General features: G+C 63.3%; 91 protein-coding genes and 1 pseudogene. 44 read left to right on the top strand and 48 right to left on the bottom strand.

Going from position 1 to position 111,677, the window contains the following annotated elements:
* Positions 1–216: 216 nt before the first annotated feature.
* From ACF8EF_RS10755 to ACF8EF_RS10740, 4 genes are all read left to right on the top strand, one after another.
* Positions 217–1,257, top strand: coding sequence for a YCF48-related protein (locus tag ACF8EF_RS10755; RefSeq protein WP_176684486.1), 1,041 nt, complete (start codon positions 217–219; stop codon positions 1,255–1,257).
* Positions 1,254–3,653 carry an RND family transporter gene (locus tag ACF8EF_RS10750; RefSeq protein ID WP_176684485.1) on the top strand — a complete coding sequence of 800 codons (2,400 nt, stop codon included), beginning with the start codon at positions 1,254–1,256 and terminating at the stop codon, positions 3,651–3,653. The genes ACF8EF_RS10755 and ACF8EF_RS10750 overlap by 4 nt, the downstream gene beginning before the upstream one ends.
* Positions 3,654–3,715: 62 nt before the next feature.
* Positions 3,716–3,991, top strand: a complete 276-nt coding sequence (locus tag ACF8EF_RS10745) for a DUF5629 family protein (protein WP_176684484.1) — start codon at positions 3,716–3,718, stop codon at positions 3,989–3,991.
* Positions 3,972–5,102, top strand: a complete 1,131-nt coding sequence (locus tag ACF8EF_RS10740; RefSeq protein WP_256122363.1) for a lactonase family protein — start codon at positions 3,972–3,974, stop codon at positions 5,100–5,102. The genes ACF8EF_RS10745 and ACF8EF_RS10740 overlap by 20 nt, the downstream gene beginning before the upstream one ends.
* 503 nt (positions 5,103–5,605) lie before the next feature.
* Here ACF8EF_RS10740 and ACF8EF_RS10735 read toward each other — a convergent pair.
* Genes ACF8EF_RS10735 through ACF8EF_RS10725 form a run of 3 tightly spaced genes read right to left on the bottom strand, consistent with a single transcriptional unit; the run spans position 5,606 to position 11,075 of the window.
* Positions 5,606–6,199 (bottom strand): glutathione S-transferase, encoded by a 594-nt coding sequence (locus ACF8EF_RS10735; protein WP_392461003.1) that lies wholly within the window; start codon positions 6,197–6,199, stop codon positions 5,606–5,608.
* A complete protein-coding gene (locus ACF8EF_RS10730; RefSeq protein ID WP_176684481.1) occupies positions 6,196–9,840 on the bottom strand; it encodes an AAA family ATPase in 3,645 nt (1,214 codons plus the stop codon). The genes ACF8EF_RS10735 and ACF8EF_RS10730 overlap by 4 nt, the downstream gene beginning before the upstream one ends.
* Positions 9,837–11,075 carry an exonuclease SbcCD subunit D C-terminal domain-containing protein gene (locus tag ACF8EF_RS10725; RefSeq protein ID WP_176684480.1) on the bottom strand — a complete coding sequence of 413 codons (1,239 nt, stop codon included), beginning with the start codon at positions 11,073–11,075 and terminating at the stop codon, positions 9,837–9,839. The genes ACF8EF_RS10730 and ACF8EF_RS10725 overlap by 4 nt, the downstream gene beginning before the upstream one ends.
* Before the next feature lie 477 nt (positions 11,076–11,552).
* Between ACF8EF_RS10725 and ACF8EF_RS10720 the strand changes: the two genes are divergently transcribed.
* Positions 11,553–11,984: a DUF2628 domain-containing protein gene (locus ACF8EF_RS10720; RefSeq protein ID WP_003247236.1), complete on the top strand. Its 432-nt coding sequence runs from the start codon at positions 11,553–11,555 to the stop codon at positions 11,982–11,984.
* A gap of 72 nt (positions 11,985–12,056) precedes the next feature.
* On the opposite strand, the gene ACF8EF_RS10715 is transcribed toward ACF8EF_RS10720, so the two are convergent.
* Genes ACF8EF_RS10715 through ACF8EF_RS10690 form a run of 6 tightly spaced genes read right to left on the bottom strand, consistent with a single transcriptional unit; the run spans position 12,057 to position 18,868 of the window.
* Positions 12,057–13,688: a BatD family protein gene (locus ACF8EF_RS10715; RefSeq protein WP_176684479.1), complete on the bottom strand. Its 1,632-nt coding sequence runs from the start codon at positions 13,686–13,688 to the stop codon at positions 12,057–12,059.
* Positions 13,685–15,403 (bottom strand): tetratricopeptide repeat protein, encoded by a 1,719-nt coding sequence (locus ACF8EF_RS10710; RefSeq protein WP_392461002.1) that lies wholly within the window; start codon positions 15,401–15,403, stop codon positions 13,685–13,687. The genes ACF8EF_RS10715 and ACF8EF_RS10710 overlap by 4 nt, the downstream gene beginning before the upstream one ends.
* On the bottom strand, positions 15,400–16,476 hold the full coding sequence (locus tag ACF8EF_RS10705) for a VWA domain-containing protein (RefSeq protein ID WP_176684477.1): 1,077 nt from the start codon (positions 16,474–16,476) through the stop codon (positions 15,400–15,402). Before ACF8EF_RS10705 ends, ACF8EF_RS10710 begins: the two co-directional genes overlap by 4 nt.
* Positions 16,469–16,963: a DUF4381 domain-containing protein gene (locus ACF8EF_RS10700; protein WP_003247240.1), complete on the bottom strand. Its 495-nt coding sequence runs from the start codon at positions 16,961–16,963 to the stop codon at positions 16,469–16,471. The genes ACF8EF_RS10705 and ACF8EF_RS10700 overlap by 8 nt, the downstream gene beginning before the upstream one ends.
* Positions 16,960–17,904 carry a DUF58 domain-containing protein gene (locus ACF8EF_RS10695; RefSeq protein ID WP_176684476.1) on the bottom strand — a complete coding sequence of 315 codons (945 nt, stop codon included), beginning with the start codon at positions 17,902–17,904 and terminating at the stop codon, positions 16,960–16,962. Before ACF8EF_RS10695 ends, ACF8EF_RS10700 begins: the two co-directional genes overlap by 4 nt.
* Before the next feature lie 4 nt (positions 17,905–17,908).
* Positions 17,909–18,868 carry a MoxR family ATPase gene (locus ACF8EF_RS10690; protein WP_176684475.1) on the bottom strand — a complete coding sequence of 320 codons (960 nt, stop codon included), beginning with the start codon at positions 18,866–18,868 and terminating at the stop codon, positions 17,909–17,911.
* 228 nt (positions 18,869–19,096) lie between these two features.
* Between ACF8EF_RS10690 and ACF8EF_RS10685 the strand changes: the two genes are divergently transcribed.
* Complete coding sequence (locus ACF8EF_RS10685; protein ID WP_392461001.1) at positions 19,097–20,407, top strand: phospholipase effector Tle1 domain-containing protein; 1,311 nt, start codon at positions 19,097–19,099, stop codon at positions 20,405–20,407.
* Positions 20,408–20,443: 36 nt separating this feature from the next.
* On the opposite strand, the gene ACF8EF_RS10680 is transcribed toward ACF8EF_RS10685, so the two are convergent.
* From ACF8EF_RS10680 to ACF8EF_RS10665, 4 genes are all read right to left on the bottom strand, one after another.
* Positions 20,444–21,661: an MFS transporter gene (locus tag ACF8EF_RS10680; protein ID WP_392461000.1), complete on the bottom strand. Its 1,218-nt coding sequence runs from the start codon at positions 21,659–21,661 to the stop codon at positions 20,444–20,446.
* Positions 21,662–21,720: 59 nt separating this feature from the next.
* Positions 21,721–22,935, bottom strand: coding sequence for a benzoate/H(+) symporter BenE family transporter (locus tag ACF8EF_RS10675; RefSeq protein ID WP_392460999.1), 1,215 nt, complete (start codon positions 22,933–22,935; stop codon positions 21,721–21,723).
* 149 nt (positions 22,936–23,084) lie between these two features.
* A complete protein-coding gene (locus tag ACF8EF_RS10670) occupies positions 23,085–23,972 on the bottom strand; it encodes a dihydrodipicolinate synthase family protein (protein WP_176684471.1) in 888 nt (295 codons plus the stop codon).
* Between the two features lie 44 nt (positions 23,973–24,016).
* Complete coding sequence (locus ACF8EF_RS10665; protein WP_021784050.1) at positions 24,017–24,799, bottom strand: aldolase; 783 nt, start codon at positions 24,797–24,799, stop codon at positions 24,017–24,019.
* A 245-nt stretch (positions 24,800–25,044) separates the two neighbouring features.
* Here ACF8EF_RS10665 and ACF8EF_RS10660 point away from each other — a divergent pair, with 245 nt between their 5' ends.
* The 3 genes from ACF8EF_RS10660 (at position 25,045) to ACF8EF_RS10650 (ending at position 29,131) form a co-directional block, all read left to right on the top strand.
* A complete protein-coding gene (locus ACF8EF_RS10660) occupies positions 25,045–26,592 on the top strand; it encodes an AMP-binding protein (RefSeq protein ID WP_392460998.1) in 1,548 nt (515 codons plus the stop codon).
* Positions 26,593–26,606: 14 nt separating this feature from the next.
* A complete protein-coding gene (locus ACF8EF_RS10655) occupies positions 26,607–27,773 on the top strand; it encodes an acyl-CoA dehydrogenase family protein (RefSeq protein WP_392460997.1) in 1,167 nt (388 codons plus the stop codon).
* Positions 27,774–27,877: 104 nt separating this feature from the next.
* On the top strand, positions 27,878–29,131 hold the full coding sequence (locus ACF8EF_RS10650; protein ID WP_176684521.1) for an MFS transporter: 1,254 nt from the start codon (positions 27,878–27,880) through the stop codon (positions 29,129–29,131).
* 12 nt (positions 29,132–29,143) lie between these two features.
* Here the strand turns inward: ACF8EF_RS10650 and ACF8EF_RS10645 are convergent, their stop codons facing one another.
* Positions 29,144–30,088 (bottom strand): LysR family transcriptional regulator, encoded by a 945-nt coding sequence (locus ACF8EF_RS10645; RefSeq protein WP_176684469.1) that lies wholly within the window; start codon positions 30,086–30,088, stop codon positions 29,144–29,146.
* A gap of 215 nt (positions 30,089–30,303) precedes the next feature.
* Between ACF8EF_RS10645 and ACF8EF_RS10640 the strand changes: the two genes are divergently transcribed.
* Genes ACF8EF_RS10640 through ACF8EF_RS10625 form a run of 4 tightly spaced genes read left to right on the top strand, consistent with a single transcriptional unit; the run spans position 30,304 to position 34,162 of the window.
* Positions 30,304–32,157 (top strand): DUF1302 domain-containing protein, encoded by a 1,854-nt coding sequence (locus tag ACF8EF_RS10640; protein ID WP_392460996.1) that lies wholly within the window; start codon positions 30,304–30,306, stop codon positions 32,155–32,157.
* A 22-nt stretch (positions 32,158–32,179) separates the two neighbouring features.
* The gene (locus ACF8EF_RS10635) at positions 32,180–33,490 is read left to right on the top strand and encodes a DUF1329 domain-containing protein (protein ID WP_392461023.1); all 1,311 of its coding nucleotides are present in this window, start codon (positions 32,180–32,182) and stop codon (positions 33,488–33,490) included.
* A complete protein-coding gene (locus tag ACF8EF_RS10630) occupies positions 33,490–33,876 on the top strand; it encodes a YidH family protein (RefSeq protein WP_176684467.1) in 387 nt (128 codons plus the stop codon). Before ACF8EF_RS10635 ends, ACF8EF_RS10630 begins: the two co-directional genes overlap by 1 nt.
* Positions 33,869–34,162 (top strand): DUF202 domain-containing protein, encoded by a 294-nt coding sequence (locus ACF8EF_RS10625; protein WP_176684466.1) that lies wholly within the window; start codon positions 33,869–33,871, stop codon positions 34,160–34,162. Before ACF8EF_RS10630 ends, ACF8EF_RS10625 begins: the two co-directional genes overlap by 8 nt.
* A gap of 28 nt (positions 34,163–34,190) precedes the next feature.
* Here ACF8EF_RS10625 and ACF8EF_RS10620 read toward each other — a convergent pair whose 3' ends face one another.
* Both ACF8EF_RS10620 and ACF8EF_RS10615 read right to left on the bottom strand, forming a co-directional pair.
* Entirely contained in the window at positions 34,191–36,152 is a 1,962-nt protein-coding gene (locus ACF8EF_RS10620) for an alkyl/aryl-sulfatase (protein ID WP_392460995.1), read from the bottom strand.
* Between the two features lie 100 nt (positions 36,153–36,252).
* Positions 36,253–37,176, bottom strand: coding sequence for a LysR family transcriptional regulator (locus tag ACF8EF_RS10615; RefSeq protein WP_392460994.1), 924 nt, complete (start codon positions 37,174–37,176; stop codon positions 36,253–36,255).
* Between the two features lie 84 nt (positions 37,177–37,260).
* On the opposite strand from ACF8EF_RS10615, the gene ACF8EF_RS10610 reads away from it, so the two are divergent.
* From ACF8EF_RS10610 to ACF8EF_RS10590, 5 genes are read left to right on the top strand one after another with little or no spacing between them, the layout of a single operon-like run.
* Positions 37,261–38,499 carry a 3-hydroxyacyl-CoA dehydrogenase NAD-binding domain-containing protein gene (locus ACF8EF_RS10610; RefSeq protein ID WP_392460993.1) on the top strand — a complete coding sequence of 413 codons (1,239 nt, stop codon included), beginning with the start codon at positions 37,261–37,263 and terminating at the stop codon, positions 38,497–38,499.
* The gene (locus ACF8EF_RS10605) at positions 38,496–40,271 is read left to right on the top strand and encodes an acyl-CoA dehydrogenase C-terminal domain-containing protein (RefSeq protein WP_392460992.1); all 1,776 of its coding nucleotides are present in this window, start codon (positions 38,496–38,498) and stop codon (positions 40,269–40,271) included. Before ACF8EF_RS10610 ends, ACF8EF_RS10605 begins: the two co-directional genes overlap by 4 nt.
* A gap of 33 nt (positions 40,272–40,304) precedes the next feature.
* A complete protein-coding gene (locus ACF8EF_RS10600; RefSeq protein WP_176684461.1) occupies positions 40,305–41,468 on the top strand; it encodes an iron-containing alcohol dehydrogenase in 1,164 nt (387 codons plus the stop codon).
* Positions 41,468–41,920: a thioesterase family protein gene (locus tag ACF8EF_RS10595; RefSeq protein ID WP_176684460.1), complete on the top strand. Its 453-nt coding sequence runs from the start codon at positions 41,468–41,470 to the stop codon at positions 41,918–41,920. Before ACF8EF_RS10600 ends, ACF8EF_RS10595 begins: the two co-directional genes overlap by 1 nt.
* Complete coding sequence (locus ACF8EF_RS10590) at positions 41,917–43,101, top strand: acetyl-CoA C-acyltransferase (RefSeq protein ID WP_176684459.1); 1,185 nt, start codon at positions 41,917–41,919, stop codon at positions 43,099–43,101. Before ACF8EF_RS10595 ends, ACF8EF_RS10590 begins: the two co-directional genes overlap by 4 nt.
* A gap of 79 nt (positions 43,102–43,180) precedes the next feature.
* On the opposite strand, the gene mtlD is transcribed toward ACF8EF_RS10590, so the two are convergent.
* Complete coding sequence (mtlD, locus tag ACF8EF_RS10585; RefSeq protein ID WP_176684458.1) at positions 43,181–45,304, bottom strand: bifunctional mannitol-1-phosphate dehydrogenase/phosphatase; 2,124 nt, start codon at positions 45,302–45,304, stop codon at positions 43,181–43,183.
* A gap of 397 nt (positions 45,305–45,701) precedes the next feature.
* On the opposite strand from mtlD, the gene ACF8EF_RS10580 reads away from it, so the two are divergent.
* Entirely contained in the window at positions 45,702–45,998 is a 297-nt protein-coding gene (locus ACF8EF_RS10580) for a DUF3144 domain-containing protein (RefSeq protein ID WP_176684457.1), read from the top strand.
* A gap of 18 nt (positions 45,999–46,016) precedes the next feature.
* Here ACF8EF_RS10580 and ACF8EF_RS10575 read toward each other — a convergent pair whose 3' ends face one another.
* Positions 46,017–46,910: a LysR family transcriptional regulator gene (locus ACF8EF_RS10575; RefSeq protein ID WP_003247268.1), complete on the bottom strand. Its 894-nt coding sequence runs from the start codon at positions 46,908–46,910 to the stop codon at positions 46,017–46,019.
* Between the two features lie 146 nt (positions 46,911–47,056).
* On the opposite strand from ACF8EF_RS10575, the gene ACF8EF_RS10570 reads away from it, so the two are divergent.
* The 4 genes from ACF8EF_RS10570 to ACF8EF_RS10555 all read left to right on the top strand — a co-directional run bounded on the left by ACF8EF_RS10570 (position 47,057) and on the right by ACF8EF_RS10555 (position 52,251).
* The gene (locus ACF8EF_RS10570) at positions 47,057–48,136 is read left to right on the top strand and encodes a 4-oxalomesaconate tautomerase (protein ID WP_076403476.1); all 1,080 of its coding nucleotides are present in this window, start codon (positions 47,057–47,059) and stop codon (positions 48,134–48,136) included.
* Between the two features lie 73 nt (positions 48,137–48,209).
* Positions 48,210–49,517, top strand: coding sequence for a dicarboxylate/amino acid:cation symporter (locus ACF8EF_RS10565; RefSeq protein ID WP_176684456.1), 1,308 nt, complete (start codon positions 48,210–48,212; stop codon positions 49,515–49,517).
* Between the two features lie 108 nt (positions 49,518–49,625).
* On the top strand, positions 49,626–50,930 hold the full coding sequence (locus tag ACF8EF_RS10560; RefSeq protein ID WP_176684455.1) for a CitMHS family transporter: 1,305 nt from the start codon (positions 49,626–49,628) through the stop codon (positions 50,928–50,930).
* 67 nt (positions 50,931–50,997) lie between these two features.
* Positions 50,998–52,251, top strand: coding sequence for an OprD family porin (locus ACF8EF_RS10555; RefSeq protein ID WP_392460991.1), 1,254 nt, complete (start codon positions 50,998–51,000; stop codon positions 52,249–52,251).
* Positions 52,252–52,303: 52 nt separating this feature from the next.
* Here ACF8EF_RS10555 and ACF8EF_RS10550 read toward each other — a convergent pair whose 3' ends face one another.
* The 5 genes and pseudogenes from ACF8EF_RS10550 to ACF8EF_RS10530 form a co-directional block, all read right to left on the bottom strand.
* Positions 52,304–52,552, bottom strand: a complete 249-nt coding sequence (locus ACF8EF_RS10550; RefSeq protein WP_176684453.1) for a CsbD family protein — start codon at positions 52,550–52,552, stop codon at positions 52,304–52,306.
* A 129-nt stretch (positions 52,553–52,681) separates the two neighbouring features.
* Positions 52,682–53,161, bottom strand: coding sequence for a redox-sensitive transcriptional activator SoxR (soxR, locus tag ACF8EF_RS10545; protein ID WP_176684452.1), 480 nt, complete (start codon positions 53,159–53,161; stop codon positions 52,682–52,684).
* A 131-nt stretch (positions 53,162–53,292) separates the two neighbouring features.
* The gene (locus ACF8EF_RS10540) at positions 53,293–54,171 is read right to left on the bottom strand and encodes an RHS repeat-associated core domain-containing protein (RefSeq protein WP_392460990.1); all 879 of its coding nucleotides are present in this window, start codon (positions 54,169–54,171) and stop codon (positions 53,293–53,295) included.
* A 299-nt stretch (positions 54,172–54,470) separates the two neighbouring features.
* Entirely contained in the window at positions 54,471–54,971 is a 501-nt protein-coding gene (locus ACF8EF_RS10535; protein ID WP_392461025.1) for a hypothetical protein, read from the bottom strand.
* Between the two features lie 45 nt (positions 54,972–55,016).
* Positions 55,017–55,292: pseudogene (locus tag ACF8EF_RS10530) on the bottom strand (RHS repeat-associated core domain-containing protein); the annotation flags it as partial.
* Positions 55,293–55,545: 253 nt separating this feature from the next.
* On the opposite strand from ACF8EF_RS10530, the gene ACF8EF_RS10525 reads away from it, so the two are divergent.
* Together ACF8EF_RS10525 and ACF8EF_RS10520 are read left to right on the top strand one after the other, a co-directional pair.
* A complete protein-coding gene (locus tag ACF8EF_RS10525) occupies positions 55,546–56,643 on the top strand; it encodes an efflux RND transporter periplasmic adaptor subunit (RefSeq protein WP_392460989.1) in 1,098 nt (365 codons plus the stop codon).
* Complete coding sequence (locus ACF8EF_RS10520; RefSeq protein ID WP_392460988.1) at positions 56,640–59,723, top strand: MexW/MexI family multidrug efflux RND transporter permease subunit; 3,084 nt, start codon at positions 56,640–56,642, stop codon at positions 59,721–59,723. Before ACF8EF_RS10525 ends, ACF8EF_RS10520 begins: the two co-directional genes overlap by 4 nt.
* 53 nt (positions 59,724–59,776) lie before the next feature.
* Here the strand turns inward: ACF8EF_RS10520 and ACF8EF_RS10515 are convergent, their stop codons facing one another.
* From ACF8EF_RS10515 to ACF8EF_RS10480, 8 genes are all read right to left on the bottom strand, one after another.
* Positions 59,777–60,514, bottom strand: coding sequence for a GntR family transcriptional regulator (locus ACF8EF_RS10515; protein WP_176684447.1), 738 nt, complete (start codon positions 60,512–60,514; stop codon positions 59,777–59,779).
* An 81-nt stretch (positions 60,515–60,595) separates the two neighbouring features.
* On the bottom strand, positions 60,596–62,110 hold the full coding sequence (locus tag ACF8EF_RS10510; protein ID WP_176684446.1) for a DHA2 family efflux MFS transporter permease subunit: 1,515 nt from the start codon (positions 62,108–62,110) through the stop codon (positions 60,596–60,598).
* Complete coding sequence (locus tag ACF8EF_RS10505) at positions 62,100–63,245, bottom strand: HlyD family secretion protein (RefSeq protein WP_392460987.1); 1,146 nt, start codon at positions 63,243–63,245, stop codon at positions 62,100–62,102. Before ACF8EF_RS10505 ends, ACF8EF_RS10510 begins: the two co-directional genes overlap by 11 nt.
* A gap of 201 nt (positions 63,246–63,446) precedes the next feature.
* Entirely contained in the window at positions 63,447–64,865 is a 1,419-nt protein-coding gene (locus ACF8EF_RS10500) for an efflux transporter outer membrane subunit (protein ID WP_392460986.1), read from the bottom strand.
* Between the two features lie 103 nt (positions 64,866–64,968).
* Positions 64,969–65,679 (bottom strand): AraC family transcriptional regulator, encoded by a 711-nt coding sequence (locus tag ACF8EF_RS10495; protein ID WP_392460985.1) that lies wholly within the window; start codon positions 65,677–65,679, stop codon positions 64,969–64,971.
* Positions 65,680–65,849: 170 nt separating this feature from the next.
* Positions 65,850–66,236: a cupin domain-containing protein gene (locus ACF8EF_RS10490; protein WP_392460984.1), complete on the bottom strand. Its 387-nt coding sequence runs from the start codon at positions 66,234–66,236 to the stop codon at positions 65,850–65,852.
* 108 nt (positions 66,237–66,344) lie between these two features.
* Positions 66,345–67,169, bottom strand: a complete 825-nt coding sequence (locus ACF8EF_RS10485) for an AraC family transcriptional regulator (protein ID WP_392460983.1) — start codon at positions 67,167–67,169, stop codon at positions 66,345–66,347.
* A 19-nt stretch (positions 67,170–67,188) separates the two neighbouring features.
* Positions 67,189–67,632: an acetyltransferase gene (locus ACF8EF_RS10480; RefSeq protein ID WP_020191951.1), complete on the bottom strand. Its 444-nt coding sequence runs from the start codon at positions 67,630–67,632 to the stop codon at positions 67,189–67,191.
* 269 nt (positions 67,633–67,901) lie between these two features.
* Here ACF8EF_RS10480 and ACF8EF_RS10475 point away from each other — a divergent pair, with 269 nt between their 5' ends.
* On the top strand, positions 67,902–68,825 hold the full coding sequence (locus ACF8EF_RS10475; RefSeq protein ID WP_209964571.1) for a LysR family transcriptional regulator: 924 nt from the start codon (positions 67,902–67,904) through the stop codon (positions 68,823–68,825).
* Here ACF8EF_RS10475 and lysA read toward each other — a convergent pair.
* Positions 68,815–70,053 carry a diaminopimelate decarboxylase gene (gene lysA / locus ACF8EF_RS10470; protein ID WP_392460982.1) on the bottom strand — a complete coding sequence of 413 codons (1,239 nt, stop codon included), beginning with the start codon at positions 70,051–70,053 and terminating at the stop codon, positions 68,815–68,817. The two genes, ACF8EF_RS10475 and lysA, sit on opposite strands and share 11 nt — an antisense overlap.
* A 124-nt stretch (positions 70,054–70,177) precedes the next feature.
* Between lysA and ACF8EF_RS10465 the strand changes: the two genes are divergently transcribed.
* Complete coding sequence (locus tag ACF8EF_RS10465) at positions 70,178–71,083, top strand: LysR family transcriptional regulator (protein WP_176684439.1); 906 nt, start codon at positions 70,178–70,180, stop codon at positions 71,081–71,083.
* A gap of 66 nt (positions 71,084–71,149) precedes the next feature.
* Here the strand turns inward: ACF8EF_RS10465 and ACF8EF_RS10460 are convergent, their stop codons facing one another.
* Positions 71,150–71,503 (bottom strand): hypothetical protein, encoded by a 354-nt coding sequence (locus ACF8EF_RS10460; protein ID WP_014591821.1) that lies wholly within the window; start codon positions 71,501–71,503, stop codon positions 71,150–71,152.
* Positions 71,504–71,778: 275 nt separating this feature from the next.
* Between ACF8EF_RS10460 and ACF8EF_RS10455 the strand changes: the two genes are divergently transcribed.
* Positions 71,779–76,644: an NAD-glutamate dehydrogenase gene (locus tag ACF8EF_RS10455; protein ID WP_392460981.1), complete on the top strand. Its 4,866-nt coding sequence runs from the start codon at positions 71,779–71,781 to the stop codon at positions 76,642–76,644.
* 258 nt (positions 76,645–76,902) lie between these two features.
* Here ACF8EF_RS10455 and ACF8EF_RS10450 read toward each other — a convergent pair whose 3' ends face one another.
* Positions 76,903–77,721: a pyruvate, water dikinase regulatory protein gene (locus tag ACF8EF_RS10450; protein WP_021785502.1), complete on the bottom strand. Its 819-nt coding sequence runs from the start codon at positions 77,719–77,721 to the stop codon at positions 76,903–76,905.
* 191 nt (positions 77,722–77,912) lie between these two features.
* On the opposite strand from ACF8EF_RS10450, the gene ppsA reads away from it, so the two are divergent.
* From ppsA to ACF8EF_RS10410, 8 genes are all read left to right on the top strand, one after another.
* The gene (ppsA, locus tag ACF8EF_RS10445; RefSeq protein WP_019752139.1) at positions 77,913–80,288 is read left to right on the top strand and encodes a phosphoenolpyruvate synthase; all 2,376 of its coding nucleotides are present in this window, start codon (positions 77,913–77,915) and stop codon (positions 80,286–80,288) included.
* Between the two features lie 102 nt (positions 80,289–80,390).
* Entirely contained in the window at positions 80,391–81,383 is a 993-nt protein-coding gene (locus ACF8EF_RS10440) for an alpha/beta fold hydrolase (RefSeq protein WP_256122360.1), read from the top strand.
* A gap of 337 nt (positions 81,384–81,720) precedes the next feature.
* A complete protein-coding gene (gene rraA / locus ACF8EF_RS10435; RefSeq protein WP_003248652.1) occupies positions 81,721–82,212 on the top strand; it encodes a ribonuclease E activity regulator RraA in 492 nt (163 codons plus the stop codon).
* 27 nt (positions 82,213–82,239) lie between these two features.
* Positions 82,240–83,235: a zinc transporter ZntB gene (locus tag ACF8EF_RS10430; protein WP_176684436.1), complete on the top strand. Its 996-nt coding sequence runs from the start codon at positions 82,240–82,242 to the stop codon at positions 83,233–83,235.
* A gap of 87 nt (positions 83,236–83,322) precedes the next feature.
* A complete protein-coding gene (locus ACF8EF_RS10425) occupies positions 83,323–83,595 on the top strand; it encodes a hypothetical protein (RefSeq protein ID WP_028697557.1) in 273 nt (90 codons plus the stop codon).
* Between the two features lie 2 nt (positions 83,596–83,597).
* Positions 83,598–84,422, top strand: coding sequence for a mechanosensitive ion channel domain-containing protein (locus tag ACF8EF_RS10420; RefSeq protein WP_003248659.1), 825 nt, complete (start codon positions 83,598–83,600; stop codon positions 84,420–84,422).
* A 113-nt stretch (positions 84,423–84,535) separates the two neighbouring features.
* Positions 84,536–85,102 (top strand): RNA polymerase sigma factor SigX, encoded by a 567-nt coding sequence (gene sigX, locus ACF8EF_RS10415; RefSeq protein ID WP_003248665.1) that lies wholly within the window; start codon positions 84,536–84,538, stop codon positions 85,100–85,102.
* Between the two features lie 111 nt (positions 85,103–85,213).
* Positions 85,214–86,248, top strand: coding sequence for an OmpA family protein (locus tag ACF8EF_RS10410; protein ID WP_176684435.1), 1,035 nt, complete (start codon positions 85,214–85,216; stop codon positions 86,246–86,248).
* Between the two features lie 85 nt (positions 86,249–86,333).
* On the opposite strand, the gene cobA is transcribed toward ACF8EF_RS10410, so the two are convergent.
* From cobA to ACF8EF_RS10385, 5 genes are all read right to left on the bottom strand, one after another.
* A complete protein-coding gene (gene cobA, locus ACF8EF_RS10405) occupies positions 86,334–87,074 on the bottom strand; it encodes a uroporphyrinogen-III C-methyltransferase (protein WP_176684434.1) in 741 nt (246 codons plus the stop codon).
* Between the two features lie 27 nt (positions 87,075–87,101).
* Positions 87,102–88,772, bottom strand: coding sequence for a protein kinase (locus ACF8EF_RS10400; RefSeq protein WP_392460979.1), 1,671 nt, complete (start codon positions 88,770–88,772; stop codon positions 87,102–87,104).
* Between the two features lie 9 nt (positions 88,773–88,781).
* On the bottom strand, positions 88,782–89,993 hold the full coding sequence (locus ACF8EF_RS10395; protein WP_392460978.1) for a nitrate/nitrite transporter: 1,212 nt from the start codon (positions 89,991–89,993) through the stop codon (positions 88,782–88,784).
* Positions 89,994–90,176: 183 nt separating this feature from the next.
* The gene (locus tag ACF8EF_RS10390) at positions 90,177–90,752 is read right to left on the bottom strand and encodes an ANTAR domain-containing response regulator (protein WP_176684431.1); all 576 of its coding nucleotides are present in this window, start codon (positions 90,750–90,752) and stop codon (positions 90,177–90,179) included.
* Positions 90,753–90,767: 15 nt separating this feature from the next.
* Positions 90,768–91,982: a CmpA/NrtA family ABC transporter substrate-binding protein gene (locus tag ACF8EF_RS10385; protein ID WP_392460977.1), complete on the bottom strand. Its 1,215-nt coding sequence runs from the start codon at positions 91,980–91,982 to the stop codon at positions 90,768–90,770.
* A 137-nt stretch (positions 91,983–92,119) separates the two neighbouring features.
* Between ACF8EF_RS10385 and ACF8EF_RS10380 the strand changes: the two genes are divergently transcribed.
* Positions 92,120–93,142, top strand: a complete 1,023-nt coding sequence (locus ACF8EF_RS10380; RefSeq protein WP_176684429.1) for a quinone-dependent dihydroorotate dehydrogenase — start codon at positions 92,120–92,122, stop codon at positions 93,140–93,142.
* Between the two features lie 147 nt (positions 93,143–93,289).
* On the opposite strand, the gene rmf is transcribed toward ACF8EF_RS10380, so the two are convergent.
* Positions 93,290–93,505 (bottom strand): ribosome modulation factor, encoded by a 216-nt coding sequence (rmf, locus tag ACF8EF_RS10375; RefSeq protein WP_003248687.1) that lies wholly within the window; start codon positions 93,503–93,505, stop codon positions 93,290–93,292.
* 561 nt (positions 93,506–94,066) lie between these two features.
* Between rmf and rlmKL the strand changes: the two genes are divergently transcribed.
* Positions 94,067–96,259 (top strand): bifunctional 23S rRNA (guanine(2069)-N(7))-methyltransferase RlmK/23S rRNA (guanine(2445)-N(2))-methyltransferase RlmL, encoded by a 2,193-nt coding sequence (rlmKL, locus tag ACF8EF_RS10370; protein WP_209964590.1) that lies wholly within the window; start codon positions 94,067–94,069, stop codon positions 96,257–96,259.
* A 94-nt stretch (positions 96,260–96,353) separates the two neighbouring features.
* Positions 96,354–98,744: a diguanylate cyclase gene (locus ACF8EF_RS10365; protein WP_392460976.1), complete on the top strand. Its 2,391-nt coding sequence runs from the start codon at positions 96,354–96,356 to the stop codon at positions 98,742–98,744.
* A gap of 103 nt (positions 98,745–98,847) precedes the next feature.
* Here the strand turns inward: ACF8EF_RS10365 and dacB are convergent, their stop codons facing one another.
* The 8 genes from dacB to ACF8EF_RS10325 form a co-directional block, all read right to left on the bottom strand.
* Positions 98,848–100,302: a D-alanyl-D-alanine carboxypeptidase/D-alanyl-D-alanine-endopeptidase gene (dacB, locus tag ACF8EF_RS10360; RefSeq protein ID WP_176684426.1), complete on the bottom strand. Its 1,455-nt coding sequence runs from the start codon at positions 100,300–100,302 to the stop codon at positions 98,848–98,850.
* Positions 100,303–100,503: 201 nt separating this feature from the next.
* Positions 100,504–100,848, bottom strand: a complete 345-nt coding sequence (locus tag ACF8EF_RS10355) for a YggL family protein (protein ID WP_176684425.1) — start codon at positions 100,846–100,848, stop codon at positions 100,504–100,506.
* A 41-nt stretch (positions 100,849–100,889) separates the two neighbouring features.
* The gene (locus ACF8EF_RS10350; protein ID WP_176684424.1) at positions 100,890–104,522 is read right to left on the bottom strand and encodes an ATP-binding protein; all 3,633 of its coding nucleotides are present in this window, start codon (positions 104,520–104,522) and stop codon (positions 100,890–100,892) included.
* A gap of 7 nt (positions 104,523–104,529) precedes the next feature.
* The gene (locus tag ACF8EF_RS10345) at positions 104,530–105,147 is read right to left on the bottom strand and encodes a response regulator transcription factor (RefSeq protein ID WP_176684423.1); all 618 of its coding nucleotides are present in this window, start codon (positions 105,145–105,147) and stop codon (positions 104,530–104,532) included.
* Positions 105,148–105,429: 282 nt separating this feature from the next.
* A complete protein-coding gene (locus ACF8EF_RS10340) occupies positions 105,430–106,761 on the bottom strand; it encodes a deoxyguanosinetriphosphate triphosphohydrolase (RefSeq protein WP_176684422.1) in 1,332 nt (443 codons plus the stop codon).
* A 75-nt stretch (positions 106,762–106,836) separates the two neighbouring features.
* Positions 106,837–107,166: a hypothetical protein gene (locus ACF8EF_RS10335; protein WP_014591805.1), complete on the bottom strand. Its 330-nt coding sequence runs from the start codon at positions 107,164–107,166 to the stop codon at positions 106,837–106,839.
* Complete coding sequence (locus ACF8EF_RS10330) at positions 107,163–107,537, bottom strand: phage holin family protein (protein WP_392460975.1); 375 nt, start codon at positions 107,535–107,537, stop codon at positions 107,163–107,165. The genes ACF8EF_RS10335 and ACF8EF_RS10330 overlap by 4 nt, the downstream gene beginning before the upstream one ends.
* Before the next feature lie 9 nt (positions 107,538–107,546).
* Positions 107,547–107,861 (bottom strand): YqjD family protein, encoded by a 315-nt coding sequence (locus ACF8EF_RS10325; protein WP_021785453.1) that lies wholly within the window; start codon positions 107,859–107,861, stop codon positions 107,547–107,549.
* Positions 107,862–108,173: 312 nt separating this feature from the next.
* Here ACF8EF_RS10325 and ACF8EF_RS10320 point away from each other — a divergent pair, with 312 nt between their 5' ends.
* The 5 genes from ACF8EF_RS10320 to ACF8EF_RS10300 all read left to right on the top strand — a co-directional run bounded on the left by ACF8EF_RS10320 (position 108,174) and on the right by ACF8EF_RS10300 (position 111,545).
* A complete protein-coding gene (locus ACF8EF_RS10320) occupies positions 108,174–109,382 on the top strand; it encodes an ammonium transporter (RefSeq protein ID WP_392460974.1) in 1,209 nt (402 codons plus the stop codon).
* Positions 109,383–109,455: 73 nt separating this feature from the next.
* Positions 109,456–109,695: a glutaredoxin family protein gene (locus ACF8EF_RS10315; protein WP_176684420.1), complete on the top strand. Its 240-nt coding sequence runs from the start codon at positions 109,456–109,458 to the stop codon at positions 109,693–109,695.
* 108 nt (positions 109,696–109,803) lie between these two features.
* Positions 109,804–110,235, top strand: a complete 432-nt coding sequence (locus ACF8EF_RS10310) for a D-Ala-D-Ala carboxypeptidase family metallohydrolase (RefSeq protein WP_392460973.1) — start codon at positions 109,804–109,806, stop codon at positions 110,233–110,235.
* 65 nt (positions 110,236–110,300) lie between these two features.
* Complete coding sequence (locus ACF8EF_RS10305) at positions 110,301–110,609, top strand: transcriptional regulator (protein WP_103443928.1); 309 nt, start codon at positions 110,301–110,303, stop codon at positions 110,607–110,609.
* A 51-nt stretch (positions 110,610–110,660) separates the two neighbouring features.
* Positions 110,661–111,545: a pseudouridine synthase gene (locus ACF8EF_RS10300; protein WP_392460972.1), complete on the top strand. Its 885-nt coding sequence runs from the start codon at positions 110,661–110,663 to the stop codon at positions 111,543–111,545.
* Positions 111,546–111,677 lie beyond the last annotated feature (132 nt).

Genomic DNA, 111,677 nt, shown 5'->3' with positions numbered 1-111,677 from the left:
GGGGACGTAACCTTTGTAGGAGCGGGTTCACCCGCGAAGGGTCGCCCAGCGGCCCCGGCTTTCCCCGGCCGACAACAAAACATAACACCCCGCCCGTTGTACTCCCGCCAACATCCCCGCTACGATCCCCTCAAGCTATTGCAGGCCTCTAGATCAGGCATTCGCAAGGCCTGCAAGGCATTGACCCACCAAAAAGAACACAACAAGGGGGCAGTCATGAGGGAACAGTTACGTACGCCAGCCAGGCGTGGTGCCTGGCCATGGGCAGCCAGCGCGATGCTGGCACTGGCATTGGGTGTGTGGGCCGACAGCGCCCAGGCCGCGGCAGCCGACGAATACTCCACCGAGTCGGCCAAGGCCAGTGAAAGCCTGTTGATCGACACCACCCATGCCGGCAAGCGTCTGGTGGTGGTCGGTGATCGCGGCCACATTCTGTTCTCCGACGACCAGGGCAGTACCTGGACCCAGGCCCGGGTACCCACCCGGCAATTGCTCACTGCCGTGTTTTTCCTCGATGACAAGCATGGCTGGGCCGTCGGCCATGACGCGCAGATACTTGCCAGCAGCGACGGCGGCGCTACCTGGAGCAAGCAGTTCGAAGACCTCGCCCGTGAAGCGCCCTTGCTCGATGTCACCTTCCTCGACGCCCAGCACGGCTTTGCCGTGGGGGCCTATGGCGCCTTGCTGGAAACCACCGATGGCGGGCAGCACTGGCAGGACGTGGCCGAGCGGCTGGACAACCCGGATCAGTTGCACCTGAACGGTATCGCCCAAGTGCGCGATGCCGGCCTGTTCATCGTGGGTGAGCAGGGCGGTATGTACCGCTCCGCCGACAAGGGCCAGACCTGGGCCAAGGTCCAGGGCCCCTACGAGGGCTCGCTGTTCGGCGTGATCGGCACCGCCAGGCCGCAGACCCTGCTGGCCTACGGCCTTCGCGGCAACCTGTTCCGCTCCAGCGACTTCGGTGACAGCTGGCAGCCGATCGAACTCAAGGCCGCACGCGGTACGCTGGAGTTCGGCCTGGCAGGCGCTACGCTTGTCGATGATGGCACCCTGGTGCTGGTCGGCAATGGTGGCAGCGTGCTGCGCAGCACGGACGACGGCCAGACTTTCAGCGTGTACAACCGTGCCGACCGCCTCGCCCTGGCCGGCGTCAGTGGCCTGGCCAACGGCGGCCTGCTGCTGGTAGGGCAGGGTGGTGTGCACCTGACCAGCGCCGAAGGGGCTGATCAGGCTGCCCGGGAGGTGCGTCCATGACCAGCAGGGAGAGCATTGCCATGCACCCGCATCATCAGGATCAAGCCACGCTGCTCGAACGCCTGATCTTCAATAACCGCCCAGTGGTCATCGCCCTGTGCGTGCTGGTCAGCATTTTCCTGTTCTGGCAGGCCACGCAGATTCGCCCGTCCACCAGCTTCGAGAAGATGATCCCGCTGCAGCACCCGTTCATCGAGCAGATGATGGAGCACCGCAACGACCTGGCCAATCTCGGCAACACCGTGCGCATCTCGGTGGAGGCGGTGAACGGTGACATCTTCGACAAGGACTACATGGAGACCTTGCGTCAGATCCATGACGAGGTGTTCTACATTCCCGGTGTCGACCGGGCCGGGTTGAAGTCACTGTGGAGCCCCAGCGTGCGCTGGAGCGAGGTCACCGAGGAGGGCTTTTCCGGTGGCGAAGTAATCCCTAACACCTACAACGGTTCGCAGGACAGCCTCGATAGCTTGCGCGACAACGTGCTCAAGTCAGGCCAGGTGGGGCGCCTGGTAGGCAACAACTTCAAGTCCAGCATCGTCGACGTGCCGCTGCTGGAGAGCTACCCGGACCCGCAGGACCCTGGCAAACAGGTGAAGCTGGACTACCAGCAGTTCTCTCACCTGCTGGAAGAGAAGATCCGCGACAAGTTCCAGGCGCAGAACCCCAATGTAAAAATCCACATCGTCGGCTTTGCCAAGAAGGTCGGTGACCTGATCGATGGCCTGGTGATGGTGGCGATGTTCTTCGGCGTCGCCCTGGCGATCACCTTGGTGTTGTTGTACTGGTTTACCTGGTGCATCCGCAGCACTGTCGCCGTGCTCATTACCACGCTGGTGGCGGTGGTCTGGCAGTTGGGGCTGATGCATGCGGTGGGCTTTGGCCTGGACCCGTACTCGATGCTGGTGCCGTTCCTGATCTTCGCCATCGGCATTTCCCACGGGGTGCAGAAGATCAACGGTATCGCGCTGCAGTCGAGTGATGCCGACAATGCCCTAACCGCTGCCCGGCGCACATTCCGTCAGTTGTTCCTGCCGGGAATGATCGCCATTCTTGCCGACGCAGTGGGCTTCATTACCCTGCTCATCATCGACATCGGGGTGATTCGCGAACTGGCCATCGGCGCCTCCATCGGTGTGGCGGTGATCGTGTTCACCAACCTGATCATGTTGCCGGTGGCCATCTCCTACGTCGGCATCAGCAAGAAGGCCATCGAGCGCAGCAAGAAAGACGCGACCCGCGAGCACCCGTTCTGGCGCCTGTTGTCGAACTTCGCCAGTGCCAAGGTGGCGCCGGTGTCGGTGGTGCTGGCACTGCTCGCCTTCGCCGGCGGCCTGTGGTACAGCCAGAACCTGAAGATCGGTGACCTCGACCAGGGTGCACCGGAGCTGCGCCCCGACTCGCGCTACAACCAGGACAACAACTTCATCATCAGCAACTACTCGACCAGTTCCGATGTGCTGGTGATCATGGTCAAGACGCCGTCGGAGAAGTGCTCGGTCCACTCGACCATGGCGCCGATCGACGAGCTGATGTGGACCATGGAAAACACCCCAGGCGTGCAGTCGGCGATTTCCCTGGTCACCGTTTCCAAACAGGTGATCAAGGGCATGAACGAGGGCAGCCTGAAATGGGAAACCCTGTCGCGCAACCCGGACATCCTCAACAACTCTATCGCCCGGGCCGATGGCCTTTACAACGGCGACTGCTCATTGGCACCCGTGCTGGTGTTCCTCAATGATCACAAGGCTGAAACGCTGGAGCGCGTCACCGCCGTGGCCAAGGCGTTTGCCGACAGCCATGACAAGGAAGGCCTGCAGTTCCTGCTGGCGGCGGGCAACGCGGGCATCGAGGCCGCGACCAACGAGGTGATCAAGTCGGCCGAGCTGACCATCCTGATCCTGGTGTACATCTGCGTGGCCGTGATGTGCCTGATCACCTTCCGCTCGTTCGCCGCCACGCTGTGCATCGTGCTGCCCCTGGTGCTGACCTCGGTGCTGGGCAACGCGCTGATGGCCTACATGGGCATCGGGGTGAAAGTGGCGACCTTGCCGGTGGTGGCGCTGGGTGTGGGGATTGGTGTGGACTATGGCATCTATATCTACAGCCGCCTGGAAAGCTTCCTGCGTGCCGGTTTACCGTTGCAGGAGGCGTATTACCAGACCCTGCGCTCGACCGGCAAAGCGGTGCTGTTCACCGGGCTGTGCCTGGCCATTGGGGTATGCACCTGGATTTTCTCGGCGATCAAGTTCCAGGCGGACATGGGTCTGATGCTGACCTTCATGCTGCTTTGGAACATGTTTGGTGCGTTGTGGCTGCTACCGGCATTGGCGCGGTTCCTGATCAAGCCTGAGAAGATGGTGGGCAAGGAGGGTGGGTCGATCTTTGCCCATTGATTGAAGGGGCCGCAATGCGGCCCCAAGGTTATACTGCCAATCCATTTCAGATTGGTACCCCTATGTCCCCCCTCGCTACCGCCCTGCAGGCCTGCGATATGCTTCTGATCGACGGCCTGCACGCCTTCGACTTCACCGCCGATGAAGCCGGCCTCACTGTCGAATGCATGGACGGCCGCCAATTGCGCCGCTGGTCGTTCACGCCTGAGCAAATCGCTGCCGCCATCGCCACCGGAGACGAGTGGCAACTCGACGATGCCAACGGCGCGCATCGACTAGTCTGTATGAGTGCCTTTCGCGCCCCGGATGATGAGCAAGATGAACCGCACCTGGACTAACCTGCTGACCGCTAGCCTGATGAGCCTGACTATCCACGCCCACGCCTCGACGTTGCTGGTGGGCAGCTACACCGATGGCGCCAGCCAGGGTATCTACCGCTACCAGTTCGACGACAAGGCCGGCCGCATCGACCCCACACCGCGACAAGTGGTCAAGAACGTCAACCCTTCCTGGCTTGTGCTGTCGGCCGACCAGCGTCAGCTGTTCGTGGTCAATGAAACCCCGGGTGGCCATGCCAGTAGTTTCAGCGTCAGCACCAAGGGCGAAATCAAGCCGCTCAACCAGATGGTCACCCAAGGTGACGAACCGACTCACGCCAGCCTCAGTCGTGACCAGCGTTATCTGTTCGTGGCCAACTACGCGGTCAAGCCTGACCCCGGCGGCAGCCTGGTGGTCATCCCGGTGGCCAGGGACGGCAAACTCGAGCCCGCGGTGCAACAGGCCCGGCACAAGGCGAGTGGCGTCAACCCCGAGCGCCAGGCCGGTGCCCATGTGCATGCACTGGTGCTGTCGCCCGATGGCCAGCATGTCTATGCCTGCGACCTGGGCGCGGACAAGGTATTCATCTACCGCTACGACGGCGCCAGTGTGGACAAGCCGTTGAGCCCGGCAATCCCGGCCTCGGTGGCCTTGCCGCCAGGCAGTGGGCCCCGTCACCTGCTGTTCGACGCCAAGGGCCAGCATGCTTACCTGACGTTGGAGATGAGTGGCGAAGTGGTGATGTTCGACGTCGAGGACGCTGCTTTGCTTGAGCGTCAACGCCTGCCGCTGACCGAGCAGCAGGATGCAGCGGCCAAGGCAGCGGGAGGCCTGCACCTGTCGGCGGACGGCCGCTTCCTGTACGTGAGCAACCGTGGCACGGCGAATGAAATCCTGGTGTTTGCGGTTGGCAAGAATGACGGCCAGTTGACGTTCGTGCAGCGCCGTTCCGTGGAAGGCGATCACCCCCGTGAATTTGCCCTGGACCCTAGCGGCAATTTCCTGCTGGTAGCCAACCAGAAGAGCAACCAGATCGTGGTCATGCGCCGTGATCTCTTGACTGGCAAGTTGGGGGAGACCGTGCAGACCATGGCGCAGGACGCGCCTTCGGACCTGAAGTTCATCGATTAAGAGGTTGGGAGGGTTCGCTCATAGGTGAACTGGCCAGACACACCGTGCAAGAAGTGGATTTACCCGCGAAAGGGCCGGGCCTGCTGGCCAATTTTCACGCGCCGTTCACTGTTGCCGCCGCCACCGTATTCGCGGGTAAACCCGCGCCTACACGCAGATCGGTGGTGGACACAGGCCGTCGTAGGAGCGGGTTCACCCGCGAAAGGGCCGGCCCTGCTGGCCAAATTCCCACCCGCGATTCACCGTTGCCGCCGCCACCGTATTCGCGGGTAAACCCGCGCCTACACACAGATGGTGGTGGACACAGGCCGTCGTAGGAGCGGGTTCACCCGCGAAAGGGCCGGCCCTGCTGGCCAAATTTCCACCCGCGATTCACCGTTGCCGCCGCCACCGTATTTGCGGGTAAACCCGCGCCTACACACAGATGGTGGTGGACACAGGCCGTCGTAGGAGCGGGTTCACCCGCGAAAGGGCCGGCCCTGCTGGCCAAATTTCCACCCTGTTCAGCGAACCATGATCGCTTTGAACAGCTCCGAAGCCAGCCACCCCTCCAGCCAGCTCCGCACCCGCGGATAAGCCGCCTCGGCGAACCACTGCGGTTCGACCCCGGCAAACTGGCGCATCAGAGGCAGCAACGCGGCATCGGCCATGCTCGGGTGGTCGGCCAGCAGGTAGGGCTGGCCCGCCAGCAGGCCTTCTAGCTCCGCCAGCCAGGCCTCGGCCTGCTGGCGGTAATGTTCGCGGGAATGCTCCGGGTAACGTTCGGCATACTTGTACAGGTTCACGTGCGCCTTGAACGTGGTGTCATTGCGCGCAATCAGCGTTTCAGCCTGCTGTGCAGCCACAGGGTTGGCCTGTAGCCGCCAGTCCTGCGGGTCGTTTTGCGTCAGCGCCCAGCGCATGATGTCCAGGCTCTCTTCCAGTACCCCGGCACCGGTGTCCAGCACCGGTACCGTGCCCTTGGGCGACAAGGCCAGCAGCTCTGCCGGCTTGTTCTTCATCGCCACTTCGCAGATCTCCACCTCGCAGCCGGCATAGCGCAGGGCCAGGCGCGCACGCATGGCCCACGGGCAGCGGCGGAACGAGTAGAGGATCACCCGCACACCTCCACGTCACTCAGGCCATTACCCTGACGCCGCACCTGGATCTGTACCGGGATGCGCTCGTGCATTTCCTGTACGTGGGAAATCACCGCCACTTTGCGGCCCTGGGCTTGCAAGCCGTCGAGGGCGTCCATTGCCAACTGCAGTGACTCGGGGTCGAGGCTGCCGAAGCCTTCGTCGATGAACAACGATTCGATACGCAGGGTGCTGGAAGCCATCGACGCCAGGCCCAGGGCCAGGGCCAGCGACACCAGGAAGGTTTCCCCGCCCGACAACGAGTGCACCGAACGCAGTTCGTCGCCCATCTCGGTGTCCAGCACCAGCAGGCCAAGGGCACTGCCGCCGCGCTTCAGGCGGTAGCGGCGGGCCAGCTGACGCAGTTGGGCGTTGGCGTGGTGCAGCAGCAGGTCGAGGTTGTAGCCCTGGGCGATCTTGCGGAACACATCGCCCGAGGCCGAACCGATCAGGGCATTGAGGCGGGCCCAGCGTTGCCACTGCTGGTGGGCCTGTTCGATTTCTGCCGTCAGCGCCTGGTGGGCCTGCTGCCGGCGCTGGTCGTCGGCCTGTTGCGCGCGCAGTTCGGCGCACTGCTGCTCATGGTTGGCCAGGCGCCCGCGCAGTTCGGCCAGGGCCTGCTCCAGGGCTTCGGCCGAGGTGTCCACGGTCATTTGTGCGGCGTGTTGTTGCAGGCGCTGCTCACGTTCCTGCAGCAGCACGCGGCCTTGTTCGATGGCCTTCTCGGCACCTTGAACACGCTGACGCAGCTCATTCACCTGGGCGTCATCCATGGCCAGCAGGCGATCCAGCCCGGCGTCGTCCAGCTCCGGATGCTCGCTGCGCCATTGCGCGATCTGGCCCTGCAATTGCTGGCACTCGCTTTCCAGCGCCTGTTGCTGCTGGGCATTGGCCTTGAGTTCGCTGGCCAGTTGTACACCCTGGGTGCGCAGCTCCTGCAGGCGCTGGGCGGTGTCGGCGTCAAGGGCGCGGGCGTGTTCCAGCGCGGTGTCCATGTGCTGTTGCCAGGCTTCGGCGCTGGCATGTTCGCCGAGCAGTTCGCCGAGTGAGGCCAGGGCTTGCTGGCGTTGCTCGTCGAGGGCGGCCAGTTTCTGCTGCAACTGCTGCTGGCCTTGCAGGCGCGTCTGTTGTTGATCACGCAGCTTGTCCAGCTGGGTTTGGCGGGCTTGCTGTTCTTCCAGTTCGTCCTTGCGCTGGTCCAGTTGCTGCAGGCGCTGGGCAATCTGCTGGTCGAGGGCGAGGAAGGCATTGGCCGGGTCTTCGTTCAGGGCCTTGAGGGCTTCCTTGGGCAAGACGCCGGCCAGGTCGTCAAGGCCTTGCTGCAACTGCTGCTCATCGTTGGCCAGGGCCTGGTGCTGTTGCTCCAGATGGCGCTGGGCCTGTTGCTGGGCGTCGTAGGCCGCCTGCAATTGCTGGTTCAGGCGGGCGGCGTCTTTTTGCAGAGCCAGCAGGGCGCTCTGGCGTTTCTCGTCCTGGCTGATTTCTTCATCCAGGCGACGTAGCTGGCCGTCGAGCCAGGTGCTACGGGCCTTGTCGTCCTGCGGGGCGAGGGCTGGCCACAGGCTGTGTGCCTGCACCTGAGCCACCAGCGGTTGCAACTGTTCACCCAGTTGCTGCTGTTGCTGCTGGGAGTCCTTGAGCTGGGCGTTGACCACCCCCAGTTGGGTACGCAGTTCCACCAGCTTGCTGTTGAGGGTTTCGACCTGTTTCTGCGCTGCGTGCTCTTCGGCCTGGTCATGGCGACCCAGGCTCTGCAGCAGCGCTTCTGGCTGATGGAACGGGTGTTCGGCGCTGCCACAGACCGGGCAGGGTTCGCCGTCACGCAATTGTCCACGCAGTTCTTCGACGCTGGTGTTGCGTGCCAGGCGTTGCCGTTCCAGCAGTTGACGGGTGAGGACCAGCGCCTGTTCGGCGGCCTCCAGCTCGGCCTTGGCGGCAGTGCCTTCGGTAATCAGTTGCTGGCGTTGCAGCATGGCCTGCTGCTGCCGTTCACGCAGGGCGTCCAGCTGCTGGCGCAGCTCCTGTTCACGGCCGTGCAGGCGTGACATTTCCTCTACGGCGCGCTGCTGTTTGCGGTTGTCCTGCAGCATGCCGCCGAGCAGGTCGATCTGCTCGGCAAGGGCCTGGGGTTCGGCCTTGGCTTCACGGAACAACAGGTCGTAGGCGTCGCGCTCGGCCTGCAGGTGCGCATTGGCCTGGCTGGCCTGGGCCTGCAGGCCGGGTAACTCTTCTCGGCCCTTGGTCAGGCGGCCACCGATCAGCATTACCTGCTTCAGTTGCGGCAGGTAGGCGTGCCAGGCATTGGCCAGGCCCGCCAGGTGCTGGCTGTCGGCAAGCGCGGTTTCGATCTGCGCCAGTTGCTGCACGCTGCGCTGCTGGTTGTCTTCCAGCTGCTGCAGTTGCTGCTGGCCGTCAGCGAGCTGCTGTTGCGCCTGCTGGCTGATGTTGCGCTCGGCGGCCAGTTCCTGGTCCAGGCGTGCCAGACTGTCCTGCGCGGCAAAAGCCTGGCGCAGGCGCGGCGCGTTCTCGACGTGCTGGGCCTGGCGGTCGGCAAGCGCTTGGCGCGCATGGTCCAGCGCCTGTTCGAGCTCGCGGGTACGCACCTGCAGTTCGGCTTGTTGCTGTTGCTGCTCGGCAATTTTTGCCGCCACTGGCGCCAGCTGTGCGCTCAGTGCCTGTCGGCGGTGGAACTGGTGACGCTGTGGGGCCAGGCGCTCCAGGCGTACCAGGTCCAGGCGTGGTTCGGCCAGCTGTTGCCAGTCCAGTTCGGCGGCCTGCAGCGTGGTGCTGGCTTCGGTGTGTTGGGCCTGTAGCTGGCGTTGCTCATTCAGCCAACTGCGTTGCTTCTCCAGCTGACGCTCGCCGGCCTGGTCGGTCTTGAACTGCTGCTGCGCCTGCTCCAGGCGCTGGTCGAGCTCGGCACGGGCCTCGGCAGCCATCGGCAGCAGGTGGCTGGCGCGTTCTTTCAGGGCGTTGTGTGCCTCGCTGGCTTCGCGTGCCTTGCTGAAGGCACGCTGGCCCAGGCGGGTGTAGATGGCAGTGTTGGTGAGCTTTTCCAGCAGCTCGCTGCGGTCTTTGTCATCGGCCTTGAGGAACGCGCCGAACTCGCTCTGGGCCAGCATCACCGCACGGGTGAACTGTTCGAAGTTCAGGCCCAGGCGGGCTTCGACCAGTTGCTTGTATTCGTTCTTGCCACTGCCGAGCACCTGCTCGCTGTCGAGGTCGTAGAAGCTCTGGCGGCTGTGCTGCAGTTTGCCGTTGGCCTTGTCGCGGGCACGGTTGGCTTCCCAGCGGGCGCGGTAGCGGCGGCCGTCGATGCCGACGAAATCGACCTCGGCAAAACCGCTGCCGGTGCCACGGCGCAGCAGGTTGCGCGGGTCGGAAGTGGGGATTTCGCCGTCGGCGTCTGGCACCTTGGCCTCACGGCCAATGTCATTGAGGCGCGGCACGGTGCCAAACAGCGCCAGGCACAGGGCGTCGAGCAGGGTGCTCTTGCCGGCGCCGGTAGGCCCGGTGATGGCGAACAGGCCAGCGCTGGCCAACGGTTCTGCGGTGAAATCGATGTCGATCGGACCGGCCAGCGATGCCAGGTTCTTCAGGCGGATGGCGAGAATTTTCATGGCTGTTCCTCCTCCTGCAGCACGTCCTGCAACAGCAGGGCGAAGTCGGCCAGGGTCTGCTCGTCGGCGGGGTTGCCGTAGGCTTGCTCCCAGGCGCGACTGAACAGGTCTTGCGGGGTCATCTGGGCCAGCTCGACAAAGGCCAGGCCATCGTCTTCGGCGTTGTTGCGGCCAGCGTATTCGGCGCTGATGCGGATCAACCGTACCGCCTTGCCTTCAAGCGCGGTTTCGATCTGCTGGCGCAGGTCGGGTTGCGGCTCGTCGAGCATCACCCGCACCTCCAGCCAGGGCTGGCGGTTGGGGTCTTCAAGCAGGTCGATCACTGGCAGGTCGGCCAGTTGCTGCAACAGCTCGCCCAGCGGTGCCGGGCCCACCCGTTGCAGGGCCACGGCGCGTGGTACGGGGCGTGGCTCGACGCTGACCAGGCCGTTGCCGTCCAACTCCACTTCCAGGACCTGGTGCGGGTAGTTGATTTCGGCGAACGACAGCGGGATTGGCGAGCCGCTGTAGCGGATGCGTTCTTCGCGGTTGACCTTCTGCGGCTTGTGCAGGTGGCCCAGGGCGACGTAGCTGATAGCCTTGTCGAACAGCTTGGCCGGCAGCGCCTCGGCGTTGCCGATGATCAGGCTGCGTTCGGAGTCTTCCGACACCGCGCCACCTGCCATGTGAGCATGGCTGATGGCAATCAGCGCCTGGTCTTTCTTGCGCTTCTTCTGCGCGGCGGCGATCAGTTGCTGGTGCACCTGGGTGATGCCTTGCAGGTAGTCGTCACCCAACTGCGGGCCGGTCACTTCGGCCGGGCGCAGGAACGGCAGGGCCAGGCACCAGGCGGCCACCTTGCCACGGCCGTTGGTCAGCGGAATCAGCAGGCGCTCGGCATCCAGCTGGCCCTCGTCCAGCCAGTGCACACGGCCCAGGGCATGGGTGCGCAGGCGGCGCATGAGCGCGGCGGGCAGCTCGATGCGCGAACCGGAGTCGTGGTTGCCGGCGATCATCACGATGTCCAGCTTGGGCTGCTGCTCGTGGGCCTGGACGATGAAGTCGTAGAGGCGTTCCTGGGCTTTGACGGGCGGGTTGACGGTGTCGAAGATGTCGCCCGCAATCAGCAGCGCATCCGGCTGGCGCAGGTGTAGCTGGCCGAGCAGCCAGTCGAGGAAGCAGGCGTGTTCGAAATCGCGTTCCTGGCCGTGCAGGCTTTGGCCCAGGTGCCAGTCGGAGGTATGAAACAGACGCATGGATGACCTGTTGGTGTCGAGTCGAGCAAGCGAGGGCTTGGCTTGGGTGATGGGTGTTGCGCAAGGGCGGTATGGTAACCCATGCACGGGGCCGCTGTGCGGCCCGAAAGTTCAGCGCTTGATCTCATGGGCGCACGGTGCTGGTTGTCCTGCAGGCAAGCCCGCGCATTGAACCCCTTGTTCATGGATGGCATTGGCTTATCGCAGTAGCGTCCTGCGACTCCAGGCGTTGACGCGGGTTGCCACGTTGGTTCCATATTGATAGCAGGGTGTCGCGCATCTCGGTTTGCCCCACGGACATGTCGCGGCAAAGCATCGAGCACACGCTCGGCCACTTCCGCCTTGAACGTTCTGTGAGCTGGCTCTCGCTTTGCACCAGGGATCAAGCTTGCCCTCAAAAGTATGCTGATTTACCCTCCGAAACGGCCATGATCACGGCTATTCGAAACCCACGGACGACAATCACAGGAGTCACCAATGGAAGGCATCCCTCAGACCCAATCTTCCCCGGATAACCTCAAGCCAAAATGGCGGGAGCGTTTCGCCTTCTTCGATCAGTACGGCGCCCCCACCTCCGAGTCATACAAAGCCGCATTCCGCGCCTTGCCGTTCGGGAAGAAGTTGCTGATCAACAACAATTTCATAGCCTTTTTCTTCGGCCCGATCTATTGGTTCGTGCTGGGGCTGTGGAAGAAGAACCTGGTCATGCTGGCCATCATCATCGGCATCGGGCTGCTGCTGAGCGTCTATGAGGTCGCGACGGGCAGCGAAATCCCGCGTCCTCTGGATAACGGTATCAGCATGGGGTTTGCGTTTTTGTACAGCTTCCTGACCAACCGGGCCTATTACCTGAAGCAGGCCAAAGGGCAGCAGAGCTGGAACCCGTTCGAGGGGCAGCGGTTCATCTGACTCGGCTGGTACATTCGGCAAGTGTTGTCAGGGGCGGCCATGAGCTGAAAATTCGCAACCAGCCACTGCGCATCACTTGGGGTAGAGCGGCGGCAAACTGCCGTTCTCACCCGCCGGCAGCAATACCTGCTCAGCTGGCGGAATGGTACCAATCGCCCGCCACAAATCCTCCCCCTGCCAATACTGCCCGCTCTCGCTGTACAACGCCCCGTTCAAACCATCCAGCGCATCCGACAACGGTACGAAGCGCGCCGCCATCTCGGCCAGGGTTTCCGGTTGTTGCCGGGCCCAGGCATCCAGCGCCTGGCGCGTAGCCTGAGGGTCGTTGGCCTGGCACGCGCGCTTGAGGTCGTCCAGCAAGGTGCGTGGGCTTGGCCCGTTCTGCGCCGTGCGCAGCACCGCTGGCCGCGACCGGGCGCGCCACCACAGGGCAAAGCCCAGCACGGTGGTCAGGGCGAACACCAGTGTGGACAGCTGCCAGGGCCACAGCAGGGTGCTGGCGCTGCTGTTGTCGCCCACCGGGGTGTCGGCGCTCAGTGCCGGGTTGTCCTGCACGTTCAGCGTGCGTGCCGGCAGGCTGCTGTGTTCCAGGTGGTCTTCGCGGGTGTTCCACCAGGCCACTTCCAGCGCCGGCAAGGCCAGCGTGCCGCTGTGGGTCGGCACCAGGGCCTCGCGCTCTTCGCGGTTGGCGGTCATGCCCCGTTCGCTGATTTCGTTGCGCAGCAGTGGCTGGTCAGGGTAGCGACGCAGGCCGATGATTTCTGTGGCCGGCAGCGGTGGCAGTTGGGTGCTGGACAAGCCTTCGGCACGCAAGGTGATGCTGCGTGTCAGCGAGTCGCCAATCTGTACCTGCTGGCTGCCGGGGTCGGGGCTCCAGTGCTCTTCCAGGGTCAGGCTGCTGGTTGGCAACCACGGCAAGCCAGCCGGCCAGGCTGCCGGAATCGGCCGTACGTTAAGGCGCAAGGGCAGCGAGCTGACCTGGACCTGATGGCCGGCGCGGGCCGCGCCATTGGCCTGCGCTGCTGCGTCGTTGCTGGCGGCTGCCGTGGCGGTGAATGTCAGCGGCGGGATGTCGAGGGTACCGCTTTGCTGGGCATACACCGCATAGCGGGTTTCGATCACGCCATGACGCACGCCGTTGATTTCCTTTTCATACGTGCGCGACTCGCCCAGCGGCTCGACCTTGGCGTTCTCCAGTTGCAGGGGGCTGAGGCTGCTGTCGTCGTACAGCGCGACCGAGTGATAGATGCGCAGGGTCAGCACGGCTTGGGCCTGGACATAGACGTCGTGGTTGTCGAGGGTCGCTTCGATGAATACCTGAGCGTTTTCCTGGCGGCTGGCATCGGCCTGCAGCACTTGCAGTTCGATGGCCTGGCTGTGCGACTGGCCCAGTTGCAGCTCGGGGATGCGCAGGCTACCGCTGCGCCGTGGCAGCAGGGTAATGATCCAGCGGGTGCTGGCGCGGGTTTCGCCGTCGAGGGTGTGCAGGCTGTTCAGCTGGCGCGTGCCCCGCACTTCGAAGTCACCTTCCAGGGCGCGCAGGTCGGGCTTGCCGAACTGGGTGACGTCCTGGCTTTCCAGGGTCAGTTCCAGGCTTTCGCCAGCTTCCAGGCGGGTGCGGTCGACACTGGCCTGCAGCAGCGGCTCGGCCTGGGCCAGCACGGCCCACAGCAGGGTGAGGAGAAAGACGCCGAAGCGACTCATCGTGATTTTTCCTGATGCAATTGCTGTTCATACCAGAATTTGCGTCGCAGCAGCTCTGCCGGGTTGTCGGGGATTTCCCGCAGCCATTGTTCCAGGGCTTGGCGCTGTTCGCCGTCGAGGCTGGTCGACACTGGGCGCTGGGGCGGCTGGATGACGCTGTCGTCGCCCCCGGCCTGGTTGCCGGGGGCGGCCTGGCTGTTGCTGCTGCTTTCGCCGGGTTGTTCGGGGCTGGCCTGTTGGTCGTTGCCGGGTGTGCCTTGGGCCGGGCTGCTGGCCGAGCTGCTGTTGCCTTCGGTTTCGCTGCCGGGCGTGTCTTGGGCATCGTTGCCGGGTGGCTGTTCCTCGGCCTTGGCTTCACGTTGCAGCAGCAGTTGCTGCACCAGCGCCTGGTTGTCCAGCGCGGCTTGCAGGTCGGGCTGGCGCTCCAGGGCTTGTTCGTACGCATCCAGGGCGGCTTCCAGCTCGCCACCATGGGCCAGGGCATTGCCCCGATTGTAGTGGGCTGCTGCTGTGTCGCCTTGGGAAAATGCCTCGGCAGCACCGGCGTAGTCGCCGGCCTGGTACAGGGCCATGCCGCGCCATTGCGGGTTCTGGAAGTGACGCGCAGCGCTGGCCGGGCGGTTTTGCTCCAGCAGCTTCTGGCCTTGCTGGTCGGGGCGCAGCCACAGGTCGTTGAACTCGAAAGCGTGGCCGGGCTGCGGCAATGCCAGCAGCAGTGGCAGGCAGAACAGCCAGCCGCGCCGGCCTGCGCAGGCGGCCAGCAGCAACAACGGAATCAGCAGCCAGTAACCTTGGTCGGCCCAGCTGTCCAGTTGCAGGGTCTGGCCGTCATTGCGCCCGCTCCGCGGGTTGTCGAACAGGCCCAGGCCACGCAGGTCGAGGTCGTCGATGCGGGCGTGCCGGTAGCGACCACCCGTGCCGCTGATAAAACCTTTCAGGCTGGCACTGTCCAGGCGAGGCAAGAGGATGCCGCCCTGGTCGTCTTTAAGGTATTCGCCATTGGCCTGGCGCACAGGGGCGCCTTCGCGGCTGCCGATGCCCAGCATCAGCAGGCTGGGGCCCTGGCGGCCGAGGGCCTGGGTGATGCCTTGGCGCTCGGCGTCGCTGAGCGCCGAGCCTACCAGCAGCAGGCGGCCTTGGCCGAGGCCGCTCTGGGCCAGCAGCGCCAGGCCTTTTTGCACAGCCAGGTCGGCACGCTGGCCGGGTTTTGGCATGATCGACGGGTCGATGGCCTCGAGCAAATTGCGGGTGGTGGCCAGGTCGTCAGACAGCGGCACCAGGGTGTGCGCGGAGCCGGCATACACCACCAGCGCCGTCTGGCTGTCGCGGCGGTGTTCAAGCAGGTCGAGGATCTTGCGCCGCGCCTGTTCCAGGCGGTTGGGCGGGCTGTCCTCGGCGAGCATTTGCGGGGTCAGTTCGAGCAGGATCACCAGGGGGTCGGCCGGGCGCTGACGGCTTTCTTCCAGGCGCTGCCAGCTGGGCCCGAGCAGCGCCAGGACCACCAGCAACCAGGCAAGGCCCAATGCCACCCACGGCAGTTTGCTGGTGCTGCCGCTGCCGCCACCCAGCAGTACGCCATGGAAGGCTGGCGGCAGAATCATCTGCCAGCGCCCGGCACGTTTGCGCCGGTGCCACAGCTTGTACAGCAGCCAGCCGAGCACGGGAACTGCCAGCAGCCAGAGTGGGCGCAGCCATTGGGGCCACAAGTCGATCATCGCCGCCTCCTTAAACGCAAACGCTTCAAGCGTTGGCGCCATTCCGGGTGCGGCTGCAGGAAGCGCGGCTTGCGCAGCAGGCGTTGCAACAGGTTGTCGGGCCACTGCACGGCCACCACCAGCAGCACGCTGAGCAGCAGCGCCAGCGCCAGAGGCCAGGCGTAAAGAGCCTGGGCTGTGCGTGCCTGGGTCGGTTGCTGGGCCACGGGCTCCAGTTGGTCGAGGGTATCGCCGATAGCGTCCAGTTCGGCGCCGTCATGGGCGCGGAAGTAGGCGCCGTGGGTGATGTCGGCAATTTCCTTGAGCGCGGCTTCGTCCAGGTCCAGGCTCGGGTTGAGGCCGAGCAGGCCTGGGGTGCCACTGGCTTCGGGGTTGGCGCCGATACCGATGGTGTAGATGCGTACGCCTTCCTGGGCCGCCAGGCGGGCGGCTGTCAGCGGGTGAATCTGCCCGCCGTTGTTGGCGCCGTCGGTGATCAGCACCAGCACCCGGCTTTGTGCCGGGCGCTCGCGCAGGCGTTTGACCGCCAGGCCAATGGCGTCGCCGATGGCGGTGTTCTTGCCGGCGATGCCGATCTGCGCCTCGATGAGGAAGGTGCGCACGGTGCGCCGGTCAAAGGTGAGCGGCGCCTGCAGGTAGGCCTGGCTGCCGAACAGGATCAGGCCCACGCGGTCGCCTTCACGGTCTTGCAGGAAGTCGCCCATCAGCGCCTTGACCAGATCGAGGCGGCTGATGTCCTCGTTCTTCCACTGCATGTCGGGGAAGTCCATCGACCCGGACACGTCCACCGCCACCAGCAGGTCGCGGCCGCTGGCGGCGATCGGCACCGGTTCGCCCAGCCATTGCGGGCGAGCGGCGGCGCACAGCAGCAACAGCCAGATGACGACGAACGGTGCCTGCTGGCGCAAGGTGGGCAGGTTGAGCCGTGCGCGGCGCCCGGCCAGGCCTTCCAGCTCGTTGAGGAAACCCACCTTGAGCACCGGTTCACCGCTGTCGGCTGCGGGCAGCAGCAGGCGCGCCAGCCATGGCAGCGGCAACAGGGCGAAGACCCACGGCCAGGCCAGTTCAAACATGCTTGCGGATCCAGGTTTCGACGGCTTGGCTGAGCCCGGCGATGGCCTTGTCATCGAGCTTGCACTCGGGTTTATAGGCGCCTTCGACCAGTACCATCCAGCGGGTCAGGCCGGCGGCCGGGCAGCGGTTGTCGAGAAAGGCCAGCCACTGGCGGCCGTTGAGGGTGTGGCTGTTGGCGCCTGGGTAGTGGTTGCGGCACAGGCGTTTGAGCAGGGCGTTGATCTGTTGCAGCCAGGCGCCAGCCGGGGCACCGTCATACGGGCGTGGCAGGCGGGCCAGCTCGGCCAAGGCCTCCAGGCGCACCGGGTCCAGGGGTTGTTCGGCGCGCACGATGCGGCGTTTGCCCGGGCGCCAGCGGCGCAGCCGCCACAGGCCCCAGCCCAGTAGCGGCAGGACGGCCAGCAGCAGCCACCAGCCCGGTGCGGGTGGCCACAGGCTGACCGGTGCCGGGGCGATCAGTGGGTGCAACTGGTCGAGCGGGTTCATGACGCGCTCCGTGGCCGTTGGGCGCTCAGGTACTCGCGCAGTTGTTCGACCATTTCGCTTTGCGTGCTCAGTGGCATCAGTACCACCCTCAGCTTTTGCGCCATCAGCTCCCAGCGCTCGATACGGGCTTCAGCCTGCTGGCGGTACGCCTGGCGCAGGTTGGCGTCGAGGGTGTCTAGCTCCAGCTGGGCGCTGCGCTGAGCGAAGCGCAGCAGGCCGGCGGCGGGCAACGCGTGGTCGAGCGGGTCGGATACCGGCAGCAACAGCAGGTCGCAATGCCGTGAGAGCATGGCCAGGTGCTGTTCCACCTGGGCGCTGAGCGAGCGTTCATCGCAGATCACGATGGCCAGGCTGCCGGGACGCAGCACTTCGCGGGCGCGGCGCAGGGCCAGGCCGAGGCTATCGGCCCCCGGTACGGCTTCGGTGTGCAGTGACTGGTTGACCTTTGCCAAGCGGTTGAGCAGTTGCAGCAGGCTCTGTTTGCTGCGCCGGGGTTTGACTTCGTGGTGTTCGTTGTCGCCGAACACCAGGCCACCGATGCGGTCGTTGTGGCCCAGCGCTGCCCAGCCGAACAGCGCCGCCGCCTGGGCCGCCAAAACGGACTTGAACATCAGCCCCGAGCCGAAGAAAAGCCTTTGGCTTTGTTCGACGAGGATGAAGATCGGCCGCTCGCGTTCTTCGTGGAACAGCTTGGTGTGCGGCTCCTGGGTCCGCGCAGTGACACGCCAGTCGATGTTGCGCACATCATCGCCGGCCTGGTAAACGCGCACCTGGTCGAAGTCGACGCCGCGCCCGCGCAGCCTCGAATGGTGCAGGCCAACCAGCGGGCTGCGTTGGCCGGGCTTGGAAAACAGCTGGATTTCGCGCACGCGGTGGCGCATGTCGATCAGATCGGCAAGGCCAATGCGGATGCCATGTTCGGCCAGCTGCGCAGTGGGCATGGGCTCAGGCAACGGCGACGACGTCGAGGATGCGCTGGATCACGCGGTCCTGGTCGATCCCTGCCGCCTCGGCCTCGAACGAGAGGATGATACGGTGGCGCAGTACGTCGAACAGCACGGCCTGGATGTCTTCGGGGCTGACGAAGTCGCGCCCGGCCAGCCAGGCGTGGGCGCGCGCGCAGCGGTCCAGCGAGATGGAGCCGCGCGGGCTGGCGCCGTAGGCGATCCAGTCGGCCAGCTCGGTGTCGAACTTGGCCGGAGTGCGGGTGGCCATGACCAGTTGCACCAGGTATTCCTCCACTGCGTCGGCCATGTACAGGCCAAGGATTTCCTTGCGCGCGGCGAAGATGGCCTGCTGGCTGACCCGGCGCTCAGGCTTGGTCTCGCCGCCCAGAGCTTCACCCCGGGCCTGCGCCAGGATACGCCGCTCTACGGCGGCATCGGGGAAACCGATTTTTACATGCATCAGGAAGCGGTCGAGCTGGGCTTCGGGCAGCGGGTAGGTGCCTTCCTGCTCGATCGGGTTCTGCGTGGCCATGACCAGAAACAGCGGCGACAGGTCGTAGGTGCTGCGGCCCACGCTGACCTGGCGCTCGGCCATGGCTTCGAGCAGCGCCGACTGCACCTTGGCCGGCGCGCGGTTGATTTCGTCGGCCAGCACCAGGTTATGGAAGATAGGCCCCTGCTGGAACACGAAGCTGCCGGTTTCCGGGCGGTAAATCTCCGTGCCGGTGATGTCGGCCGGGAGCAGGTCGGGGGTGAACTGGATGCGATGGAACTGCGCTTCGATGCCTTCTGCGAGTTCTTTGATGGCTTTGGTCTTGGCCAGGCCAGGTGCCCCTTCGACCAGCATGTGGCCGTCGGCCAGCAGCACGATCAACAGCCGTTCGACCAGTTTTTCCTGGCCTAGGATCTGGGTAGAAAGAAAAGTGCGCAGCGCGATCAGCGCTTCACGGTGTTCCATCGGCGACGGTTCCTGGTAGGGGGCCTGAGGCGGCGTGAGGCAGCAGCCTTGGCAAGGGGTGATACTTTAATCTATCCGGGGGGGCGGCGACCAATGGCGGCGGGTAAATTTATCGTTGCAGTCGGGCATGCGGGTAAAGAAATGTCCCACGTATGGCTGGCCATTGCCTGATGTTCCGTGACGGCGTGCTGGCGCCTGCTTGTGCTTTTTGGGCAAGCAGAAGGCACGATGATGAAAATGAGCAGCGGCAGCACGCCAAACCTTACGCCGGTCACCCTGCGTTTTGGCGTGTTCTTCGATGGCACCGGTAACAACCTGCACAATGCCACGACGGTGGGTGAGCAGGAGGACAAAGGCGGCAGCTATGGCAACGCCTTGAGCAATGTGGCCCTGTTGCATGCGCTGTATCCGGCTGATGCGGTCAGTGCCGACGGGGCCCAGGCGTTCTTGAAGCGCTATGTGGAAGGCGTGGGCACGTTGGCGGGTGAAGCCGACCATGTCTACGCCTCGGCCACCGGGCACGGGCGCACGGGTGCCGAGGCGCGGGTGGCCGAGGCGTTGCAGGGGATGGCCGAGCAACTGCAGGCGTGGCGCCGGGCGCATCCGCAGGCAACGCTGGAAGGGGTCGAGTTCGACCTTTTCGGTTTCAGCCGCGGCGCGGCAGCGGTGCGGCATCTGGCCAACCTGCTGCACGATGGCGCGGGCTGGCTGTTGTCGGTGGCGTGCGAAACCTCGATCAACTTTATTGGCCTGTTCGACACCGTGGCGGCAATCGTCGCGCCCCTACAGGGTGACTTCGACCCTGCAGACGACCGCCACGGCGGCCTGCGCCTGGGCCTGGGTGCGGATATTGCCCGGCACGTGGTGCAGTTGGTGGCCGAGGACGAGCGGCGGCATAACTTCCCGCTGGTGCGCAGTGGCCACGACATCGTGCTGCCGGGCGTGCACTCGAACATTGGTGGTGGTTACCCGGAGACCCTCCTGGAGCAGGTGCTGCTGTGCAAGCCGCAGTCCCAGCGGGTGCCCGCAGGCATGTGCGTCGAGCAGTGCCGCGTACATGCCAAGGTGAGTGCCTTGCTGGCTTCGGCGTTTGCCGACATGGGCGAACCCAGGCCGCGCGTGATGACCTGGGAGGAGCCGATTGCCGGTGGGCGGCGGGACGAGGCGCAAAAGCAGGTCTATGCGGCGGTGTACCGGGAGCGGCAAGTGGCGGGGCACCTGTCCCGGGTGTACTTGAGCGTGATGCGGGCGTTGGCGGTGCGCGCTGGCGTGCCATTTGCGCCGTTGGGGGCGCAGGCTGAGCATTGGCTGCCGGATGAGTTGTCGGGTATCAGCCGCAAATTGCATGCCTTTGCCTTGGGGGAAACTGGCCAGGTGGGGTTGAGCGAGGAAGAACAGCGGCTGTTGCGCGACAGATACGTGCATGCGTCAGCGAACTGGAATGCACTGAAGGGCTTGCGCAACAGTGTGCTGGATGTGTTGTTCGTCAATCGGCCGGGGGCAGGCGGGCGAGTGATGCATGCCAACCCGGCGCAATGAATGATTGATCGTGGCCTGGCAATGCTGCACCGGGTCCTACTGGGCGCGCGCCAACTGTTCTGTCGCGCGTCTCCTGGCTGAATACGTCTCCTGTGCCAGGGTCAGCAGCACTGTCAGCAGCATGAATACCACCGATGCGATGAAAATCCCGTTGGGCAGGCGCTGATCGAGCATCCAGCCGAATGCCACCGGCCCGATGGCCCCGCCGACGTTGAACCCGGTCGACACCAGGCCGAAGGTTTTGCCCTCGGCCCCGGGTGGCGCCGCCGCCTTGACCAGCATGTCCCGTGATGGGGCGATGACCCCGGTGAGCAAGCCGATGGCACCCAGTACGACCACCAACGCCCAGCCCTGCAGCAGCCCCAGCGCCACCAGTGCGGTCAGCGCAGCCGCCAGCGCGAAGGCCAGTGCCGCCACCAGGCCATGGCGGCGGGTACGGTCGGCCAAAGCGCCCCCGCACAGCACGCCGGCTGCGCTGCTCAGCAGGAAAGCGGTGAGCGCGGCGTTGGCCCAGGCCAGCGTCAGGCCTTGGCCCTGGACCAGGGCGGCCACGGAGAATTTCTCGATGGCACTGGTGCTCAGGTTGAGCAGGATGAACAGCACCGTCAGCACGCCGATCATGGGGGTGAACAAGCGTACGCGGACTGTTGCTGCGGCCGGGCCTGCGCCTTGTGGGTTGGCTGGCCTGGCGACCCGGTACACGCCGCTGCCGGGTATCGATATCAGCAGCAGCGCGGCTACCCCGAATACCGCGCCCGCCGCCAGGGCTGCCCGCGTGCCGAACGCTGCGGCGATGCCGAGGAATACTGCAGGTGTAACGGCCGAACCGAGGAAGCCGGCAAAGGTATGAATAGAGAACGACCGCCCCAGGCGTGCTGGCTCGATGCCGTTGGCCAGCAGCGCATAGTCGGCCGGGTGATACACACCATTGGCCAGGCCAGCCATGGCCATCGCCACCAGCAATACCGCGTAACCGGGGCTGGCCGCCAGCAGCACAAAGCTGAGGCTGCCCAACAGCAGCCCGGCCTTGAGCATTTTACGTGCACCGTAGTGGTCGACGGCGTAACCCAGCGGGGCCTGCACCAGCGCGGAGACGATGTTGAACACTGCCAGGGCTACGCCGAGCTCTACGAAGCCCACGCCCAGCAGGCCGGGCAGCACCGGCAGTAGCGCCGGGATCAGCATGATGTGCACATGGCTGACGAAATGCACGGCAGCAATTTGGGTCAGCAGCTTGGGGCCAGGGTGGGGCATGTCGATACCTGTTGAACAGCGTGCGCCCCTGGCGCACGGCAGGATGGTGGAAATCCCGCTTAGCGGGAGGCGCCCCTCAAACCGGGGAGGCGGCCGTTGAGTACAACATGGGCCAGCAGACCAATGACCAGGCCCCAGAAAGCCCCGCCAATGCCCAACAGGCTGATGTTGGCCGCCGCCGCCAGGAAGGTGATCAGTGCTGACTCGCGTGAGCGGGCATCGGCCATGGCGCTGGCCAGGCTGGCGCCGATGGTACCCAGCAGGGCAAGGCCCGCCAGGGTGGTGATAAAGGTGCCCGGCAGGGCCATGAAGACACTCGCGAGCGTGACGCCGAACACCCCGACCAGGATGTAGCAGACACCGGCAGCGATGCCCGCTACCCAGCGCTTGTCCGGGTTTTCATGGGCTTCCTTGCCGGTGCAGATGGCTGCGGTGATGGCGGCGATGTTGAACGCGTGTGAACCGAAGGGCGCCATCAGCAACGAGCCGATGCCGGTGACGGCGACAATCGGGTTGGCGCTGGTCTTGAAACCATCGTTGCGCAGCACCAGCATGCCGGGCATGTACTGGCCGGTGAGGGTGATCAGGAACAAGGGTAGGGCCACGCTGAGGGCCGCGTTGAGGGAGAAGGTGGGCGCGGTGAAAACCGGTGAGGCGAATTCCAGCCGCAACGTCGTCAGGCCCACTTGCCCCTGCAGCAACAGGTAGCCCAGGCCCAGCAGCAGTATGGCGACCACGGCGTAACGGGCGGTGAAGCGTTTGAAGGCCACATAGGCTGCAATCAGCAGCCCGGCGAGGGCGGGGTCGACCGACAGGCTGGCAAAGGCACCGATGCCGAACTGCAGCAGGATGCCGGCCAGCAGGCCGGCGGCAATGCCGCCGGGCACGACGCGCACCAGGCGCTCGAAGCACCCGCTAAGCCCCAGCACCACGAAGCCGGCGGCCGACAGCAGGTAGGCACCTATGGCCTCGCTGTAGGGCACGCTGGCAAGCGCGGTGACCAGGAACGCGGCGGCTGGCGTGGACCAGGCTGTGATGACCGGCTCGCGGGTGTACCAGGACAGTGCCAGGCCGCTGAGGCCGACGCCGATCGACACCGCCCAGACCCACGATGACGTCAGTTCCGGGCTCAGCCCGGCCACTTTGGCTGCCTGGAACACCAGGATGAACGTGCCGCCGTAGTTGACGATCACCGAAACGAGTCCGGCAATCACCGGGTGAAGGATGTCTGTCAGCCTCAGTGGGATAGCAGAGCTTTGTGCAGGCGCGTCCATGGTTGCCTCTGGGAATGGTCAGATGAGGAGCAGTTTTGTGTGGCGAAGGGGTAATGCGACTGCAGCGTCATTGGCCCCTTCGCTGCAAAAGGCTGTTTCTGAAGAAAAAGGCTGCCCGACAGCGACAGGCTGCCGGGCAGTTTTGTGCGTCAGTTGGTCAGCGCCACCAGCAGGCTTTTCAGGTGGTTGCTGCCTTGCGCATCCAGTGGCTGCAGGGGCAGGCGTGGGGCGCCGACATCCTGGCCGAGCATTTTCAGGCCGGCCTTGATGGTGGTCGGCAGGCCACGGCGGGTGATGTATTCCAGCAGTTCGTACTGGCGATAGAACAACGCACGGGCTTCGGCCAGATCGCCTTGTTGTACGGCGTCCCACAGCGCCAGGTTGAGTGCCGGGATCAGGTTGGGCGCGGCGGTACACCAGCCCGTGGCACCGGCCACCAAGGCTTCCAGGGTCAGCGGGTTGCAACCGTTGTAGAACGCCACCTGCCCATCCGTAGCCTTGAACAGGCGGTGCATGCGCTGGATGTCACCGGTGCTTTCCTTGACCATGGTCACGTTGGGCACCTCGCCGAGGATACGCAGGATCAGCTCCACCGACAGGTCGGTGCCGCTGGTGCCCGGGTTGTTGTAGAGCATGATCGGAATGTCGATGGCGGCGCCGACCGCCTTGTAGTGGGCGACCACTTCGGCTTCGGTGAGCTTCCAGTAAGAGATGGGCAGCACCATCACTGCCGTAGCACCGCAGGCCTGTGCCAGGCGGGCACGCTGCACGGTGCGGGCGGTGGTCAGGTCGGAGACGCTGACCACGCTGGGTACGCGCCCGGCAATGCGTGCCTGGCTGAAGCGCACCACGGTTTCCCATTCGTTATCGGACAGGTAGGCCCCTTCGCCGGTGCTGCCCAGCGGCGCGATGGCGTGCACGCCGTCTGCGATCAGGCTATCGATGGACGTGCCCAGGGCATCCAGGTCGAGTGTGCCGTCTGCCGTGAAGGGGGTGATGGTGTAGCCGATAACGCCGCGAATTACAGATGTAGACATGACCAGGCACCTTTGCCGTTGTTGAGGAAAGAGTACAGCTTCGATCAGCCCAGGCAGTCGCCATGGGCACGCAAGGCACGGCGCGCGTAGTAGCTGAAGGCGGCGCCGTGACGTTTGGGGGTGGAAATCCAGTCGTGGGCTTCTTTGCCCAGTGCTTCGGGGATGGGGCGGATGTCACCGGCGCCCATGGCCAGCAGTTGCATCTTTGCTGCGCGCTCGAACAGCAGGGCGAGCACGCAGGCTTCCTCGATCGAACGGCCAGCGATCAGCAGGCCATGATGGGAAAGCAGGATTGCGCGCTTGTCGCCAATCGCCTTCGCGATGATTTCGCCTTCTTCGTTGCCCACCGGCACACCGGGCCATTCCTTGAGGAATGCACAGTCGTCGAACAGTGGGCACAGGTCCATGTGCGAGATGGCCAGCGGAACTTCCAGCATCGACAAGGCGGCGCTGTGCAGCGGGTGGGTGTGGATGATGCAGTTGACGTCGGGGCGGGCGCGGTACAGCCAGCTGTGGAAGCGGTTGGCCGGGTTGGCCATGCCACGGCCTTGCAGCACCGTCAGGTCTTCGTCCACTACCAGCAGGTTGGAGGCGGCAATTTCGTCGAAGCCAAGCCCCAGTTGTTGGGTGTAGTAGGTGCCAGGTTCCTGCGCGCGCGCAGTGATCTGCCCGGCCAGGCCAGAGTCGTGGCCGCCGTCGAACAGGATACGGCAGGTGAGGGCGAGCTTTTGTCGCGCGGTGTAGGTGTTGTCGGCCAGCGCCGTCAGCATCTGTTGCTGGGCGAGTTTGACAAGCTGGTCCTTGGGGGTGTGCATGGTGGTCGTCATGGGCGGTACCTGCAAGGGGAAGAGTGTATGGATGACTGATCGGCGCGGAGGCGACGCCAGGACACGGCGTTGATCATAATGACACAATGTGTCATATGCAAGCGATGTGTCATCCTTGGCTCAGGTCGTCAAAGCGCCCGTGCCAGCGCAATCTGTTATGGCGTGCATACGTAACTGGTATTACTTGCCCCGGCTTCCCGCTGTTTAGCATCGACCTGGTCTTAACCGTCGACGAGAACAACAACGTGAACCTAGGAACCCTATCCAGTCGAAGTGCAAGATACTGGCCTGAACGTTTGGCGGTGATCGACCGCCATACCCGGCTGACCTTCGCTCAGCTCGAACAGCGGGCCAACCAGCTGGCCTCGGCCTTGCTGGCACAGGGCATCGCCATGGGCGAGCATGTCGCCATCCTGGCGCCCAACCGCGCCGAACTGGTGGAAGCAGAAGTGGCTTTCTACAAGGCCGGCCTGGTCAAGGTACCGGTCAATGCGCGTCTGGCACCGGATGAAGTGATTCAGGTGCTCAACGACGCCTGCAGTGTCGCGCTGATCGCCGATGCGCAACTCGCCCAGGCGTTGCTGGCCCGCAGGCACGAGATACCTTCGGTACGCTTGATCGTGACCTTGGGTGAGCGGGGCGGTGACATCACCTATGCCGCACTGCTGGCCCTAGGCAGTAGCCAGCCAATCAGCTGCGACCTGCCTGACGATGCCCTTGCCGTTTTGCATTACACCTCTGGCAGCTCTGGTGTGCTCAAGGCTGCGATGCTCAGCGTGGGCAACCGCAAGGCGCTAATCCGCAAGAGCCTCGCCAGCCCGACCCGTCGCGCCGCCCCGGGCGACGTCATGGCCCACGTTGGCCCTATCACCCATGCCAGCGGCATGCAGCTGATGCCACTGCTGGCGGTCGGTGCCTGCAACCTGCTGCTGGAGCGCTACGACGACCAACTGTTGCTCGAGACCATCCAGCGCGAAGGCGTGACCCGGTTGTTCCTGGTACCTGCCATGATCAATCGCCTGGTCAACTTCCCCGATGTCGAGCGCTACGACCTGAGCAGCTTGCGCCTGGTGATGTACGGTGCCGCGCCGATGGCGCCAGCACTGGTGAAGCGGGCCATCGAGGTGTTCGGGCCGATCCTGGCCCAGGGTTACGGTGCTGGCGAGACCTGCTCGCTGGTAACCGTCCTGACCGAACAGGACCATCTGTGCGAGGGCGGCGACTACCGGCGCCTGGCCTCGTGCGGGCGTTGCTACTTCGAGACCGACCTGCGCGTGGTGAACGACCACTTCCAGGACGTCCAGCCGGGAGAGGTGGGCGAAATCGTAGTCAAGGGCCCGGACATCATGCAGGGCTACTGGCGCGCACCCCACCTCACCGCCGAGGTGATGCGCGACGGCTACTACCTGACTGGCGACCTGGCCACGGTGGATGAGCAGGGGTATGTGTTCATCGTCGACCGCAAGAAAGAAATGATCATTTCCGGTGGTTTCAACATTTACCCCAGCGAGGTCGAGCAGGTGCTCTACAGCATGCCGCAGGTGTTCGAGGCGGCGGTGGTGGGGGTGCCTGACGAGCAGTGGGGCGAAGCGGTGCGGGCGGTGATCGTGCTCAAGCCGGGCATGGTGCTGCAGGAGCAGGACGTCATCGAACATTGCGCCCAGGCCCTGGCCGGCTTCAAGAAACCACGTGCGGTGGACTTCGTCAGCGAGCTGCCGAAAAACCCCAACGGCAAGGTGGTACGCCGGCTGATCCGTGACGCCTACTGGCAAAACAGCGAACGCCGTATCTGACACGAGGAACGACCATGTATCAGCCAAGCGAAAAGGCCCAACAGATCATCGAGGCCATCAGTGGCTTCGTTCGCAACGAAATCCTGCCCCTGGAACAGCAAGCCGGTCTCAGTTGGGCAGAGCCGCACCCGCGGGCGGTGCTGCAGCAGGTATGGCAGCGCTCGTGCGAGCAGGGCTTCTACAACATCATGCTGCCCGAGGCGATAGGTGGCGCCGGGTTGAGCGTGTCAGACCTGTGTGCGGTCAAGGAAGCCACGGTGCTCACCGGCTCGATGCTGGCGCCGCATATTCTCGGTGAGCTTTCCGGGCCGCCCCGCATCGGCCATCTGTTCAAGGTGGCGAGCCCGACCCAGATCGAGGCGTTTCTGCAGCCGGTGTGCCGTGCCGAAAAGGCCGTGTGCTTCGCCCTGACTGAAAGCGAAGCCGGCTCTGATGCAACGGCGATCAAGACCTCCGCACGGCGGGAAGGTGAACACTATGTGCTGAACGGCGCCAAGCGCTACATTTCGGGTGCGCCCTATGCCGACATCGCCGTGCTGCTTGCAGTGACGGATCCCGGGCGCGGTGCCCAAGGAATTTCGGCATTCTTCGTCGACCTGAGTGCCCCGGGGGTAAGGGTTGAAAGCGATTATTCGGTCATGTCCGGCGGTGGTGCGCATGGCGACATCATCCTTGAGGACGTACGGGTGCCGGCGGCCAACCGCATCGGTGAGCAAGGGCAGGGTTTCAAGCTGGCGATGGGGCGCATCACCCTCAATCGCCTGCTGCATTGCCCCACCTTGCTGGGGCTGGCCGGCCTGGCCCTGAACCTCTCGATCGACTATGCCCGCACGCGCAAGCAGTTCGGCCAGCCTATCGCCATGTTCCAGTCGATCAACCACATGATCGCTGACATGGCCACCGAGCTGCATGCTGCACGCAGCATGGTCTACGTCACGGCAGCGGTGAATGATGCCGGCGGCAATATCCGCACCCAGGCCCCGATGTGCAAGCTGTTCGTTTCGGAGACGGCCTTCCGCATCGCCGATCGTGCGGTGCAGATACACGGCGGTGCCGGGCTGCTGCGTGGCAACCCGGTGGAGTGGATATTCCGCGCGACACGTATGATGCGCATTCTCACCGGAACCAGCGAGATCCAGCGCAACACCATCGCCAAGGGCGTGCTCATGCCTGAGCAATGACGCGGTATGCCCGGCCCGTGGCGGCCGGGCTCTCCAGACAATAACAAGAACGAGAGATCATCATGACTCATACTGACACCCCCGCGCGTGCAGGCACGGCCTGGATGATTGCGGTACTGCTGGCGCTGTTGATGCTGGTGAATTTCCTGGACAAGGTGGTCATCGGCCTGGTGGCGGTGCCGATGTCCAAGGAACTGGGCTTGTCCCCTGCCGAGTTCGGCTTGGTAGGGGGCGCACTGCACTGGTTCTTCGCCATCTCGGCGGTGATAGGCGGCTTCATGGCCAACCGGCGGCCAACCCGCACCCTGCTGCTGGGCATGGGCGCATTCTGGGCGCTTATCCAGTTGCCCATGTTGTTCGTCAGCTCGCTGTGGGCGATCGTCGCCTGCCGGGTGCTGCTGGGTATTGGCGAGGGGCCGGCCTCACCGGTGGCTACACATGCCTTGTACAAGTGGTTCCCCAACGACCGTCGCAACCTTCCCGTGGCGCTGTTGCATACCGGCAGTGCGCTGGGGCTGCTGGTCGCGGGTGCCATGATCCCATGGATCAGTGTGCACTACGGCTGGCGCATGAACTTCATCGTGCTGGCGGTGATCGGCGCGGTGTGGTGTGTGCTGTGGTGGCTGCTGGGCAGCGAGGGCAACCTCGACCGCATTCGCCCGGGCCAGCTTGAAGAAGGGCAGGCCTCTGTTCCCTATCGTCGTCTGCTCGGTGACCGCACGGTACTGGGCAACTACCTGTGCCACTTCGCCGCCAACTGGTCCTTGGCGTTGACCCTGACCTGGGTACCGAGCTATCTGGAAACCGGGCTGGGTATCGACCCGATCATGACCGGCCAGGTGTTCGTTCTGTTCGTGGTGGTTACCACGCCGTTGAGCCTGTTCATGGCCTGGCTGTCACAGCGAATGATGCGTGCCGGGGTTGCCACACGCTGGTCGCGCGGTGCGTTCGTTTCCGTGTGCCTGATCGCCAGCGGGCTGCTGTCAGCGGCGTTGTTCCTGCCTGGTCTGAGCAACGTCGAGCGGATCGTCAGCCTCACGTTCAGCGGCGGGCTGGCGCTGGTGATGTACTCGGTAGGGCCTGCCATGCTGGCGGAGTTCACGCCCAGCGGGCAGCGCGGCGGCATTCTGGCGATCGGCAACGGTATCGCCTCGTTGGCCGGGCTGTCGGCACCGGTGGTCACCGGTTTGCTGGTGCAGGGCGCCGGGGCCGGGCACACGGCAGGGTTTGGCCAGGGTTTTCTGGTGTGCGGCGCGGTGCTGGTGATTGCCGGGCTGATCGGGCTGGCCTGGATGGACCCACAGAAAACCCGGCAACGTCTGATGCAGGTGGGCACGGCTGCGCCTGCCCAAGCGTGATGTTCACTGCGCTCAGAGGCTCTGCTCCGCCAGGGCCTCGCGCTCGATCAGGGTGCCTTTCCAGCGCTCGCTGCGCACCGCATCCACCAGCAGTGCGCGCACCAGGTCGCGCATGCAGGCGGCGGCAAACGACAGCGGCTTGTGCTGCGAGTGGGCCAAGGCGATGGTGCGGGTGATGCGCGGTTCCACTATCAGCCGCGCGCTGGCAGGCGCGGCCAGATCCAGCAGCGGCGGCCAGTTGCTGATGGTGGCCGCCAGGCCGGCACGGACCAGGCTGGTGATACCGGGGGCCGACTGCTGTTCGTAGCTGGAGTCCAGTGTCACACCGGTCTCCATGGCAGCCTGCTCGATGCGCCTGCGCAAGTGCAGGCTACGGGGTGGCATTACCAGGCGGCTCGCTGCGGCCTCAGCCAAGGTGATGGGCGACTCGTCAGGACCGTGCCCAGGCAAGCCGACCCAGTACAGGTCTTCGGAAAACACGGGCTCGGCGACCACATGGACAAGCTCTTCGGCGTTGGGCACCACGCCGAAATCCACCTTGCCCAGTTCGATCGCCTGGCCACCTTCGCGGCTCAGGCCATCCCATACGGTGAGCTTGATACCCGGGAAGCGTACCTGGGCCTGGGTGATGATGGCCGGCAACAACAGTGCCGAGGCAGTGGCGGGAATCGAGATGGCCACGTGCCCCTTGGGGTTGCCGCGGCTGGACTTCAGCTCGTCCTTCACCGAATCGAGCTGCTGCACGACCGATCGTGCCACTTCGTACAACTGCCGCCCGGCATCGGTCAGTTCGATACCGTCATGCTGGCGCGCCAGCAGTTGCATTTCCAGTTCGCTCTCCAGCAGGCCTATCTGTCGGCTCAAGGCGGGTTGGGCGATGAACGCCTGGCGTGCGGCATTGGAGAAACTGCCGGCTTCGACAATGGCGATCAAATAACGCAGTTGTTTCAAAGTCATCGTGATTCTCAGGCTATGCCGAAGTGATATGGCAACCATCGGGAGACGCTATTTGTTTCAGGCCCGGTGGCCTACTTAGTATCGGTAAGCAGCAAAACGAGGATAACAGAAACGTTCGAATAATTGCCCAAGGCCTTGCCTGCAGGCCTTTGCGCCGTACTTAAGCATTAACTCGCAATTCACTCTCTAATAAACACAATAAGAGGTTAAGAGTGATGGCATCTCGTATTTACGGTCGCTCGGGACCGTTGTCGGTACTTGCCTCATCAGTACTTTTTTCTGCATCTGCCGGTGCCGCTCAGTTTCACTGGGGTGAACTTGAGGGGCAATTCGACTCGGCGCTTTCCTTTGGTACCAGCATTGCGACTGCCAACCCTGACCCGGCCCTGCACCTCAGCGCCAACAGCGATGACGGCCGCCTGAACTTTGCCTCCGGCGACGTGTTTTCGGCAGTGTTCAAAGGCACCCATGACCTGGAGCTCAAGCACGACAACCTGGGGGTGTTCCTTCGCGGTACCTACTGGTACGACACGGCCCTACGCGATCACGACCAGCGCTTCAAGCAGGTCGAGGACAACAACCGCAAGCGCTCAGCCAAGACTGCAGGTAGCCAGCTGCTCGATGCCTTCGGTTACTACCTGTACGACATCGACGGCCAGCCGGGCTCGCTCAGGCTGGGCAAGCAAGTGGTCAACTGGGGTGAAAGCACCTTCATTCAGGGCGGTCTGAACGTCATCAACCCCTTCAACCTGGCGGCCTTGCGCCGCCCCGGTTCGGAAGTGAAGGACGCGCTGGTGCCGGTGAACCTGTTCTACTTCACCCAGAACCTCACCGAAGCGCTGTCGGTCGACGGTTTCTATCAGCTGGATTGGGAACAGACCCAGCTCGACAACTGCGGCACGTTCTTTTCGAACAACGACTTTTTGCCCGATGGGTGTGATGGCCTGGACGTGGGCGCCAAATTGCTCGGCAACCCCACAGCCGTGGCCGGGCTTGCGCCGTTTGGTGTAAACCTCACCAGCGAAGGGGTGCGCATACCCCGCGGCAGCGACCAGGATGCCCGCAACAGCGGGCAGTGGGGCGTTTCGCTGCGCTGGTACGTGGCGGCGCTGGACACCGAGTTTGGCGCCTACGCGGCGAACTACCACAGCCGTACGCCTTACCTGGGTACGGTCAGCAGCCCGTATTTCGACAACCGCCGTTTCGCCCCGCAGCTGTGCGCCAACCTCGCTATCGGGCTTGCAGACTGTGCCGCTTTCCTGGGCTCCAGCGCAGGCCAGTCGCTGGTCGGCGCGCTACGCCTGGGCACCTCGCAGTACCGGGTGCAATACCCCGAGGACATTCGCCTCTACGGCCTTTCGTTCTCCACCACCCTGCGCACCGGCACGGCGCTGCAGGGGGAGCTGAGCTACCGGCCGAACATGCCCATGCAGCTCAACGGCACCGACATCATCCAGTCGCTGTTGAACGTCGATGGCCGCTCGCCCTTGCTGGGCGATGGTCTGCGGCCAGACAGCGCCAGTACGTTGTTCGACGGCTACCGCCGTAAAGAGATGACCCAGTTGCAGGTAACCGCTGTTCACGCTTTCAGCCAGGTGATGGGCGCCAACCAGGTGCTGCTGATAGGCGAGGCGGGCGCCACCTACGTCGGCGGTCTGGAGGGCGCCTATGGCCCTCGTTATGGGCGTTCGGGCACGTTCAACAGCGGCGAACTGGCGGACAACAGTGTGTGCGTGGCCATTTCCAAAACCCCTGAGCATTGCAATGACGAAGGCTTCATGACCCCGTTTTCCTGGGGCTACCGGCTACGCGCCACCTGGGCCTACCCCAATGTGATTGCCGGTTTCGACCTGCGGCCGAACCTGTCCTGGGCACATGACGTGCACGGCACCGGCCCGGTGGAGGGGTCGGCCTTCAGCGAAGGCTCCAGGGCCATCAGCGTCGGGTTGGATGCGACGCTTGCCAGCACCTACAGCCTGAGCGTGTCGTACACCGACTTCATCGACGGCGACTATGGCACCCGCGGCGACCGGGACTTCATCTCGCTGAGCGTGGGCGTCACTTTCTGAGGGCATGACAATGAAAATGCGCATGGTGATGATCGGCCTGTTCTGGGCGAGCGGCGCGCTGGCGGCAGCCGGCCTGCCCGACAACCTGACCCCGGTGGGGGCCGAGCGTGCTGCCAGCCCCGACGGGCGCATCCCGGCCTGGCAAGGTGGGTTGAGTACGGCCCAGCAACGCCTGGGCGACAACGGCACGCCGCTGGACCCGTTTGCCGATGAGCAGCCCCTGTACCGGATCACGGCCGCCAACTACCGGCAGTACCGAGGTCAGCTTACCGACGGCCAGGTGGCCTTGCTCAAGCGCTTCCCGGCCAGCCTGAGCTTGCCGGTGTATCCCACCCACCGCAGTGTTGCGGTACCCGACGCGGTCGCGGCATCGGCCGCCCGCAACGCCGAGCAGGCGCAGCTGGATGACCAGGGCAACGGTGTGCGCGGTTTCACGGGTGTCATCGCCTTTCCGCAGCCAACCAACGGCCTGGAGGTGATCTGGAACCACCTGACCCGGCATCGCAACGTGAGCTACAGCCTGAGCTCCGACAGCGTCACGCCGCTGAAGAATGGCCGCTTCGTGCTGATGAGCGCGCGTCAGGAAGTGGCACGGCCCGAAGGTTTGGCCCGCCTTGGGGAGGGCAATGTACTTTATTACTTCACCTACCGCATGACGGCGCCCTCGCGGCTTGCCGGTGATGCGATGGTGGTGCATGAGACACTGGACCAGGTCGCCGAACCGCGCTTGTCCTGGGTGTACAGTGCCAGCCAGCGGCGGGTACGGCGTGCGCCGAACATCGCCTATGACACCACCGGGCCGGGCACCGCCGGCCTGCGTACCGCCGACAGTCGCGACATGTTCAATGGCGCACCCGACCGGTATGACTGGAAGCTGCTGGGCAAGCAGACGCTGCACGTGCCCTACAACAGTTACCGCCTGGCATCGCCCGAGCTGCGCTATGCGGACCTGATCAAGCCAGGCCACATCGACCCGACACCGACCCGCTACGAGCTGCACCGGGTATGGGTCGTGGAGGCGACGTTGAAGCCCGGGGCGCAGCATATCTATGCCAAGCGCCGGTTCTACCTGGATGAAGACACTTGGGCCATTCTCGAAACAGATAGCTACGACGCACGGGGCGAGTTGTGGCGAACCTCCCAGGCCCATGGTTTCTTTCACCCCGGCGGCCAGGTGGCGGTCAACGCCATGGAGATCACCTACGACCTCAAGAGCGGCCGCTACCATGCATCGGGGTTGATCAACGAACAGCGTCGGCCGTTTGCCTTCAATGTGCGCACCAGCCTTTCGTACTTCTCGCCCGGCGCCCTGCGCAGCTTTGGTGTGCGCTGATGGGCGTACCTGAACCACGGCCTGTCTGGTCGCAGCGGCTGTTGGGCCAGGGTGAAGCGCCTGATCCGCGCTTCACCCTGGCCAACGAGCGTACCTTCCTGGCCTGGATCCGCACCGCGCTGGCGCTGCTGGGTGGCGCGATCGCCATTGAAACCTTCGCCGGTCACGTCCTCGAGGCACACCTGCGGCTGTGGTTGGTCGCTGGCCTGATGCTGCTTAGCGCATCGCTGAGCGCTGGCGCCTGCCTGCGCTGGCTGCGGGTAGAGCGGGCATTGCATCAGCGACGCCCGTTGCCATTGCCGGCACTGGTGCCGTTGTTGGCGCTGGGTTGTCTGGTCGCCGTACTGCTGGCAGGTCTCGTCCTGTGGCCACGCTGGCATGGGTGATCCGGGCCTGCAGGCAGAACGCACCGAGCTGGCCTGGCGGCGCACTGTGCTGGCGCTGGTGGCAGTGGCGGCATTGGCCTGTCGTCAAGGCGATGTGTACGTGCTGGCATTGGCGGGCGTGGCCGCGCTGGCGCTGCTGACCCGCCAGCGGCGGCGTTACGAGCGGGGCCTGGCGATGTTGCAGGCCGAACGCGGTCAGCCTGCGCCGTGGGTAGTGCTGGCATTGGGCAGCGTGGTGTGGCTGATGGCACTGGCAGGCTTGTGCCGGTTGGCGAAGGGCGGCTGAGCACAGTGCCGGCGCCGCCCGCTGCCGTTCAGGGCGTGACGATATTGAAGCGCGAATCAGCCTCTTCCAGCCCCCCCATGAATTGCAGGAATTTCACCCGTTCGCCTTTGATGTCGATAGCCCCTGCTGTGGCTTCCTTGAGAAAGCCTGTCTGTTTGAGGGCAATGCGGTCCAGCGTCTGTTTGCGCATGGTGACCTCTACATCGGCCTTGGCGTGGCGCGCCAGGTCGCGGTGGGTGAGGACGCCGTTGCGCAGGGTCAGGGCGTAGTCTTCGTCCAGGTCGGAAAACCGCCAGTTGATGGTCAGGTCGCTATCGGCAGCCTGGTAGGCATTTACCCGCACGCCCAGGTAGTCGAAAAACAGGCTGGGTGTCAGGGCCCGCACCATGTCATCGGCGTTGCCGCCGCTACCCGCACCGGCGGCAACGCCTGAGCGCAATTCCTGCGCGCCACTGAGGTAGGCATTGCGCCAGGTGGCGTTCTCACTCTGGTAACCCAGTTGCTCCAGCGCGTCGGCCTGCAGTTCGCGGGCCTCGGTGTTGTCCGGCTCGGCGAATACCAGATGGTTGACCAATTGCGCCACCCAGCGATAGTCGCCCTCGGCGAAGGCCTGGCGGGCCTGGGTCAGCACCTGATCGGCACCCCCCATGGCCGCCACGTAACGCTTGCCGGCCGCTTGCGGTGGCAATGGGTCGAGGTTGGCCGGGTTGCCGTCGTAGAACCCCATGTAGCGTTGATAGACGGCCCTGACGTTATGGCTGAGCGAACCGTAGTAGTCGCGGCTGTACCATTTGCTTGCCAGGCGCGGTGGCAGGCTGGCCAGGGTCTGGGCAATTTCCATGGGTGTCTGGCCCTGATTGATCAGGCGCAAGGTCTGGCTGTCGAGGAAGGCGTACATATCGCGCTGGTCAGCCAGGTAGTCGCGGATGGCCACTTTGCCCCAAGTGGGCCAGTGATGCTGGGCGAACGCCACCTCGGCCTGGTCGCCGTAGCGCACCAGCGACTGGTCCAGGTAATGGGCCCACACTTTCGGATCGCGCACCAGGGCCCCGCGCAGCGTCAGTACGTTGTGCTGCACGTGGGTGGCGTTCTCGGCCATGCACAGTGCCTTGAACGCCGGGAAATAGATGTTCATTTCCGCCGGCGCCTCGGTGCCCGGGGTCAGCTGGAACTCCACCTCCACGCCGCTCAGGGTCATGCGTTGCAGCGGTTGGCTGATTTCAAGCGTCGGCGCGATGAGGCTGACGGTGGCATTGGCCGGCACGCCCTTGCCCAGCCCGGCATCCACCTGGCCTCGCGGCCCGCGAGGCAGAGGGGCGCCGTACATGTACTGGGCGCGGCGCTTCATGGCCGGACCGGCCAGTACGTTTTCACCGATGGCATGTTCGAAGAAGCCTTCGGGCGCGATGACCTGGACGTTGCCAGCCTTGACGTCCGCCTCGTTGATCACCCCGCGCACCCCGCCGAAATGGTCGACGTGCGGGTGGGTGTAGATCACCGTGGTCACCGGCTTGCGCGGACGGTGCTTGAAGTACAGTTCGAGGCCCGCCTTGGCGGTCTCCACGGCAAGCAGCGGGTCAATCACAATCAGCCCGTCCTGCCCTTCGACGATGGTCATGTTGGCCAGGTCCAGGCCGCGAAGCTGGTAGATGCCCTCGGTGACCTTGAACAGCCCGGCGATGTTGTTCAACTGAGCGAGGCGCCACAAGCTCGGGTTTACCGTGGCAGGGGACTGCGCCGGTTCCAGAAAAGCATACTGGGCCAGGTTCCACACGGTCTTGCCATCGGCCGTCGCGACTGGCCCGTCGAACCGCTCGACCAGCCCACGCCGGGCTGTTTCGTAGTCGACGCGATCCTCGAAGGGTAACCGTTGCAGCCACTGCTGGTTGCTGGCCAGGGTGGCCGGCGTGGCATCCTTGGCCGCTGTTGCGGCCAGGCTCGGAAGGGGGGCCAGCAGGGCAAGCGCCAGCATCGACAGTGAAAAACGCATGGGATGTCCTTGTTGTTCTTGGGGCAGAACACTCTAGGGGAGGGGCTTGCACACCAGCCAATACCAGAGCGGCATGGCGGCTATCGCGTTTCCTGATGGCTCAGGCGGGGGGCAACGTGAGGATCTGTTCGACCAGCCAGGCCAGGGCGGGGTCGTGCTGACGGTGGCTCAGGTGTACCAGTTCCAGTTCGAAAGGCTCCAGGGCAAAAGGCAGTTCGTGCACCGCCAAGGGCAGCAGGTGCGCAAACTGCTGGGCCAGTTGCCGCGGCAGCACCACACACATGTCGGTGGCTGCGGCCAGATGTGCGGCCTGCAGGTAGTTGGGCGTGGTATAGGCGATTTGCCGGGTCAGGCCTTGCTCGGCCAGCCACTGGTCGACCATGCCCCGGGTCTGGCCGCCGTGCACCCAGATGTGCCGCAAGCCCAGGAATGCGTCGAGGTCCAGTGCCTGGCCCGGCGCCAGGTGCGGGTGCTGCTGGCGCAGCGCGATCTGCAGGGTTTCACGGCGCCAGGGGTGGCGGGTGAAGCGCGCCGGCACCTCGTCGAAACGGCCCAGTACCAGGTCGAGGTCGCCCCGGTCCAGCGCCTCGGCCGGCAGGTTGGGGGCCAGGTGCACCACGTCGATGCGCACGTTGGGGGCCAGTAGTTCCAGCCGCGCCAGGAGTGGCGGCATGCACAGCTGTTCGACGAAATCGGTGAGGGCGATGCGCAACTGGCGATGGCTGCGCTGTGGCTCGAAGCCATCGCCGGTGCCCAGCGTCTGCTCGATCTGCTGTAACGCCGCACGTATCGGCCCCTCCAGTGCCAAGGCCCGTGGCGTCGGGCGCATGCGCCGGCCCACGCGGACCAGCAGCGGGTCGCCCAGCTGGTCACGCAGGCGCGCCAGGGCATTGCTCACGGTCGGCTGTGTCAGGGCCAGACGCTCGGCTGCGCGGGATACGTTCTGTTCACGCAGCAACATGTCGAAGACGCGCAGCAGGTTCAGGTCGAAGTTCGAAATATTCATGTCGAAAATATATGGCATACGAAATGGAAATTTCAAAAATACCTTCGGCCTGCTTAGGGTGATCACAGTCCTCATACCTACAAGAAAGCAGGAGCGTTGCGCGTGAATACTCCCTTCCCGATCAATCAGGTGGCTGTGATAGGTGCAGGCACCATGGGCCGCGGCATCGTCATCAGCCTGGCCAACGCCGGGCTGTCGGTGCTGTGGCTGGACTGCAACGCGGCAGCGCTCGAAGCCGGGCTGGGCATGGTCAGCCAAGCCTGGGCCCAGCAGGTGGACAAGCAGCGCATCACCCAGGCCCAGGCCGACGCCTGCCTGGCGCGTGTGCAGGTCGTGGACGGCTATCCGGCGTTGGCGGAGGCCGACCTGGTGATTGAAGCGGTGTATGAAAACCTGGCGCTCAAGCAGGAAATCTTCCGTGCACTGGATGCACACCTCAAGCCACGTGCGATCCTGGCCAGCAACACCTCAGCGCTGGACATCGACGCGATTGCCGCCGTCACCCAGCGGCCGTCCCAGGTCCTGGGGCTGCATTTCTTCAGCCCTGCGCATGTCATGAAGCTGCTCGAAATCGTGCGTGGGACACACACCGATCAGAAAGTGCTCGACGCTGCACGCGCGCTGGGCGAGCGCATGGGCAAGGTGGCGATAGTGGCAGGCAACTGCCCTGGGTTCATTGGCAATCGCATGTTGCGCAGCTATGTGGGCGAAGCGCGCAAGTTGTTGCTTGAAGGGGCGTTGCCACATCAGGTGGATGCGGTGCTGCAGCAGTTCGGCTTCGCCATGGGGCCGTTCCGCATGTACGACGTGGTGGGCATCGACCTGGAGTGGCGCACCCGGCAGTTGGCCGGGCAAGGCATGCACGACCCGCTGGTGCAGGTCGATAACACGCTGTGCGAGCTCGGTCGTCTCGGGCAGAAGACCGGGCAAGGCTATTACCGCTATGCGCCCGGCAGCCGACAGGCCGAGCATGACCCGCAGGTCGACGCCCTGGTGCTGCAGGTATCCCAGAAACTTGGCTACCGACGCCGGGGCATCAGTGCCGAGGAAATCCTCGAGCGCTGCCTGCTGGCACTGGTCAACGAAGGGGCGAAGGTTCTCCAGGAAGGTATCGCCGCCAGCAGCGGCGACATCGACCAAGTCTGGCTCCACGGCTATGGCTTCCCGGCTGCCACTGGCGGGCCCATGCGCTGGGCCGACGAGCAGGGGGCGCCGTTCATCCTGGCCCGGCTGGAATACCTGCAGGGCGTGCTTGGCGAGCATTGGCGCCCGGCAGGGCTGCTCTACTCACTTGTGGCTGGTGGCAAGCGTTTCGAACCGCGTGGGGAGGTTCAGGCATGAACTACCAGGCGCCCCTTCGCGACATGCGTTTCGTGCTGCATGAACTGTTCGACCTGAGCGGACATTGCCAGCAACTAGGTATCGAACTGGACCGCGACACCCTCGACGGCATCCTTGAGGAGGCCGCACGTTTCACTGGCCAAATCATCGCACCGCTCAATCGCAACAGTGACGAACAGGGCTGCCAGTGGGTGGGCGGCGAGGTCACCACCCCGGACGGCATGCGGGACGCCTATCGGCAATACGTCGAGCATGGCTGGGCCAGTATGACCGGGCCGCAGGCCTATGGTGGCCAGGGATTGCCGCAGATGGCATCGGCCAGCTTCCATGAAATGCTGATGGCGGCGTCGTTGTCGTTCCGCATCTACTCCGGCCTGACCGAGGGCGCGGTCCTGGCGTTGCATCGCCATGGCAGCGAAGCACTCAAGCAGGCCTACCTGAGCCGGATGGTCAGTGGCGAGTGGGCCGGCACCATGTGCCTGACCGAGCCGCAGGCCGGCACCGACCTGGCGTTGCTGCGTACCCGCGCCCAGCCGGAAGCGGACGGCAGCTACCGCATTACCGGCAGCAAGATATTCATCAGTGGTGGCGAGCACGACCTGACCGACAACATCGTTCATCTGGTACTCGCGCGCCTGCCTGATGCGCCGGCCGGTGTCAGGGGCATCAGCCTGTTCCTGGTGCCCAAGCTGCTGCCCGGTGGCGAGCGCAACGCGCTGGGCTGCGGGGCGCTGGAACACAAGATGGGCATCAAGGGTGCCTCGACCTGCGTGATGAATTTCGACGGTGCCCAAGGCTGGCTGGTGGGGGAGGCCAACCAGGGCCTGGCCTGCATGTTCACCATGATGAACGATGCCCGCTTCCAGGTCGGCCTGCAGGGGCTTGGTATTGCCGAGGCCGCTTTTCAGGGGGGGCTGGCCTATGCCCGGGAGCGTCTGCAGTCGCGCTCGCTTGCCGGGCCGGTGGCAACGGAAAAGCCTGCCGATCCGATTATCGTCCATCCAGACGTGCGGCGCATGCTGCTGACCCAGAAGACCCTTACCGAGGGTTGTCGCATGCTGGGCATCTACACCGCTCGGCAACTGGACCTGGAGCACGCTGCGAAAAGTGCACCGGCGCGCCAGGCGGCAGCCCGGCGGGCGGCGTTGCTGATCCCTATCGTCAAGGCGTTCTTCACCGACGTCGGTCAGGAGGTCGCCAGCCTTGGGGTGCAGGTGTATGGCGGCCACGGCTACATCCGCGAGTGGGGCATGGAGCAGTTGATGCGCGATAGCCGCATCACCCAGCTTTATGAAGGCACCAACGGCATACAGGCCCTCGACCTGATACGCCGCAAGGTCCTGGGGGACGGCGGGGCCGAGCTCAATCTGCTGATCGACGAAATGGCGCTGCACGTCAGGGCTGCCAATGCGCTCGGCGGCCTGCAGGCCATGGCGACCGCCGTGGGGCAACGTTTGGAGGAGTGGCGCGCCTTGTCCGGCCATGTGGTCGAGGCCTGTCAACGCGACCCTCAGGAGTCAGGAGCAGTGTCGGTTGATTTTCTTGCCTACTCGGCCTACGTGCTGTTGGCGGCGATGTGGTTGCAAGCGGCTGTGCGCGCTCAAGCAACGCTTGCCGCCGGCAGCGCGGAAACAGCCTTCTACAGGGCCAAGCTTGACGCCGCAACGTTCTACTGGCGGCGGATCCTGCCCCGCGCCACTGCTCACCGCGAGGCCCTGCTGGGTGGCGCGGATTGCCTGATGGCGCTACCGGCGAGCGATTTCGCGTTCTAGCGCACGGCAAACCACACGAACAAGGAGAGTGCGATGCAGCCTTTCAGCTTTGCCACCACTGCGCAGATCCTCTGCGAACCCGGCGCGGTGCAGCGCCTTGCAGGCCTGTGCCGTGAGCGCGGTGCCAAGCGTGTATTGATCGTCAGTGACCCGGGTATCGCCCGCCTAGGCATGCTCGATGACCTGCTGCCGGGGTTCACGGCAACCAAGGTCGGCGTGGCGATCTTCAGTGAGGTTACGGCCGACCCCAGCGAGGCATGCGTGCTGGCGGCCGTCCAGCGCGCCCGGCATATCGGTGCCGACCTGGTGGTGGGGTTCGGCGGCGGCAGCTCGATGGATGTGGCCAAGCTGGTTGCGCTGCTGGCCCACCGCGACTGTTCGCAGCCCATCGCCGAGCTGTACGGCATCGACAAGGCCAAGGGCCGCCGGCTGCCGTTGATCCAGGTGCCCACCACGGCAGGTACCGGTTCGGAGGTGACGCCGATCGCCATCGTCACCACCGGTGCCACCACCAAGATGGGCATTGTTTCGCCGCTGCTGTTGCCAGACCTGGCAGTGCTCGACGCCGTCTGCACCCTCGGCCTGCCAGCGGCGGTGACTGCTGCTACCGGTATCGACGCCATGGTGCATGCCATCGAAGCCTATACCAGCCGCCTCAAGCGTAACCCGCTGTCCAGCCTGCTGGCCCGTGAGGCGCTGCGGCTGCTGGCGGATAACCTTGACCAGGCTGTGCACAACGGCGGCAACCTGCAGGCCCGCCAGGCCATGCTGCTGGGGGCTTGCCTGGCCGGCCAGGCCTTTGCCAATGCACCGGTGGCGGCGGTGCATGCCCTGGCCTATCCGCTGGGTGGGCACTTTCATGTTCCCCATGGCCTGGCCAACGCGCTGGTGTTGCCGCATGTGCTGCGCTTCAACCTGCCGGTGGCGGCAGTGGACTACGCCGAACTGGCCGTGCCGCTGCTGGGGGCCCGTTTGCAGCCCGGCGATCAACGCCAGCAGGCAGAACAATTCGTGGCCGAGCTGGCCGCGCTGAGCAGCCGCTGCGGGTTACCGGACCGCCTGCGCGACGCCGATATACCACGTCATCGGCTTGGCCAGCTGGCCGAAGACGCGATGCAACAGCAACGCCTTTTGGTCAATAACCCGCGTGAAGTCACCCAGACCGATGCGCTGGCCATCTATGAGGCAGCCTACTGATGAGCCACCTCCGGCAACGTGAACACTATCGGCACTTCACGCCCATCACCACCCGGTGGCACGACAACGATGTCTATGGCCACGTGAACAATGTGGTTTATTACAGCTTTTTCGACAGCGCCGTGAACCGCCTGCTGGTGCGGCAGGGCGGGTTGGATATCGACCAGGGGAGGGTGATCGCGCTGGTGGTCAGCTCCGCCTGCGACTACCAGGCGCCGGTGGCCTTCCCGCATGACGTCGAAGTGGGCCTTGCGGTGAGCCGGTTGGGCAACACCTCGGTGCACTATCAGTTGGCCGTGTTCCTTGCCGGTCAGCCATTGGCCTGCGCCACCGGCCGCTTCGTCCATGTATTCGTCGACCGCGAAGGGCGGCGCCCGGTGCCGGTGCCGGACTGCCTGCGGCACGTGTTGAGCGAACTGCAGCCCCTATCCCCTGAGGAACAGCCATCATGAAAGACGCCGTGATCGTCGCCACTGCTCGCACCCCTATCGGCAAAGCCATGCGTGGCGCCTTCAACGACCTGAAAACCCCCAGCATGACGGCTGTCGCTATCCGCGCCGCAGTAGAACGTGCCGGCATCGAACCGGCACAGGTCGATGACCTGGTGCTGGGGACTGCCATGCAGAGCGGCACTGCCGCGATCAACCCGGGGCGGCTGTCGGCGCTGGCCGCCGGCCTGCCCCAATCGGTCAGCGGTCAGACCGTCGACCGCCAGTGCGCTTCAGGCCTGATGGCCATTGCCACGGCGGCGAAGCAGATCATGGTTGATGGCATGCAGGTGACCATTGGCGCAGGCCAGGAGCAGATCAGCCTGGTGCAGCAGGTGCACAACCAGCTGGCCAGTGAGGCTTACGACCCCGCGGTGCTGCGCATGAGCGAGCACGCCTACATGCCGATGTTGCAAACGGCCGAACGGGTGGCCCGGCGTTATGGCATAAGCCGCGAAGCGCAGGATGTCTACGCCCTGCAGTCTCAGCAGCGCACGGCGGCGGCGCAGGCGGCAGGGCTGTTTGCCGCTGAAATCGTGCCGGTCATCGCACGCAAGAAGGTGGTGGACAAGCTGACAGGTGTTGTCAGCCATGAAGAGGTGCGCCTGACCCAGGACGAAGGGAACCGGCCGGCGACGACCCTGGCCGATCTGCAGGGGCTCAAGCCCGTGGTCGAAGGCGGTTGTGTCACGGCCGGCAATGCCAGTCAGTTGTCCGATGGCGCCAGTGCCTGCGTGCTGATGGAGGGCGCGCTGGCGGCGCGCTCGGGCACTGCAGCTCTGGGGCTTTACCGCGGTATCGCCGTGGCTGGCCTTGCCCCCGAGGAAATGGGTATCGGCCCGGTGTTGGCGGTGCCCAAGCTACTGCGCCAGCAGGGCCTGACGGTAGACGATATCGGGCTATGGGAGCTGAACGAGGCGTTCGCCTGCCAGGTGCTGTATTGCGCCCGGCAGTTGCAGATCGACCCGGCGAAACTGAACGTCAATGGCGGTGCCATTGCTATCGGCCACCCCTACGGCATGAGCGGCGCGCGGATGGTCGGCCATGCCTTGCTGGAGGGCAAGCGACGTAAGGTGAAGTACGTGGTCGTGACGATGTGCGTGGGCGGCGGCATGGGCGCAGCAGGCCTGTTCGAAGTGCTTTAGGCCGGTACCCAAGGCCAGCCCATGGCGGTGACCGGGACGCAGGCGCAACCCGCGCCCACAGTGTCCCGGCCAGGGCTGGTTATGAGCCTACAGCAACCGCGTGGCGCAAAGCCGGCTGTGGCAATTGGCGGAAACCTTCACTGATGGCAGCGATCAGTTCCGCGTCCTTGACGGGGCACAACCCGGGGAACGGTTTGTTGGCATGGGTGAGCACGGCTTCGACGCTTTCCTGGTTATCCAGGTAAACCTGCCTGATTGCCTGGCTTTCCAGGTCTTTGCTGTCGCTGCAGTTCAGGGCGTGGTGAATGGCGAGCCCGGCGCCAAACGCCAGGGCTGGGGTTGCAATACCGTGCTTGCGGGCAAGGTCGATGCTGCTGAGGATGCGTTCGTTGCGTTGCAGCTTGCGCAAGGGGTCGCGGCCTACCCGGGCGCACGGGTCTTTGAACGAGGTTTTGCAGCGCTCGAGGAATGCCTCGGCAAAGCGGCTGACCACCTCGGCCATCTGTGGGTATTCGGCCACCAGTGCAGGCGCGACCTCCTGGCGAATCAGGCGCTCGGCCAGTTCACTCACTCGCGTATCGCCCATGCCCTGGCCGACCCAGGCATGGCCCAGCAGGCTGGCGTACCAGGCCACGATGGCGTGCGGGCCGTTCCACAGGCGGTTCTTGATGATCTGGATCTGGGCAATGTCTGGGACTGTCTTCACCTGGCGCAGGCGTTCGAGCAGATCGCTGCCGCGCTCGGCGTAAAGCGGCATGTCGGCTTCGCTGTTGAACAGCACCAGATGCAGCTGGCTCATGGCGCTGCTGGGCTGTGCAAAGGGCCTGAAGTGGCCGATCAGCCGTTCGTACTCTGGTAGCGGCGCCGAGGGCTTGCGGGTGCTTGCAGGCTCGTCTTCCAGGCTGTTCTGGAACATCTGCGACTTGATGCGCAGTTGCCGTACCAGCGCGTCGTTGCCCAGTTTGGACACGATACGGCTGACCACCGTTTCGGCGAAATGGGTCTTCTGCAAAACCTGCTCGCTGATCGCAGGCGGGCACAGCAATGCCAACTCGGCTTGCACATGACGCCGCACGAACGCCGCACCGCCAACCTTGTTCAGCACGATCAACAGGGTCAGCTCGCGGCCTCGGCGCTCGAAGCGTTGCAGCAGGCCTTGGGCGATCACCCTGGCCTGGCTTCTGATGGCCTGCTCGGGCAGGCTCAGGCCAATGATTTCGGCAGTGGTGTACATGCCGATGACGGCGTCGTCATCGTCCATGTCGATCATGCGCACGTTGTCGATGGTCTGGTCGAATGACGTGGCACCGTAGCGCACGCTGTAGCGGCCGAAGGCGCTGACGCTTTCGCGCAGCATGCGTGAGCGGGTTGCGGCAATGATTTCACGCGGTCGGGTGTAGCCGTCCCAATGGGAAAATACCTGTGTCAGGTAACCGCCGCCGATGGCGCCGAAACCATGAATGCCCACGCTGAACTGGTTCATCGAGGCCGGGAACGGCTCACTCAATGCAGGCATGCCCAGGTCGGGTACGCACTCGCTCAGGTCGGCGAGAAATTCATGCATGCTGCGGTAGGCTTTTAGCGCGCCCGCCTTGATTTCCGGCGCAGGCGGCTTGATGTCCTCGATCAGGATCGCCTGCCCTTCGGCGCGCATCGCCGACAGCATGCCGTTTTCCGAGTCCTCGACCATGAAGCACTGGCCTGGCTCGCAATTGAGCGCGCGGGCGGCTTTCAGGAAAATCTCGGGGTGGGGTTTGCCTTGGCTGACTTCATCGCCACAAACGGTGATGTCGAAGTACTTCAGCACGTTGGCGTTGATCAGGTATTCCTCGGCAATGGCACGGCGGCTGGAAGTGGCCACCGCCATGGTCAGGCCTGATTTGCGCAAGCGCTCCAGCACCTCCAGCAGGCCGGCCTTGATCGGTACGCCGTGATTGCGCACGTACTCCAGTTCAAGTTCATCCGCGCGTTGGCGGATTTCGGCGTACGGGAAGTCGTCGCCGTTATGCGCCTTGGCAAGGGCCTCGGCCTTCTTTGCGCTCAGGCCCAGCGAGCCAATCAGGGTCTGCTCGCTCAGCGCTTTGCCGAAGATTTCCAGAGAAGCTTGCTTGAGTGTCTTGAAGCGCAGGCGCTCGGTGTCGAAGAGGGTGCCATCCATATCGAAGATGGCGCTGAAAATGTGTTTACCGTGAAAGAAAAGCATTGGCTGTTGCCCCTTGTCGTTGCGTCAGGCACTCCGCCTGCAACAGGCGAGTACGGTGTGTGAGCTGCCGAGGAGGCAGTCAGGTCGGAGGCACACGTTCGACAGCGGGACGCTCAGGGGTGACACAGAGGTAAGGCGGAGCGGAGCGGGGGGTGCAGAGAAGGTTGGCAACCTTCGAGGCGAGGCGGGTGGCGCGTTTGGCCTTGAGTTCACGCCCACTGGCTGCGGTCGGTTTCGCAGGCAGTGGGCGCAAATAGCGATGGATACGTGTGATTCCAAGCATGAGGTGCTTTGCTTCCTTTTCGTCATGGGTGATCCCTTTTTCAGCCTTGCACGTATGCGCCGTGACATGCAAGGCTTGGCCTCCCGCGCGAATTGCGCAACAAGGTGAACCCCAATGACCCAAGCTACCGACCAGGCCTTTTACGATCGTGCCGATGCGCACATCGAACTGGCGAACCAGCAGATCGAAAAGTTCGAAGACCTGGGCAAGGTAAGCGCCTCGCTGACCTTCGGTGCAGCGCGCTTCAGTGCCTGGATGAGCGCCCGCAGCTTCAAGAGCGGCGCGGAACTGGGTGCGGCACGGGAAGAGATTCTGAAGTACTTCTGCGACCAGTACCGGATGATGCTCGAGGACAACCTCGATGAGCATATCGAGCATTTTGACCGGTACATGCTGGGCAAGGACGACTAAGCCAGGCGCGCCGCTCCCTCAGCGATTTGGCCATTTCTGCAGCAGGATCGAAACGAATTTTTCCGCAGCCGGCGACAACGATGCGCCGCGCCGGTACACCAGCCCTAGCGTGCGGGTGACTTGCGGCTCGATCAACGGCACGCTCACCAGCGTGGGGTGGTCGGCATTGGGCATGGCCAGGCTGGGCATGGCGGACACGCCCAGCCCGGCCTCGACCATGCCCAGCGACGTGGACAGGTGTTGCACTTCGTAGAACCACTTGGGCCGCAGGTTGAGCCCGGACAATGCATGGTCCAGCAGCATGCGGTTGCCACTCAGGCGGCCGACGCCGATCAGGCGGTAATCAGCCAGCTCTGTCCAGGTAACGGAGGCACGATTCGCCAGTGGGTGGTCACGCCGGCAGGCCAGTACAAAGTGCTCCTGCACCAGCGAGACAAACTCGATGTCCGGGTGCTGGCCACTCATCATGTTGATGCCGAAGTCGGCCTCGCCGCGCAGTACGGCTTCGAGCCCGTCGTTGGCGCTAAGGTCCAGCAGGCGAATGCGGATTTTCGGGTATTGCTCGTTGTAATCGCGGATCACCGACGGCAGGAAGTAGAACGCCGCGGTAGGAATGCAGGCGAGGGTAACCTGACCGGTCTGGCGCTCGGCCAGTTCGCGGATGCTGAGGATCGAGTCTTCAAAGTCATCCAGCAGGCGCCTGGCCTTGGGCAGAAAGTCGCGGCCCACGCTGGTCAGGCTGACCCGGCGAGTGGTGCGTTCCAGTAGCGAGGTGCCCAGGCCTTCCTCCAGTTTCTTGATCCGCCGGCTCAGGGCCGGCTGGGACAGGTGAAGCGCTTCGGCGGCCTCATGAAAGCTGCCAAGTTCGGCGATTTTCACGAAAGATCTGATGTCTTGCAGCTCATATTCCATAAAAAACCTTCGACTGGCCTGGTGCTTTATTGATGTTTAAATCGCAATAATAACTACGATATTTGCATTGGATTGATTTATCCATCCCTGTCACTCTTTTGCCCACAGCATCAATGATGTCCATTGATCAACAAGAGTGCGAAATCATGCAACGAATTCCTTGCGTACTCATGCGCGGCGGTACCTCCAAAGGGCCGTTCTTCCACGCCTGGGACCTGCCTGCCAATGTGGTCGAGCGCGACGAGTTGCTGATCAACCTCATGGGCTCTGGCCATGAGCTGGAAATCGACGGCATCGGTGGCGGCAGCCCGCAGACCAGCAAGGTGGCGATCATCAGCCCGTCACTGCACGCCGACGCCGACGTCGACTACCTGTTCGTGCAGGTCATGGTCGCACAGCGCCGCGTCGATACCGCCCCCAACTGCGGCAACATGCTGTGTGCTGTTGGGCCATTCGCCATCGAACAGGGGTTGGTAAAAGGCCAGGAAGGCAAGACCTTGGTGCGCATTCGCAACCTCAACACCGGCACCTTCGTCAATTCGCTGGTCGAAACGCCCGGCGGTATCGTGCGCTACGAAGGCCGCACGGCGATCGATGGAGTACCGGGCACTGCCGCCCCGGTGCACCTGACCTTCCTCGACGCGGTCGGCAGCAAGACCGGCAAGCTGTTCCCCACGGGCAAGGCCCAGGACGTGATTGATGGCGTGCCGGTGACCTGCATCGACATGGCCATGCCGATGATGGTGGTAGAGGCCAGCCAGCTGGGGGTAAGCGGCTCGGAAACCCCGGCTCAGCTGGACGCCGACAGCGCGCTGCTCGAACGCCTGGAAGCGTTGCGGCTGAAGGCCGGAAAGGCCATGGGCCTGGGCGATGTCAGTGGCATGGTCATCCCCAAGCCAGTGCTGGTGTCCAAGCCTCGCTATGATGGCACGCTGCAGGTTCGCTATTTCATGCCGCACAACTGCCATCGTGCCTTGGCGATCACTGGCGCCGTGGGGCTGGCGACTGCCTGCGTCAGCCCTGGTACCGTGATTGCCGACCTGTTGGGCGAAGGTGCACAGCAACTGGCCGAGGTCCGCCTGGAGCACCCCAGTGGCGGCATCGATGTTGCGCTGACGCGCAGCGGAGCCGATGGCCAGACGATCCAGGCTTCGGTGGTGCGAACCGCCCGGCGGCTCTTCTCAGGTTTCGTCTACGCCCCTACATTCCGCAGGTTGGCCGGGTAGTTCCAGGCACCGATCCAGACCTGCACATTCGTAACAAGCGCATCCGCACAATTTCAACAATGGGTGATGCCTCATGAGACTCGCCAAATCGCTGTATTTCCAGATTCTCTGCGCCGTCCTGCTGGGCGTGGTGGTCGGCCACTTCTGGGCGCAACAGGCCGTGGCCCTCAAGCCGCTGGGTGATGCGTTCATCAAGCTGATCAAGATGATGATCGCGCCGGTGGTGTTCTGCACCATCGTCACCGGCATCGCCGGCATGACCGACAAGCGTTCCCTGGGCCGCTTGATGAGCAAGACCCTGCTGCTGTTCCTGGGCCTGACGGTGGTCAGCCTGGTAATCGGACTGGCGGCGGTCTATCTGTTCAAGCCAGGTGCCGGCATGAACATCGATCCTGCCACCCTGAGCACGGCGGGCCTGAGCCAGTACACCGCGTCGGCCGCCAAGTTGAGCGTGGTGGACTTCTTCATGCACATCATCCCGGACACCTTCGTAGGTGCCTTCAACAAGGGTGAGGTCTTGCCTGTACTGTTCATCGCCGTACTCAGCGGGTTCGCCCTTTCGTCGATGGGCGAGAAAGGCAAGCCGGTCCTGGACGTGCTGGAGTCGGCCTCGACCATGGTGTTCCGCATCTTCGGCTACCTGATGCGCTTTGCCCCGGTCGGCGCTTTTGGCGCACTGGCATTTACCGTGGGTCAGTACGGCATTACGTCCCTTGGCGCGCTGGCCAAGCTGGTGGGGACGTTGTACATCGCCTGCGCGTTCTTCGTGCTGGTGGTGCTCGGTGGCATCTGCCGTGCCCATGGCTTCAGCCTGTGGAAGCTGCTGCGCTATTTCCGCGAAGAGTTCCTTGTGGTGCTGGGGACTTCTTCAACCGAGCCGGTACTGCCGCGAATGCTCGAGAAACTCGAGAAGCTTGGGTGCAAGAAAGGCGTGGTTGGGCTGGTGCTGCCCACTGGTTACTCGTTCAACCTGGACGGTACTGCCATCTATCTGTCGTTGGCAGCCGTGTTCATCGCACAGGCCTGCAACATCGACCTGAGCCTGGGCCAGGTGGTCACCATGCTGGCGATCATGTTGCTGTCCTCCAAGGGCGCGGCAGGTGTCACCGGCAGCGGTTTCGTGGCCTTGGCCTCGACCCTCACCGTGATCCACGACATTCCCCTGGCCGGCCTGGCCCTGTTGATCGGGGTCGACCGCTTCATGTCGGAAGCCCGTGCGCTGACGAGTCTTGCCAGCAACGCAGTGGCTACGGTGGTGGTTTCGCTGTCGGAAAACGCCTGTGACCGGCAGACGCTGCACAGCCGCCTGAATGGCGAGCCGGTGGTCAGCCCCGTCGCTGAAACAGCCGACTGGGTCGCCGAACCGCGCCGCCACGGCTGAGCCCCGACACCCTCAAGCTTTTCACAGCCCCCCACCATGCGTTGCCGGGGGGTAGGGGGCCGTCTGCGCTGCAGGTGGCCACAGACAATAAAAACAAGAGAACAAACCATGCTCGCACTTCTGGGCCTGATCATGGTGGTGACCTTCACCTACCTGATCATGAGTAAACGCCTGTCCCCTATCGTCGCGCTTACCATCGTGCCGATTGTTTTCGCCGTTATTGGCGGTTTCGCGCCAGACCTGGGCAAGATGATGCTCGAAGGGCTGAAAATGGTCGCACCGTCTGCCGCGCTGCTGCTGTTCGCCATCCTGTTCTTCGGCCTGATGATCGACGCCGGCCTGTTCGACCCGTTGATCCGCAAGATTCTCAAGCGGGTGAATGGCGACCCGATCAAGATCGCCATCGGCACCGCCCTGCTATCGCTGCTGGTGGCGCTGGACGGTGACGGCACCACGACCTACATGATTACCTGCGCCGCCATGCTGCCGCTGTACAAGCGCATCGGCATGAACCCGATGATCCTGGCGACCGTATCGATGCTGTCATTGAGCATCATGAGCGGCATGAGCCCGTGGGGTGGTCCCGCCACCCGTGCCATTGCAGCGCTCGGCCTGGATGCGACCGAGTACTTCATTCCGATGTTGCCGACCGTCATCGGTGGGGCGGCGTGGGTCGTGTTCACCGCCTACCTGCTGGGCCGTGCCGAGCGCCGGCGTATCGGCAACATTGCCCTGGAGTCTGGTGGCGGCAACTGCTACATCAAGGAAATCCTCGGCGACAACCCGCACAAGCGCCCGCGCCTTGCCTATGTGAACCTGGTGCTGGTGATCGCCGTGATGACCGCGCTGGTGCTGGGGCTGATGCACGCAGCCATCCTGTTCATGATCGGCTTCGTCGCGGCGCTGATGATCAACTACCCGCAGCTGGACTTGCAGAAAGAGCGCATCCTCGCCCATTCGGGCAACGCCATGACCGTGGTGCTGCTGGTGTTCGCCGCGGGCATCTTTGCCGGTATTTTCTCGGGTACCAAGATGGTCGATGCATTGGCCCAGACGCTGGTGGACTGGATTCCGGAAGCGTGGAGCCACTGGTTCCCGCTGGTGGTGGCGCTGACCAGCATGCCGCTGACCTTCGTGCTGTCCAACGACGCGTACTACTTCGGCGTTGTGCCGATCCTGGCCAATGCCGCGGCCGCGTACGGCATCGACCCGGTGGAAATTGCCCGCGCCTCGGTGCTGGGGCAGCCTGTGCACCTGATGAGCCCGCTGGTGGCCTCCACCTTGTTGCTGGTGGGCATGGTCGACCGGGATATCGGTGACTTCCAGAAGGCCACGGTGAAATGGGCCGTGCTCACCTCGCTGGTGATCACAGCGCTGGCGTTGCTCACGGGCGCCTTGTCCTTCTTCGTCTAAGCATTATCGGGCGCTGCCAGGCGCCCCGACTCACGCTCACTCCGAAAACAACAATAGAGTACCGATCATGTCCCGAGCTGTGTTCCGTGGGGCCACCTTAGGCCTGCTTTGCGGCTGGCTACCTGTTGCCGGCGCTTCCGGTTTTATCGATGACAGCAAGCTCAAGCTGCAGTTGCGCAACGTGTATTTCAACGAGAATTTCCGTGACGAGCAGGGTATGAGCGCCCGCGCTGCCGCCACGGCCAAAAGCGAACGGGTGGAATGGGCTCAAGGCTTTCTGCTCGACTACCAGTCAGGTTTCACCCACGGTAAGTTAGGTGTGGGGCTCGATGCTCTGGGCCTGCTGGGCGTACGCCTTGATTCCGGCCGCGGGCGCAGCGGTACCGGGTTGTTGCCGGTGCACGACGATGGCCGTGCGGCGAATGAGTTCGCCAGTGCCGGGGTCACGGCCAAAGCCCGCCTGGGCAGCACCGTGGTCAAGCACGGCACCTTGCTGCCAAAGACACCGGTGCTGGTCTACAACGATGCGCGGGTGCTGCCACAGACCTATCAGGGCACTCAGCTGACCAGCACGGATATCGACGGGCTGACCCTGATGGCCGGGCACCTTGACCGCTTCAAGCAGCGTGACTCGTCCAACAGCACCGGCATTTATCTGGATGGCCATGGGGGCGGCAAGTCGGGTGACTTCACCTTTGCCGGTGCCGACTATGCCGTCAGCAAACAACTGCGCCTGAGTGTCTACCATGGCCAGCTAGAGCACTTCTATCGCCAGGATTTTGCCGGGCTGGAACATGACCTGCCGTTGGCCGGCGGAGTACTGACCACGGACCTGCGCTACTTCAAAAGCCGCGACAGCGGGGCGGCCTACGGCGGCGGTATCGACAACCACATGTTCAGTGGCCAGGTGGCGTATGCGCATTCCGGCCATACCCTGGGGGCCGGTTATCAGGTGCTCGATGGAGATGCCGGTTTGCCATACATCAGTGGTGCGACCGTTTATTCGTTCAGCAACGTCGGCATCGGCAAGTTCATCGAGGAGGAAGAGAAAACCTGGATGGCCAGCTACGCCTACAACTTCGCGGCCGCCGGCGTGCCGGGGCTGACCTTCATGACGCGCTACCTGAGTGGTGACAATGGCCGTTCAGGTGGCGAGGGCATCAAAGAATGGGAGCGTGACGCCGAGATTGCCTACGTGGTGCAGGGCGGGCCACTGAAAGGTCTGGGCGTGAAACTTCGCAACTATGTCTATCGTTCGGATTTCGCTCGCGGCCGCGACAGCAACCGCCTGTACCTTACCTACGATATCGCCATCTGGTGATGGCGCGGGCCGGATCGCACACCCGGCCCAGGCCCTGCTTGCGGTGCCCTGTTCAGCGGCGCAGGAGGCGAGAGACCACCAGTGTGGCGGCGGCTGTGATGGCCAGTGCGGCGAAGGGCTTTTCCTTGACGAACGAAGACACGGTGTCCAGGGTGTTACCGTAGGTCTTGGTCAATTGGCCTGCGGCCTGGCGCGCATCGCCTTCGGCCTCCAGCGCCGGGTCTTCGACCAGACGGCCTACGGCGCTTTGCGCCTTGCCTGTGAGGTTTTCAGCAACACCTTCGATCTGTTCACGTTTCATGATGGTTTTGTTCCTTCCTGTGAGCGACTGAGTGTTAACAGCACAGGGTTAGGGTGGTGGCGCGTCGCAATGGTTCCACCGCAAGCAAGCTCGAAGACAACCAGACGGCCTTAACGAGCATTGTGACCGTTACGAACAGGGTAAGCCTGCAGCCTGGCGGGCCTTCTTCTCGAGGATCCGCGCCCCGGTCCCTTCCTTGGCCAGCACATCCTCGGGGTTGCGCAGCGGGCAGTCTTCAAGCGACAGGCAACCGCAGCCAATGCAGTTGTCCAGGCTGTCGCGCAGTGCCTCCAGTGTGCGAATGCGGGCATTCAGGTCTTCGCGCCAGGCCGTGGACATCTCGCTCCATTGTGCTGCCGTGAGCTTGCTGTTGGGGGCATAACGGCTGAAGGCCTGTTTGATTTCCTCAAGCGGAATTCCCGTGCGCTGGGCTACCTTGATGATCGCCAGGGTACGCAGCACCAGCGAGGGATAGCGGCGCTGGTTGCCTGCCGTGCGGACGCTGGCGATCAGCCCCTTGGTTTCGTAGAAGTGCAGGGCAGACACCGCCACGCCGCTGCGCTTGGCCACTTCACCCACTGTGAGCATCCGTGTGTTATCTGCTGCCATACGTGTTAGACCTAAAGTTAAATTGAGCTTTTATAAGCCTGCCCGGTCGGCGCCGCAACCTTTTTTCGGGGCATTGGGGTATTGCACGAAGGTATTCGCCTTTGCCCATTACCTTCCAGCCGTTGCGCACGCTACCCAAAGCCACGACGCACGGTTCTCACCTCATAGCCCAACCCTTCCAGGTAGGCTTTTACGAGCGCCATGCGCCAGGGCTCAGGCTGATAGTGGCCGGACCAGTCGTCGACAATAAACACCCCCTTCTCATAGGCGATATAACCCGCAGCGCTAACGTTATTGCTGGCGTTGAAATTCCACATTTCAGCGCCGCTGGCGTGAGTATTCAAGAGGGCGTCAGTAGAGGCACCGAAGACTACCAGGGTCGTTTCGTCTCCTTCATTTATGAGTGTGTATTTGTAAATGAGTGATGGGCTGATTTTTTTGGCGCTATTGTTGTCGTTGATAATATTGATGTCTACGATACCCTTGCTTATAAAGCTTTTGGCATCCTTGACTTCGGTTTGAAGGTGTTTGGCTTGGTTGTTAGAAAGTAGGTGTCCCGTATTGGAAGGTTTGAATCGTTTGCTATAAGTATTGCCTATCTTGATAGCGGTCTGAACTAATGTATTGATTGCGTTTTTTCCGCTAGGGTCTTGTGCGTTGACAGGGTCGTTCAGGCAGTAGGCATAGGCGTTGATGCCGCCTTTGAGGAAAGGGCTTTGGTTGTCTGGGCTGATGAATCGCATCAAGCGTGGGATGAATATTCGGTACCCGTTTCCGAGTGCGTAACCGTTCAGCGCAGAAATGTAAAATTCACCATTGAACCCCGCTGCTCCGGTCGGCTTCGCATTGGCGTTTCGAAACCCATAGGGTGTGTAGTTTACTGGCTGGCCTGTTGTTGGGTCCGTGGGTGTTCGTGCGGCGCCATGTTGGTCACGGGCCTGACTTTCCGAACGGGGTGCAATGGCCGGATCGTGTTTTTTACGGGGTGTCGAAATTTTATGCGTTGACATATCTCTGACTCCGTCAGATCTGGCACTTGGCATCAGTGATTACCCATTAGCCATTCGTGCTGTTTCGACGTCTTTTCGCTGCCAGGCCTGCAGGCTTCAAAGTAAGGTGAGCTCCTACAGTCCTGCCCGATCTTTCACTGCCAGGGATCAAGGCGGACATTCCGATGAAGTACCCAAGGCGCCGGCAAATTTTTTAGTGCGCGAGGGCGCAACCTACGCACAAGAGCAGGTTGGTGAGACTCAATCGTTCGCGGGATACGCTGCCTCCGATATTAGCTTTGTTGCCGAACACGAACACGTTAGAGACGTGCTGCATAGCCTTTAGAAGGCTTATTCTCCCTCAAGCTCGTTACTGCTATACCGAGCGACTCAAGATGGGCTTGCGCGGGTTTCAACTGCTCAACCGAAGGCATATAGTGTCCGGAAGAGCTGTCTAAAGTATAACCGTTGCCGTCTTTCATGATGCTTCCTGCACTGACAACGTCACTCTTGGTTCCGGTTATCCATTGACCAAGATGGGCGATACTTGGATGGCTGGGTTCATCTGCGCTGTAACTGCCTATGAAGAAATTTTTAGCGCGTGTAAAGATAAATTTATGTTTGAATTGAGAATCATTAAGTCTGGATAAGCTGGCGGGGTTTTCGACCAGGGTGATGTGGGTTGTTTGATTTTTTATTGATTGGATTGCGAGCTTTACGTCCTCACTCAACTCATCGGCATACCAGTTGCCAAGTGCTTTCCAGTGACTGGTGTTTTCTGTCCTCGATGAAAGATTTTTCTTAAATTTGACCGCTGCCAAGGCTACAGTGCCCGCCGTCTTGAATCGGGATTTTCCGCTAGGGTCTGTTGCATTGATTGGGTCGTTCAGGCAGTAGGCATAGCAATTTAGACCGCCACGATAAAAAGGGCTTAGTGTGTCTGCGCTTATGAATCGCATCAAACGGGGGCTATAGATTCGGTGTCCATTACCGAGGGCGTAGCATTCCCTTAGGATAGATAGAGGCTCGCCATTGTAGCCTAAGATTCCGATCGGCTGCTTTTCGGCGTTTCGATAGCCATAGGGCAAGTAGTTGTTTGGCACGCGTTTTGATATATGCCTGGAGTAAGTGTCTGTAGACATGGTCTTGAGGAACCCAAGCTGAAGGAGGTATGAGTGTGCCTCACAGGCCACAAGTTCGACACTGATAAAATTGTCAGGTGATTCCGGTTTAACGATGTCGTGATTGCCTCGCGCTACCACCTCAACGTCTATCAGCAGCCAGGGGGTGCCAGCAACATTCTGCTGCCATGCCTGTTGACCTCAAGTTAAGTTGAGCTCTTATAGTCCTGCCCGATCTTTCCTGCAACCGCTTTCCCTGTGATCGGAGCTGTGCATGAACAAACGGATGTTACTGGCCTGGGCTGGCGCTGTTGCCGGTGCGCTGGCCGCTGCCTATGCGCTGGTGGGAAACGGCTCGGCGCCACCCGCCGCGGCGGTGTGGCCGGCGACCAAGGTGGCGCTGGCCACGGTCGAGCAGGTGCAACTGGCGCGGCAGCGCTTTGCTTCGGGGGAGTTGGAGGCGGTCAACCAGGTGCAGGTGGCGGCCGAGATGGCAGGGCGTATTACCCGCATCGCCTTCGAGTCGGGGCAGACAGTAGCGGCCGGGCAGTTGCTGGTGCAGCTCAACGACGCACCCGAGCAGGCCCTGCGCGTGCAGTTGCAGGCCAGGTTGCGTAACGCTGACGTGGTGCTGCAGCGCAGCCGCAAACTGCGCGCGATGAATGCCGTGTCGCAAGAGCTGCTGGACAACGCCGCCACTGCCGTGGACGTGGCCCGCGGTGAGCTGCAGCATGTCGAGGCGCTGATCGCGCAGAAGGCCATTCGCGCACCGTTTGCCGGCAAGCTCGGCATCCGCCGTGTCCATCAGGGGCAGTACCTGGGCGCTGGCGAGACCATCGTCAGCCTGGCCGACATCAGCCAGTTGCATGTGAACTTCGCCTTGGGCGAGCAGGCCGCCCCCGAAGTGCACGCCGGGCAAGTGCTGGCACTGACGGTGGACGCGGTGCGTGGGCAAGACTTCCAGGCCCGGGTGGTGGCGGTCGACCCGGTGGTCAGCAAAGCGCGCCTTGTGCAGGTACAGGCGGCCTTGGCGAACCCGCAAGGGCAGTTGCAACCGGGTATGTACGCCGGCGTGCGGCTTGAAGCTGCGCAGCCGTCGACCGTGCTGGCCGTGCCGGAAACCGCGATCACCTACACCGCCTACGGGCAGACGGTATTTGTCGCGACCCAGGACCCGCAGCATGGCACCCGGGTTAACCGGGTGCAGGTAACCACCGGTGAGCGTTGGCAGGGGCGGGTGGAGATTACCTCCGGCCTGACACCCGGTGACCGGGTGGTGGTTTCCGGCCAACTGAAACTGAGTGATGGCATGCCGGTCGAGCCAGTGGCGCAGGACAGCCTGCAGGTCAGCCAGGGAGGGCGGCAGTCGTGAGGTTTACCGATGTTTTCGTGCGCCGCCCGGTGCTGGCGCTGGTGGTCAGCAGCCTGATCATCCTGATGGGGCTGTTTGCCATGGGCAAGTTGCCAATCCGCCAGTACCCGTTGCTGGAAAGCTCGACCATTACCATCAGCACCGAGTACCCCGGTGCCTCCGCCGAGTTGATGCAGGGTTTCGTGACGCAGCCGATCACCCAGGCGGTGTCGTCGGTCGAAGGCATCGATTACCTGTCCTCGTCGTCGCAGCAGGGGCGCAGCCTGATCACCTTGCGCATGGTGCTCAACCGCGATTCGACCCAGGCGCTGGCCGAAACCATGGCCAAGGTCAACCAGGTGCGCTATCGCCTGCCGGAAAAAGCCTACGACCCGGTGGTGGAGCTGTCGGCAGGCGACTCCACTGCCGTGGCCTATGTGGGGTTTGCCAGCGACAGCCTGTCGATACCGGAACTGAGCGATTACCTGTCGCGGGTGGTGGAACCGCAGTTCTCCGGTATCGACGGCGTGGCCAAGGTGCAGTCGTTCGGCGGGCAGCGCCTGGCCATGCGCCTGTGGCTGGACAGTGAGCAGATGGCCGGGCGTGGGGTGACGGCGGCGGACGTGGCGCAGGCGGTACGTGCCAACAACTACCAGGCAACGCCGGGCCAGGTGCGCGGGCAGTACGTGCTGGCCGATATCCAGGTGGACACCGACCTGACCCGGGTCGAAGACTTCCGCGAGCTGATCATCCGCAATGATGGCACCGACCTGGTGCGCCTGCGCGATATTGGCACTGTGGAGCTGAGTGCGGCGGCCACGCAGGCCAGCGCCACCATGGACGGCAAACCTGCCGTGCACCTGGGGCTGTTCCCCACGCCCAGCGGCAACCCTCTGGTGATCGTCGAGGGAATTCGCCAACTGCTGCCACAGATCCAGCAGACCTTGCCGCCTGGCGTGAAAGTGGCGCTGGCCTATGAAACCGCACGCTTCATCGATGCGTCGATCCATGAAGTGCTGCGCACCTTGGTGGAGGCGATGCTGATCGTGGTGTTGGTGATCTGGCTGTGCCTGGGTTCGCTGCGCAGCGTGCTGATCGCGGTGGTGGCCATTCCGCTGTCGATGCTGGGGGCCGCGGGCCTGATGTTGATGTTCGGTTTCAGCCTCAACCTGCTGACCTTGCTGGCGATGGTGCTGGCCATCGGCCTGGTGGTGGACGATGCGATTGTGGTGGTGGAAAACGTGCACCGGCATATCGAGGAGGGCAAATCGCCGGTCGCGGCAGCATTGGCCGGGGCGCGGGAAATTGCCGGGCCGGTGATCGCCATGACCCTGACCCTGGCGGCGGTGTATGCGCCCATTGGCTTGATGGGCGGACTGACCGGCACGCTGTTCCGTGAGTTTGCCTTGACCCTGGCGGGGGCGGTAATCGTGTCCGGCATTGTGGCGCTGACCTTGTCGCCGGTGATGAGCTCGCTGTTGCTGCAATCCGGTCAGCAGCATGGCGCAATGGCCACTCTCGCCGATCGGTTGTTTGGTGCGCTGAGCGGGGCCTATGGACGGGTACTGGCCTACACACTGGCACACCGTTGGATCGGTGGCGGCGTGGCGTTGCTGGTGTGCCTGAGCCTGCCCTGGCTGTACCTGCTGCCGCAGCGCGAGCTGGCGCCACCCGAGGACCAGGCGGCGGTGCTGACCGCCATCAAGTCGCCGCAGCATGCCAGCCTCGAATACGCAGAACGCTTCGCGCTGAAGCTCGACCAGATAATGAAGTCCATTGCCGAAACCACCGACACCTGGATCATCAACGGCACCGACGGCCCGGCCGCCAGTTTCGGTGGCATCAACCTCAGCGCCTGGCAGGCGCGCGAGCGTTCCGCCGCACAGGTGCAGGCGCAGTTGCAGCAGGCCGTTGCGGATATCGAGGGCAGCAGCATCTTCGCCTTCCAGGTCGCGTCGCTGCCGGGCTCCAGCGGTGGCCTGCCGGTGCAGATGGTGCTGCGCAGCGCCCAGGATTACCCCGAGCTGTTCCAGACCATGGAAGTGCTCAAGCAACGCGCCCGCGACAGTGGCCTGTTCGCCGTGGTGGACAGCGACCTCGACTACAACAACCCGGTGGTCAAGGTACGCGTGGACCGGGCCAAGGCGGCGAGCCTGGGCATCAGCATGCAGGCCATTGGTGAGTCGCTGGGCGTACTGGTGGGCGAGCAGTACCTCAACCGCTTCGCCCTGTTCGGGCGCTCTTATGACGTGATCCCGCAGAGTATCCAGGACCAACGCCTGACGCCTGCGGCGCTGAGCCGCCAGTATGTGCGCGCCGAGGATGGCAGCCTGGTGCCGCTGGCCACGTTGGTGCGCCTGGATATCGAAGTGGCACCCAACCGCCTGTTGCAGTTCGATCAGCAGAACGCCAGTACCCTGCAGGCGATCCCGGCCCCGGGTGTATCGATGGGCAACGCCGTGGCATTTCTGGAACAGCTCACCGCCGAGCTGCCACCGGGCTTCAGCCACGACTGGCAATCGGAATCGCGCCAGTATGTGCAGGAGGGCTTTGCCTTGATGTGGGCATTTCTCGCCGCCCTGGTAGTAATCTACCTGGTGCTGGCGGCGCAGTACGAAAGCCTGATCGACCCCCTGATCATTCTGGTGACCGTGCCGCTGTCGATCTGCGGTGCGCTGCTGCCGCTGGCGCTGGGCTGGGCCACGCTGAACATCTACACGCAGATTGGCCTGGTGACGCTGATCGGCCTGATCAGCAAGCATGGCATCCTGATGGTGGCGTTCGCCAACGAGATTCAGGTGCGGGACAACCTCGATCGTGCCGCCGCCATTGTTCGTGCGGCGCAAATACGCTTGCGGCCAGTGCTGATGACCACGGCGGCGATGACTTTTGGCGTGCTGCCACTGCTGTTCGCCAGCGGCGCCGGCGCCAACAGCCGTTTCGGGTTGGGGGTGGTGATTGTGTGCGGGATGCTGGTGGGGACCTTGTTCACCTTGTTCGTGCTACCGACGATCTACGCCTGGCTGGCACGCGATCACCGGGTGAGCACGGCGCGGGCGAGGCAGTTGGTCGAAGCTGAAAGGCAACTGGGGGCGCTTTAGGGGCAACGGCCTGTTCATTGGCTGAAAGTTGCACCATCCCTGTACGAGCGGGTTCAGGCGGGGGAGCGGTCGCGGCGCATCTGGGTGACCAAGGTAAAGCGGTCATCCGGGTGCACGGTCTCGGAAACCGCCATCAAATCACCATTTTCCTCGCGGTAGTGGCGGATGATCTTCAGCCCCGGCGAGCCCGCCTCGGCCTTCAGCACCCGGGCCATTTCCGCTGTCAGCAACACCGCGCGTACCTGCTGGTCGACCACTGCGATTGCCCGGCCATAGTGCTGCTCGATCAAGCCGGCAATCAGCTGGTCAGGGTGCTCGCGGGCCAGCTCGATGACCGCGGTGTAGTCGCGCTGTGCATACACGTCGGTCCAGCACAGCGGCGCGCAATCGTGCTGCCGGTCGACGCGGATGCTCGACACGCAGAAGTAATGCTCCCCCGGCACCAGCCCCAGCCTCGCCGCCTCGCTCAGGTCGGCGACAAAGTGGCGCACGCCCTGGATTTCCCGCTGCTGGGTGTCCGCCAGGTGCGCCAGCTCAGCCACACTGGCCAACGATTGCGAATAGCCGCCGCGTGGGCTGCTGGCCTCCACCCGGGTGCCCACGCGCTTGCGCCGCGACACCAGCCCTTGGGTGAGCAACTGGTCGATAGCGGCACGCACCGTGTGCCGGCTCACATTGTAAAGGTCGCACAGCTCGAACTCGGTCGGCAGCAGGCTGCCCACCGGGTAGCGGCCGCTGGCAATCGCTTGCATCAAGTCCTTTGCCACGGTGGAGTAGCGCGTTGGGTTCATACCTTTGCTCGGGCTCGCCAATTTCATCGGTTGACAGTGTAACAGCGGCCGAATGCCGAACGCTCCGGCCGCCCACAGAGGTCAATGCTGCTGCCTGGCCCGGAGCAGCAGCGCTGCCAGGGCACACCCGACCAATGCCAGGCACGCCAGGTAGAACGCATCACTGTAGGCCATCAGGTAAGCCTCTCGCCGAATGGTCGCCGCCAACGCTTCCAGCATTTGCTGCTGATGCGGCAGCCAGCTTTGCACCGTCTGGTTGATGCGCGCCTGCACGCTTGGCTCGAACAGCGTCACCTGCTCGTGAATGCGCTCACTGTGAAAGCGTTCACGGGTCGCCACCAGTTGCGTCAACCCGGCCGTGCCGATGGCGCCACCCAGGTTGCGCAACATCGAGAACACCGCCGAGGCTGAGCCGGCTTCACGCTTGTCCAGCCCGGCCACCGCCAGCACCGATAACGCAACCATGATGAAAGGCTGGCCAATACCACGCACCACCGTGGACGGGATGATCACGTTGTCGGCACTGTCGGCGCTCAGGCTGGCCCCCAGCCAGCAGCCCAGCGCCATGATCAAAAAGCCGCTGGCGACCATGAACTTGGCACTGGTCCAGCCCATCAGCCGGGGCATCAACGGCGCCAGCAGCAACTGCACCACGCCATAGGCGATCAGCGCTACGCCCACGTCGTGCGCGCTGAACCCCTGCAACTGCGAGAGGTAGTTGGGCACCAGGAACACCAGGCCGAACGTGGCAGCGCCAAAGATGAACATCGCCACGCTGGCAACGCCGAAGTTGTAGTGCCCCAGCAAGCGCAGATTGATGAACGCGCGCTGGCCGAACAGCTGGGTCACCACGAACACCACCAAGGCAATGGTGGCGACCACGCTCATGCCGACGATGAGCGGCGAGCCGAACCAGTCCAGCCGGCCGCCTTCTTCCAGCACGATCTGCAAGCCGCCCAGGCCGATCACCATGGCCGCGATACCCAGCCAATCACCTTTGCGTAACAGTTCGAGCTTCATCGGCTTGGCCTCGATCGACCAGGCGATGGCCAACAGCAGCGCAATGCCGGGGAAAAGTTGCAGATAGAAGATCCAGCGCCACGAATAGGCATCGGTCAGCCAGCCGCCAATCGACGGCCCGGCGGCCTGCGCCACGCTGTTGGCCAGGCTGAACAGCGCCATGCCCATGGCCATCTTGCTGGCCGGCAGTTCGGTGATGATCAGCTGGAACGACAGGGGAATCAGCACCGCGCCCGCAGCCCCCTGGATCACCCGGATTACGATCATCGCCTCCAGGTTGGGCGCCCATGAGCAGGCCACCGAGGCGATCAGAAAGATGAGCGAGCCGGTCCACATGACCCGGCGCAGCGAGAACACGTCCACCAACCAGGCCGTCAGCGGAATCATCACGATTTCCGCCACCAGGTAGGCGGTGGAGATCCATGAGCCTTCCTCGAAGCTGGCACCCAGCGAGCCGCGGATTTCTGGCAGTGCGGCGCTGGTGACATGCACGTTCATGCCCGCCATGAAGCAGCCGAACAGGCCGCCAAGCACCGCTACCCAGGCGCGCAGCGAGACCGTTTGCTCAGTGCGCATCGGCGACCTCTGCGGGGCGTGTGTCGACTGTACTGACCACTGACATGCCGGGCAGTACCTGCGGGCCGTCCAGCGGTTTGTCGAGCAAAATGCGCACCGGGAAACGCTGGACGATCTTGGTGAAGTTGCCGGTGGCGTTGTCCGACGGCAGCAAGGCGAAGACATTGCCCGAGGCTGGCGAAAAACTGGCCACATGGCCATGCAGTGGCTGGCTGGCGAAGCTGTCGACCCGTATTTCTACCGGTTGCCCGGGGCGCATGCGGGCCAGTTGGGTTTCCTTGTAGTTGGCCACCACATAGGCTTGCTGCAGGGGCACCACAGCCAACAGCGGCTGGCCCGGCACCACGTACTGGCCGGTGCGCACGCGGCGCTGGCCGACCACGCCAGTGATCGGCGCGCGGATCACGGTGTCCTGTTCGTCCTGCTCGGCGAGCTGCTGGTGGGCCTGGGCGCGTGCCAGGGCCGCTGCCCGTTGTTGCAGTTCGGCCTCGGCCTGGGCTGACCGGGCCTTGGCCATGGCCAGTTGTGAGCGTTGCTGGCGCAGCGCGGCCTGGGCACCTTGCAGCGCGGCTTGTGCCTGGCTGGCATGGGCACTGGCGGTTTCCAGGCGCTGCACGGTCGCTGCGTCGTCACGCACCAGGCCACGGTAGCGTTGGACATCCAGTTCACTGCGACGCTGTTCGGCGGTGGCGCTGCGCACGACGGCCTCGGCCTGCAGGATGGCTTGCTGTTGCTGGTCGATGCGCTCGGTCGCTACCTGTTGGCTGGCCTCGGCGGCGGCCAGTGCCGCCTGTGCCTCGGTCACACCAGCCCGGGCCTGGTCGAGGCGGGCGCGGTAGTCGCGGTTTTGCAGGCGCACCAGCACATCGCCGGCTTTCACCGGCTGGTCGTCAGCCACCTCGACCTCGGCTACGTAACCCGCCACGCGTGGGCTCAGGGCCACCCAGTCGGCGCGGACGTAGGCATCGTCGGTGGTTTCCAGATAGCGGCCGGTGCTGAACCAGTAGCTGGTGAAGGCCAGCAGGGTGATTGCGGCCAGGCTGCCGCTGGCGATGACTGCCAGGCGGCGACGGGTTTTAGCGCTCGGCCGCTGTTCAGTTTCGGCGGGTGAGGGTTTGTCTACGGCAACATTCATGGTTGGTTTCCAATCTCGAATTGGGCCTGCTGGCTGTCGGTTGTGGGAGCCACTGTCTTGCTCAATTTCTAAAAGCTGGCGCGATTGGGAGCGGGCTTGCCCGCGAACACGGGCGAAGCCCGTGCCATCCACCGCGGTGTATTCTTCGCGGGTAAACCCGCTCCTACAGTGGGCGGTGCTCGCTGCTGGTCTTGCTTCTCGCTACCACCGCCCGCCCAGCGCGCGGAACAGGTTTACCTGCGCTTGCGCCAGGCGCCCTCGGGCTTCTGTGTGGTTGGCCCGCAGGCTGATCATTTCGCGCTCGCTGTCGAGCAGGGCCAGCCCGTCCACGGTGCCGGCACGGTAGTTACCCTGGGCCAGGGCAAAGCTGTGCTGGCTGTGCGCCAGGGCTGCGTCCAGCGCCTGCAACCGTTGTCGCTCGCCGTCGTAGCGGGCCAGTGCCTGGCGCACGTCTTTCAGCGCGCTCAGCGCTACGCCGCGGTAACGGGCGACCTGCGCCCGCTGCAATGCCTCGGCCTTGCTCACCCGTGCGCGGTTGGCTTTCAGGTTGGGAAACTCCCAGCGGATCAGCGGGCCAATGCCGAACATCACCGCGCGGCTGTCGCCGAGGTTGGCAAGGTGATGGTCCGAAGACGTCAACGAAGCGCCGAAGCTGACCTTTGGGTAAAGGTCGGCCCGCACGATGTCGGTCTCCAGGGTGGCCGCCTGCAGTTCCCGTTCGGCCTGGCGCACATCTGGCCGGCGTTCGAGCAAATGCCAGCCATCGCCAGCCGGCAGCGGCACCGACAGCGTGGGGATGGCTACGCAGGTCGTGGCCTCGGCCACCGAGGCCTGGCCACTGAGCATGCTCAGTTCGTAAAGTGCCATCTGCCGCCGGGCTGAGAGCATCGGCAGTTGCGCACGCACCTGTTCCCGCAAGCCCAGCAGGCGCTCGCTGTCGAGGGCAGTGGCCACACCGGCCTGGCGCTGGCGCTGGCTGAGTTGCACGCTGTGGTCGAGGGTTTGCAAGGCCTGCTTCGCTGCCTCCAGGCGCGCCGCGTAGGTGCACTGGTCGATGTAGGCGCGGGTGGTCTGGGCGACCACCTGCAGGCGTACCAGGTCTAGCGCCGCAGCGCTGGCTTCGGCTTGCACCCTGGCACGTTGGATGGCGGCGCGTACCTGGCCCCAGATATCCACCTGATAGGCCAGTTCGATGCCCGGGTTGAATTGCCATTGCGACGGCGCGTTGCTGTCGGTCGCCTCGGCCAGCGTCTGGTCATCGGCGCGCCTGCCATAGGTAGCGGCAATGCCCATCTCGGTAGACGGCCAGCGCCTGGCGTCGAACTCGCCGATGCCGGCCAGCATGGCCTGCACGTTGGCCTCGGCCTGTGCCAGGCCTTGGTTGTGCGCCAGGGCTTGCTGTACCCAGCGATTGAGTTGAGGGTCTTGATACAGTGCCCACCAGCGTTCGGGCAGGGGCTGTTTGCTGACGCCGGCCGGCATGTTCGCCAGCGGGTCTGCCTGCAGCGCTACAGCGGGTTCGGCAGGTGTGGGTTGGTGGCCGCACGCCGCGAGTGCAGCAAGCATGCCGAGGGCTGTGGCAAGCCGGGCAGGGCCGGGAAATGAGTGCAGTAAGGGCATCACGATTGTCGCTCAAAGGTTGTGATGCGAGGTTAACGAGGGTTGCATGGGCGTCGCTGTCGCAAGCGGGACAACCCTGCGCGCAAGCGGGACAACCTGAGGCTCAGTACTCGCGCGCGGTACCGTTTTGCCAATCACTCGGCGCATAGCCGAGGATGCGCTTGAACATGGCAGTAAAGGCGCTGGCGCTCTGGTAGCCGTGCTCCAGCGCAACGTTCAGGATCGGCTTGCCATCGGCCAGGCACTGCTGGCTGAGCATCACCCGGGCACGGGCGCGCCATTGGCCATACGACATGCCCACCTCGCGCTGGAAAAGCCGGGCCACGCTGCGGGCACTCATGCTCAGTTGCGCGCCGCATTGCTCCAGGGTCAGGTCCTGGGCCGGGTCCTGCAGGAAGCGCTCGCACCAGGCACGCAACCGTGCGTGCTGCGGCGTCGGGACGAAGGCATCGATGCGCCGGGCGGCGGCGAGTTCATGCAGGATCAGCGCCCGAGCATGCACGCCGTCGCGCAGGTTCAGCATTCGTGACGCAGTCAGGATCAGTTCGCGCAGCAGGCCGGACACGACGATGACCTGGCAGCGTTCGATGTGGGCATCGAACAGCAAGGTCCGCATGCTGACCACGCCCTCCATGCGGATGGCATGGCTGACCCCGGCAGGCATCCACAAGGCATGTCCGCCGGGGATCACCCAACTGCCGCCCTCGCTGCTGACCCGCATCACGCCACTGGCGGCGTAGATCAGCTGGTCTTCGGCGTGGCAGTGGCTGGCCACTTCGTCGCCGTGTCCGTAATCCATTCCCAGTGCTTGCATGCAGGCCACCCTCGTCATTGGATCCAATTATATCGAGGCGAACCGGTGCCGGATTGCGAAGTGTGGCCTGCGAGCGATTTGTCGTGATTTTTAATGGTTTTGTTATGATGTTTTTTGGTTAGTAATTGCGATAAACATAGAAAATACAGAATTTTAGATGGTGTTTTTTATCAAATCCAGACATCACTCTCTGCTGTGCGGCCGCCCCCTTCATGACCGGTATTCAGAATGCCCCGCGGTTCGATCATCATCAGTTTCGCTTCGCCTTGCGCAGCGGTCCGGTGCTCGACGCCGCGGGGCACAACATAGAGTTCCCCGGGGTTCACATGCACGCAGCCATCCGGCAGGTCGATACGCAGGGTGCCTTCCAGCACCAGGAATGCTTCGTCGGTCTCCGGGTGCGCGTGCCAGATGAATTCGCCTTCGATGCGCACGACCTTCAACTGGTAATCGTTCATCTCGGCAACGACCCTGGGGCTCCATTGCTGTTCGATAAGCGCTGCCTTGTGGACCAGGTTCACTGGCAGGGAGGGATGTGGGTGACGGGATTCAGGCATGACAGTTCCTCGGAAAGTGGAGTGTTCAGCCTATCGCTCCGGGCGAGTCCGGTTCTTGTACGATCCTGCAAGCCTGTTCTCACGGGGTGCGCGGGCGCCTGCGGTAACTCAGCGTGACGCTCGCAAACGCTCCAGCCAGCGTAACGGCGGTACGCCATAGCAGCGGGTGAAGTGCCGGGTCATGTGGCTCTGGTCATGAAAGCCTGCGGCAATGGCGGCGTCGACCAAGGTGAAGCCGTCCAGGATCATTCGGCGCAAGCAGTCGAGGCGGCGCAGGGTGACAAAGCGATAGGGGCTGGTGCCGTACAGCGTGCGAAAGTCCCGCGACAGGCTCCAGCGTTCGCGGCCACTGGCCTGTTCCAGCATGTCCAGTGTTATGCCCACATGCAGGTGTTCCATGATGAAGGCTCGGGCGCGTTCGGCTGCCTGGTAATCCAGGCGCTTGCGCCCGCGCGGCTTGCCGCCGACGGCCCGCAAGGCGATCGCCAGGTCATACAGGGCGTCCTGTTCTTCCAATGGTTCCAGCGCGTGGTCCACTGCCTGTACGAACGCTTCGCTGGCGTGGTACAGACGCGGGTCGCTGGACAGCCCGCCAGCGATGAAGGGCAAAGGCTGACCACCCAGCACGTTCTGGATCAGTGCCGGGTCGACGTAGGCCATGCGGTAGCGAAAGCCTGCGTCGGTGCCTGCCATGCCGTCATGCTGTTCGTCCGGGTGCAGCACCAGCGTGTTGCCCGGTATGCCGTGGCGCAGCGAACCCTTGTAGTGGAAGCTTTGCACGCCGGCCAGCGTACGGCCGATCGAATAGGTATCGTGGCGATGCGGGTCGTAGCCGTGGCTACCGAACCAGGCTTCGATACGCTCGATACCGCCCGGTTGGGCACTACGGATGACCCAGTCGGACGGCGGTAGGGGCTTCGCTTTGCGGGCCATCGCGGTCAGTGCCTCCTGCTCACGCCCGGGTGGGCAGGCTCATGTGCAGCAAGGGGAACGGGCGACCTTCGCCATCCAGTGGTGAACGGCCAGTCTGGACGAAGCCATAGTGCTGGTAGAACGCTGTTGCCTGTGGGTTCTGCTCGTTGACATCGACACTCATCGCACTGCGTGACTGGCGGCCGAAATCCAGCAATGCACGGCCAATGCCCTGGCGGTGGCGCGCTGGGTCGACGAAGAGCATTTCCACATGGTTTTCATTGAAGCCAATAAAGCCCAGTGGCTGGTCATCGGTGTCTACCGCAACCCACAGCTCGACGGCCGGGAAGTACACGTCGCGCAGCTGTGGCAATAGTGCGTCGATGTCGGAGGGTTGCAGAAAGTGGTGCGTCGCGCGAACCGCGCGCAGCCAGATGTCGAGCAGCTGCGGGTAGTCTGCAGCGATGCCTTGGCGAATGATCATGTTGTCATCCTGAGTGCATTGATGGCGGATGGGCGCGCCAGTGAGCGGCGGCCATGCAAGTGTCGGCATCATGAATGACCGCTTCGCGAGTCAACGCCTGGGCGGTGCACGGCAGGGGAGGCCGGAAGGGAAGAAAGCGGAAGATTACCCCGGTCGCTCAGTAGAGGGCAATGGCGATTGGGTAGGGTGCAGTGCAGGTTTCGACTCGGCTAGGATGCATGTCGATGCTGGAATTGAACCCGAACAACAAGAACGGCCCGGGAGCACCCATGAACCGCAACGAACTGCGCAAAGCCGATATCAACCTGATGGTGGTGTTCGAAGCGCTGATGCAGGAACGCAACCTCACCCGTGCCGCGGAGAAGCTGTTCGTCGCCCAACCCACGGTCAGCGCCGCGCTGGCCAGGTTGCGTGCGATGTTCAACGACCCGTTGCTGGTTCGAGTGGGCAACCGCATGGAGCCCTCGGCCAGGGCCGAAGAGGTGATCAAGTACCTCACGCCAGCCTTGGATGCGATGTCCGTCGCCCTCAGCATGACCCATGATTTCGACCCGCTGACCAGCAAGATGACCTTCCGCATCGGCTTGTCCGATGATGTCGAGTCGGGCCTGTTGCCGCCGCTGTTGCGGGCGCTGCGGGTGGAGGCGCCAAACGTGGTGGTGGTCGTGCAGCATGTGGACTACTGGCGCATTCCGGACCTGCTGGCGGCGGGCGACGTGACGGTGGGTATCAGCCAGACCAAGGGCCTGCCCGCCAATGCCAAACGCAAGGTGCTACGCACCCTGCAAGCCAGGGTAGTGCGGGCCGACAAATCCACCACGCCGCTTTCGCTGGATGAGTTTTGTCAACGCCCGCATGTTCAGGTTTCGCCGACCGCCAACACCCAGGGTGTGGTCGACGACTGGTTGAAAGACATCGGCCGTGAACGCAAGGTGGTGTTGTCGGTGCCGCAGTTCAGTTCGCTGCCGGCGATTCTGGCCGGTACCGACCTGCTGGCCTGCTGCCCGGACTATGCCGCACAAGGCATGGAGCGTTGGGGCAACCTGCAGGCCGAGACGCTGCCGTTCGAGACTGCTGCACTGGAGCTGGCCATGGTCTGGTTGAGCACCACCGACAGCGACCCGGCCGAGCGTTGGCTGCGTAGTCGCCTGGAGCACTATATGGGCGGACTACGGGAAGCGGTCATGGGATGATGTCGGTCTCCAGGCTCAGCAGATCCTGCACCGTCTGCCGCCGGCGGATCATCCGCAACTCCCCGCCCTCGATCAGAAACTCCGGCAGCAGCGGCCGGCTGTTGTAGTTCGACGACATCGACGCGCCATAGGCGCCGGCATCGTGGATCACCAGCAGGTCGCCTACCTGTGCCTGAGGCAGGTCCTGCGGGGTCAGTTCCTGGTCATTCTGAGTGAACACGTCACCCGATTCACACAACGGCCCGGCCACCACGGTCGGCTGCCGTGGGCGGTCCACCGGCTGACCGTTGGCATCGAGCAGGGTCATGCCGTGGTAGGCGCCGTACATCGCCGGGCGCATCAGGTCGTTGAAGCCGGCGTCGATCATGACGAAGGTATTGCGGCCCACTTGCTTGACAGCGCGCACTTCGGCCACCAGGTAGCCCGACTCGGCCACCAGGAAGCGCCCTGGCTCGATTTCCATGCGCACGGGGTGGCCGAGCAGCGCTTCGATTTCCTTGCGCGCTATCGCCCAGGTCTGCGCATAGCGCTGCAGGTCGACCGGTTTGTCGGTGCTGCGGTAAGGGGTAGAAAGCCCACCGCCGATGGAGAACGCCTCGATGTCCACGCCCAGGCGGCCGATCAGCTCGATCATCGAGCGGGCCACCTGTTCCAGGTGCTGGTAATCCACCCCGGAGCCAATGTGCATGTGCACGCCCACCAGGTGCAGGCCATGGGTCTTGATGCACGCCAGCGCCTCGTCCAGTTCTTCGTGCCAGATGCCATGCTTGCTGTTTTCGCCGCCGGTATTGGTCTTGCGGCTGTGGCCATGGCCGAAGCCTGGGTTGATGCGGATCCACACGCGGTGGCCGGGCGAGCGTTCACCCAGTTGGCGCAGCATGTCGATTGAGCCGGCGTTGACTTCGATCTTCGAGGCCACCACCCGCTCCAGGGTGGGGCGGTCCAGTGCGTCACAGGTCAGCACCACGCCGGCAGGGTCACCGTCAACGCTCGCGCCGGCGGCGAAGGCCCGCTCCATCTCACCCAGCGACACTGCATCCAGCACCAGGCCATGGGCGCGCATCAGGCGCAGCACATGCACGTTCGGGTTGGCTTTCTGGGCGAAACGTACGGTGTCGAATACGTTCAACTGCTCGACGCGATCGGCGATGGTGCGGGTGTCGTATGCCCATAGCGGCGAGCCGTGCTGGCGAACAGCCTCGGCCAGGAGGGTGAAGGGTGCGGTCATGGTGGCGTCACTCGTATAAGGAAGGCCACGAGGATGAGCCAAAGGGTGAATTCAGAAAAATAGCTATTCTTCTGCCAGCCATTCATATCTGATATACCTATTGTCAACGCTTCGGGTATTTGCCGTGAAACTGTCCGTCCGCCACATCGAAGTGTTCCGCGCCATCATGGCCGCTGGCAGTGTCACGGGTGCCGCGCGCCTGCTGTTCACCTCGCAGCCCACCGTCAGCCGCGAGTTGGCCCGGTTGGAGCAAGTGACCGGCCTGAATCTGTTCGAACGCGAGGGAGGGCGCCTGGTGGCCACCGCCCAGGCGTTGCTGCTGATCGAGGAGGTCGAGCGCGCCTACGTCGGGCTGGAGCGGATCGATCGCTTTGCCCAGGCCATCCGCAACTTCGAGCAGGGCCGGCTGGCCATCACCTGCCTGCCGCTGTTCTCGCAAACCTTGTTGCCCAAGGCTTGCCAGCGCTTTCACCAGCAGCACAGGGGCGTGAGCGTGAGCATTCTGGCGCAGGAGTCGCCTTTGCTGGAGGAGTCACTGGTTGCCCAGCAGCATGACCTTGGCCTGACTGAAGTCGAACAGATACCGCGTGGCGCGTATGGAGAATTGCTGTTCAGTGCCAACATGGTGTGCGTGTTGCCCGAGCATCACCCGCTGCAGGTGAAGGCTGAACTGGAGCTGAGTGATTTCCATGAGGTCGATTTCATCAACCTGGCCAGCCTGGATACCTACCGGCAGCGTCTTGATCAGCACTTTCGTGCGGCCGGGGTCAACCGCCGCACGGTTATCGAGACCACCAGTGCCGCGTCGGTGTGCGCCATGGTCAGGCAAGGCCTTGGGGTGGCGATCATCAACCCGCTGAGCGGGCTGGAGGCGGCGCAAGGCGGGTTGCCGATCCGCCGGTTACGGGTATCGGTGCCCTATCAGGTGATGCTGATACGCCCGGACCATCGGCCGGCATCGGCAGCGGTGGAGCCGTTTTGCGAGGCGTTGCGGGTGCAGGCGCAAGAAATGCAGGCAGCATTGGGCTAGGGCTTTCCGGGGCACTCAGATTCCATGCCACCCACCGCTGTACCTGCTTCGCGGGTAAACCCGCTCCTACAGCTCGCAGACCAAGGTTCCAGTACCGGCCAGGATGTTTTCAAGGGTTTCTTTCACTTCATCCATGTCACTCAACTCGCTGGTCAGGTTGATCTCCAGCACTTCATCCCCCTTCAGCGCGTCCCGGTCACCGGCCGCCACTTCAATCAGCAGGCGCTTGGCGCTCAGGGTCACTTTAAGGCCATCCAGCGTCGACGGCTCATCATCCAGGGTCAGGTCGACGGTGTCCTCGTCCGGGTAGCGGGTAAGCAGGAACATCTGACCTTTGTCGCTGTGGCAACACAGGGTCGCCATGTTGTCTTCCTCGTCATCGCAAGGGGTGGCGAACAGCAGGGCGGTGTTGATTTGCATGAGCAGGCTCGAATCAAAGGAAACGGAAGGGGATTCTGACAGTCTTGCGTACAGGCATAAACGTAAAGTTACCCCCCCTTGACCGAAATTGTCGCAGCGCTGCAAGCGTAGATGACCGATCAGTCGTTAAGCTTCGGCGAGCCCTGGGCGTGCCTGCGCACGTTCAACGTCTGGTTTTTTACCGTCCGCCATGCCACGGGTTGGCTATCGTTGATCCGTACACGGCGCACGCAGCGACGCTTCAATTATTACAAAGCCCAAGCGGAGTACCACAGATGGCGTTCTTCACCGCAGCCAGCAAAGCCGACTTTCAGCATCAACTGCAAGCGGCCCTGGCGCAGCACATCAGCGAGCAGTCCCTGCCACAAGTGGCGCTGTTCGCCGAGCAGTTCTTCGGCATCATCTCTCTGGACGAACTCACCCAACGCAGGCTTTCCGACCTGGCCGGCTGCACCCTGTCAGCCTGGCGCATCATCGAGCGTTTCGACCCCGAATATCCGCAAGTACGGGTGTACAACCCTGATTACGAACGCAATGGCTGGCAGTCGACCCATACCGTGGTCGAAGTGCTGCACCATGACCTGCCGTTCCTGGTCGATTCGGTGCGCACCGAGCTCAATCGCCGTGGTTACAGCATCCACACCCTGCAAACCACCGTACTCAGCGTGCGCCGTGGTGCCAAGGGCGAGCTGTTGGAACTGCTGCCCAAGGGTACCCAGGGCGAGGGCGTGTGCTACGAGTCACTGATGTACCTGGAGATCGACCGCTGCGCCAACGCCGCCGAGCTGACAGTGCTGACCCGCGAAATCGAGCAGGTGCTGGCCGAGGTACGGGTGGTGGTGGCCGACTTCGAACCGATGAAGGCCAAGCTGCGTGAAGTGGTGGCGCAGGTGGAGCAGACTGCCTTTGGCCCTGCCCAAAACGAGAAGGGCGAAGTCAAGGCCTTCCTCGAGTGGCTGCTGGATAACCACTTCACCTTCCTGGGCTATGAAGAATTCACCGTCAAGGGCGACGCCGATGGCGGCCAGATGGTCTACGACGGGCAGTCGTTCCTCGGCTTGCCGCGTCGCCTGCGCGTGGGTTTGAAGGCAGAAGAGCTGCGCATCGAAGACTATGCCGTGGCCTACCTCAACGAGCCGCTGTTGCTGTCGTTCGCCAAGGCCGCGCTGCCCAGCCGCGTGCACCGCCCGGCCTACCCGGACTACGTGTCGATCCGTCAGCTGGACGCCGATGGCAAGGTGATCAAGGAGCACCGCTTCATGGGGCTGTACACCTCGTCGGTGTATGGCGAAAGCGTGCATGCCATTCCGTACATCCGCGTGAAGGTGGCCGAAGTCGAGCGCCGTTCGGGCTTCGATCCCAAGGCCCACCTGGGCAAGGAACTGGCCCAGGTGCTGGAAGTGCTGCCGCGCGACGACCTGTTCCAGACGCCGATCGACGAGCTGTTCAGCACAGTCATGGCAATCGTGCAGATCCAGGAGCGCAACAAGATCCGCGTGTTCCTGCGCAAAGATCCGTACGGCCGCTTCTGCTACTGCCTGGCCTACGTCCCGCGGGAAATCTACTCCACCGAAGTGCGGCAGAAGATCCAGCAGGTGCTGATGGAGCGTCTGAAGGCCAGCGACTGCGAGTTCTGGACCTTCTTCTCCGAATCGGTTCTGGCCCGTGTGCAACTGATTCTGCGGGTCGACCCCAAGAACCGCATCGACATCGACCCGCAGCAGCTGGAACGCGAAGTCATCCAGGCCTGCCGCTCGTGGCATGACGATTACTCGGCACTGGTTGTAGAGAACTTCGGCGAAGCCCAGGGCACCAACATCCTTGCCGAGTTCCCCAAAGGCTTCCCGGCCGGGTACCGCGAGCGCTTCGCTGCACACTCGGCGGTGGTCGACCTGCAGCATGTGCTGAGCCTGTCGGAAAGCAAGCCGCTGGCAATGAGCTTCTACCAACCATTGACCCAGGTTGGCGAGCGCACGCTGCACTGCAAGCTGTACCACGCCGACACCCCGCTGGCGCTGTCCGATGTGCTGCCGATTCTGGAAAACCTTGGCCTGCGCGTGCTCGGCGAGTTCCCGTATCGCCTGCGCCATGCCAATGGCCGGGAATACTGGATTCACGACTTCGCCTTCACCTACAGCGAAGGCCTGAGCCTGGAGATCCAGCAGCTCAACGACACCCTGCAGGACGCTTTCATCCACATCGTCCGTGGTGACGCCGAGAACGACGCCTTCAACCGCCTGGTACTGACTGCCGGCCTGCCATGGCGCGACGTGGCCCTGCTGCGCGCTTACGCCCGTTACCTGAAGCAGATTCGCCTGGGCTTCGATCTGGGTTACATCGCCAGTACCCTGAACAACCACACCGATATCGCGCGCGAGCTGACCCGGTTGTTCAAGACCCGCTTCTACTTGGCACGCAAGCTCACCCAGGACGACCTTGACGACAAGCAGCAGCGCCTGGAGCAGGCCATTCTGGCTGCGCTGGACGACGTTCAGGTGCTCAACGAAGACCGCATCCTGCGGCGCTACCTGGACCTGATCAAGGCCACCCTGCGTACCAACTTCTACCAGCCCGACGCAAACGGCCAGAACAAGTCGTACTTCAGCTTCAAGTTCAACCCCAAGCTGATCCCCGAACTGCCCAAACCGGTGCCAAAGTTCGAGATATTCGTCTATTCGCCACGCGTCGAGGGCGTGCACCTGCGCTTTGGCAACGTCGCCCGTGGCGGCTTGCGCTGGTCCGACCGGGAAGAAGACTTCCGCACTGAAGTGCTGGGCCTGGTCAAAGCCCAGCAAGTGAAAAACTCGGTCATCGTGCCGGTCGGCGCCAAGGGCGGCTTCCTGCCGCGGCGTCTGCCGATTGGCGGTAGCCGTGACGAGATTGCCGCCGAAGGCGTGGCGTGCTATCGCATCTTCATTTCCGGCCTGCTCGACATCACCGACAACCTCAAGGACGGTGGCGTGGTGCCGCCGGCCAACGTGGTGCGTCATGACGATGACGACCCGTACCTGGTGGTGGCGGCCGACAAAGGCACCGCGACGTTCTCCGACATCGCCAACGGCATTGCCATCGACTACGGCTTCTGGCTCGGCGACGCCTTTGCCTCGGGCGGCTCGGCCGGTTACGACCACAAGAAAATGGGCATTACCGCACGCGGCGCCTGGGTGGGCGTACAGCGTCACTTCCGCGAGCGTGGCATCAACGTGCAGGAAGACCCGATCACCGTCATCGGGGTGGGCGACATGGCGGGCGACGTGTTCGGCAATGGCCTGCTGATGTCCGACAAACTGCAACTGGTGGCAGCGTTCAACCACCTGCATATCTTCATCGACCCCAACCCCGAGCCAGCCGCCAGCTTTGCCGAGCGCAAGCGTTTGTTCGATCTGCCGCGTTCGGCCTGGAGCGACTACGACACCAGCATCATGTCCGAAGGCGGCGGGATCTTCCCGCGCAGTGCCAAGAGCATCGCCATCAGTGCGCAGATGAAGGAGCGCTTCGCCATCGAAGCCGACCGCCTGACCCCGACCGAGCTGCTGAACGCGCTGCTCAAGGCCCCGGTGGACTTGCTGTGGAACGGCGGCATCGGAACCTACGTGAAGGCCAGCACTGAAAGCCACGCCGATGTGGGCGACAAGGCCAACGATGCGCTGCGGGTCAACGGTAACGAACTGCGCTGCAAGGTGGTGGGCGAGGGTGGCAACCTGGGCATGACCCAGCTCGGCCGGGTCGAGTTCGGCCTGAACGGCGGCGCCACCAACACCGACTTCATCGACAACGCCGGCGGCGTGGACTGCTCCGACCACGAGGTCAACATCAAGATCCTGCTCAACGAAGTGGTGCAGGGTGGCGACATGACCGAGAAGCAGCGCAACCAGCTGCTGGGCAGCATGACCGACGAAGTGGCCGGCCTGGTGCTGGGTAACAACTACAAGCAGACCCAGGCGCTGTCGTTGGCCGCCCGCCGCGCCCGCGAGCGGATTGCCGAGTACAAGCGCCTGATGGCCGACCTCGAGGCGCGTGGCAAGCTGGACCGCGCCATCGAATTCCTGCCGTCCGAAGAGCAGTTGGCCGAACGTCTGGCTGCCGGTCAGGGCCTGACCCGCGCCGAGCTGTCGGTGCTGATCTCGTACAGCAAGATCGACCTCAAGGAGCAACTGCTCAAGTCGCTGGTGCCGGACGACGACTACCTGACCCGTGACATGGACACCGCTTTCCCGCCGTCCCTGGTCAGCAAGTTCGCCGAGGCCATGCGCCGCCACCGCCTGAAGCGCGAAATTGTCAGCACCCAGATCGCCAACGACCTGGTCAACAACATGGGTATCACCTTCGTCCAGCGCCTGAAGGAGTCGACCGGCATGAGCCCGGCCAACGTGGCCGGCGCTTATGTGATCGTGCGCGACATCTTCCACCTGCCGCACTGGTTCCGCCAGATCGAGGCACTGGACTATCAGGTACCAGCAGAAATCCAGCTCACCCTGATGGACGAGCTGATGCGCCTGGGCCGCCGTGCCACCCGCTGGTTCCTGCGTAGCCGCCGTAACGAACAGGACGCTGGGCGCGATACCGCGCACTTCGGGCCGAAGATCGCGCAGTTGGGTCTGAAACTTGATGAGCTGCTCGAAGGCCCCACCCGCGAACGCTGGATGGTGCGCTACCAGGGCTTTGTCGAGGCCGGTGTGCCGGAGTTGCTGGCGCGTATGGTGGCAGGTACCAGCCACCTGTACACCCTGCTGCCGATCATTGAAGCGGCCGACGTTACCGGCCATGAGCCGGCGCAGGTGGCCAAGGCATTCTTCGCCGTGGGCAGCGCGCTGGACCTGACCTGGTACCTGCAGGAAATCAGCAACCTGCCGGTGGAAAACAACTGGCAGGCGCTGGCCCGCGAGGCATTCCGCGACGATATCGACTTGCAGCAGCGGGCGATCACCATTTCGGTCCTGCAGATGGTCGATGCACCGGAAGACATGGATGCTCGTGTGGCGCTGTGGGCAGAGCAGCACCGGGGAATGGTGGAACGCTGGCGCGCCATGCTCGACGACCTGCGCAATGCCACGGGTATTGACTATGCGATGTACGCGGTGGCCAACCGCGAGCTGGTCGACCTGGCCATGAGTGGGCAGGCAGCCGTGGTGCCGTCCTGAGCCTTGTGGTGAGGTAAAACAAAGCCCCGGCAGTGATGCCGGGGCTTTTTTGTATGCCTGGCCCTTTCGTGGGTGAACCCGCTCCTACAACGGCCTGTGTCCAACCCTCGACGTGTGTCCAACACTGATCTGTGTAGGAGCGGGTTTACCCGCGAATACGGTAGCGGCGGCAACGGTGAGCGGCCGGGGAGATTGGCCAGCAGGGCCGGCCCTTTCGCGGGTGAACCCGCTCCTACAGGGGAGCGGGCCCGGACAGGTTTACTTGAACCGCCTCTCCACGCCTTTTTCGACCAGGATCTTGGCGGAAATTTCTTCCACCGAAAAATGCGTGGAATTGATGTTGGGAATGTTCTCCCGGCGGAACAGGCTTTCCACTTCACGTACTTCGAACTCGCACTGGGCAAAGCTGGAATAGCGGCTGTTGGGCTTGCGCTCGTGGCGGATGGCGGTGAGGCGGTCGGGGTCGATGGTCAGGCCGAACAGCTTGTTGTGGTGCTTTTTCAGCACCGCCGGCAGTTGCAGGCGCTCCATGTCGTCCTCGGTCAGCGGGTAGTTGGCGGCACGGATGCCGAACTGCATGGCCATGTAAAGGCAGGTTGGGGTCTTGCCGCAACGCGACACGCCAACCAGAATCAGGTCGGCTTTGTCGTAGTAGTGGGTGCGTGCACCGTCGTCGTTATCCAGGGCGAAATTCACCGCCTCGATGCGTTCCATGTAGTTGGAATTGCCGCCGATCGAGTGGGATTTGCCCACGGAATACGACGAATGGGCAATCAATTCCTGCTCAAGTGGGGATAAAAACGAAGAAAAGATGTCGATCATGAAGCCATTCGAGGTCGCCAGGATCTCGCGGATGTCCTGGTTGACGATGGTGTCGAAGATGATCGGACGGACCCCATCCCGCTCGGCCGCAGCGTTGATTTGCTGGACCATGGCCCGCGCTTTGTCCGGTGAATCGATGTAAGGACGGGTGAATTTGTTGAAGGGAATGCTCTCGAATTGCGCGAGCAAACTCTGGCCCAGGGTTTCGGCAGTGATACCCGTGCCGTCGGAGATGAAGAACGCGGTTCGTTTCATTTGCGATCTGGGCCTTAAGCTGATGACGATTCTTGGATATGATAAGTTCGGTTTGCCGAATGCGGCTGTCGACATTCTGCCACATTTGCAGAGCCTATTTTCCAGGTACAGGCCACAAACGCCCGGCCAAGTCAAAGAAGACAGGCGGGCGCCTTTTGAGCTTTTCCAACACAGTTAGTGGAGAGATCACCTTGGTAGAGTACGTAGTTTCCCTCGATAAGCTCGGCGTCCATGATGTGGAGCATGTGGGGGGCAAGAACGCATCCCTGGGCGAGATGATCAGCAACCTTGCCGGTGCTGGTGTATCGGTGCCGGGCGGCTTTGCCACTACGGCGCAGGCGTACCGCGATTTTCTCGAACAGAGTGGTCTGAACGACAGGATTCACGCTGCGCTCGACGCACTGGACGTAGATGACATCAACGCCCTGACCAAGACCGGCGCGCAGATTCGCCAGTGGGTCATGGAAGCCGAATTCCCGCCACGTCTGGATTCGGAAATCCGTACGGCCTTCGCCGAAATGGCCGCCGGCAATGACAACATGGCCGTTGCCGTGCGTTCCTCGGCTACCGCCGAAGACCTGCCGGACGCCTCGTTCGCCGGCCAGCAGGAAACCTTCCTCAACATCCGCGGCGTCGATAACGTGATCCGCGCGGCCAAGGAAGTGTTCGCTTCGCTGTTCAACGACCGCGCCATCGCCTACCGCGTGCACCAGGGCTTCGATCACAAGCTGGTTGCCCTGTCTGCCGGTGTGCAGCGCATGGTCCGCTCCGAAACCGGCACCGCCGGCGTCATGTTCACCCTCGACACCGAGTCGGGCTTCCGCGATGTGGTATTCATCACTGGTGCCTATGGTCTGGGCGAAACCGTCGTACAGGGTGCAGTCAACCCTGACGAATTCTACGTGCACAAGAACACCCTGCAGGCCGGCCGTCCGGCCATCTTGCGCCGCAACCTGGGCAGCAAGGCGATCAAGATGGTCTATGGCGACGAAGCCAAGGCCGGCCGTTCGGTCAAGACCGTCGAAGTCGACCGCGCCGAGCGCGCACGCTTCTGCCTGACCGATGCCGAGGTCAGCGAGCTGGCCAAGCAGGCCATGATCATCGAACAGCACTACCAGCGCCCGATGGACATCGAGTGGGCCAAGGACGGTGACGACGGCAAGCTGTACATCGTCCAGGCCCGCCCTGAAACGGTGAAGAGCCGTTCCAGCGCCAACGTCATGGAACGCTACCTGCTCAAAGAGAAAGGCACCGTGCTGGTCGAAGGCCGTGCCATTGGCCAACGTATCGGCGCTGGCAAGGTTCGTGTCATCAACGACGTATCGGAAATGGACAAGGTCCAGCCGGGCGACGTACTGGTCTCCGACATGACCGACCCGGACTGGGAACCGGTGATGAAGCGCGCCAGTGCCATCGTCACCAACCGCGGTGGCCGTACCTGCCACGCGGCGATCATCGCCCGTGAGCTGGGTATTCCGGCGGTAGTCGGTTGCGGCAATGCTACCCAGGTACTGAAAGACGGCCAGGGCGTGACCGTTTCCTGTGCCGAAGGCGATACCGGCTTCATCTTCGAAGGTGAGCTGGGCTTCGACATCAAGCAAAACTCGGTCGATGCCATGCCGGAACTGCCGTTCAAGATCATGATGAACGTCGGCAACCCGGACCGCGCCTTCGACTTCGCCCAGTTGCCCAACGCCGGTGTCGGTCTGGCACGCCTGGAGTTCATCATCAACCGTATGATCGGCGTGCACCCCAAGGCGCTGCTGAACTATGCGGGCCTGCCTGCCGACCTGAAAGACAGCGTCGACAAGCGCATCGCCGGCTACAACGACCCGGTCGGCTTCTACGTCGAGAAGCTGGTAGAAGGCATCAGCACCCTGGCGGCGGCCTTCTACCCGAAAAAGGTCATCGTGCGCCTGTCGGACTTCAAGTCCAACGAGTACGCCAACCTGATCGGCGGCAAGCTGTACGAGCCGGAAGAAGAAAACCCGATGCTGGGCTTCCGCGGTGCTTCGCGTTACATCAGCGAATCGTTCCGTGACTGCTTCGAGCTCGAGTGCCGTGCACTGAAGCGTGTGCGCAACGAGATGGGCCTGACCAACGTCGAGATCATGGTGCCGTTCGTGCGCACCTTGGGCGAAGCCAGCCAGGTTGTCGACCTGCTCGCAGAAAACGGCCTGGCCCGCGGCGACAACGGCCTGCGCGTGATCATGATGTGCGAACTGCCGTCCAACGCCATCCTCGCCGAAGAGTTCCTGGAATACTTCGACGGCTTCTCGATCGGCTCCAACGACCTGACCCAGCTGACCCTGGGGCTGGACCGTGACTCGGGCATCATTGCCCACCTGTTCGACGAGCGAAATCCTGCGGTGAAGAAGCTGCTGGCTAACGCCATTGCCGCGTGCAACAAGGCCGGCAAGTACATCGGCATCTGCGGCCAAGGCCCATCGGACCATCCGGACCTTGCCAAGTGGCTGATGGAACAGGGCATCGAAAGTGTATCGCTGAACCCGGACTCGGTACTCGAGACCTGGTTCTTCCTGGCCGAAGGCCAAGGCGCGGCCTGAGGCTGTAAAACGCAGGGGGACGTCTGGCGTCCTCTTGCCTGGTTTTTTCCAGGGCGAGCTCCAGCAATGGATCCCGCCCTTTTTTGTGCACCAAGCAACCTTATGCAAAGCAGCAGCACTCTATTCCCCGTGGCCCTGCTCAGTGCCGAGCGCCGCGGCGATCTCAGCGAAGACGTGTATCGGATCAAGGCCGGTAATGGCCCGGACCCCAGCGTCGAGCTCGCCATCACCCGTCTGGGGCTGGCCGACCAGGGTCAGGCCCAAGGCGTGCCGGTCGTTCTCCTGCACGGCAGTTTTTCCAATCGGCGCTTCTGGTATTCGCCCAAAGGGGTTGGCCTGGGTGCCTATCTTGCGCGCGCCGGTTTCGATGTCTGGATCCCGGAAATGCGCGGCCATGGCCTGTCGCCGCGTAACCAGGACTGGAAGCACAACAGCGTTGCCGCCTACGCCCGTGATGACCTGCCGTTGATCAACGCATTCGTGCGCGAGCAGTCGGGCCAGGCGCCACACTGGGTTGGCCATTCCTTGGGTGGCACCACCCTGGTAGCTGCGCTGGGCGGTGGTTTTCTGGCTGCCGAGCAAGTGGCCAGCGTGGCGTTGTTCGGCACCCAGATCAGCCGTGTCTATTGGCCGTTGAAAGTGCCACCGCTGGCTTGGGGTGCGAAGCTGGTGCTCAAGCGTTGGGGGCAGATATCCGGGCCACGCTTCAAGCGTGGGCCTGAAGACGAGCCGATAGGCCTGGCCCTGGAGAGCATGCGCTGGCACGGCCTGTTCGGGCGCTTTGGCGACAAAAAGCACGATTGGTGGGCGGGGCTGGCAGAGGTGGATGTGCCGCTGCTGGCGGTGGCCGGCGCTGGGGACTTCCAGGACCCGGTGTGGGCCTGCCGCAAGCTGTTCGAGCAGTTGGGCGGCGAGCGCAAGCAGTTCCTCCGGCTGGGGCGTGAGGAGGGCTTCGAGGCCTTCGGGCATGTCGACATGCTGGTGAGCAAGGCCGCGCAGGTGCAGGTGTGGCCGCTGGTGGAGCGCTGGCTGCGCAATCCGCTGCTGCCGGTGCATGCGTCCACTGCGGTTGCGGAACCTGTGCCTGCCAGCTGACTTTGCTGCACCTGTCATGGCCTCTTCGCGGGTGAACCCGCTCCTACACAGATTGGTGGTGGACACAGGCCGTCGTAGGAGCGGGTTTACCCGCGAAAGGGCCGGCCCTGCTGGCCAATTTCCCTCCGCCGTTCACCGTTGACGCCGCCACCGTATTCGCGGGTAAACCCGCTCCTACACCTGGATAACGGCGCGTTCCTGTGCAGGAACGGGTCACGCGTGGAAGGGCCGAGACAGGATGAATACAAATGACTGCCCGGTCCCGGATGACTGCGACAGCCTCCAAGGTGTAGCCTTGGCCGATACCCGCTTTCGTTGTGACTGACAGGAGCTTCCCATGCAGCATTACGTAACGCCCGACCTGTGTGACGCCTACCCGGACCTGGTACAAGTACTGGAGCCGATGTTCAGCAATTTTGGTGGCCGCGACTCGTTCGGTGGCCAGATCGTCACCATCAAGTGTTTCGAGGACAATTCGCTGGTCAAGGAGCAGGTTGAACTCGACGGCAAGGGCAAAGTACTGGTAGTCGATGGCGGGGGGTCGCTACGCCGTGCGCTGCTCGGCGACATGCTCGCCGAAAAAGCCGCAAAAAACGGTTGGGAAGGCTTGGTGATCTACGGCTGTGTGCGTGATGTCGACGTGCTGATCCAGACCGACGTCGGCGTGCAGGCCCTGGCCAGTCACCCCATGAAGACTGACAAACGCGGTATTGGCGATCTCAACGTGGTGGTGACCTTCGCCGGGGTAACCTTCCGTCCGGGCGAGTATGTATATGCCGACAACAATGGCGTGCTGGTTTCGCCGAGCCCGCTGAAAATGCCGGAGTAATGCGCTGCACGCGCTGATGGAGCTTTGATGCTGGAGGAAGACAACGCGCAGTGGGGGCTGGTGCATGCCCTGGTGCTCGATGGCAAAGGCGGCGCGCGCTCGATTGCCCGTACCGAACTGGATGACCTGCAGCTGCAACCGGAGCAGAGCCTGTGGCTGCACTGGGACCGCAGCCATCCGCAAACCCGTACCTGGCTGTTGCACGACAGCGGCCTGAGCGAGTTCGCCTGCGAGCTGCTGCTGGAAGAAAACACCCGGCCGCGCCTGCTGCCCTTGGCGGACGAACAGCTGTTGCTGTTCCTGCGGGGCGTCAACCTCAACCCGGGTGCCGAGCCCGAAGACATGGTTTCGGTACGCATCTTTGCCGAGGCGCAGCGGGTTATCTCGCTGCGCCTGAGGCCGTTGCGCGCCAGCGATGAAATTCTCCAGCTGCTGGAACAGGGCAGGGGACCGAAATCGGCCTCGGAACTGTTGCTGTTGATGGGCGAGTTGCTGACCGAAAAGGTTCAGGGCCTGGTCAGCGACCTGGCCGAGCTGGTCGACCTGGAGGAAGAAAAGGTTGAATCCGACGAGCGGTATACCCCGGAACAGGGCAGCCTGCAGCAGATCCGCCGTCGCGCCGCTGGCTTGCGCCGCTTTCTCGCCCCGCAACGGGAAATCTACGCGCAGTTGTCGCGCAGCAAATGGAGCTGGTTCGCCAATGCCGACGCCGATTACTGGAATGAACTCAACAACAGCCTGATCCGTTATCTCGAAGAGCTGGAGCTGGCCCGCGAACGCGCTGCACTGGTGCTGGAAAGCGAGGACCGGCGGCGCAGCGAGCGGATGAACCGCACCATGTACCGCTTTGGCATCATCACCTGCATCTTCCTGCCCATGAGCTTTGTCACCGGGCTGCTGGGCATCAATGTCGGCGGCATCCCCGGGGCGCAAAACCCTTTGGGCTTCCTGTTCGCCTGCATCGTCGTGCTGGGGTTGGCCGTGGGGCAGTGGTGGCTGTTCCGGCGGTTGCGGTGGGTATAGCTGTGCAATTTGAAACATTCGTCCCAACGGGATGTGTGACCCGTTGCCCGGCCATCTCGTCTCTTGCTGACACTGCGCGAGGTGCCCATGCACGATCCGTTTGAAGAATCCCTGCGCGACCTGCTCAAGGCGTCACCCTCCGGCAATGACCGGGACGACCGGGATGACGCCGCTTGCCTGGGTCGCGTGCTGAAAACCGCCAACCGCCAGGTTGGCGCGGGTGATCTGTTCAGCTTGCTTGGCCGCTGGTGCCAGGCGCTGCTGATTGCCGTGAACAATGGCTCGGCGCACGTTGCGCCGGTGCGTCGACACTCTTCCCGCAACGCTGCCAGCGGCAGCAAAGCAGATAAGGCCGATTGAATATGGAACTCGATCTCTGGACCCAGAGCCTGGTCACCGCGATGACTGCCCTTTGGACCAAGGTAGCGAACTTCATCCCCAACCTGTTCGGCGCGCTGGTCGTGGTGCTGCTCGGTTTCGTGGTGGCCAAGCTGCTCGACACGCTGCTGTCCAAACTGTTGGCCAAATTTGGCCTGGACCGCCTGATGGCCGGCACCGGCCTAACCAAAATGCTCGGTCGGGGCGGTATCCAGGTGCCGATCTCGACCCTGATCGGCAAGATCGTCTACTGGTTCGTGCTGCTCATTTTCCTGGTCTCGGCCGCGGAATCGCTGGGCCTGGAGCGGGTTTCGGCAACCCTCGACATGCTCGCCCTGTACTTGCCCAAGGTGTTCGGCGCGGCCCTGGTGCTGCTGGCCGGCGTGCTGCTGGCGCAGGTGGCCAACGGCCTGGTACGTGGCGCTGCCGAAGGTATCGGCCTGGAATACTCGGCGGGCCTGGGGCGTATCACCCAAGGTCTGGTGATCATCATCAGCATCTCGGTGGCCATCAGCCAGTTGGAAGTGAAAACCGACCTGCTGAACCACGTCATCGTTATCGGGCTGATTACCGTTGGTCTGGCCGTTGCCTTGGCCATGGGCCTTGGCAGTCGCGAAATCGCCGGGCAGATCCTGGCCGGCATCTACGTACGCGAGCTGTACCAAGTGGGCCAGCAGGTGCGGATTGGAGAGGTCGAAGGGCATATCGAGGAGATCGGTACGGTGAAGACGACGCTGCTGACCGATGATGGCGAACTGGTGTCGCTGTCTAACCGCGAGCTGCTTGAACAGCGAGTCAATAGCCGCTAACCGCACAAAAGCTGTTAATGTATGCCGCCGCGAAATTCGACCCACGGGGTCGCGCGGCGACATTGACCTGACTGTCGGCCAGATCCGTTTTGAATAAAGTTCATTCGCCGCCCATGCGCTATGACCCCCGCGAGCTCACAGACGAAGAGTTGGTGGCGCGTTCGCATGAGGAGCTGTACCACGTTACCCGCGCCTATGAGGAGCTCATGCGGCGCTACCAGCGGACCCTGTTCAACGTCTGTGCGCGTTATCTGGGGAACGACCGTGACGCGGACGATGTCTGTCAGGAAGTGATGCTGAAAGTGCTGTACGGGCTGAAAAACTTCGAGGGTAAGTCGAAGTTCAAGACCTGGCTCTACAGCATCACCTACAACGAGTGCATTACCCAGTACCGCAAGGAGCGCCGCAAACGTCGGTTGATGGATGCCTTGAGTCTGGACCCTGTTGAAGAGGCGTCCGAAGACAAGGCTCCGAAACCGGAAGAAAAAGGCGGGCTGGACAAGTGGCTGGTGCATGTGAACCCGATTGACCGGGAAATTCTGGTGCTTCGTTTTGTCGCAGAGCTGGAGTTTCAGGAAATTGCCGACATCATGCACATGGGCCTGAGCGCCACGAAAATGCGTTACAAGCGTGCGCTAGACAAGCTTCGGGAGAAATTTGCCGGCCTTGATGAAACTTAGAGGCGTGCAAGTATCTCTAACGAACCGGCGAGTTCTGCTAGACTCGCCGTCGAGTTGTCCCTCTTGTTTGTGGTGGGACTGCTTAACTATCACCAGATGGGGATTTAACGGATGAAATTGAAAAACACCTTGGGCTTGGCCATTGGTTCGCTTGTAGCCGCCACTTCGATTGGCGCTATGGCACAAGGTCAAGGCGCCGTCGAGACTGAAATCTTCTACAAGAAAGAATTCTTCGACAGCCAGCGCGACTTCAAGAACGACGGCAACCTGTTCGGCGGTTCGATCGGTTACTTCCTGACCGACGACGTCGAGCTGCGTCTGGGCTACGACGAAGTGCACAACGCTCGTGGCGAAGACGGCAAGAACATCAAGGGCTCGAACACCGCCCTGGACGCCGTTTACCACTTCAACAACCCGTACGACGCTATCCGTCCATACGTTTCCGCTGGTTTCTCGCACCAGTCGCTGGGTCAGACCGGCCGTGGCGGTCGTGACCACTCCACCTTCGCCAACGTTGGCGCTGGTGCCAAGTGGTACATCACCGACATGTTCTACGCCCGTGCCGGCGTAGAAGCTCAGTACAACATCGACCAGGGCGACACCGAGTGGGCCCCGAGCGTTGGTGTTGGCCTGAACTTCGGCGGTAGCCCGAAGCAAGCTGAAGCTGCTCCGGCTCCAGTTGCTGAAGTCTGCTCCGACTCCGACAACGACGGCGTGTGCGACAACGTCGACAAGTGCCCAGACACCCCGGCCAACGTTACCGTTGACGCCGACGGCTGCCCGGCTGTTGCCGAAGTCGTTCGCGTTGAGCTGGACGTCAAGTTCGACTTCGACAAGTCGGTCGTCAAGCCTAACAGCTACGGCGACATCAAAAACCTGGCTGACTTCATGAACCAGTACCCACAAACCACCACCGTGGTTGAAGGTCACACTGACTCCGTGGGTCCAGACGCTTACAACCAGAAGCTGTCCGAGCGTCGTGCCAACGCTGTGAAGCAAGTCCTGACCCAGCAGTACGGCGTAGAATCCAGCCGTGTTGACTCGGTTGGCTACGGCGAAACCCGTCCGGTTGCTGACAACGCCACCGAAGAAGGCCGTGCTATCAACCGTCGCGTTGAAGCTCAGGTAGAAGCCCAGGCCAAGTAATTGGTGTGAAGCTTCATGAAAAACCCGGCCTCGGCCGGGTTTTTCTTTGCCTGGGTTCTAACCGACCTCAAAGGCTGCCCCCAGGTCAGCCAGCGATTGCGATGCGCCCCGGAGCCAGTTGCTCTCCGACCACCTCCCCAATCACCAAGATCGCCGGGCTACGTAAGCCAAACCCGCGCGCAGCTTCCACCATTCCCTGCACATCGCTTCTGCACTCCCGCTGCTGCGGCAGCGAGGCATTTTCGATCATCGCCACCGGCATCCCCGGCGCCATGCCTCCCGCCAGCAATCCCTGGCGCACCTGCTCCAGCCGCGCCACCCCCATGTATACCACCAGCGTTGTTCCGCCCTGAGCCAAGGCCGCCCAGTTCAGCTCGCTATCGTCCTGTGTGTGCGCCGTCACCAGCGTCACCCCTCGGCTCACACCCCGTGAAGTCAGGGGAATCCCACATTGGGTGGCCCCGGCAAGGCCGGCGGTGATGCCGTTGATCACCTCTACCTCGATGCCATGCCCCTGCAACCACAGCGCCTCTTCACCGCCACGGCCAAAGATGCAAGGGTCGCCGCCCTTGAGTCGCACCACGCAACGACCCTGTCGCGCGTGGCGCAGCATCAGGCGCTGTATGAACGCTTGCGGTGTAGAGCGGCAACCGCCGCGCTTGCCCACGGTCATCACCCGGGCCTGCGGGCAATGCTCAAGCACTGCCGGGTTGACGAGGTCGTCGACCATGACCACGGCGGCTTGCTGCAACGCACGCACTGCCTTGAGGGTGAGCAGTTCAGGGTCGCCAGGGCCGGCACCGACCAGCCATACTTTTGCATTCATCAGGGGTTCCTCATCAGCAAGGTGCGGTCAGCCCTTGAGCAGGGTGAACAGCAGTATCAGGTTGATCAGCAACGACAGCAGGGCCAGGGTGCGCCACACCTTCAGCGGCTCGCGTTCCAGCAGCGGCCGTGGTCGGCTGGGCAGATCCTGGCGGTCGCCGCGCTCGAGCAGCAGCAACCAGTGTTCGGCGGTTTCGAAGCGCTGCGCCGGGTCGCTCGCCACAGCCTGCAGCAGATTGTGCTGCAGCCATTCCGGCAGGTCGGGTCGGTAGCGCGCGGCGTTGACCGGCTGGCCGAAGCGCGGGCGCTGAAAGGCCTCGACCTCGCCGTACGGGTAGTGTCCGGTCAGCAGGTGGTACAGGGTTACGCCGACTGCATACAAGTCCTGACGCGGGCTGGGCGGGTGGCCATCGAATGCTTCCGGGGCGATGTACGAGGGCGTGCCGGGCAGCTCGTGCAGCGGGTCTTCGGACAGGCCCGGGCAATAGGCCAGGCCGAAGTCCAGCAGGCGCAGTTGCCCATCGCGGCCCAGGTGCAGGTTGTCTGGCTTGATATCGCGGTGCAGCAAGTTGCGCCGATGCAGCACGCCGACTGCCTGCAGCAGTTGCCGGGCGACCTCCAGCCATTGCGGCAGGGGCAGCGGGCCTTGTTCGGCCAGTAACGCCGCCAGGTTTTGGCCGGGATATTCGCGCATTACGTAGTACAGGTGCTGGCGCTGACTGGCGGTGTGTAGCTCGGGGAAGTGCCGGCCGGCGATGCGGCGCAGAAACCACTCTTCCAGCAACAGCCCTTGGGCCGCCCCCGGCTCCTGTTCGCGTGCAGTGGGGAGGGTCTTGAGCAGCCAAGGCTGGGTCTTGCTATCGCGTACTTTGTACAGCAAGGACTGGCGGCTGTGCGCGTGCAGTGTTTCGACCTGCCAGCCGTCGATCACCTGGCCCTCGCGCAGGGGGCCGGGCACTGGCCACTGTTGCAGTTGCGCCAGGGTATCGCCCAGGTTGGCCGTGCCCAGTTGTTCGACTTGCACCAGCAAGGCGCTGGCGTTGTCCTTGCTACCGTTGAAGTGGGCGCTGGCCACCAAGGTGTCGGCGGCCAGTTGCAGGTCAGTTTGCTCGCGCAGCACGGCCTGTATGTGTTGTTCGCCCAGGCTGGCCCAGACCCCGTCGCTGAGCAGCAGGAAGCACTCGCCCGCTTGCAGCTCGCCCTCCAGGTAATCCACCAGCAGGTGCTGGTCCAGGCCCAGCGCCCGTTTCAGTACATGCTGCATGCCCGGTTGGTCCCATACATGGTCTTCGCTCAGGCATTGCAGGTGCCCCTCGTGCCAGCGGTACACCCGGCAGTCGCCGACATGGGCCAGGGTAAAGCGCCTGCCGCGCAACACCAGCGCGCTAAGCGTGGTCAGCAACGGCTGGCCGCTGCCCTGGGCGCGCAACCAGCGGTTCTGCGCCAGCAGCAGGCGGTCGAGGGCCTGGGCCACGCTCCAGGTGGCCGGGGTGGCGTAGTAATCCAGGGCCAGTGCCTGCAGGCTGGCCCGCGCCGCGAGGCCGCCATCGGCACATTGGCTGACGCCGTCGGCCAAGGCGAACAGGTAGCCTTTGCTGGCGGCCAGCTCTGGTGCCGGCGTGACCAGGCGCAGGGCGTCCTGGTTTTCCTCGCGCGGCCCGGTGGCGCTGGCCTGGGCAAAGCTCAGTTGCAGACTCATCGGCGTGCCTCAGACCCGCGCTGCGGTGACTGCAGTCGAGCCCCAGGTGGTGCGCCAGCGCTGTTTCACACCGTGCAGGCCGAACCAGGCCAGCAGGCCCAGGCTGGCGAACAGCCACAACCCCATCTGGTAGTCACCGGTGTGCTGTTTGATGGTGCCCAGCCCGGCCGCCAACAGGAAGCCGCCGATGCCGCCGGCCATGCCGATCAGGCCGGTCATTACCCCGATCTCTTGGCGGAAGCGTTGCGGTACCAGTTGGAATACCGCGCCATTGCCCGCCCCCAGGCCGAGCATGGCGCTGACGAACAGCGCCAGTGCGGTCGCGGCAGAGGGCAGGTTGAAACCGACTGCGGCAATGCAGATGGCGGCCACGCCGTACATGCCCAGCAGGGTGCGGATGCCGCCAAAACGGTCAGCCAGGGCGCCGCCGAGCGGGCGCATCAGGCTGCCGGCGAACACGCAAGCGGCGGTGTAGTAGCCGGCGGTGACCGGGCTCAGGCCGTATTGGTCGCTGAAGTAGCCGGGCAGGGCGCTGGCCAGGCCGATGAAGCCGCCGAAGGTGACGCTGTAGAAGAACATGAACCACCAGCTGTCACGGTCGCCCAGTGCCTTGAGGTAGTCGGCCATGGCTTTCGGCTTGGGCCGTTGTGGGGCATTGCGCGCCAGCAGGGCGAACACCACCAGCGCCAGTGACAGCGGGATCAAGGCAAAGCCGAATACATTGTTCCAGCCAAAGGCCGCTGCCAGTGCCGGTGCCAGCAAGGCAGCGAACACCGTGCCGGAGTTGCCCGCGCCGGCGATGCCCATGGCCTTGCCCTGGTGCTGTGGCGGGTACCACTGCGAGGCCAGCGGCAGCGAGACGGCGAAGGAAGCACCGGCAAAGCCCAGGAACACGCCTAGCAGCAGTGCCTGTTCATAGCTGTGCACGCCAAGGTGCCAGGCCGCAGCCAAGGCGACGATAACCACCACCTGGGCGATCAGGCCGGCAGTCTTGGGCGACAGGCGGTCGACCAGAACGCCCATGGCAAACCGCAGGAGCGCCCCGGCCAGGATCGGCGTGGCGACCATCAGGCCCCGTTGTTGTGCGCTCAGTTGCAGGTCGGCAGCAATCTGCACCGCCAGCGGGCCCAGCAGGTACCAGACCATGAAGCTGAGGTCGAAGTACAGAAACGCGGCGAACAGCGTGGGCACATGCCCGGATTTCCAGAAGCTGGTACTCATCGAACACCTCACTCGGTAGTACAACGGAACGAAAAAGACGTCGCCACCCGCTCCACGAGGTGGAGGGGCGAGCGACGTCTTTGTCGGGATTCAAGTGGGGTAACCGCCGTTGGCTACCGGTACGATTTGTCGAGCAAGAGATGGGCCAACTTCTGGCGCGGCCGGCAAGAGATTTTCGGCGCGTCAGCCGAGCATCTCATGCATGGCAATGATCTGTTCGGCCACCTGGATCAGCTTCTGCTGCCGGCTCATGGCCTGGCGACGCATCAGGGTATAGGCCTGCTCTTCGTTGCAATCCTTCATCTTCATCAGCAATCCCTTGGCCTGCTCGATGCGCTTGCGTTCGGCCAATTGCTGATCGCGCGCCAGCAGCTGCGCCTTGAGTGCCTGGTCGCTTTCGAAGCGGGCCATGGCCACATCCAGGATCGGCTGCAGCCGCGCAGCGTGGATGCCCTCGACGATATAGGCGCTGACCCCTGCCTGAATCGCCTGGCGCATCATCCCGGGGTCGTGCTCGTCGGTGAACAACACGATGGGCCTGGGCTGGTCACGGCTGACCAGCACCACCTGTTCCATCACATCGCGGTCTGGTGAGTCGGTATCGATCAGCACCACGTCCGGGCGCACCGTTTCGACGCAGGCGGGAAGGTCGATGGTCAGGTCCGGGGCTTCGATGACCTCGAAGCCGGCCTCACTCAACGCCGCCCTGAGACGACCAAGCTTGCTCTGGGTATCGTCGATCAGCAGGATGCGCAACATGTTCGTCCCCCCCCCTCACGCGCCGACACGGGCATCGGGCAGGTCGCCCAAGGCATGCAAGCTGAAACTGCGGGCATAGCCGAAGGGGTCGCTGCCGTCCCAGCGGGAGCCATCGATCAGCAGGCTGCTGCGCATCGGTTGGTCCGGGCAAGCGATGCCCAGGCTCTGTGCGGCCTCGCTGTACAACTGCAGTTGCTGGACCTGCCGGGCCACGCCGAGGTAGTCGGGGTCTTCGCGCAGCAGGCCCCAGCGGCGGAACTGGGTCATGAACCACATGCCGTCGGACAGGTAGGGCAGGTTGGCCCGGCCTTGGTCGAACAGGCGCAGGGCGTGTGGGTCTTGCCACTCATTGCCCAGGCCATCCTCATAGTGGCCGAGCAGGCGGGGGGCTATGCTGTCCAGCGGGGTGTCCAGGTAGGCGCTTGCGCTCAGCAGTTGCGCGGTGCTGCGGCGGTTTTCCGGGCTTTGCTCGATGAACCGGCTGGCGGTGAGGATCGCCTTGATCAGCGCACGGGCGCTGTTGGGATATTGCCCGGCAAAGGCGCGTGTGCAGGCCAGGACCTTTTCCGGGTGATCCGGCCAGATCGACTGGCTGGTGGCCAGGGTGAAGCCTTGGCCTGTGGCCACGGCGTCGGCGGCCCAGGGCTCACCGACGCAGAAGCCGTCAATGCGCCCGGCTTGAAGGTGTGCAGCCATCTGCGCCGGTGGCACCACGACGCTGTCGACGTCGCGCAGCGGGTGGATGCCCTGGCTGGCCAGCCAGTAATACAGCCACATGGCGTGGGTGCCGGTGGGGAAGGTCTGGGCGAACGTCAGGCGCGCGCCATGCTGGTGCACCAGGCGTGCCAGTGCCTCAGGGTTGGTCACGCCCTTGCGCTGCAGGGCAGGGGACAGGTTGATAGCCTGGGCGTTCTGGTTCAGCCCCATGAGCACGGCCATGTCGTTGGCAGGTACGCCGCCAATGCCCAGGTGCACGGCGTAGACCAGGCCATACAGGCAGTGCGCGGCGTCCAGTTCGCCGCTGACCAGCTTGTCGCGCAGCCCGGCCCACGAGCCTTGGCGCTTGAGGTTGAGGGTAAGGCCGTGCTGCTGGGCGAAGCCCTGGGTGGCGGCGACCACTACCGAGGCGCAGTCGGTCAGGGCCATGTAGCCGATGTTCAGGCTGGTTTTTTCCGGCGCGTCGCTGCCGTTGACCCAGGCCAGGGGCGTTGCTCGGGGTACAGTGTTCACAAGAGTCCTCGCCCTTACTGATAAGGCTGTGGGCTGAAAGGGTGCAACCGATGTGCCAAGCGCTCCACGATTTGCTGTCCTGCCAGCTCCTCGCTGGCTATAATCGCCCCCTCACTCACCCTGAGCCTTGCCCGCCCATGTATACCCTGGCCCGCCAGCTGCTGTTCAAGCTTTCCCCGGAAACTTCCCACGACCTGTCCCTGGACCTGATCGGCGCCGGTGGCCGTATGGGCCTCAACGGCATGCTGTGCAAGCAACCGGCGTCATTGCCGGTTTCGGTCATGGGCTTGAACTTCGCCAACCCGGTGGGGCTCGCAGCCGGCCTGGACAAGAACGGCGCGGCCATCGACGGCTTCGCCCAGTTGGGCTTCGGTTTTGTCGAAATCGGCACTGTCACCCCGCGTCCGCAGCCTGGCAACCCCAAGCCGCGGTTGTTCCGTCTGCCGGAAGCCACGGCCATCATCAACCGCATGGGCTTCAACAACCTGGGCGTTGATCACCTGCTCGAGCGTGTACGCGCTTCGCGCTACAAGGGGGTGCTGGGCATCAACATCGGCAAGAACTTCGATACACCGGTCGAGCGTGCCGTCGATGACTACCTGATCTGCCTGGACAAGGTCTACACCGCCGCCAGCTACATCACGGTCAATGTCAGCTCGCCAAATACCCCGGGCCTGCGCAGCCTGCAGTTCGGGGACTCGCTCAAGCAGTTGCTCGACGCCCTGGCCGAGCGCCGCGAGCAACTGGCCGGTACACATGGCAAGCGCGTGCCGCTGGCAATCAAGATTGCGCCGGACATGAGCGACGAAGAAACGGCGCTGGTGGCCGCCGCGCTGATGGAGTCGGGCATGGATGCGGTGATCGCCACCAACACCACGCTGGGCCGTGAAGGTGTCGAAACATTGCCGTACGGTGGCGAGGCGGGTGGCCTCTCGGGCGCACCGGTGCTGGAGAAAAGCACTCATATCGTCAAGGTGCTGGCAGGTGAGCTGGGCGGCAAGTTGCCGATCATTGCCGCCGGTGGCATTACCGAAGGCCGCCATGCTGCCGATAAGATCGCGGCCGGGGCGAGCCTGGTGCAGATCTACTCGGGCTTCATTTACAAGGGGCCGGCGCTGATTCGCGAAGCGGTGGATGCTATCGCGGCAATGCCGCGGTGACCTGACAAGCCCGCCCCAGCAGGGACAGTGTGGGTACAGCTGATGAGATTTGCCAAGGCATAAAAAAGGGCCCCTTCAAGGGGCCCCTGGGCCTTCGCCCGCCGCCCGGATGGGGCGTGCATGGTAAATCGAATTCAGTGTCCTCGTTCAGCCAACGGCGTGATTTTCGTTGAGTCTATGGATGCCAGCGGTGCCAGTCATTCCGTCCCAGTTATCACCGCGACCTTCACGCCAGCCGTTGATCCAGGCTTGGCGAACAGAAGGAAGATTGAAGGGGCAAAGTTCGCGGGATTTGCCGGTGACCCCGTATTGGTAACCACGTGAATATGCTCTTTCCAACGGATCACGCTTAAGTCTTCTCATAGGGTGTTGCCCTCACTTGTTGACTGTAATGTCCCGTCGGCCTCTCCGAGGCCGGGCAGAGTCGTTCTGCCGGTTTGCGCTCGCTGCCGGCGTGGCGAGCTGAAAGTGCCGCCTCGTTGCGAAGTGGCCTGAGACCAGTTCTATCGAATGCGAGTCACGGTGTGAATGACCGATTTGTCATAAGCACGTAACCTTTCCAAGGGTGAGGGGATAAGTAAATAAATGCGACTCAACCTTGTTTGCTGTTTAGCCCCGTATTGATCGGGTTTTGCCGTTCTTTGACGTCATTTCGCCAGCGTTGATGCGGATGACAGAAATAATTTGAAATGCGACGAAGGGTCACATCGGCCCGCAGATCGCCAGAATTTCTCGTACTGCCTGATGATCTAAGCTGTCTTTGCCACTGGGCCAAGCACGGATCGGTCAGGCGGCCCGGCTTTTCTGCCGCACGTTGTGTGCCGCAGAAGGCCACCCGCACGCCTGCTGGAAAGGTGTACGGGCAAACATCGCGGGGCGATGCGTCGCCCCGTCAGTCAAATAGCCCAAGGCGCTGGAATACTCATGTCGGACCGTTTCGAACTTTACCTCACCTGTCCCAAAGGCCTTGAAAGCCTGCTCGCCGAAGAGGCCAAAAGCCTCGGCCTTGACGAGGTGCGCGAGCACACCTCGGCCATTCGCGGCGCCGCCGACATGGAAACTGCCTACCGCCTGTGTGTCTGGTCGCGGCTGGCCAACCGCGTATTGCTGGTGCTCAAGCGCTTCTCGATGAAGAACGCCGACGACCTTTACGACGGTGTGCACGCGGTTGACTGGGCCGACCACCTGGCAGCCGACGGCACCCTGGCTGTGGAGTTCAGCGGCCATGGCTCCGGCATCGACAATACCCACTTCGGTGCGCTGAAGGTCAAGGATGCCATCGTCGACAAGCTGCGTAACCGTGAAGGTCTGCGCCCGTCCGTGGAAAAGATCGACCCTGACGTGCGTGTGCACCTGCGCCTGGACCGCGGCGAGGCCATTCTGTCCCTCGACCTGTCCGGGCACAGCCTGCACCAGCGTGGCTACCGCCTGCAGCAAGGTGCCGCGCCGCTGAAGGAAAACCTGGCGGCAGCGGTGCTGATCCGTGCTGGCTGGCCGCGTATCGCGGCCGAAGGTGGTGCCCTGGCCGACCCGATGTGCGGTGTGGGTACCTTCCTGGTCGAGGCCGCGATGATCGCCGCCGATATCGCCCCCAACCTCAAGCGCGAACGCTGGGGCTTCAGCGCCTGGCTCGGCCATGTGCCGGCGCTGTGGCGCAAGGTGCATGACGAGGCTCAGGCGCGCGCGCAGGCCGGCCTGGCCAAGCCACCGCTGTGGATCCGTGGCTACGAGGCTGACCCGCGGCTGATCCAGCCGGGTCGCAACAACGTCGAGCGTGCCGGCTTGGGCGACTGGGTGAAGATCTACCAAGGCGAAGTCAGCACCTTCGAGCCACGCCCGGACCAGAACCAGAAAGGCCTGGTCATCAGCAACCCGCCCTACGGTGAGCGTCTGGGTGACGAAGCCAGCCTGCTGTACCTCTACCAGAATCTGGGCGAGCGCCTGCGCCAGGCCTGCATGGGCTGGGAAGCAGCGGTATTCACCGGCGCGCCGCAACTGGGCAAGCGCATGGGCATTCGTAGCCACAAGCAGTACGCGTTCTGGAACGGCGCATTGCCATGCAAGCTACTGCTGTTCAAGGTGCAGCCTGACCAGTTCGTCACGGGTGAACGCCGCGAAGCGCAGCCTGAAGGCACCGAAACCCGTCAGCAGGCGCCGCAGGCCAGTGAGCCAGCGCGGCTGTCGGAAGGGGCGCAGATGTTCGCCAACCGCCTGCAGAAGAACCTCAAGCAACTGGGCAAGTGGGCCCGTCGCGAGCAGGTCGACTGCTACCGCCTGTACGATGCCGACATGCCCGAATATGCCTTGGCGGTCGACCTGTACCAGGACTGGGTACACGTGCAGGAATACGCCGCGCCACGTTCGGTCGACCCGGACAAGGCTCAGGCGCGTCTGCTCGATGCACTGGCGGCCATCCCGCAGGCGCTGGGCATTTCGCCGCAGCGTGTAGTGCTCAAGCGTCGCGAGCGGCAAAGCGGTACGCGCCAGTACGAACGTCAGGCTACCGAGGGCCGCTTCCAGGAGGTGAACGAAGGTGGCGTCAAGCTGCTGGTCAACCTCACCGACTACCTGGATACCGGCCTGTTCCTCGACCACCGCCCGATGCGTATGCGCATCCAGCGCGAGGCCGCTGGCAAGCGCTTCCTCAACCTGTTCTGCTACACCGCCACGGCCACCGTGCACGCGGCCAAGGGCGGTGCGCGCAGCACCACCAGCGTCGACCTGTCGAAAACCTACCTGGACTGGGCACGGCGCAACCTGGCGCTCAATGGCTATTCCGAGCGCAACCGCCTGGAGCAGAGCGATGTAATGGCCTGGCTGGAAGGCAACCGTGACAGCTACGACCTGATCTTCATCGACCCGCCAACCTTCTCCAACTCCAAGCGTATGGAAGGCGTATTCGACGTGCAGCGTGATCATGTGCAACTGCTGGACCTGGCCATGGCCCGTCTGGCGCCGGGTGGCGTGCTGTATTTCTCCAACAACTTCCGCAAGTTCCAGTTGGACGAACACCTGATGGCGCGGTACGTGGTAGAAGAAATCAGCGCCCAGACCCTGGACCCGGACTTCGCCCGTAATAACCGTATCCATCGCGCCTGGCGTATGCAGCTTCGGTGAGGCGACGAGGTACATTGCGCGGCTAATGGCCAATAGCTATAACTGAGGGCAGGGCAAGATAATCCGCAGGACGCTGACGTGACGAGATGGGTGTATGTCAAAGTGTGGCGTGCGTGCGCGGTTGCTTGGCTTGTGCACAGAGAGGGCGTCCGCCTGGGTGATGGCGCTGATCGCACTGGTGGCCGGCGGCTTGTTGACCGCTGTCTTGGCATTTGCCGCGCACACCTTCTACAAGCAGCAGCTGCGCCAGCGCTTCGAGTTGCTGGCCAGCGAGCGCTTCAGCCGTATTGCCGAGCGCTTTGACGAACAGCAGCAGCGCCTGGATGGGCTTCGGCGGTTTTTCAGCTTTTCCAACGAAATCACCCCGCGCGAATTCGAAGGCTATGCTCGGCCATTGCTGCAACGCACCCTGGCCTATGCCTGGGCGCCCCGCGTCGAGGCTGTGCAACGCGCCGAATTCGAGCGTCTGGCCAGTGCCCATACCGGCCCAGGCTATGTGATCCGTGACCAGGACGCGCAAGGCCAATGGCGCCCGGCGTCGCAGCGCGACCATTACTTTCCGGTGCTCTATACCCAATCGGGCGAACGGCCTGGGTTGCCTTATGGCCTGGACCTCGCTGGTCAAAGCGGGCCCCAGGCGGCCCTGGCGCGGGCGCTGGGGCCGGGCAGCATGGCGGTGTCCGAGCCATTGGCCCTGTTCGATTCCCGCTCGGCAGAGCGCGGCCTGCTGATGGTGGCGCCGGTATTTTCCGATGCCGATCCTCGCGGTGCGGCAGCCGGTTATGTGGTGGCCTTGCTGAGCATGCGCGAGCTGGTCGGCGACGGTCGGCCGGTCGCGGCTGATGACAACCTTGTCGTGCGCATCACGGACCCGTCTGGGTTACAAGGCCCGGTCGTGATGTTCGATTCGCAAAATCCGGTCGCGCCCTTGGCCCTGGCCAGCAATCAGTTGTTGCGCCTGGCCGATCACCATTTCCAGCTGAGCATTCAACCGAGCCAGGCGTTCGTGCAGTGGAACCGCTCCTCGGCAGTGCTGGCGGTCGGTTTGTTGGGCGGATTGTTGAGCCTGTTGCTCAGCGTGCTGCTCTACAGCCTGTTCAGCCAGCATCAGCGCGCCCTGGCCCTGGTGGCGCAGCGTACTGCAGAGTTGCAGGTCAGCGAGCAGTCGTTGCGTGGCACCCACAACCAACTGCGCAGTGTGCTGGATGCCGCGACCCAGGTGGCGATCATCGCCACCAACCTCAAAGGGGTGGTCAGCACGTTCAACGCCGGTGCCGAACGCATGCTCGGTTACGCGGCCAGCGAAGCGATCGGCCGGTTGCGCCTTGAAGACCTGGTACTGCCGGAGGAGCTCAACCTGCGTGCCCAGGCCTTGAGCTTGCGCTTTGGCCGCGCCATTGCTGGCGGCCAGGCGATGTTCGCTGAAACGGTGCAGGCGCACGGGGCCGAGCCCGGCGAGTGGACCTTGCTACGTGCCGATGGCAGCCAGCTGGTCGCCAACATGCTGGTGACTGCCATGCTCGACGAACAGGGGTTGTGGGTTGGCTACCTGGCCATCTGCATTGACGTTACCGAGCGGTGCCGGGTGCATGAGGCGTTGGCTGCACGTGACCGGTTGCTGGAAAAGCTCAGCGCCGAGGTGCCGGGCGGCATCTACCAATACCGCCTGGACGCCAATGGCCATTCGTGCTTTCCATACGCCAGCATGGGCCTGTATGACATTTACGAGGTCGACCTGATGCAGTTGCGTGAGGATGCCGCGGCGGTGTTCGAACGTATCCACCCTGATGACCTGGAGCGTGTGCGCCGCTCGGTGCGCTATTCGGCCGAACACCTGTCACCCTGGCGCGAGGAGTATCGTGTCTGCCTGCCACGGGCGGGGCTGCGCTGGGTGCGTGGCGAGGCAACGCCGGAAGTGGGCGAGCAGGGCTGCACCCTGTGGCATGGCTACCTGACAGACATCTCCGACCTGAAGGGCGTGGAGGAAGAGTTGCGGGCGCTGTCGGTCACCGACTCGCTGACCGGAATCCATAACCGTCGCTACTTCCAGGAGCGGCTCAAGATCGAACTGGAACGGGCCCAGCGCGATGGCTTGGCACTGTCGGTGATCATGCTCGACATCGATCACTTCAAGCGCATCAACGACCGTTTTGGTCATGCCGTCGGCGACCGGGTGCTGCGCAGCCTGTGCCAGCGCATCGGTCAGCGTCTACGCCGTACCGATGTGTTCTGCCGCTTGGGCGGGGAAGAGTTCATGGTGCTTTGCCCGGGCAGTGATGTCGACCAGGCGCGGCTGCTGGCGTTGGAGTTGTGGCAAGGGGTGCGCAATGTGCCGGTGGAAGGTGTGGGCCAGGTGACCGCGAGCTTTGGTGTGGCGCAGTGGCGGTCGGGCGAGGGCGCCGATGCCTTGCTGTTGCGCGCCGATGCCGGCGTGTATGCGGCCAAACAGGCCGGCCGGGACCGGGTGGAGGGAGAGCCGGTATAAAACAGTGCGCGCGGTCGGCGTAGGGGCCGCTTTGCGGCCCTTGCGCGACGCAAGGCCGCTCCCGCGTCGACCGCGGAAGCCGGCCCGGGTAATGCCGGTGGAGTCAGTTGGACGCTGTGCTGCCAGCCAGCTTCGGCTGGCGATACAGGTCAAGCAACACCTGGTCCAGCACCTGCGAGGCTCCCCACGGTTTCGGGTCGTTGAGGATCGCCGCCACCGCCCAGGTATGCCCGTTGCGGTCACGGCTGAAGCCGGCAATCGCACGCACAGTGTTCAGTGTGCCGGTCTTGATATGGCCTTCACCGGTCATCGCAGTGCGCTTGAGACGCTTGCGCATCGTGCCGTCCATGCCCACCAGCGGCATCGAGCTCATGAACTCGGCCGCGTAAGGGCTCTTCCAGGCGGCTTTGAGCATCTCGGCCATTTCCCGGGTACTGACCCGTTCGGCACGCGACAGGCCAGAGCCGTTTTCCATCACCAGATGCGGCGCGGTAATGCCCTTTTTCGCCAGCCATTGGCGTACCACGCGTTGGGCAGCACGGGCGTCGTCGCCATCGGCATCGGTGCGGAACTGCGCGCCAAGGCTCAGGAACAGCTGCCGGGCCATGGTGTTGTTGCTGTACTTGTTGATGTCGCGGATCACTTCCACCAGGTCGGGCGAGAAGGCGCGGGCCAGCAGGCGAGCGCTCTTGGGCACATTCTCGATGCGGTCGCCGCCCTGGATGTTGCCGCCCAGTTCGCTCCAGATCGCGCGCACGGCACCGGCGGCGTAGGTTGGGTGGTCGAGCAGTGACAGATAGGTTTGCGAGTTGCAGCCGTCACCCAGTTGGCCGCTGACCGTTACACTGATGCCGTCGGCCTGAGGCACCGGGTTGTAGCGCACATCACCGGTGCATTTCTTCGAGGCTACCGCCTTGACCTGGTTGTCGATGCGGATGCGGGCAATAGGCGGCTCGACTGCGACGGTGACTTTGCCACCGTCATTGCGGGCCACGAAACGCAGGGCCTTGAGGTTGACCAGCAGCGAGTCGGGCTTGACCAGGAACGGCTTGTTCTCATCACCGCCGTCGTCGTTGAACTGCGGCAGGTTGGGTTGCACGAAGTGGCTGCGGTCCAGCACCAGGTCACCGGTGACGGTGCGCACGCCATTGGCGCGCAGGTCACGCATCAGCAGCCACAGCTTTTCCATGTTCAGTTTGGGGTCACCGCCACCTTTAAGGTAGAGGTTGCCGTTAAGCACGCCGTTGTTCAGGGTGCCGTCAGTGTAGAACTCGGTTTTCCACTGGAAGGTCGGGCCAAGCAGCTCGAGGGCGGCGTAGGTGGTAACCAGTTTCATGGTCGACGCCGGGTTCACCGACACATCGGCATTGAATACGGTCGGGGTGCCGGGGCCGTCCAGCGGCAGCATCACCAGCGACAGCGCTGTGTCCTGCAGTTTGTTGGCCTTGAGCGCCTGCTGCACTTTGGCAGGCAGGGTGGTATTGACGGCGGCGTGGCTGGGCAAGGCAAGCGGCAACAGCAGGCCGGCAAGAACGAGGGGACGAAGCATTTTGATCATAGTGAGCGAATACCCTGCGGCGAGGGAAAAGGGCTTTGGGGCTGTAAGAGATGATGGCCCCACGACGTAAACAGTACGCATTATGCCCCAAGCGCAGCCGCGATGCGTCACGTTCGACGGAAAAGCATCGTCAATAAAAAGGCCACCCGAATGGGGTGGCCTTTTCAGCAGTCAACCTTCTCAGCCCGAAGCTGACAAGTATCACTCAGCCTTGTTGATCGGCTTTTCCGGGTACCAGGCGTCCAGCAGCGGGCTGACTTCGACCTTGGTCAGTTCGCCACGGCCCTTCAGCCAGGCCTCAACGGCAGCGCGCTGTTCTTCGCTGACCGAGCCGCGCTTGACCGAGCACACCAGGCCGAAATCGTCACCGCCTACATAATCCAGGCCGTTGGCGTCCATGGCTTCTTCCAGGAACGCGTCGAGGAAAGCATCGATTGCCTGGTCGTCCAGATCTTCCTTGAATTCCAGGTTCAGCTCGAAGCCCAATTCCTGAAACTCGTCGACACACAGCTTCTTGCGCAGACGACGGGAGCGGTTTGTGGCCATGAAACAATCCTCTTAGGTAATAACGCCGCGCAGTCTACCAGTTAACATGGCTGGCTGCCTGCCTGAGTGTCTGTGCTTGTGGCCAATTCCTTGGCCAGCGCACGTTCCACTCGGCACATATGCCGTGCCAGCGCCTGGCGCCGCAGGCGCACCTGGGCAGTGGACAAGCCGCTGGCCTCGAGGGCTTCACAGGCCGCCATCAGGTCAGGGGCTTCCAGCATCCGCGCGGCGCTGAGCACCTTGTGGGCCTGCTCGGCAATGGCGCCGCTGTCATGCTGCGGGTGCAGCGCCATCAGGCTGGCCAGGTCGGCCTGAAGGCTCTGATGCAAGGCTTCCAGGAAGCGCTGACGGTCGACCGGGTCAGGCCCGACCACGGCGGCCAGGCCGTCCAGCTGGTACAGCCTGCGGCGGGGGCGGCGCTGGCGGCGCGGGCGAATGCCAGCCAGGCGCTGGCTGAGGGTGCTCAGGCTGATGGGCTTGAGCAGGCAGTCGTCCATGCCGGCGGTCAGGCACTTGCGGCGTACTTCGGGCTGTGCGTTGGCGGTATAGCCGAGGATGGTGCAGCGTGGCCGCTTGCCATGGCGTTCTTCGGCGCGCACGGCAGTCGCCAGCTGGTAACCGTTCATGTGCGGCATGTTGCAGTCGAGTACCAGTACATCGAACTCGCCTGTGCGCCAGGCGGCCAGGCCTTCTCGCCCATCGCGGGCGCTGGCGTGCTCCAGGCCCAGGTAGCCAAGTTGTTGCGCCATCAGTTGCAGGTTGGCCGGGTGGTCATCAATGACCAGCACGTTCAGCCGTGGGTCGGGCACGTCGAGCTGCTCGGGCAGCGGTGTCGGCTGCGCTGCGCCATCAACCCGTTGCAGCGGCATCTTCAGGCGTACCTGGGTACCGACATCCTCCAGGCTTTTCATGGTCAGGCTGCCGCCCATCATTTCGCACAGGTTGCGGCAGATGGCCAGGCCCAGCCCGGTACCTGCACGGGCGCCCTGGCTGTGCGGGTTGGCCTGGATGAACGGGTTGAACAGGCGCTGCAGGTCATCGGGGTGGATGCCAATGCCACTGTCGCGCACCTCCAGCTCCAGTACTGCCGGTGTGCTGGTACCATCATCCAGCAAGCCGACGCAGATGCGCACCTGACCATGCTCGGTGAACTTGATGGCATTGCTCACCAGGTTGGACAGCACCTGCTTGAAGCGCAGCGGGTCAAGCAGGACATGGCAGCGTGCGGCCGGGGCTATCTGCACCTCCAGGGCCAGGCCTTTCTGCCGCGCCTGGCCATCGAACATGCGCCCCACCGATTCGACCAGCGCCGCCAGGTCGACCACCTCCGGGGCCAGGGACAAGTGCCCGGACTCGATGCGTACGATGTCGAGAATGTCACCGATCAGGCCTAGCAGGTCTTTGGCCGAATGGTGCGCCAGTTCCAGCGCGCTGCGGTCCACCCGGCCCTGGTCGGCGCGCTTTACCGCCAGTTCCAGCATGCCGATCACGGCGTTCATCGGGGTACGGATTTCGTGGCTGATGGTTGCCAGGAATGTGCTCTTGGCGCGGTTGGCATCGTCGGCCTGCTGCTTGGCCTGGCGCAGTTCCATGACCAGTTGGCGGCGTTCGCTGATGTCGATCCAGCCACCGATGATCCCCTGCACCTCACCCAGGGAGTCGCGGTACGGCAAGATCCAGTGGTAGATGGTCAGGTCCCGGCCCTTGATCCGTAATGGACGGTCCTTGATCAGCGGCGAGCCAGCAGCCATGACTTTCTGGTAATCGGCCTGGATCTGCAGGGCCTGCTCGGAATCGGCAAACAGGCTGTCGTTCAGTTTTCTGCCGATCACTTGATCGGAGCGGGCCTGCACCGCTTCAAGGTAGCTGTAGTTGCAACTTTTCAGGCAACCCTCGCGGTCACGCACATACATGGGGTGGGGCGTACCGTTGAGCAGGGCGCGCATGAATGCCAGTTGGTCGTTCAGCGCGCGTTCGGCGCGCTGGCGTTGGCGAATCTGCAGGCGCAGGCGGGCATTCCAGAGCAAGGCCAGCAGCAGAAGTACGGCCGTGGCCAGCACCACCTGCAGGGCAAGCCGGCTGTAGCCTTTGGTGTTGTCATCCTCATGCCTGCCAAAGCCGCGCCAGCGGTTGTTGATTATCCCCAGCTCCTCCGGTGAGATGCTCAGCAAAGCCTTGTCGAGGATAGACAACAGCGCCGGTGACGGGGCTGTGGTGGCCATGGCGAAGTTGGCGGGTTCGCTGTCGACCGAGGTGCGGATGACCAACTCGGGGTTGCTGGCCAAGGCGTGGTTGGCGTCGATCAGGGTGGTGATCACCGCATCGACGGCCCCGCTGTTGAGCAACGCCATGGCGTAGAACGCACTTTCGGTCTCGACCCAGCTTATCTTTGGATAGTCCCGGGACAGCATGGCGTTCAGGGTGCTGTAGCGGGTAATGGCGATGCGATGCCCCTGCAACTGCTCCAGTGAACTCAGTGTGTTGTTGCCCTTGCGGTTCACCAGCACATAGGCGCTTTCGAGGTAGGGGCGGCTGATTTGCAGATCGTCCCCTGCTTTCCCGGCACTGGCCAGTGCGGCGATGACATCAGCCCGGCCATCCTTGAGGCGGGCGACCATGTCGGCAATGCCATTGGCGCGCTGCACTTCGAAACGCAACCCGGTGCGCAGGCGAATGAGCTCCAGCAGGTCGGCGGTGATGCCTCGGAAATGCCCCGAATCATCGAAATAGGAAAGAGGCGCAGCCGCGTCATCTGCCGCCACCCGCATCACGGGATGCTTCTGCAACCACTGTTGCTCGGCCTCGCTCAACTGCAGTTGGCGATCGCTCAGCAGCAGGTCGCTGCCAGCACTCCAGCGTTTGAAGATACTGGAGCGTATGGCCGGGCTCTGCCTGTCCAGGATGGAGTTCACCAGGTCCAGCAGCACGGTATCTTGCTGGCGCAAGGCAAAACCGAAGCCGATGGCCTCGTGCTTGCCGAAGTTGGCCATGCGCAGGCCGGGCAGATGGCCGCGGTTGAGCTGATAGTGCGTGGAGATGGTATCGCCGATGAACACGTCGGCCTGGCCGAACGCGACGGCATTCAGTGCCTGGCTGGAAGAACCGAAGGCCAGTAGGTCGGCCTTTGGGTAGACGCTGAGGACTTCCTGTCTGGGCAAATAGTGGTAGAGCATGCTCAGGCGCATGCCGGCAAGGTCCATGTCCAGCGCCCGGTTCTCGTCTTCACGCGTTACCAGTACGGGCTGGTCGACGGCGTAGGGCTGCGACAGTACCAGGCCGTCACTGGCCGCTTCGTAGCCATTGGCGCTGCCCAGCAGGTCGATATCGCCGTGTCGTAGCGCCTCCACTGCTGCCTGCCGGCTGGAGAAACGCAGCACCCTCACTGGTAACTGCAAGGCCTTGCCGATCAGGCTTGCATATTCGGCGGTCAGGCCCTGGTAGTCGTTGCCGCCACCGGTGATGTCGAACGGCGGATAGTCGGGTGCCGAGGTGCCCAGCACCAGTTCCTGACGGTCTTCGAGCCATTGTCGTTGTTCGGACGTGAGCACGGGCTGGACCGGTCGGGCCGATGAGCGCGCGATCAACGTAAAGGAAGCGGCTTCGCGGTGGCTGGCCTGTGCTGCGCCGCTGAACAGCAGCAGGGCGAGCAGCAGACGATTGATAGATCGGGCCATGACCACGTTAGACCAGCGCGTTGCGCTTGGCCATCTCGATCAGGTCGACCAGCGTATTGACTTGCAGCTTGTGCATGAGGCGTTTCTTGTAGGTACTGACAGTCTTGCTGCTGAGGAACATGCCCTTGGCAATTTCCTTGTTGCTGCGGCCTTGGGCGAAGAGTTGAAGTACCATCAGTTCGCGGTCATTTACCTGGCGGAAAAGTTGCAGGTCACTGTCGGTCGCCTGGTTGTTTTTTATTGCCTGGCTGGGGAAGTAGTTATAACCGGCCAGTACGGCCTTTATTGCGCTGAGCAGTTCACTCAGGTCTTCCTGCTTGCAGACATAACCTGCTGCGCCCGAGTGCATGCAACGTACCGCAAACAATGCCGGGGACTGTGCAGTCAATACCAGAACCTTCAAGGGCAGGGCCATGCTCTGAAAGCGGGCCAGCACCTCCAGGCCGTCTAGCTTGGGGATGCTGATGTCCAGGATGACCAGGTCGGGGTTGCTCTCGCGGATCATCTGCATGGCGTCTACGCCGTTGTCCGACTCGCCGACAATCTTGTAATTCTGGTTTTCCAGCAACATACGGACGGCCAGGCGAATGACCGGGTGGTCGTCAACGATAAATATGGAGTGCATGTTCAACTTCCCTGCGATCGATTGAGGGTGACAGAAGGCACCTTATCGCAGTTGGAAGTCCTCGGGCGTGCGAGGAATGGCTGTTAGGCTCATATGGGAAACGGCTTACAGGATAAAACAAAATAGACTACGTAATAGGCGCGTTTAACTAGATGTCAAAGCGATTTTGGTAACTTTTCATTAGTTTTTATTCGTGCTGTTTAGTCTGGCCCCCGTTGGTGTAGGAAGTTTCCTGCAAGTGTGGTGCAGCGTCTGGCCTGGCCCGCGCTGCACCTACGCGTTTCAGGTCGGGCTGGAGCGCCCGGTCATCTCCCGGGCCATTTCGCTGGCATAGCTGTCGGTCATGCCGGCGATGAAGTCGATCATGCGCAGGAAGGCGCTGTGCAACGAGGCATGCGGGTCTGGTGCATTGTTGCCGATCAGGTCCAGCACCCTGCGACTCTTGAACGATGGCGTACGTCCACCGTGCTGTTCCAGGGCTGCACCGCAGAACGTGTTCAGCAGAATCTCCAGGGTGGTGTAGGCGCCGATTTCGTGCAGGGTCTTGCGCTTGTCCTGGAAGATCTTGTTGCGTGCCATGTCCTTGGCTTGCAGTACGCAGCGTTTGGCTGGGCCATGCATGTGTTCCACCAGGTCGCCCGCCAGTTGCCCGGCCAGCAACGCCTGCTGTTGTTCGACGAAGGCGTGGGCGGCGGCGTTGGTCAGGTGTTCGATGGCCTTGCCGCGCAGGATGGCCAGTTTGCGTCGGCGGGAGTCGCGTGGGCCGAGCTGGCGGTAGGTTTCTGGCAGGTCATCGCCGACCAGATCGAGCAACAGCGCTTCGACTTCGGCGTATTGCAGCAGCTCCATTTCCAGGCCGTCTTCCAGGTCGATCAGCGCGTAGCAGATGTCATCGGCAGCCTCCATCAGATACACCAGTGGGTGGCGCGCCCAGCGCTGGTGTTCCAGCTGCGGCAGGCCGAGCTTGCGGGCGATCTGTTCGAGCAGGGGCAGTTCGCTCTGATAGCTGCCGAACTTGTGTTTCTTGTAGCCCAGGGCGTCGGCATGGCGGGCGCTCCAAGGGTACTTGAGGTAGGTGCCGAGGGTGGCATAGGTCAGCCGCGTCCCCCCATCGAACTGGTGGTATTCCAGTTGGGTGAGCACGCGAAAGCCTTGGGCATTGCCTTCGAAGTTGAGAAAGTCGGCCCGCTCGTCATCGCTCATGTCGTCCAGCCAGCCACGCCCGGCGGCCTGCTGGAACCAATGGCGAATGGCGTCCTCGCCGGAGTGGCCGAATGGCGGGTTACCGATGTCGTGGGCCAGGCAGGCTGACTGCACGATCATCCCCAGGTCACTGGGGGCGCACCAGTCCGGCAGGTTGTCGCGCAGGGTTTCGCCGACGCGCATGCCCAGCGAGCGGCCGACGCAGCTGACTTCCAGCGAATGAGTCAGGCGCGTATGGATATGGTCGTTGCTCGACACCGGGTGCACCTGGGTCTTGCGGCCGAGGCGGCGGAAGGCGCCGGAGAAAATGATGCGGTCATGGTCTTTGTGGAAGGGGCTGCGCCCGAGTTCATCGGCGCTGTACAGGGCTTTGCCCAGCCGTTCGCGGGTAAGCAAGGTGTGCCAGTCCAAGGCGCGTTCTCCTGTAGTTTGAAGGCAGCAGCATAACCCGCAGCAAGGGCATTGTGCTGCCGGGACGCGCACTGGTCAGGGGCGGCGGCTGCCTTGCAGGTACAGGCGTACCAGCGGCAGCAGGGTGCTGCCCAACCGTACCAGGCGCGTCAGGTTGCCGCTGCGTACGCCCTTGCCGGTGAGAAAGCCCAGCGCCACCACGGCGCCGATGCCCCACAGTGGCGCATGCTTGATACCCAGGCCTTCATGTAACGAGCTGCCCATACCGCGCACGCGGCGCAGTGGTTCAAGCAACTGCCCGGACTCATGGCGGATTTCCTGGCGGTGCATCTCCATGCGCAGGCGCAGCAGCGCCTTGCGCAGTTCGCGCGGGTTACGCGTGTTTGGCAGTTCTGGCAGGCTCATGGCAACAGGCGCTCCCTGTCCTTGGCAAGTTCTTCGAGGGTGGCGCCGAAGGGCGATGATTCGTCGAACACCGCCGCCTTCAGGCGCATGGCACAGTACAGTGCGGCAATGCCATAGAACACGCACAGGCCAATGATACCGGTCAGTCGATAGCTGTCCCACAGCAGCACCAGCAGCAGCCCGGACAGTGCGGTCAGCAGCAGCAGGGCGAACACCAGCGCCAGGCCAGCGAACAGCAGCAGGCTCAAGGTGCGGCCCTTCTGCTCCTGTAACTCTATACCGAACAGCTCGATGTGACTGTGCAGCAGCCCCAGCATGGCTGCGCCCAGGCGCTTGCCCGAAGCGCCGGCGCCGTTGGCGTCATTCTCCATGGGTTCCCCTTAGCGCCGGTTGGCCAGCAGACCGATCAACAGGCCGACACCGGCCGCGATGCCGATCGCCTGCCACGGGTTTTCCTGCACGTACTGCTCGGCGCTGCCCAGCGCCGCCTGACCGCGTTCTCGTACCGAGTCCTGGGTCAGCTGCAGGGTTTCGCGGGCCTGGGCCAGGCGCTCGTGAATCTGCTCGCGCAATTCGTCGGCCTGGTCGCCGGCCAGGTTGGCGGTGTCGGCCAGCAGCTTCTCGGTGTCGCGCACCAAGGCCTGGAAGTCAGCCATCAATATCTCTTGTGCATTCTTTGCCGATTTGCTGGCCATGGGTCTCTCCCTGTCGATGAGTGTTGGTAGTTCGAGTGACAGCACGCATTGAAGGTTCAAGTGCGGGTGCTGGTATGGGCCTTGCTAAGTCTTTGCCACGTTGCGGAGCGCCTGTGACCGGTTTTGCGCCGATTCAGGGCGCCCACGCAGCGGATACCGATAAACCTTAACCCAATCCACGACAAACCCAAGAAAAAACCACGCAGGCTTCACCCCGCTCACCTGAACAGGGTAGGGGCTGGCACCGTTTCGGTGCAGGGATGCAGGTTCTTGAACTGTCCTGGTGCCTTTTTCAGCAGGTCTGCCTATTTCATGGAAAACATGCACAGCGCTATGGACTCTCTGGTCCACGGTTCCAATACCCTGTTCATTCTCATGGGCGCCATTCTGGTGCTGGCCATGCATGCCGGCTTTGCGTTTCTTGAAGTGGGCACGGTGCGCCACAAGAACCAGGTCAACGCCTTGTCGAAGATCCTCAGCGACTTTGCCATCTCGGCGCTGGTTTACTTCTTTATAGGCTACTGGATCGCCTATGGGGTCAACTTCTTCCAGCCGGCGACGACGCTGGCTGTCGACCATGGCTATGCGCTGGTCAAGTGCTTCTTCCTGCTGACCTTTGCGGCGGCGATTCCGGCGATCATTTCCGGGGGCATCGCCGAGCGGGCGCGATTCGTGCCGCAGTTGTGCGCCACGGCGTTGATCGTGGCGTTCGTCTATCCGTTCTTCGAGGGTGTGGTGTGGAACGGCAACCTGGGCGTGCAGGCTTGGCTGCAGGTACGCTTCGGCGCACCGTTCCATGACTTTGCCGGGTCTGTCGTGGTACATGCCATGGGGGGCTGGCTGGCGCTGGCGGCGGTACTGCTGTTAGGAGCGCGCCGTGGGCGTTACCGCGATGGCCGCTTGGTGGCGTTCGCGCCGTCGAGCATTCCCTTTCTGGCGCTGGGCTCGTGGATCCTCATCATCGGCTGGTTCGGGTTCAACGTCATGAGTGCTCAGACCTTGCAGGGCGTCAGCGGCCTGGTGGCGATCAACTCGCTGATGGCCATGGTGGGGGGGACCCTGTCAGCGTTGCTGGCCGGGCGCAACGACCCGGGCTTCCTGCATAACGGCCCGCTGGCCGGGCTGGTGGCGATCTGCGCAGGTTCCGATCTGATGCACCCGGTTGGAGCGCTGGTCACCGGCCTGGTGGCGGGGGCTCTGTTTGTCTGGACCTTCACCGCAGCGCAAAATCGCTGGAAAATCGACGATGTCCTGGGTGTGTGGCCGTTGCATGGCCTGTGTGGCGTGTGGGGGGGCATCGCCTGCGGTGTGTTCGGCCAGGTGGCGTTGGGTGGCATGGGCGGTGTCAGCCTGGTCAGCCAGCTGCTGGGCAGCCTGATGGGTGTGCTGGTGGCCTTGGCTGGTGGCTTTGCCGTGTACGGAGCAATTCGTGCGCTGCATGGCCTTCGCTTGAGCCATGAGCAGGAGTTCCAGGGCGCGGACCTGTCGCTGCACCGAATCGGTGCTACCAGCCAGGATTGAGCCAGGTCAGGTGCAGGGTGGGCGTAGCGGGCCTAGAATAGGCTTCTGTGTACGCCAACCCGGGACCTGCCCCATGCTGCCTGAATGTCAACTGTTCGGTACCCTCGGCTGCCACCTGTGCGAAGTGGCCGAGGCCGTGTTGATGCCTCTCGTCGATCATGGCCTGCTGGTAGAGCTGGTCGACATCGCCGAGAACGAGCTTTTGTTCGAGCGTTATGGCCTGATCATTCCGGTGCTGAGGCGCTGTGACAACGGCGCCGAGCTGCACTGGCCGTTCGATACCGAACAAGTGGTGGCCTTTCTTGGGCAATGATGGCTGCAGAGGAGTTGCAACCCTGCTCCATGATCTGTGAAGCGAGCTGATGATCGGGTGGAGGCGCACCGTCGCCGGTAACCTTCTCCATCATCGGAATAGCTCGCCATGTTGATCACTCCACATTTCACCTTCGATGAAATGACCGTCTCCCAGCTCGCTGCCCGGGACGGGTTCGATAATGCACCGCCCCTCGAAGCCAGGGCCAACCTGCAGTTGCTGTGCTGTGCGCTGGAACAGGTACGTGCATTGTTCGACGCGCCCGTCATCATCAGCAGCGGGTATCGCAGTGAAAGGGTCAATCAGTTGATCGGTGGCGCCTCCGGCAGCCAGCACGTGCAAGGGCTGGCGGCGGACTTCACGGTGATCGAGGTCAGCCCGCGCGAGACCGCCCGGCGCATCAGCGAAAGTGCGGTGCCCTTCGATCAGTTGATCCTGGAATTCGACAAATGGGTGCATCTGTCGGTGACGCGCGGCACGCCGCGCAGGCAGGTGCTGACCCTGCGCAAAGGCAGCGGCTACCTGGTGGGTCTGCAATGAAGCGCATTGACGGCAGCAAGGGGATGTTCGTATGCTGTATATAAATACAGTATCGAGGTAAAGCCATGCTCAATGTCGAGCAACTCAAGTACAGCGTCAACCGCATGCCCGTGGAGCGGGTGGCTGACGCCGTTCTGGAACTGCGCCTCGAAGGCCTGGTGACCGGCGACTGCACGCCGTTCGGCAAAGTCCACTTCAACACCTGCTTCGCCGAGATCGAGGCCTTGTTCCAGCGGGCCGGTTACCACCGAGGACTGGATGTGGTGGGCTATCAGGGGTTGCTATATGCACTCTACGACCCTGGGCGCTGGGAGCCGGTGCAGGTGCTGCGCTGGCTGAAGGAACGCTGCGAGGCGATGGCCCGGGCTGGTTGAGGGGGCGGGCTTGGGCGATAATGCGCGGCCATGAACGTCTCGAGCCCAGCCATGATCACGCCTTTCGACCCTGCCCGCCAGCAAGCCAGTACGGTGTGCCTGCCACCTGGTAACTGGGTGACGGTGCTCGATTGTTTGTGTGACCATTTCAAGGCCATCGACCGCGCCCAGTGGCTTGACCGTTTTGCCCGTGGCCGAGTGCTGGATGCCGAGGGGCAGGCAGTTGCCGCCGATCTGCCTTACAAGCGTGGCATGCGTTTGCATTACTTTCGCGAGGTGCCGAACGAACGGCCGATCCCGGTGCAGGAGGTGGTGCTGCATGTGGACGAGCACCTGGTGGTGGCCGATAAACCGCATTTCCTGCCGGTGACACCGACCGGTGAATACGTCGAGCAGACCTTGTTGCGCCGCCTGATCCGTCGCCTGGATAACCCGCACCTGGTGCCATTGCACCGCATCGACCGGCACACCGCGGGGCTTGTGCTGTTCTCCGCCAACCCGCACAGCCGCAGCGCCTACCAGCGGCTGTTCCCCGAGCGGCGTATCGACAAGCGTTATCAGGCCATTGCCGCTGCGATGCCGCAGCATGCCTTTCCGCTGGTGCACAAAAGCCGCCTGGTGCATGGCGAGCCATTTTTCCGCATGCATGAGGTGGAGGGTGAGGCCAACAGTGAAACCCTGGCCGAGGTGCTGGAGAAGAACGGTGAACGATGGCGCTATGGGCTGTCGCCAGTGACCGGCAAGACCCATCAGTTGCGTGTGCACATGGCAGCCTTGGGGGCAGGGATCAGCAATGACCCGTTCTATCCGCAATTGCTCAACGAAGAGGATGACTACCAGCGGCCGCTGAAACTGTTGGCGCAGAGCCTGCGTTTCGAGGACCCGCTGAGTGGCGAAGAGCGCTACTTCGAGAGCCGCTTGCGGTTGGACTGGTAACACAGCAAGCGGGCTTGCCTGCGAAAGGGCCCGACCTGCGGGCCAATCTCCACCCGCCGTTCACCGTTGCCGGCGCTACCGTATTCGCGGGTAAACCCGCTCCTACATACGTACGGTGGTTCGGCACAGCCG

The sequence above is a fragment of the Pseudomonas sp. zjy_15 genome, assembly GCF_043101865.1.
Lineage (GTDB): Bacteria > Pseudomonadota > Gammaproteobacteria > Pseudomonadales > Pseudomonadaceae > Aquipseudomonas > Aquipseudomonas putida_Y.
This window is presented reverse-complemented; position numbering and strand designations above follow the sequence as displayed.

What these genes read in the sequence shown, in the direction of transcription:
- ACF8EF_RS10490 (WP_392460984.1), bottom strand. Translation starts at nt 66,236, where the DNA reads ATGCCTGAATCCCGTCACCCACATCCCTCCCTGCCAGTGAACCTGGTC.
- rraA (WP_003248652.1), top strand. Translation starts at nt 81,721, where the DNA reads ATGCAGCATTACGTAACGCCCGACCTGTGTGACGCCTACCCGGACCTG.
- ACF8EF_RS10720 (WP_003247236.1), top strand. Translation starts at nt 11,553, where the DNA reads ATGGAAGGCATCCCTCAGACCCAATCTTCCCCGGATAACCTCAAGCCA.
- ACF8EF_RS10420 (WP_003248659.1), top strand. Translation starts at nt 83,598, where the DNA reads ATGGAACTCGATCTCTGGACCCAGAGCCTGGTCACCGCGATGACTGCC.
- ACF8EF_RS10550 (WP_176684453.1), bottom strand. Translation starts at nt 52,552, where the DNA reads ATGAAACGTGAACAGATCGAAGGTGTTGCTGAAAACCTCACAGGCAAG.
- ACF8EF_RS10635 (WP_392461023.1), top strand. Translation starts at nt 32,180, where the DNA reads ATGGTGATGATCGGCCTGTTCTGGGCGAGCGGCGCGCTGGCGGCAGCC.
- ACF8EF_RS10315 (WP_176684420.1), top strand. Translation starts at nt 109,456, where the DNA reads ATGCTGCCTGAATGTCAACTGTTCGGTACCCTCGGCTGCCACCTGTGC.
- ACF8EF_RS10400 (WP_392460979.1), bottom strand. Translation starts at nt 88,772, where the DNA reads ATGAGTCTGCAACTGAGCTTTGCCCAGGCCAGCGCCACCGGGCCGCGC.
- cobA (WP_176684434.1), bottom strand. Translation starts at nt 87,074, where the DNA reads ATGAATGCAAAAGTATGGCTGGTCGGTGCCGGCCCTGGCGACCCTGAA.
- ACF8EF_RS10540 (WP_392460990.1), bottom strand. Translation starts at nt 54,171, where the DNA reads ATGTCAACGCATAAAATTTCGACACCCCGTAAAAAACACGATCCGGCC.
- ACF8EF_RS10600 (WP_176684461.1), top strand. Translation starts at nt 40,305, where the DNA reads ATGCAGCCTTTCAGCTTTGCCACCACTGCGCAGATCCTCTGCGAACCC.
- ACF8EF_RS10515 (WP_176684447.1), bottom strand. Translation starts at nt 60,514, where the DNA reads ATGAACCCAACGCGCTACTCCACCGTGGCAAAGGACTTGATGCAAGCG.
- ACF8EF_RS10665 (WP_021784050.1), bottom strand. Translation starts at nt 24,799, where the DNA reads ATGACGACCACCATGCACACCCCCAAGGACCAGCTTGTCAAACTCGCC.
- dacB (WP_176684426.1), bottom strand. Translation starts at nt 100,302, where the DNA reads ATGATCAAAATGCTTCGTCCCCTCGTTCTTGCCGGCCTGCTGTTGCCG.
- ACF8EF_RS10310 (WP_392460973.1), top strand. Translation starts at nt 109,804, where the DNA reads ATGTTGATCACTCCACATTTCACCTTCGATGAAATGACCGTCTCCCAG.
- ACF8EF_RS10380 (WP_176684429.1), top strand. Translation starts at nt 92,120, where the DNA reads ATGTATACCCTGGCCCGCCAGCTGCTGTTCAAGCTTTCCCCGGAAACT.
- ACF8EF_RS10580 (WP_176684457.1), top strand. Translation starts at nt 45,702, where the DNA reads ATGACCCAAGCTACCGACCAGGCCTTTTACGATCGTGCCGATGCGCAC.
- ACF8EF_RS10575 (WP_003247268.1), bottom strand. Translation starts at nt 46,910, where the DNA reads ATGGAATATGAGCTGCAAGACATCAGATCTTTCGTGAAAATCGCCGAA.
- ACF8EF_RS10730 (WP_176684481.1), bottom strand. Translation starts at nt 9,840, where the DNA reads ATGAAAATTCTCGCCATCCGCCTGAAGAACCTGGCATCGCTGGCCGGT.
- ACF8EF_RS10460 (WP_014591821.1), bottom strand. Translation starts at nt 71,503, where the DNA reads ATGCAAATCAACACCGCCCTGCTGTTCGCCACCCCTTGCGATGACGAG.
- ACF8EF_RS10630 (WP_176684467.1), top strand. Translation starts at nt 33,490, where the DNA reads ATGGGCGTACCTGAACCACGGCCTGTCTGGTCGCAGCGGCTGTTGGGC.
- rlmKL (WP_209964590.1), top strand. Translation starts at nt 94,067, where the DNA reads ATGTCGGACCGTTTCGAACTTTACCTCACCTGTCCCAAAGGCCTTGAA.
- ACF8EF_RS10560 (WP_176684455.1), top strand. Translation starts at nt 49,626, where the DNA reads ATGCTCGCACTTCTGGGCCTGATCATGGTGGTGACCTTCACCTACCTG.
- rmf (WP_003248687.1), bottom strand. Translation starts at nt 93,505, where the DNA reads ATGAGAAGACTTAAGCGTGATCCGTTGGAAAGAGCATATTCACGTGGT.
- mtlD (WP_176684458.1), bottom strand. Translation starts at nt 45,304, where the DNA reads ATGCTTTTCTTTCACGGTAAACACATTTTCAGCGCCATCTTCGATATG.
- ACF8EF_RS10325 (WP_021785453.1), bottom strand. Translation starts at nt 107,861, where the DNA reads ATGGCCAGCAAATCGGCAAAGAATGCACAAGAGATATTGATGGCTGAC.
- ACF8EF_RS10495 (WP_392460985.1), bottom strand. Translation starts at nt 65,679, where the DNA reads ATGCAAGCACTGGGAATGGATTACGGACACGGCGACGAAGTGGCCAGC.
- ACF8EF_RS10365 (WP_392460976.1), top strand. Translation starts at nt 96,354, where the DNA reads ATGTCAAAGTGTGGCGTGCGTGCGCGGTTGCTTGGCTTGTGCACAGAG.
- ACF8EF_RS10680 (WP_392461000.1), bottom strand. Translation starts at nt 21,661, where the DNA reads ATGCCCCACCCTGGCCCCAAGCTGCTGACCCAAATTGCTGCCGTGCAT.
- ACF8EF_RS10410 (WP_176684435.1), top strand. Translation starts at nt 85,214, where the DNA reads ATGAAATTGAAAAACACCTTGGGCTTGGCCATTGGTTCGCTTGTAGCC.
- ACF8EF_RS10645 (WP_176684469.1), bottom strand. Translation starts at nt 30,088, where the DNA reads ATGACTTTGAAACAACTGCGTTATTTGATCGCCATTGTCGAAGCCGGC.
- ACF8EF_RS10565 (WP_176684456.1), top strand. Translation starts at nt 48,210, where the DNA reads ATGAGACTCGCCAAATCGCTGTATTTCCAGATTCTCTGCGCCGTCCTG.
- lysA (WP_392460982.1), bottom strand. Translation starts at nt 70,053, where the DNA reads ATGACCGCACCCTTCACCCTCCTGGCCGAGGCTGTTCGCCAGCACGGC.
- ACF8EF_RS10305 (WP_103443928.1), top strand. Translation starts at nt 110,301, where the DNA reads ATGCTCAATGTCGAGCAACTCAAGTACAGCGTCAACCGCATGCCCGTG.
- ACF8EF_RS10455 (WP_392460981.1), top strand. Translation starts at nt 71,779, where the DNA reads ATGGCGTTCTTCACCGCAGCCAGCAAAGCCGACTTTCAGCATCAACTG.
- ACF8EF_RS10695 (WP_176684476.1), bottom strand. Translation starts at nt 17,904, where the DNA reads ATGCCCACTGCGCAGCTGGCCGAACATGGCATCCGCATTGGCCTTGCC.
- ACF8EF_RS10425 (WP_028697557.1), top strand. Translation starts at nt 83,323, where the DNA reads ATGCACGATCCGTTTGAAGAATCCCTGCGCGACCTGCTCAAGGCGTCA.
- ACF8EF_RS10620 (WP_392460995.1), bottom strand. Translation starts at nt 36,152, where the DNA reads ATGCGTTTTTCACTGTCGATGCTGGCGCTTGCCCTGCTGGCCCCCCTT.
- ACF8EF_RS10345 (WP_176684423.1), bottom strand. Translation starts at nt 105,147, where the DNA reads ATGCACTCCATATTTATCGTTGACGACCACCCGGTCATTCGCCTGGCC.
- ACF8EF_RS10700 (WP_003247240.1), bottom strand. Translation starts at nt 16,963, where the DNA reads ATGAACCCGCTCGACCAGTTGCACCCACTGATCGCCCCGGCACCGGTC.
- ACF8EF_RS10710 (WP_392461002.1), bottom strand. Translation starts at nt 15,403, where the DNA reads ATGATCGACTTGTGGCCCCAATGGCTGCGCCCACTCTGGCTGCTGGCA.
- ACF8EF_RS10335 (WP_014591805.1), bottom strand. Translation starts at nt 107,166, where the DNA reads ATGAGCCTGCCAGAACTGCCAAACACGCGTAACCCGCGCGAACTGCGC.
- ACF8EF_RS10670 (WP_176684471.1), bottom strand. Translation starts at nt 23,972, where the DNA reads ATGTCTACATCTGTAATTCGCGGCGTTATCGGCTACACCATCACCCCC.
- ACF8EF_RS10320 (WP_392460974.1), top strand. Translation starts at nt 108,174, where the DNA reads ATGGAAAACATGCACAGCGCTATGGACTCTCTGGTCCACGGTTCCAAT.
- ACF8EF_RS10595 (WP_176684460.1), top strand. Translation starts at nt 41,468, where the DNA reads ATGAGCCACCTCCGGCAACGTGAACACTATCGGCACTTCACGCCCATC.
- ACF8EF_RS10750 (WP_176684485.1), top strand. Translation starts at nt 1,254, where the DNA reads ATGACCAGCAGGGAGAGCATTGCCATGCACCCGCATCATCAGGATCAA.
- sigX (WP_003248665.1), top strand. Translation starts at nt 84,536, where the DNA reads ATGCGCTATGACCCCCGCGAGCTCACAGACGAAGAGTTGGTGGCGCGT.
- ACF8EF_RS10715 (WP_176684479.1), bottom strand. Translation starts at nt 13,688, where the DNA reads ATGAGTCGCTTCGGCGTCTTTCTCCTCACCCTGCTGTGGGCCGTGCTG.
- ACF8EF_RS10725 (WP_176684480.1), bottom strand. Translation starts at nt 11,075, where the DNA reads ATGCGTCTGTTTCATACCTCCGACTGGCACCTGGGCCAAAGCCTGCAC.
- ACF8EF_RS10650 (WP_176684521.1), top strand. Translation starts at nt 27,878, where the DNA reads ATGATTGCGGTACTGCTGGCGCTGTTGATGCTGGTGAATTTCCTGGAC.
- ACF8EF_RS10480 (WP_020191951.1), bottom strand. Translation starts at nt 67,632, where the DNA reads ATGATCATTCGCCAAGGCATCGCTGCAGACTACCCGCAGCTGCTCGAC.
- ACF8EF_RS10485 (WP_392460983.1), bottom strand. Translation starts at nt 67,169, where the DNA reads ATGGCCCGCAAAGCGAAGCCCCTACCGCCGTCCGACTGGGTCATCCGT.
- ACF8EF_RS10505 (WP_392460987.1), bottom strand. Translation starts at nt 63,245, where the DNA reads ATGAATGTTGCCGTAGACAAACCCTCACCCGCCGAAACTGAACAGCGG.
- ACF8EF_RS10350 (WP_176684424.1), bottom strand. Translation starts at nt 104,522, where the DNA reads ATGGCCCGATCTATCAATCGTCTGCTGCTCGCCCTGCTGCTGTTCAGC.
- ACF8EF_RS10395 (WP_392460978.1), bottom strand. Translation starts at nt 89,993, where the DNA reads ATGAGTACCAGCTTCTGGAAATCCGGGCATGTGCCCACGCTGTTCGCC.
- ACF8EF_RS10605 (WP_392460992.1), top strand. Translation starts at nt 38,496, where the DNA reads ATGAACTACCAGGCGCCCCTTCGCGACATGCGTTTCGTGCTGCATGAA.
- ACF8EF_RS10590 (WP_176684459.1), top strand. Translation starts at nt 41,917, where the DNA reads ATGAAAGACGCCGTGATCGTCGCCACTGCTCGCACCCCTATCGGCAAA.
- ACF8EF_RS10675 (WP_392460999.1), bottom strand. Translation starts at nt 22,935, where the DNA reads ATGGACGCGCCTGCACAAAGCTCTGCTATCCCACTGAGGCTGACAGAC.
- ACF8EF_RS10440 (WP_256122360.1), top strand. Translation starts at nt 80,391, where the DNA reads ATGCAAAGCAGCAGCACTCTATTCCCCGTGGCCCTGCTCAGTGCCGAG.
- ACF8EF_RS10300 (WP_392460972.1), top strand. Translation starts at nt 110,661, where the DNA reads ATGATCACGCCTTTCGACCCTGCCCGCCAGCAAGCCAGTACGGTGTGC.
- ACF8EF_RS10510 (WP_176684446.1), bottom strand. Translation starts at nt 62,110, where the DNA reads ATGCGCACTGAGCAAACGGTCTCGCTGCGCGCCTGGGTAGCGGTGCTT.
- ACF8EF_RS10390 (WP_176684431.1), bottom strand. Translation starts at nt 90,752, where the DNA reads ATGTTGCGCATCCTGCTGATCGACGATACCCAGAGCAAGCTTGGTCGT.
- ACF8EF_RS10500 (WP_392460986.1), bottom strand. Translation starts at nt 64,865, where the DNA reads ATGCCCTTACTGCACTCATTTCCCGGCCCTGCCCGGCTTGCCACAGCC.
- ACF8EF_RS10475 (WP_209964571.1), top strand. Translation starts at nt 67,902, where the DNA reads ATGAACCGCAACGAACTGCGCAAAGCCGATATCAACCTGATGGTGGTG.
- ACF8EF_RS10330 (WP_392460975.1), bottom strand. Translation starts at nt 107,537, where the DNA reads ATGGAGAATGACGCCAACGGCGCCGGCGCTTCGGGCAAGCGCCTGGGC.
- ACF8EF_RS10615 (WP_392460994.1), bottom strand. Translation starts at nt 37,176, where the DNA reads ATGCCATATATTTTCGACATGAATATTTCGAACTTCGACCTGAACCTG.
- ACF8EF_RS10450 (WP_021785502.1), bottom strand. Translation starts at nt 77,721, where the DNA reads ATGAAACGAACCGCGTTCTTCATCTCCGACGGCACGGGTATCACTGCC.
- ACF8EF_RS10430 (WP_176684436.1), top strand. Translation starts at nt 82,240, where the DNA reads ATGCTGGAGGAAGACAACGCGCAGTGGGGGCTGGTGCATGCCCTGGTG.
- ACF8EF_RS10745 (WP_176684484.1), top strand. Translation starts at nt 3,716, where the DNA reads ATGTCCCCCCTCGCTACCGCCCTGCAGGCCTGCGATATGCTTCTGATC.
- ACF8EF_RS10525 (WP_392460989.1), top strand. Translation starts at nt 55,546, where the DNA reads ATGAACAAACGGATGTTACTGGCCTGGGCTGGCGCTGTTGCCGGTGCG.
- ACF8EF_RS10685 (WP_392461001.1), top strand. Translation starts at nt 19,097, where the DNA reads ATGATGAAAATGAGCAGCGGCAGCACGCCAAACCTTACGCCGGTCACC.
- ACF8EF_RS10640 (WP_392460996.1), top strand. Translation starts at nt 30,304, where the DNA reads ATGGCATCTCGTATTTACGGTCGCTCGGGACCGTTGTCGGTACTTGCC.
- ACF8EF_RS10355 (WP_176684425.1), bottom strand. Translation starts at nt 100,848, where the DNA reads ATGGCCACAAACCGCTCCCGTCGTCTGCGCAAGAAGCTGTGTGTCGAC.
- ACF8EF_RS10705 (WP_176684477.1), bottom strand. Translation starts at nt 16,476, where the DNA reads ATGTTTGAACTGGCCTGGCCGTGGGTCTTCGCCCTGTTGCCGCTGCCA.
- ACF8EF_RS10570 (WP_076403476.1), top strand. Translation starts at nt 47,057, where the DNA reads ATGCAACGAATTCCTTGCGTACTCATGCGCGGCGGTACCTCCAAAGGG.
- ACF8EF_RS10625 (WP_176684466.1), top strand. Translation starts at nt 33,869, where the DNA reads ATGGGTGATCCGGGCCTGCAGGCAGAACGCACCGAGCTGGCCTGGCGG.
- ACF8EF_RS10740 (WP_256122363.1), top strand. Translation starts at nt 3,972, where the DNA reads ATGAACCGCACCTGGACTAACCTGCTGACCGCTAGCCTGATGAGCCTG.
- ACF8EF_RS10755 (WP_176684486.1), top strand. Translation starts at nt 217, where the DNA reads ATGAGGGAACAGTTACGTACGCCAGCCAGGCGTGGTGCCTGGCCATGG.
- ACF8EF_RS10690 (WP_176684475.1), bottom strand. Translation starts at nt 18,868, where the DNA reads ATGGAACACCGTGAAGCGCTGATCGCGCTGCGCACTTTTCTTTCTACC.
- ACF8EF_RS10655 (WP_392460997.1), top strand. Translation starts at nt 26,607, where the DNA reads ATGTATCAGCCAAGCGAAAAGGCCCAACAGATCATCGAGGCCATCAGT.
- ACF8EF_RS10555 (WP_392460991.1), top strand. Translation starts at nt 50,998, where the DNA reads ATGTCCCGAGCTGTGTTCCGTGGGGCCACCTTAGGCCTGCTTTGCGGC.
- soxR (WP_176684452.1), bottom strand. Translation starts at nt 53,161, where the DNA reads ATGGCAGCAGATAACACACGGATGCTCACAGTGGGTGAAGTGGCCAAG.